This is a genomic window from Enterobacter sp. ENT03, assembly GCF_019218745.1.
In the GTDB taxonomy this organism is placed as follows: Bacteria; Pseudomonadota; Gammaproteobacteria; order Enterobacterales; family Enterobacteriaceae; genus Enterobacter_D.
Map to the genome: position 1 here is coordinate 1 of NZ_JAHUXA010000015.1, position 94030 is coordinate 94030.

General features: G+C 55.7%; 79 protein-coding genes. 33 read left to right on the forward strand and 46 right to left on the reverse strand.

Features of this window, described 5'->3' with window-relative positions; all coding sequences use genetic code 11:
• Positions 1 to 357: 357 nt before the first annotated feature.
• The gene (gene gmhB / locus KW828_RS16795) at positions 358 to 918 is read right to left on the reverse strand and encodes a D-glycero-beta-D-manno-heptose 1,7-bisphosphate 7-phosphatase (protein ID WP_218337471.1); all 561 of its coding nucleotides are present in this window, start codon (positions 916 to 918) and stop codon (positions 358 to 360) included.
• 189 nt (positions 919 to 1107) lie between these two features.
• Here gmhB and metN point away from each other — a divergent pair, with 189 nt between their 5' ends.
• From metN to proS, 6 genes are all read left to right on the forward strand, one after another.
• A complete protein-coding gene (metN, locus tag KW828_RS16800; RefSeq protein WP_218337472.1) occupies positions 1108 to 2139 on the forward strand; it encodes a methionine ABC transporter ATP-binding protein MetN in 1032 nt (343 codons plus the stop codon).
• Positions 2132 to 2785: a methionine ABC transporter permease MetI gene (locus KW828_RS16805; RefSeq protein WP_218337473.1), complete on the forward strand. Its 654-nt coding sequence runs from the start codon at positions 2132 to 2134 to the stop codon at positions 2783 to 2785. The genes metN and KW828_RS16805 overlap by 8 nt, the downstream gene beginning before the upstream one ends.
• A 43-nt stretch (positions 2786 to 2828) precedes the next feature.
• Positions 2829 to 3644, forward strand: coding sequence for a MetQ/NlpA family lipoprotein (locus KW828_RS16810; protein WP_218337474.1), 816 nt, complete (start codon positions 2829 to 2831; stop codon positions 3642 to 3644).
• 107 nt (positions 3645 to 3751) lie between these two features.
• On the forward strand, positions 3752 to 4156 hold the full coding sequence (gene rcsF, locus KW828_RS16815; RefSeq protein ID WP_218337475.1) for an Rcs stress response system protein RcsF: 405 nt from the start codon (positions 3752 to 3754) through the stop codon (positions 4154 to 4156).
• Complete coding sequence (tsaA, locus tag KW828_RS16820; RefSeq protein ID WP_218337476.1) at positions 4153 to 4857, forward strand: tRNA (N6-threonylcarbamoyladenosine(37)-N6)-methyltransferase TrmO; 705 nt, start codon at positions 4153 to 4155, stop codon at positions 4855 to 4857. The genes rcsF and tsaA overlap by 4 nt, the downstream gene beginning before the upstream one ends.
• A gap of 111 nt (positions 4858 to 4968) precedes the next feature.
• A complete protein-coding gene (proS, locus tag KW828_RS16825) occupies positions 4969 to 6687 on the forward strand; it encodes a proline--tRNA ligase (RefSeq protein WP_218337477.1) in 1719 nt (572 codons plus the stop codon).
• 123 nt (positions 6688 to 6810) lie between these two features.
• Here proS and arfB read toward each other — a convergent pair whose 3' ends face one another.
• Both arfB and KW828_RS16835 read right to left on the reverse strand, forming a co-directional pair.
• The gene (arfB, locus tag KW828_RS16830) at positions 6811 to 7224 is read right to left on the reverse strand and encodes an alternative ribosome rescue aminoacyl-tRNA hydrolase ArfB (protein WP_218337478.1); all 414 of its coding nucleotides are present in this window, start codon (positions 7222 to 7224) and stop codon (positions 6811 to 6813) included.
• Positions 7221 to 7766, reverse strand: coding sequence for a YaeQ family protein (locus KW828_RS16835; protein WP_218337479.1), 546 nt, complete (start codon positions 7764 to 7766; stop codon positions 7221 to 7223). The genes arfB and KW828_RS16835 overlap by 4 nt, the downstream gene beginning before the upstream one ends.
• A 197-nt stretch (positions 7767 to 7963) precedes the next feature.
• On the opposite strand from KW828_RS16835, the gene KW828_RS16840 reads away from it, so the two are divergent.
• Entirely contained in the window at positions 7964 to 8164 is a 201-nt protein-coding gene (locus tag KW828_RS16840) for a YaeP family protein (protein WP_218337480.1), read from the forward strand.
• Entirely contained in the window at positions 8151 to 8411 is a 261-nt protein-coding gene (rof, locus tag KW828_RS16845; RefSeq protein WP_072570744.1) for a Rho-binding antiterminator, read from the forward strand. Before KW828_RS16840 ends, rof begins: the two co-directional genes overlap by 14 nt.
• A 29-nt stretch (positions 8412 to 8440) precedes the next feature.
• On the opposite strand, the gene tilS is transcribed toward rof, so the two are convergent.
• The 21 genes from tilS to rpsB form a co-directional block, all read right to left on the reverse strand.
• A complete protein-coding gene (tilS, locus tag KW828_RS16850) occupies positions 8441 to 9733 on the reverse strand; it encodes a tRNA lysidine(34) synthetase TilS (RefSeq protein ID WP_218337481.1) in 1293 nt (430 codons plus the stop codon).
• A gap of 61 nt (positions 9734 to 9794) precedes the next feature.
• On the reverse strand, positions 9795 to 10184 hold the full coding sequence (locus tag KW828_RS16855) for a VOC family protein (RefSeq protein ID WP_218337482.1): 390 nt from the start codon (positions 10182 to 10184) through the stop codon (positions 9795 to 9797).
• Between the two features lie 57 nt (positions 10185 to 10241).
• Positions 10242 to 12380, reverse strand: a complete 2139-nt coding sequence (locus tag KW828_RS16860) for a lysine decarboxylase LdcC (RefSeq protein ID WP_218337483.1) — start codon at positions 12378 to 12380, stop codon at positions 10242 to 10244.
• Between the two features lie 79 nt (positions 12381 to 12459).
• Positions 12460 to 14235: a chitinase gene (locus KW828_RS16865; protein WP_218337484.1), complete on the reverse strand. Its 1776-nt coding sequence runs from the start codon at positions 14233 to 14235 to the stop codon at positions 12460 to 12462.
• A 191-nt stretch (positions 14236 to 14426) separates the two neighbouring features.
• Positions 14427 to 15386, reverse strand: a complete 960-nt coding sequence (gene accA / locus KW828_RS16870) for an acetyl-CoA carboxylase carboxyl transferase subunit alpha (protein WP_129361865.1) — start codon at positions 15384 to 15386, stop codon at positions 14427 to 14429.
• Positions 15387 to 15398: 12 nt separating this feature from the next.
• Complete coding sequence (gene dnaE, locus KW828_RS16875) at positions 15399 to 18881, reverse strand: DNA polymerase III subunit alpha (RefSeq protein WP_218337485.1); 3483 nt, start codon at positions 18879 to 18881, stop codon at positions 15399 to 15401.
• 34 nt (positions 18882 to 18915) lie between these two features.
• A complete protein-coding gene (gene rnhB, locus KW828_RS16880) occupies positions 18916 to 19512 on the reverse strand; it encodes a ribonuclease HII (protein ID WP_088220884.1) in 597 nt (198 codons plus the stop codon).
• Positions 19509 to 20654 (reverse strand): lipid-A-disaccharide synthase, encoded by a 1146-nt coding sequence (gene lpxB, locus KW828_RS16885; protein ID WP_218337486.1) that lies wholly within the window; start codon positions 20652 to 20654, stop codon positions 19509 to 19511. Before lpxB ends, rnhB begins: the two co-directional genes overlap by 4 nt.
• Positions 20654 to 21442, reverse strand: a complete 789-nt coding sequence (gene lpxA, locus KW828_RS16890) for an acyl-ACP--UDP-N-acetylglucosamine O-acyltransferase (protein ID WP_218337487.1) — start codon at positions 21440 to 21442, stop codon at positions 20654 to 20656. Before lpxA ends, lpxB begins: the two co-directional genes overlap by 1 nt.
• Positions 21443 to 21445: 3 nt before the next feature.
• Positions 21446 to 21901: a 3-hydroxyacyl-ACP dehydratase FabZ gene (fabZ, locus tag KW828_RS16895; RefSeq protein ID WP_006173598.1), complete on the reverse strand. Its 456-nt coding sequence runs from the start codon at positions 21899 to 21901 to the stop codon at positions 21446 to 21448.
• Between the two features lie 102 nt (positions 21902 to 22003).
• Positions 22004 to 23029 (reverse strand): UDP-3-O-(3-hydroxymyristoyl)glucosamine N-acyltransferase, encoded by a 1026-nt coding sequence (gene lpxD, locus KW828_RS16900; protein WP_218337488.1) that lies wholly within the window; start codon positions 23027 to 23029, stop codon positions 22004 to 22006.
• Positions 23030 to 23032: 3 nt separating this feature from the next.
• A complete protein-coding gene (gene skp / locus KW828_RS16905) occupies positions 23033 to 23527 on the reverse strand; it encodes a molecular chaperone Skp (protein WP_218337489.1) in 495 nt (164 codons plus the stop codon).
• Positions 23528 to 23633: 106 nt separating this feature from the next.
• Positions 23634 to 26045 (reverse strand): outer membrane protein assembly factor BamA, encoded by a 2412-nt coding sequence (gene bamA / locus KW828_RS16910; RefSeq protein ID WP_218337490.1) that lies wholly within the window; start codon positions 26043 to 26045, stop codon positions 23634 to 23636.
• Between the two features lie 29 nt (positions 26046 to 26074).
• Entirely contained in the window at positions 26075 to 27427 is a 1353-nt protein-coding gene (gene rseP / locus KW828_RS16915) for a sigma E protease regulator RseP (RefSeq protein WP_218337491.1), read from the reverse strand.
• Between the two features lie 11 nt (positions 27428 to 27438).
• Positions 27439 to 28296 carry a phosphatidate cytidylyltransferase gene (gene cdsA, locus KW828_RS16920; protein WP_218337492.1) on the reverse strand — a complete coding sequence of 286 codons (858 nt, stop codon included), beginning with the start codon at positions 28294 to 28296 and terminating at the stop codon, positions 27439 to 27441.
• Between the two features lie 12 nt (positions 28297 to 28308).
• Complete coding sequence (gene ispU, locus KW828_RS16925; RefSeq protein WP_088220876.1) at positions 28309 to 29067, reverse strand: (2E,6E)-farnesyl-diphosphate-specific ditrans,polycis-undecaprenyl-diphosphate synthase; 759 nt, start codon at positions 29065 to 29067, stop codon at positions 28309 to 28311.
• A 186-nt stretch (positions 29068 to 29253) separates the two neighbouring features.
• A complete protein-coding gene (gene ispC / locus KW828_RS16930) occupies positions 29254 to 30453 on the reverse strand; it encodes a 1-deoxy-D-xylulose-5-phosphate reductoisomerase (RefSeq protein ID WP_218337493.1) in 1200 nt (399 codons plus the stop codon).
• A 93-nt stretch (positions 30454 to 30546) separates the two neighbouring features.
• Complete coding sequence (gene frr, locus KW828_RS16935; RefSeq protein WP_218337494.1) at positions 30547 to 31104, reverse strand: ribosome recycling factor; 558 nt, start codon at positions 31102 to 31104, stop codon at positions 30547 to 30549.
• Between the two features lie 160 nt (positions 31105 to 31264).
• Positions 31265 to 31990, reverse strand: coding sequence for a UMP kinase (gene pyrH, locus KW828_RS16940; RefSeq protein WP_218337495.1), 726 nt, complete (start codon positions 31988 to 31990; stop codon positions 31265 to 31267).
• 148 nt (positions 31991 to 32138) lie between these two features.
• A complete protein-coding gene (gene tsf, locus KW828_RS16945; RefSeq protein WP_088220873.1) occupies positions 32139 to 32990 on the reverse strand; it encodes a translation elongation factor Ts in 852 nt (283 codons plus the stop codon).
• Positions 32991 to 33126: 136 nt separating this feature from the next.
• Positions 33127 to 33852: a 30S ribosomal protein S2 gene (gene rpsB / locus KW828_RS16950; protein ID WP_072570714.1), complete on the reverse strand. Its 726-nt coding sequence runs from the start codon at positions 33850 to 33852 to the stop codon at positions 33127 to 33129.
• 309 nt (positions 33853 to 34161) lie between these two features.
• On the opposite strand from rpsB, the gene map reads away from it, so the two are divergent.
• The 4 genes from map to KW828_RS16970 all read left to right on the forward strand — a co-directional run bounded on the left by map (position 34162) and on the right by KW828_RS16970 (position 39062).
• Positions 34162 to 34956 (forward strand): type I methionyl aminopeptidase, encoded by a 795-nt coding sequence (gene map / locus KW828_RS16955; RefSeq protein ID WP_088220872.1) that lies wholly within the window; start codon positions 34162 to 34164, stop codon positions 34954 to 34956.
• A gap of 64 nt (positions 34957 to 35020) precedes the next feature.
• Positions 35021 to 37693, forward strand: coding sequence for a bifunctional uridylyltransferase/uridylyl-removing protein GlnD (glnD, locus tag KW828_RS16960; RefSeq protein ID WP_218337496.1), 2673 nt, complete (start codon positions 35021 to 35023; stop codon positions 37691 to 37693).
• A 33-nt stretch (positions 37694 to 37726) separates the two neighbouring features.
• Positions 37727 to 38551, forward strand: a complete 825-nt coding sequence (dapD, locus tag KW828_RS16965) for a 2,3,4,5-tetrahydropyridine-2,6-dicarboxylate N-succinyltransferase (protein WP_072570709.1) — start codon at positions 37727 to 37729, stop codon at positions 38549 to 38551.
• 121 nt (positions 38552 to 38672) lie between these two features.
• Positions 38673 to 39062, forward strand: coding sequence for a DUF3461 family protein (locus KW828_RS16970; RefSeq protein ID WP_072570707.1), 390 nt, complete (start codon positions 38673 to 38675; stop codon positions 39060 to 39062).
• Between the two features lie 95 nt (positions 39063 to 39157).
• Here KW828_RS16970 and cdaR read toward each other — a convergent pair whose 3' ends face one another.
• From cdaR to dgt, 3 genes are all read right to left on the reverse strand, one after another.
• Positions 39158 to 40315, reverse strand: coding sequence for a DNA-binding transcriptional regulator CdaR (gene cdaR, locus KW828_RS16975; RefSeq protein WP_218337497.1), 1158 nt, complete (start codon positions 40313 to 40315; stop codon positions 39158 to 39160).
• A gap of 170 nt (positions 40316 to 40485) precedes the next feature.
• Complete coding sequence (gene degP, locus KW828_RS16980) at positions 40486 to 41916, reverse strand: serine endoprotease DegP (RefSeq protein ID WP_218337498.1); 1431 nt, start codon at positions 41914 to 41916, stop codon at positions 40486 to 40488.
• Between the two features lie 136 nt (positions 41917 to 42052).
• Positions 42053 to 43567: a dGTPase gene (gene dgt, locus KW828_RS16985; protein WP_218337499.1), complete on the reverse strand. Its 1515-nt coding sequence runs from the start codon at positions 43565 to 43567 to the stop codon at positions 42053 to 42055.
• Positions 43568 to 43674: 107 nt separating this feature from the next.
• On the opposite strand from dgt, the gene mtnN reads away from it, so the two are divergent.
• The 3 genes from mtnN to KW828_RS17000 are packed head-to-tail and all read left to right on the forward strand — an operon-like array spanning position 43675 to position 45791.
• On the forward strand, positions 43675 to 44373 hold the full coding sequence (gene mtnN / locus KW828_RS16990) for a 5'-methylthioadenosine/S-adenosylhomocysteine nucleosidase (protein ID WP_218337500.1): 699 nt from the start codon (positions 43675 to 43677) through the stop codon (positions 44371 to 44373).
• Positions 44366 to 45166: a vitamin B12 ABC transporter substrate-binding protein BtuF gene (btuF, locus tag KW828_RS16995; RefSeq protein WP_218337501.1), complete on the forward strand. Its 801-nt coding sequence runs from the start codon at positions 44366 to 44368 to the stop codon at positions 45164 to 45166. Before mtnN ends, btuF begins: the two co-directional genes overlap by 8 nt.
• 1 nt (position 45167) lies before the next feature.
• Entirely contained in the window at positions 45168 to 45791 is a 624-nt protein-coding gene (locus KW828_RS17000; RefSeq protein ID WP_218337502.1) for a TRIC cation channel family protein, read from the forward strand.
• Between the two features lie 158 nt (positions 45792 to 45949).
• On the opposite strand, the gene erpA is transcribed toward KW828_RS17000, so the two are convergent.
• Positions 45950 to 46294 carry an iron-sulfur cluster insertion protein ErpA gene (gene erpA, locus KW828_RS17005; RefSeq protein WP_088220864.1) on the reverse strand — a complete coding sequence of 115 codons (345 nt, stop codon included), beginning with the start codon at positions 46292 to 46294 and terminating at the stop codon, positions 45950 to 45952.
• Between the two features lie 80 nt (positions 46295 to 46374).
• Complete coding sequence (clcA, locus tag KW828_RS17010) at positions 46375 to 47796, reverse strand: H(+)/Cl(-) exchange transporter ClcA (protein WP_218337503.1); 1422 nt, start codon at positions 47794 to 47796, stop codon at positions 46375 to 46377.
• A gap of 178 nt (positions 47797 to 47974) precedes the next feature.
• Between clcA and hemL the strand changes: the two genes are divergently transcribed.
• A complete protein-coding gene (gene hemL / locus KW828_RS17015) occupies positions 47975 to 49255 on the forward strand; it encodes a glutamate-1-semialdehyde 2,1-aminomutase (RefSeq protein ID WP_218337504.1) in 1281 nt (426 codons plus the stop codon).
• A gap of 137 nt (positions 49256 to 49392) precedes the next feature.
• On the opposite strand, the gene fhuB is transcribed toward hemL, so the two are convergent.
• The 6 genes from fhuB to hrpB form a co-directional block, all read right to left on the reverse strand.
• Entirely contained in the window at positions 49393 to 51375 is a 1983-nt protein-coding gene (fhuB, locus tag KW828_RS17020; RefSeq protein ID WP_218337505.1) for a Fe(3+)-hydroxamate ABC transporter permease FhuB, read from the reverse strand.
• The gene (gene fhuD, locus KW828_RS17025) at positions 51372 to 52262 is read right to left on the reverse strand and encodes a Fe(3+)-hydroxamate ABC transporter substrate-binding protein FhuD (protein ID WP_218337506.1); all 891 of its coding nucleotides are present in this window, start codon (positions 52260 to 52262) and stop codon (positions 51372 to 51374) included. The genes fhuB and fhuD overlap by 4 nt, the downstream gene beginning before the upstream one ends.
• Entirely contained in the window at positions 52262 to 53059 is a 798-nt protein-coding gene (fhuC, locus tag KW828_RS17030) for a Fe3+-hydroxamate ABC transporter ATP-binding protein FhuC (protein ID WP_218337507.1), read from the reverse strand. Before fhuC ends, fhuD begins: the two co-directional genes overlap by 1 nt.
• A gap of 47 nt (positions 53060 to 53106) precedes the next feature.
• On the reverse strand, positions 53107 to 55323 hold the full coding sequence (gene fhuA, locus KW828_RS17035; protein ID WP_218337508.1) for a ferrichrome porin FhuA: 2217 nt from the start codon (positions 55321 to 55323) through the stop codon (positions 53107 to 53109).
• A 249-nt stretch (positions 55324 to 55572) separates the two neighbouring features.
• Positions 55573 to 58098: a bifunctional glycosyl transferase/transpeptidase gene (gene mrcB / locus KW828_RS17040; protein ID WP_218337509.1), complete on the reverse strand. Its 2526-nt coding sequence runs from the start codon at positions 58096 to 58098 to the stop codon at positions 55573 to 55575.
• 142 nt (positions 58099 to 58240) lie between these two features.
• Entirely contained in the window at positions 58241 to 60670 is a 2430-nt protein-coding gene (hrpB, locus tag KW828_RS17045; RefSeq protein ID WP_218337530.1) for an ATP-dependent helicase HrpB, read from the reverse strand.
• Positions 60671 to 60748: 78 nt separating this feature from the next.
• On the opposite strand from hrpB, the gene thpR reads away from it, so the two are divergent.
• The 9 genes from thpR to panD all read left to right on the forward strand — a co-directional run bounded on the left by thpR (position 60749) and on the right by panD (position 67712).
• On the forward strand, positions 60749 to 61279 hold the full coding sequence (gene thpR, locus KW828_RS17050; protein WP_218337510.1) for an RNA 2',3'-cyclic phosphodiesterase: 531 nt from the start codon (positions 60749 to 60751) through the stop codon (positions 61277 to 61279).
• A gap of 10 nt (positions 61280 to 61289) precedes the next feature.
• Positions 61290 to 61994 carry a DNA/RNA nuclease SfsA gene (gene sfsA / locus KW828_RS17055; RefSeq protein WP_218337511.1) on the forward strand — a complete coding sequence of 235 codons (705 nt, stop codon included), beginning with the start codon at positions 61290 to 61292 and terminating at the stop codon, positions 61992 to 61994.
• Positions 61995 to 62170: 176 nt separating this feature from the next.
• Complete coding sequence (gene dksA, locus KW828_RS17060) at positions 62171 to 62626, forward strand: RNA polymerase-binding protein DksA (RefSeq protein WP_072570677.1); 456 nt, start codon at positions 62171 to 62173, stop codon at positions 62624 to 62626.
• 66 nt (positions 62627 to 62692) lie between these two features.
• The gene (gene gluQRS, locus KW828_RS17065; RefSeq protein WP_218337512.1) at positions 62693 to 63589 is read left to right on the forward strand and encodes a tRNA glutamyl-Q(34) synthetase GluQRS; all 897 of its coding nucleotides are present in this window, start codon (positions 62693 to 62695) and stop codon (positions 63587 to 63589) included.
• 55 nt (positions 63590 to 63644) lie between these two features.
• The gene (pcnB, locus tag KW828_RS17070; protein ID WP_218337531.1) at positions 63645 to 65045 is read left to right on the forward strand and encodes a polynucleotide adenylyltransferase PcnB; all 1401 of its coding nucleotides are present in this window, start codon (positions 63645 to 63647) and stop codon (positions 65043 to 65045) included.
• Entirely contained in the window at positions 65042 to 65521 is a 480-nt protein-coding gene (gene folK, locus KW828_RS17075; protein ID WP_218337513.1) for a 2-amino-4-hydroxy-6-hydroxymethyldihydropteridine diphosphokinase, read from the forward strand. The genes pcnB and folK overlap by 4 nt, the downstream gene beginning before the upstream one ends.
• Before the next feature lie 107 nt (positions 65522 to 65628).
• Positions 65629 to 66420 (forward strand): 3-methyl-2-oxobutanoate hydroxymethyltransferase, encoded by a 792-nt coding sequence (gene panB / locus KW828_RS17080; protein ID WP_218337514.1) that lies wholly within the window; start codon positions 65629 to 65631, stop codon positions 66418 to 66420.
• An 11-nt stretch (positions 66421 to 66431) separates the two neighbouring features.
• Positions 66432 to 67286 carry a pantoate--beta-alanine ligase gene (gene panC / locus KW828_RS17085; protein ID WP_218337515.1) on the forward strand — a complete coding sequence of 285 codons (855 nt, stop codon included), beginning with the start codon at positions 66432 to 66434 and terminating at the stop codon, positions 67284 to 67286.
• A gap of 45 nt (positions 67287 to 67331) precedes the next feature.
• Positions 67332 to 67712: an aspartate 1-decarboxylase gene (gene panD / locus KW828_RS17090; protein ID WP_039078406.1), complete on the forward strand. Its 381-nt coding sequence runs from the start codon at positions 67332 to 67334 to the stop codon at positions 67710 to 67712.
• Position 67713: 1 nt separating this feature from the next.
• Here the strand turns inward: panD and KW828_RS17095 are convergent, their stop codons facing one another.
• The 3 genes from KW828_RS17095 to KW828_RS17105 all read right to left on the reverse strand — a co-directional run bounded on the left by KW828_RS17095 (position 67714) and on the right by KW828_RS17105 (position 70814).
• Complete coding sequence (locus KW828_RS17095) at positions 67714 to 68961, reverse strand: polysaccharide deacetylase family protein (RefSeq protein WP_218337516.1); 1248 nt, start codon at positions 68959 to 68961, stop codon at positions 67714 to 67716.
• 159 nt (positions 68962 to 69120) lie between these two features.
• A complete protein-coding gene (locus KW828_RS17100; RefSeq protein ID WP_072570667.1) occupies positions 69121 to 69891 on the reverse strand; it encodes an ABC transporter permease in 771 nt (256 codons plus the stop codon).
• Positions 69888 to 70814, reverse strand: coding sequence for an ABC transporter ATP-binding protein (locus tag KW828_RS17105; RefSeq protein WP_218337517.1), 927 nt, complete (start codon positions 70812 to 70814; stop codon positions 69888 to 69890). Before KW828_RS17105 ends, KW828_RS17100 begins: the two co-directional genes overlap by 4 nt.
• Before the next feature lie 107 nt (positions 70815 to 70921).
• Between KW828_RS17105 and can the strand changes: the two genes are divergently transcribed.
• Positions 70922 to 71584: a carbonate dehydratase gene (gene can / locus KW828_RS17110; protein ID WP_218337518.1), complete on the forward strand. Its 663-nt coding sequence runs from the start codon at positions 70922 to 70924 to the stop codon at positions 71582 to 71584.
• 126 nt (positions 71585 to 71710) lie between these two features.
• On the opposite strand, the gene hpt is transcribed toward can, so the two are convergent.
• Positions 71711 to 72247: a hypoxanthine phosphoribosyltransferase gene (hpt, locus tag KW828_RS17115; RefSeq protein WP_129361839.1), complete on the reverse strand. Its 537-nt coding sequence runs from the start codon at positions 72245 to 72247 to the stop codon at positions 71711 to 71713.
• 205 nt (positions 72248 to 72452) lie between these two features.
• Here hpt and KW828_RS17120 point away from each other — a divergent pair, with 205 nt between their 5' ends.
• The gene (locus KW828_RS17120; protein ID WP_218337519.1) at positions 72453 to 74843 is read left to right on the forward strand and encodes a glucose/quinate/shikimate family membrane-bound PQQ-dependent dehydrogenase; all 2391 of its coding nucleotides are present in this window, start codon (positions 72453 to 72455) and stop codon (positions 74841 to 74843) included.
• Between the two features lie 101 nt (positions 74844 to 74944).
• Here the strand turns inward: KW828_RS17120 and cueO are convergent, their stop codons facing one another.
• Positions 74945 to 76534, reverse strand: a complete 1590-nt coding sequence (gene cueO / locus KW828_RS17125; protein ID WP_218337520.1) for a multicopper oxidase CueO — start codon at positions 76532 to 76534, stop codon at positions 74945 to 74947.
• Positions 76535 to 76681: 147 nt separating this feature from the next.
• Here cueO and KW828_RS17130 point away from each other — a divergent pair, with 147 nt between their 5' ends.
• The 3 genes from KW828_RS17130 (at position 76682) to speD (ending at position 78808) form a co-directional block, all read left to right on the forward strand.
• Positions 76682 to 77029 (forward strand): YacC family pilotin-like protein, encoded by a 348-nt coding sequence (locus tag KW828_RS17130; RefSeq protein WP_088220839.1) that lies wholly within the window; start codon positions 76682 to 76684, stop codon positions 77027 to 77029.
• 103 nt (positions 77030 to 77132) lie between these two features.
• Entirely contained in the window at positions 77133 to 77993 is an 861-nt protein-coding gene (speE, locus tag KW828_RS17135; protein ID WP_218337521.1) for a polyamine aminopropyltransferase, read from the forward strand.
• 20 nt (positions 77994 to 78013) lie between these two features.
• Positions 78014 to 78808, forward strand: coding sequence for an adenosylmethionine decarboxylase (speD, locus tag KW828_RS17140; protein ID WP_218337522.1), 795 nt, complete (start codon positions 78014 to 78016; stop codon positions 78806 to 78808).
• A 34-nt stretch (positions 78809 to 78842) separates the two neighbouring features.
• Here the strand turns inward: speD and yacL are convergent, their stop codons facing one another.
• Complete coding sequence (yacL, locus tag KW828_RS17145; RefSeq protein ID WP_218337523.1) at positions 78843 to 79205, reverse strand: protein YacL; 363 nt, start codon at positions 79203 to 79205, stop codon at positions 78843 to 78845.
• A 146-nt stretch (positions 79206 to 79351) separates the two neighbouring features.
• A complete protein-coding gene (gene acnB / locus KW828_RS17150; RefSeq protein ID WP_218337524.1) occupies positions 79352 to 81949 on the reverse strand; it encodes a bifunctional aconitate hydratase 2/2-methylisocitrate dehydratase in 2598 nt (865 codons plus the stop codon).
• 435 nt (positions 81950 to 82384) lie between these two features.
• Between acnB and KW828_RS17155 the strand changes: the two genes are divergently transcribed.
• Together KW828_RS17155 and KW828_RS17160 are read left to right on the forward strand one after the other, a co-directional pair.
• Positions 82385 to 83932: a DUF3300 domain-containing protein gene (locus KW828_RS17155; protein ID WP_218337525.1), complete on the forward strand. Its 1548-nt coding sequence runs from the start codon at positions 82385 to 82387 to the stop codon at positions 83930 to 83932.
• 13 nt (positions 83933 to 83945) lie between these two features.
• Positions 83946 to 84752: a DUF2950 family protein gene (locus KW828_RS17160; protein WP_218337526.1), complete on the forward strand. Its 807-nt coding sequence runs from the start codon at positions 83946 to 83948 to the stop codon at positions 84750 to 84752.
• A 109-nt stretch (positions 84753 to 84861) separates the two neighbouring features.
• On the opposite strand, the gene lpdA is transcribed toward KW828_RS17160, so the two are convergent.
• The 4 genes from lpdA to pdhR all read right to left on the reverse strand — a co-directional run bounded on the left by lpdA (position 84862) and on the right by pdhR (position 91950).
• A complete protein-coding gene (gene lpdA, locus KW828_RS17165; protein WP_218337532.1) occupies positions 84862 to 86286 on the reverse strand; it encodes a dihydrolipoyl dehydrogenase in 1425 nt (474 codons plus the stop codon).
• Between the two features lie 198 nt (positions 86287 to 86484).
• Positions 86485 to 88386, reverse strand: a complete 1902-nt coding sequence (aceF, locus tag KW828_RS17170) for a pyruvate dehydrogenase complex dihydrolipoyllysine-residue acetyltransferase (protein ID WP_218337527.1) — start codon at positions 88384 to 88386, stop codon at positions 86485 to 86487.
• A 14-nt stretch (positions 88387 to 88400) separates the two neighbouring features.
• Positions 88401 to 91064, reverse strand: a complete 2664-nt coding sequence (gene aceE, locus KW828_RS17175; RefSeq protein ID WP_218337528.1) for a pyruvate dehydrogenase (acetyl-transferring), homodimeric type — start codon at positions 91062 to 91064, stop codon at positions 88401 to 88403.
• Between the two features lie 121 nt (positions 91065 to 91185).
• Positions 91186 to 91950, reverse strand: a complete 765-nt coding sequence (pdhR, locus tag KW828_RS17180) for a pyruvate dehydrogenase complex transcriptional repressor PdhR (RefSeq protein ID WP_218337529.1) — start codon at positions 91948 to 91950, stop codon at positions 91186 to 91188.
• Positions 91951 to 92502: 552 nt separating this feature from the next.
• Between pdhR and aroP the strand changes: the two genes are divergently transcribed.
• A complete protein-coding gene (gene aroP, locus KW828_RS17185; protein WP_088220828.1) occupies positions 92503 to 93876 on the forward strand; it encodes an aromatic amino acid transporter AroP in 1374 nt (457 codons plus the stop codon).
• Positions 93877 to 94030 lie beyond the last annotated feature (154 nt).

A 94030-nucleotide genomic window follows, 5' to 3' on the forward strand; every position in this document is an offset into this window, starting at 1 on the left:
TAAACTTCGTAATGAATTACGTATGTTCACTCCAGAGACTTGGTATTCATTTAGCGTCCGAGGACGTTTAAGAATCCATGTCCTTGAGTGCCCACACAGATTGTCTGATAAATTGTTAAAGAGCAGTGCAACGCGGCTTTCGCTCACCGTTGCGAGGTGGCGTATGTTACGCTTTCCTCTTTCAGAGTCAACCCTCATTTTCAGGATTTTTTCTCTTCAACCGAACCGGCTGTTTATGTGAAGTGATTCACATCCGCCGTGTCGATGGAGGCGCATTATAGGGAGTCCGGACGGGATGACAAGCATAAAACTGCATTTTTGTTTCAACCGCTCACCTTTTCACCATAACGCTTATTTTTACTGCTTTTTGATTGCTGAAGGCAGGTCAGCAAGGCTATTAATCACCCAATCCGCTGCACTTTCCGCTTCAGACGTGACCGGCTTGCCTGTACGCACTAATACTTTATGACCCACACCTGCCGCTGCTGCCGCCTGCATATCTTCAAGTTTGTCGCCAACCATATAAGAAGCTGCCATATCAATGTGCAAAAAGTCGCGTGCAGAGATAAGCATGCCCGGTTGCGGCTTACGGCAATCACAAACCTGGCGGAACTCTTCTACACTGCCTTCCGGATGATGCGGGCAGTAATAGATGCCATCCAGGTCGACGCCACGATCCGCCAGCGACCAGTCCATCCATTCGGTCAACGTTTCAAACTGCGCTTCCGTAAATTTGCCGCGTGCAATCCCGGACTGATTGGTGACGACCACCAGCGCATAGCCCATTGCTTTCAATTCACGCATAGCATCTATTACGCCATCGATAAATTCGAAGCTATCACTCTCATGAACATAGCCATGATCAACATTAATCGTGCCATCACGATCGAGGAAAATTGCGGGTACTGACTGTGCCACCGGTTTACTCCTATATATAAGTCTATAGCGCTAGTATCTCATGTTTCTCAACGCAAGAAAGTGCTCATCATACAGAGTTACATTGAAATAGACGTCTGGATGCCTTAACATCCGTTTTGTTTACGGTCATCGCCCGTATCTGGCAGTACAAAATGCCACGGCTAACTTTTAAACGATAAAAATAATCTAATGATTAAACTTTCGAATATCACCAAAGTCTTCCAGCAGGGGAACCGCACCATTCAGGCACTGAATAATGTCAGCCTGCATGTCCCTGCCGGTCAAATTTATGGCGTCATTGGCGCTTCTGGTGCAGGTAAAAGCACACTGATCCGCTGCGTGAATTTACTGGAGCGACCGACGCAGGGCAGCGTACTGGTTGATGGCCAGGATCTCACCGCCTTAAGTGAATCCCAGTTGACTAAAGCCCGTCGCCAGATTGGCATGATCTTCCAGCATTTTAACCTGCTTGCCTCACGCACCGTGGCTGGCAACGTTGCCCTGCCGCTGGAACTGGACAACACGCCCGCCGCTGAAATCAAACGCCGCGTCACCGAGCTGCTGGATTTAGTCGGCCTGAGTGATAAGCATGACAGCTATCCGGCGAATCTCTCCGGCGGTCAAAAACAGCGCGTGGCGATTGCCCGTGCGCTGGCCAGCAATCCGAAAGTCTTGCTCTGCGATGAAGCCACCAGCGCGCTCGATCCGGCGACAACCCGCTCTATCCTCGAACTGCTCAAAGACATCAACCGCCGTCTGGGTTTAACCATCCTCCTTATTACGCATGAAATGGATGTGGTGAAACGTATCTGTGACTGCGTGGCCGTGATCAGCAATGGCGAGCTTATTGAGCAGGACACCGTCAGCGAAGTGTTCTCGCATCCGAAAACGCCGCTGGCGCAACAGTTCATACAGTCCACGCTGCATCTGGACATTCCGGAAGATTATCAGCAGCGCATGACGACGGAGCCGGGTGCAACCAGCGTGCCGATGCTGCGTATGGAATTTACCGGTCAGTCGGTGGATGCTCCCCTGCTCTCTGAAACCGCACGCCGCTTTAATGTGAATAACAACATTATCAGTGCGCAGATGGATTACGCCGGTGGCGTGAAGTTCGGCATCATGTTGACGGAAATGCACGGAACACAACAGGATACGCAAGCTGCCATTACCTGGCTGCAGGAACACCATGTAAAAGTAGAGGTGCTGGGTTATGTCTGAGCCAATGATGTGGTTACTGGCGCGGGGCGTCTGGGAGACGCTGGCGATGACCTTTGTCTCCGGTTTCTTCGGTTTTTTGATCGGACTGCCGGTAGGCGTATTGCTGTACGTCACCCGCCCCGGTCAGATCAGCGAAAATGCAAAGCTGTACCGCAGCATTTCCGCGCTGGTGAATATTTTCCGTTCCATCCCGTTCATTATTTTGCTGGTCTGGATGATCCCCTTCACCCGCGTGATTGTCGGCACCTCTATCGGTTTGCAGGCGGCTATCGTACCACTGACCGTGGGTGCCGCGCCCTTTATTGCCCGTATGGTTGAGAACGCGCTACTGGAGATCCCGACCGGGCTTATCGAAGCTTCCCGCGCCATGGGTGCCACGCCAATGCAGATCATTCGTAAAGTCCTGCTGCCAGAAGCCCTTGCTGGTCTGGTGAACGCGGCTACCATTACCCTGATCACCCTTGTGGGTTATTCCGCCATGGGCGGTGCTGTAGGTGCCGGTGGTCTGGGACAAATTGGCTATCAGTACGGTTACATCGGCTATAACGCCACCGTAATGAATACGGTGCTGGTATTACTGGTCGTGCTGGTTTATCTGATCCAGTTCTCGGGCGATCGTATTGTCCGGGCTGTCACTCACAAATAACGTTATAAACAACACAATCGACTCTGAGAGTTAAGGAAATAGCATGGCGTTTAAATTCAAGACCTTTGCGGCAGTGGGTGCCCTGATTGGTTCTCTGGCCCTGGTGGGTTGCGGTCAGGACGAGAAAGATCCCAACCACATTAAAGTGGGCGTGATCGTCGGCGCTGAGCAGCAGGTAGCGGAAACCGCCGCGAAAGTGGCAAAAGAAAAATACGGTCTGGACGTTGAGCTGGTGACCTTTAACGATTACGTTCTGCCGAACGAAGCGCTGAGCAAAGGCGACATCGATCTGAATGCCTTCCAGCACAAACCCTATCTGGATCAGCAGATCAAAGATCGCGGTTATAAGCTGACCTCCGTGGCGAACACCTTCGTTTACCCGATTGCCGGCTACTCCAAAAAAATCAAATCCATCGATGAGTTGCGGGAAGGTGCGCAGGTTGCCGTACCGAATGACCCAACTAACCTGGGCCGTTCCCTGCTGCTGCTGCAAAAACAGGGTCTGATTAAACTGAAAGATGGTGTAGGCCTGCTGCCGACCGTGCTGGACGTGGTAGAAAACCCGAAAAACCTGAAGATTGTGGAGCTGGAAGCGCCGCAGCTGCCGCGTTCGTTAGACGATGCGCAGATTGCGCTGGCTGTGATCAACACCACCTATGCCAGCCAGATCAACCTGACCCCGGCGAAAGACGGCATCTTCGTTGAAGATAAAGACTCCCCGTATGTAAACCTGCTCGTTTCCCGCGAAGACAACAAAGATGCGGAAAACGTGAAAAAATTCATTCAGGCTTACCAGTCTGATGAAGTTTACCAGGAAGCCAACAAAGTCTTTAACGGCGGCGCGGTTAAAGGCTGGTAATCACTTTTTTCTGTAATATCCTTCAAGGCGGGCGTAAGCCCGCCTTGTCATTTCTGTACTCTCCTGTTTCAATACCTGGTAATGCCATTATTTACTGAGGATATATTATGCGCGCTTTACCGATCTGTTTACTGGCACTGATGCTGAGCGGTTGTTCCATGCTAAGCAGATCGCCCGTCGAACCGGCTAAAAATACCGCCACCACCACCAGAACAGAGCCGGAAAAACCGAAAGCGCCGCGTGCAGCTCCGGTGAGGATCATCACCAACGCTGAAGAGTTGGTCGGTAAACCGTTCCGCGATCTGGGTGAAGTGTCCGGCGATTCTTGCCAGGCAACTAACCAGGACTCACCGCCGAACATCCCAACCGCGCGTAAACGCATGCAGATTAATGCCTCTAAGATGCGCGCGAACGCCGTACTGCAGCACAGCTGCGAAGTCACCAGCGGCACGCCAGGCTGCTATCGTCAGGCCGTCTGCATCGGTACCGCGCTTAACATCACCGCAAAATGAGTGCGTTCTCGTTTGAGCAAATAGGCGTTATTCGTTCGCCCTATAAAGAGAAGTTTGCCGTGCCGCGCCAGCCTGGGCTGGTAAACAGTCGCGGTGAGCTTCATCTTATTGCTCCGTACAATCAGGCCGATGCGGTGCGTGGCCTTGAAGCATTCAGCCATCTGTGGGTGCTGTTTGTTTTTCATCAGACGATGGAAGGCGGCTGGCGGCCCACCGTTCGCCCTCCCCGTCTGGGCGGCAATGCCCGAATGGGTGTATTCGCCACGCGTTCAACGTTCCGCCCTAACCCGGTCGGCATGTCGCTGGTTGAATTAAAAGGTATTCGCTGCCAGAAAGACCAGGTGATCCTTGACCTGGGCAGCCTCGATCTGGTCGACGGCACGCCGGTGATCGACATTAAGCCCTATCTGCCGTTCGCCGAAGCGTTGCCTGCGGCGAAAGCCAGCTATGCGCAGCTTGCGCCCCAGGCAGATATGCCGGTGTTTTTTACCGAAGACATTGCCGGGCAACTGCCGGCGCTGGAATCACGTTACCCTGATCTGCGGCAGTTTATCAGCGATGTGCTGGCGCAGGATCCACGACCGGCCTACCGCAAAGAAGAAGAGATGGGCAAAACCTATGCCGTATGGTTGCTGGATTTTAACGTGCGCTGGCGCGTAACACCGTCAGGATTTGAGGTCTTTGCGCTGGAAACGCGCTAATTTTAGTGCGCTCTCTTTTGGCATCATTGCCAGGCTGATAAACTAAACCACTTTTTTTGTGTCAGGCTCGTTTTGAGCCTGTGCTCATCGTCCAAATGGAACCGTAACTACATGCGTACTAGCCAATATCTGCTCTCCACTCTGAAGGAGACACCTGCCGATGCCGAAGTCATCAGCCACCAGTTGATGCTGCGCGCCGGAATGATCCGTAAGCTGGCCTCCGGGTTATACACCTGGCTGCCGACCGGCCTGCGCGTTCTGAAGAAAGTCGAAAACATCGTGCGTGAAGAGATGAACAACGCCGGTGCGATCGAGGTGTCCATGCCGGTCGTGCAGCCCGCCGATCTGTGGGTAGAAAGTGGCCGCTGGGAGCAGTATGGCCCGGAACTGCTGCGTTTTGTCGATCGTGGCGAACGTCCGTTCGTGCTCGGCCCGACGCATGAAGAAGTGATCACAGACCTGATCCGTAACGAGCTCAGCTCTTACAAACAGCTGCCGCTGAACTTCTTCCAGATCCAGACCAAGTTCCGTGACGAAGTTCGCCCGCGTTTCGGCGTGATGCGTTCCCGTGAATTCCTGATGAAAGATGCCTATTCCTTCCATACGTCTCAGGAATCATTGCAGGAAACCTACGACGCGATGTACGCGGCCTACAGCAAAATCTTCAGCCGTATGGGTCTGGACTTCCGCGCAGTACAGGCCGACACCGGTTCTATCGGCGGTAGCGCATCGCACGAATTCCAGGTGCTGGCACAGAGCGGCGAAGACGATGTGATCTTCTCCGACAGCTCCGACTTTGCGGCTAACATTGAGTTTGCCGAAGCGCTGGCCCCGAAAGCACCGCGTGCTGCCGCGACGCAGGAAATGACGCTGGTCGATACGCCGAATGCAAAAACCATTGCCGAGCTGGTCGAGCAGTTCAATCTGCCAATTGAAAAAACCGTGAAAACCCTGCTGGTGAAAGCGGTTGAAGGCAGTAGCACTCCGCTGGTTGCGCTGCTGGTACGTGGCGATCACGAACTGAACGAAGTGAAAGCGGAAAAACTGCCGCAGGTTGCCAGCCCGCTGACTTTTGCCAGCGAAGAAGAGATCCGTGCGCTGGTGAAAGCCGGTCCTGGCTCACTGGGCCCGGTAAACCTGCCTGTGCCGGTAGTTATCGACCGTACCGTTGCCGCGATGAGCGACTTCTCTGCGGGCGCGAACATCGACGGCAAACACTACTTTGGCATCAACTGGGATCGCGATGTGGCGACGCCTGAGGTTGCGGATCTGCGTAACGTGGTGGCCGGCGATCCAAGCCCGGATGGTCAGGGTACGCTCTTGATCAAACGCGGTATCGAAGTGGGTCATATTTTCCAGCTCGGCACCAAATATTCCGAAGCGCTGAAAGCCTCTGTACAGGGTGAAGATGGCCGTAACGTCACGCTGACCATGGGTTGCTACGGTATTGGTGTGACCCGTGTAGTGGCTGCCGCGATTGAGCAGAACCACGACGAACGCGGTATCGTCTGGCCTGACGCCATCGCACCGTTCCAGGTCGCTATCCTGCCAATGAACATGCACAAATCCTTCCGTGTGCAGGAGCTGGCAGAGAAGCTGTACAGCGAACTGCGCGCGCAGGGTATTGAAGTGCTGATGGATGACCGTAAAGAGCGTCCGGGCGTGATGTTTGCAGACATGGAGCTGATCGGCATTCCGCACACTATCGTCATCGGCGATCGTAACCTCGACAGCGACGAAATTGAGTACAAATACCGTCGTAACGGCGAGAAGCAGATGATAAAAACCGGCGACATTCTGCCGTATCTGGTCAAGGCGATTAAAGGCTGAGGATTGTTATTGCCCGGCGGCGCTGGCTTGCCGGGCCTACATAAGCTCATGTAGGCCAGGTAAGACGCAGTCTCCACCCGGCAAACGACAGCCCGGTACAGGTTAACCTGTACCGGGCTTTTTTTATGGGCGCACTTTACCGCGCAAGGATTTAACGGAGGATTTCTGGGCTTTTCCCGCCAGTCGCCGCTCTTTCGACGCGCGTGTGGGTCGCGTGGCGCGGCGACTTTTCTGCACGACGGTTAATTCTTTGATCAGCGATTCCAGTCGCGCCAGCGCTGCCGCTCGATTCATCTCCTGACTGCGGTACTCCTGCGCCTTGATAATCACCACACCTTCCGCGGTGATCAAATGGTGCGTCGCCGCCAGCAGGCGCTCTTTGTAAAACTCCGGCAGACTGGATGCGCGAATATCGAAGCGCAGATGTATAGCCGTCGAGGTTTTATTGACGTTTTGCCCGCCCGCGCCTTGCGAACGGATCGCCGTGATCTCCAGTTCGTTGTCCGGGATGCTAACGTTTGATGACAGCGTGATCATGCCGGTTGTTGCCACGTCGTCAGATGGATCTCAAGGTTATTCTGCGCGTCAGACAGCCAGATCGCCCCTTCCTGAATGGTGGCCTGCAACGTCATGGTACGGGCGGCAAAGTCGCTGAGCTTCGCCAGCTGTTCATCGTCCAGATACCAGATGCTGAGGTTGTTGTAGGTCGCCAGCTTGCTCTGGTTTTGCTGCCACCAGATTTGCGCCGAGCGGCTGTTGTAGGTAAACAACGCCACTTCGTTAGCCTGAGTACAGGCTTTTTTGATGCGTCGCTCATCCGGCAGACCCAGCTCGATCCACAGGTCGATGCCCATGTGATCGTTATGACGCCAGGCTTCCGGCTCATCTTCAGCGCTCAGGCCACGAGAAAACTGTAAGCGCTCGTCAGCATATTTGATCCACGCCAGCAGACGCAGCATCATGCGCTCCTGGGTTTCTGAAGGATGGCGGGCCAGCGTGAGCGTAGCATCCATAAACTGATTACGATCCAGATCGGCCACATTGACCGTCGCTTTATAAATTGTCGCTTTTAACGCCATGACACCACTCCTGCACAAATTTTTTCCCATTGTAGCGAATTCAGGGATAACGCGCTGTTTACTCTTGAAGTAGTGACCGCTTACTACGCTGATAATGCGCAAATGAGTATGGTATAGTCACCTTGCTAAACAGAGTTTATCTTCGTAGGCTTAAACTTACATCCCATGGTGAAGTCAGCACACTGACAGGAGGGCATGTGGAAAAATATTGTGAGTTAATACGCAAGCGGTATGCGGAGATCGCCAGCGGAGACTTAGGGTATATCCCCGATGCGCTGGGCTGCGTGTTAAAAATACTCAATGAAGTGGCCTCAGATGATGCCGTTTCAGAGTCTGTCAGGGAAAAGGCAGCGTTTGCTGCCGCGAACTTACTGGTGAGCGATTATGTCAATGAATGATACTTATCAACCCATCAATTGTGATGACTATGACAACCTCGAGCTCGCCTGCCAGCATCATCTTTTACTGACGCTGGAACTTAAAGACGGCGAAGTTTTGCAGGCCAAAGCCAGCGACCTGGTGATGCGTAAAAACGTTGAATATCTGGTCGCTGATGCCGCTGGCACGACGCGGGAACTCCGCCTCGACAGAATAGCCAGCTTCAGCCATCCGCAAATCGGCACCGTCGTGGTGAGCGAGTCCTGAGTCCATCAAGCGGGCAGCCTGGCTGCCCGTTATCTTTTCCATCGCAACGTATAACCGGCTTCATTTTTTGCCAGCCCGTCCCGCGTAATAAACCGCCCCGCCGCCGCGATTGGCGTTTCACCATAAAACACAATCGGCGTGGTATCCCGCAGCCAGGGTGGCACCCCCAGCTCCTGCCAGATTTTTTTCAGCTTGCGCCCCCCGGCGCGACCAACAATATGCAGCGTTCCCGGCGCGTAAAAACGTACGCTTACCGGCTCATCTGCCTGTGGGGCACGTATCTCACCCTCCGGGATAAGTTCCAGTTGCCCCAGACCGGCGGGTAATATCAGCGGTGTGAAAGGATTTTCCCAGCCGAGCTGCGCCTCGCGCTGGCCGGGCGTTACCTGAACCCACCACAGCAGCCCCTGATAGCGGCGGATCTCGCCGTCGCCCAGCTTCACGCCGGGCGTGGCATCGTCGCGCGCCAGCGCCACTTCCTGCCAGATGCGCGCCAGCCTGTCCCGCGACGGCATCGCCGCGCCCTGCTGCGCCAGCCAGCGACGCAGGATCGCCGCGCGTCGGGTAGCGCTTTTCGAGATCAGCGGGGCGATATGCAGCGCACCGGCTTCGGTAGTCAGCGCGGCCAGTTCATCCGCCAGCAATTCGTCCAGCAACTGCTCCTGCTCGCCGCACAGCGCCGCGCTGCGCGCAACCGCATCAGCAAAATGCGGCCAGCGGGCATGGAGCACGGGCAGGACGTGCAGCCGCAAAAAGTTGCGGTCATATTTGTCGTCCTGATTGCTGTCATCCTCGATCCAGCGCAGCGCGTGCTGTTGCGCCCAGGCTTCCAGCTCCGTACGGCGGTTATGGAGCAAGGGCCGCAGCAAAAGCGTATTGCCAAAAGGCAGGGAGGCGGGCATCGCCGCCAGTCCTGCCGGCCCGCTGCCACGCTTTAACGCCAGCAGAAAAGTTTCGCTTTGATCGTCCAGATGTTGGGCGGTGAGCAGCACCTCGCCGGGGATAAGCGTTTCACGGAAGGCCTGATAGCGCGCCTGCCTGGCCTGCGCTTCGATACTTTCTCCTGCCAGGTTTAGCTGTACGCGCGCGACGATAAGCGGCACCAGCCACTGTGCACACAGCGCCTGACAGTGCGCCACCCATTCATCCGCATGGGCGCTCAGACCGTGATGCACGTGGATCGCGCGCAGCGACACATCCGGTTGCTGTTCACGCCAGCACACCAGCTGGTGCAGCAGTACGGTTGAATCAAGACCACCGCTGAACCCCACCAGCAGCTGGCGGTGCGGCTCAAGGGACTGTGCAAGAGCGGAGATTGTCATGGCCATCGCAATAGAAGGAAGATGCCCGCACGTTACCGGGCATCTTTCACAGTGGCAAGCGTTACTGCTGGTAAAGTTCCAGCGGCAGGCCGTCGGGATCGTTGAAGAACGTGAAGCGTTTGCCGGTGAAGGGATCGACACGCACCGGCTCGCACTTCACCTGATGCGCTTCCAGATGGGCAATAGCCGCGTCGACGTCATCCACGCTGAACGCCAGGTGGCGTAGGCCACAGGCTTCCGGGTGGCTCGGGCGCGCCGGAGGGAACGGGAATGAAAACAGCTCGATCACATACTGACCGTTCAGCGCCAGATCCCCTTTCCAGGAGTCCCGCTCCGCGCGGTAGGCTTCACTCTGTAAGGTAAAGCCCAGAATGTCGCAGTAAAACGCCTTACTGCGGGTGTAATCACTCGCGATGATCGCGATATGGTGAACCTGTTTTAAGCCGAGCATGCTGTCTCCTTTTTCGATCCCTGCACGTTACGATCGCCCGCTGCGCTCTGCAAGGGGTCAGCCTTGTTTTAGGACTCGTACCCGGTAGATGCCCTCTTCATCGCGCTTCGCCCCGTGAATGTCGGTTTCGAAGCCGGGATAATGGCGGCCAATCGCACAGAGCATTAACAGGAAATCGAGCACCGCGCGGCTCTCGCGGGTGATCATCTCCCCCGGCATCAGCAGCGGTACGCCCGGCGGATAAGGCAGGATCATATTGGCCGACACGCGATCGACAATCTCCTCCAGCGCCACGGTTTCCACCTCACCTTTCACCTGCTGCTGCCAGGCCTTATGTGGCGTCATACGCATGGTGGGCAGCACGTCAAAAGCCTGCAACATCAGGCGCGGCAGATCGTGCTGACGGATCAGCTGATGAATGCCCTGCGCCAGATCCTGAATGCGCATGTTGCGGTAAAAATCGGGATCTTCCGCATAGAGATCCGGCAGCATGTTTTTCACCCGCAGATTCAGATCGTAGGCGCGCTTGAACTCCATCAGCCCCCGCAACAGCCCCATCGCCCGCGTTTTGTCGATGCCGATACTGAACAGGAACAGCAGATTGTAAGGCCCGGTTTTTTCCACCACCACGCCACGCTCATCAAGGAATTTCGCCACCAGCGCCGCCGGGATCCCCTCTGCGCTCATGTTGCCCTGCTCGTCCATGCCTGGCGTGAGAATGGTCACTTTGACCGGATCGAGGAACATATGATCGGCGTCCGCCTCGCGGAAGCCGTGCCAGTTTTCCCCGGGCGCCACTGGCCAGCAGTCCGCCTCGTCGATCTCCTCCGGTTGCCAGATGTCAAAGAACCAGCCGTCGGCTTCATCTTTCAGCCGCTGCACCTCTTTACGGAAATGCAGCGCCCGTTCAACGGAGCGGTTAATCAACCGCTTGCCGGGATTACCGCGCAGCATGGCCGCTGCCGTCTCAATAGACGCCACCAGTGGATAACTCGGTGAAGTCGTGGTGTGCATCATATAGGCTTCGTTAAACGTCTCCTCATCGTACTCGCCTTTAATGTGGATCAGCGAGGCCTGAGAAAACGCCGCCAGCATTTTGTGCGTCGACTGCGTTTCGAAGAACACTTTGCCCGGCACGCGTTCGCCGCTCATGCCGCTTTTACCGGCATAGATGGGATGGAAATTGGTGTACGGCACCCAGGCGGAATCAAAATGGATCGACGGCACATCGAGGGTTTTCTTGATCCAGTTGGTGTTATACAACAGTCCGTCGTAGGTGGAGTTGGTGATCACCGCATGCACCGGCCAGGCCGCGCCGGTAGTCGCCGCCACTTTTTTCTCGATACTTTCATGGCTGAATTCACGCCGTGGAATGCCGCCCAGAATACCCAGCGCGTTACGCCCCGGCTTCAGCCACAGCGGCACGACGTCACTCATCATTAGCAGATGGGCGAGGGATTTATGGCAGTTGCGGTCAATCAGCAACGTGCTGCCGGTAGGGGCGGCGTACATGCCGACGATTTTGTTCGACGTCGAGGTGCCGTTCGTCACCATATAGCTCTGCTCCGCCCCAAAGGTGCGGGCGATGTATTCTTCCGCCTCCAGGTGCGGGCCGGTGTGATCGAGCAGCGACCCCAGCTCGGTGACGGAAATCGACACATCCGCTTTCAGCGTATTACCACCAAAGAAGTCGTAAAACAGGCAGCCCACCGGACTTTTTTGATAGGCCGTTCCCGCCATATGGCCCGGCGTGCAAAAGGTATATTTTCCCTCTTTCACGTAGGTGTAGAGCGCGCGGGTAAAGGGCGGCGTAATGTTTTCGAGATATTCGCGGGTGTACTGCTCAATGCGGGTGGCGATGTCGTTGGCGACATCCAGCGCGTATTCGAAGAACCACAGCGCCATACGCATATCGTGGGCGCTGACATCCAGCGTGGAATGGGTGTTGATAAACGCATACAGCGGCAGATATTCGTTGAGCTGGTTGATGTCGCTGCACAGCTCGATGCCGTACTCATCCCAGTCAAAAATGACGCCGCAGATGCGCGGGTTATGCTCAATGAACTTCAGCAAATCGGCGCTATTTTGCGGAAAAATAATCTTAAACCCTTGCTTTTCCAGCGCAATAACCAGTTCGTTGACCGGCTCATCTTTATAAAAAACGCCATGCGTTCCCATAATGGCAATAATATTCACACGTTACTCCTGCATACAAACCTTCTGTAAGCATAGACGACGTGGATCACGCCAGCGGCATGCGCTGGCGTGAAGCGGGTTAAAGTGCGTTCCAGGCATCCTGCCATGCTATGCCCGCGCCTGGCTCATAGTAAACCGGGGACGAGTTGCACCATGCGCCGTTCGGGAAAGGTTTGCACTGGAAGAGTTTGCCGTTATTGATCACGATGTCACCGGATTTCCAGTTACCTTTACCGCTCCAGGCCGGATACGTCGTCGTGCCGCTATCGGCAGGCGTCGCGGCTTTCGCTTTGACATTCAGCGTGTAGGTCGCAGTGTGCGTCAGCTTGCCGTCACTCACCGTCAGGCTAAAGACATACTGCGTGTCTTTCGCGGTATCCGGTACGGTGAAAGCGAGCGCCGATTTGTCTTTACCGCTGATGATCTGGCCGTCCTGCAGGATCCAGCTGTAGGTCAGCGCGTCACCGTTTGCATCCGATGAGCCTGCGCCGCTCAGCGACACCTGGCTGCCGCTTTCCACCGCCCCGACCGGTCCGGCAATGCGGGCGACTGGCGCCTGGTTGGTGTTATCCGGCGCAGGTGCTGGCGTAACCGGCGTCTCGGGTTGCGGTTCTGGTGTTACTGCACCACCGTCATCCACCAGTTTGACGTTGAAGAAGTGCTGTACACATTTACCATAATCGCCCGCCTTGAAGGCGCTGAATGGCGTCTGGTAACCCACCAGCTGGCAGGAGTACGTCTCGCCTGTCGGCGTATCGGCTGACCAGCCCCAGTCCTGTTCCCAGTAAATAGGCAGTGCGCCGGCGCCGCCTTCGTCAAACTGCTTCATGTTTTTGCAGCCGAGCACTTCATCGGCAGGCACCGTGACCTTCAGGTATTTCGCAAATTCCTGATAATAGTTAATGCGATTAAGCGACTGGGCGTTTTCCGCCGCGCCACCACATTCCACGCCGCCATTAATGATCTGGATTGAAACGCCAAACCCGCTGACCAACCCGTTGGCTTTATCACGCTCGTTAGGTTTCCAGGTACCATCTATCACGTGCAACATGCTGGGCTTCGGCGGCTGCGGATAAACGAAAAAGAAGATCGCACTGGCAAGGTTTAGCCAGGTATCAGCCACCAGTTCTGGTTTTTCCAGCAGGGTTTTCACGTCGCCAAACATCGCATCCGAGAAGGGACCATAATTGTAGTTATAAGACAGTTGCTTCGCGCCGCGGCCAAAATAACTCATGTAATCGCCGTCTTTATCTTTTCCGCACGGCCAGGTCTGGCCCTGCCAGACGTCCGGATTACACTCGCCGTTGTAGCCGCCTTTCTGCCCTTCTGTCCAGCCCATCTCCCGCAGATAAACCAGTGCCTGACGCCATTCCGCTTCCGGGCGCCAGTTTTCATGACCGCCCGTCTCCTGAGCAAAATGCGCAAACATCGTCGCCAGCGATTTACGGCAGATGGCCTCTGCATCGCGTCCGTCGCTGTAGTTGCCGCAAACGGCCGGGAATTTACTGATTGCTTTCAGAAAGTTGCTGTAAGTGTACTCGGGGGCGCGCAGCGGGAAGAGGTAATCCCAGTCGCTACTGCGAACAATGCTTTCGACACGCTTCACATTAGGCGGGTTTTCCGCGCGGCCCGGCGCCACCTTTTCGACTTCCGCATTAGTCAGGGTGGCAATGGAAGATTTTACCGACTGCATTAACGGCGAACTGGTCAGCTGCTGCTCTTTTTTTGCCAGATCGCTGGCCTTGATGGTATAGGGCACGCTGCTGGCCGCTTTCAGAGCGGCCTGGGCTGTGGGCAGACTCAGGATCACGCTGGCGGCTACTGCGCTCAGAAGTATGGTTTTTTGTCGTTTCATCAGGATTCCCCTCGTTAGTTTTATCCGTATTGCGCAGGCGAACTCCATGCCGCAACGCCCTGAGTGTAGGGAGGATAAAAAGGGGAAACTGTCACGTCACCTCATCGGCGGGATCACAAATCATCAGCACGATAAGATGATAAAAAAAGGGCCGGCAAAGCCGACCCTTCAGGAGACAGATGAGAAAATTATCAGGCGTAGCCGTAGCTCATCAGACGCTGGTAACGACGGTTACGCAGATCTTCTTTACTCAGCACATCGAGATCGGCCAGATCGGCCAGCAGCTGTGCTTTCAGCGAGGCAGCCATGGCTTCCGGGTTACGATGCGCGCCACCCAGCGGTTCCGGGATCACGGTGTCGATCAGCTTCAGTTCTTTCAGGCGCGGCGCAATGATACCCATGGCATCGGCGGCCAGCGGCGCTTTGTCGGCGCTTTTCCACAGAATTGACGCACAACCTTCCGGGGAGATAACCGAATAGGTGCTGTACTGCAGCATGTTGACTTTATCGCCCACGCCAATCGCCAGCGCGCCGCCGGAACCACCTTCACCAATTACGGTGCAGATAACCGGTACGTTCAGACGAGACATTTCACGCAGGTTGCGGGCGATAGCTTCGGACTGACCGCGCTCTTCCGCCCCCACGCCCGGATACGCGCCCGGGGTGTCGATAAAGGTAATAATCGGCATGTTAAAACGTTCTGCCATTTCCATCAGGCGCAGCGCTTTGCGATAGCCTTCCGGTGCGGGCATGCCGAAGTTACGACGAATTTTCTCTTTGGTTTCGCGCCCTTTCTGATGACCAATGATCATCACCGGACGGCCATCCAGACGCGCGATCCCGCCAACAATGGCTTTATCATCAGCGTAAGCACGGTCACCGGCCAGTTCGTCGAACTCATCAAATGCCAGGCGGACATAATCCAGGGTGTACGGACGCTGCGGATGACGCGCCAGTTGGGCTACCTGCCATGCGCCGAGATCGGCAAAGATTTTGCGCGTCAGTTCTACGCTTTTTTCACGCAGACGATGCACTTCTTCGTCGATGTTAATATCCAGTTTCTCATCCTGGCGACTTACCGCCGTCAGGGAATCGATTTTCGCTTCCAGCTCAGCAATCGGCTGTTCGAAATCAAGGAAATTCAGACTCATAGTATTCCTGTATTAGTCAAACTCTAGTTCCACCTGCTCCGAACCAATAAGGCCACGCAGATCGTTGAGTAAACGATCGCTCGGAGAGACACGCCACGTTGCACCGAAGCGCAACCGCGCACGTGCATCCGCCCTCTGATAATAGAGATGTACTGGAATGGTCCCCGACCGATGGGGTTCCAGAGACTGACGGAGTCGGTTTAAAAGCTGGTCATCAATTTGCCTGTCCGTCAGCGAGATAGCAAGCCCGCGAGCATATTTTTCCCGGGCTTCGTCAATGTCCATGACTTCGCGGGCGGTCATTTTAAGCCCGCCACTGAAGTCATCAAAGCTGACCTGTCCGCTGACGATAAGTATGCGGTCTTTTTCCAGCAAATGCTGATATTTATCCAGCGCATCGGTGAATAACATCACCTCAAGACGTCCGGAGCGGTCATCCAGCGTACAGATGCCGATACGATTGCCGCGCTTGGTGACCATTACCCGCGCCGCAATGACGAGCCCCGCCGCCGTGGTAACTTTCCCACGTTCCGTCGGGTGCATGTCTTTCAGGCGATTGCCGCCGACATACCGCTCAATTTCTTTCAGGTACTGGGTGATGGGGTGCCCGGTCAGGTACAGGCCCAGGGTTTCACGCTCACCATCCAGCACCACTTGTTCCGGCCACGGCTGGCAGCTGGCGTAAGATTGCTCCACCTGCTCCGGCTCTTCTGCCAGCACGCCAAACATATCAGCCTGGCCGATAGCCTCGGCTTTCGCATGCTGATCGGCGGCTTTTAGCGCATCGCCCAGCGCATTCATCAGCGCTGCACGATGCGGTCCGAGGCGGTCAAAGGCCCCGGACATGATCAATTTTTCCAGTACCCGGCGGTTAAGCTTTTTGGTGTCGGTACGGGCGCACAAATCAAACAGCTCGCGGAAATAGCCGTCTTTATTTCGTGCTTCGAGAATGGCTTCAATCGGGCCTTCACCCACGCCTTTGATCGCACCGATACCATAGACAATCTCCCCGTCGTCGTTGACGTGGAAATGATACAGACCCGAGTTGATGTCCGGCGGCAGGATCTTAAGCCCCATGCGCCAGCACTCATCTACCAGGCCGACCACCTTCTCGGTGTTATCCATATCGGCAGTCATTACTGCCGCCATAAACTCAGCCGGATAGTGCGCTTTCAGCCACAGCGTCTGGTACGACACCAGCGCGTAAGCGGCGGAGTGCGATTTGTTAAAACCATAACCGGCGAATTTCTCTACCAGGTCGAAGATTTTGATCGCCAGTTCGCCGTCGATACCATTCTTTCTTGCGCCCTCTTCGAACACGGAACGCTGCTTGGCCATCTCTTCGGGCTTTTTCTTACCCATCGCACGACGCAGCATGTCCGCGCCGCCGAGGGTATAGCCGGAAAGCTCCTGAGCGATCTGCATAACCTGTTCCTGGTACAGGATAATGCCGTAGGTCGGCTCCAGTACCGGTTTCAGGCATTCATGCTGCCACTGCACATCCGGATAGGAGATCTCTTCACGCCCGTGCTTACGGTCGATGAAGTTATCCACCATGCCGGACTGAAGCGGGCCAGGACGGAACAGGGCCACCAGCGCGATCATATCTTCGAAGCAGTCAGGTTGCAGACGCTTGATCAGATCTTTCATGCCGCGCGATTCAAGCTGGAATACCGCGGTGGTTTCCGAACGCTGCAGCATATCAAAGCTTTTCTTGTCATCCAGCGGGATCGCGGCAATATCAATCGGCTCCAGACCCTGTTTGGCCCGCCGCGGGTTGATCATCTTCAGCGCCCAGTCGATGATAGTGAGCGTTCGCAAACCCAGGAAGTCGAACTTCACCAGTCCGGCATATTCCACGTCGTTCTTGTCGAACTGGGTGACCGGATGCTGGCCTGACTCATCGCAATACAGCGGCGCAAAGTCGGTAATTTTCGTCGGCGCGATCACCACGCCGCCCGCATGTTTACCGGCGTTACGCGTTACGCCTTCCAGCTTGCGCGCCATGTCGATCAGCGCTTTAACTTCTTCGTCGGCCTCGTAGATCTCCGGCAGTTGCGGCTCAGCTTCAAAGGCTTTCGCCAGCGTCATCCCCGGATCCGGCGGAATGAGTTTCGAGATACGATCAACAAAGCCGTATGGATGCCCCAGTACGCGACCCACGTCGCGGATCACCGCTTTCGCCGCCATCGTACCAAAGGTAATAATCTGTGATACCGCGTCGCGACCATACATATCGGCTACGTGTTCGATAACCTGGTCGCGTTTCTCCATACAGAAGTCAACGTCGAAGTCAGGCATCGACACACGCTCCGGGTTAAGGAAGCGTTCGAACAGCAGGTCGAATTCCAGCGGATCAAGGTCGGTGATTTTCAGCGCATAGGCCACCAGCGACCCCGCACCCGAGCCTCGACCCGGCCCTACCGGTACACCGTTATCTTTCGACCACTGGATAAATTCCATTACGATGAGGAAGTAGCCAGGGAACCCCATCTGGTTGATCACCTGGAGTTCAATGTCCAGGCGCTCGTCATATTCAGGACGTTTCTCTGCGCGCACCGCCGGATCCGGGAACAGAAATTCCAGACGCTCTTCCAGCCCCTCTTTCGATTTCAGGACCAGAAAATCTTCTGTGCTCATGTCACCGGTCGGGAACTGCGGCAGGAAGTATTCACCGAGGCGTACCGTTACGTTACAGCGTTTGGCAATTTCCACGCTGTTTTGCAGGGCTTCCGGCAGATCGGCGAACAGCTCCACCATTTCGTCTTCGGTACGCAGATATTGCTGCGGCGAATAGTTACGCGGGCGTTTGGGATCGTCAAGGGTAAAACCATCGTGGATCGCCACGCGGATTTCGTGGGCGTCAAAATCACCGGTATCAATAAAGCGCACGTCGTTCGTGGCGACCACCGGCAGACCGCGCGCCTGCGCCAGCTCGACGGCGGCGTGCAAATAGTTTTCTTCGTCCGGACGACCGGTGCGGATAAGCTCCAGGAAAAAACGGTCCGGGAAATGCGTTTCGTAGAATGACACGCACTGATCAACCAGCGCGCTGTTGCCGCGCAACAGACTGCGGCCGACATCACCCATACGCCCGCCGGAGAGCAGGATCAGGCCATCGCCCAGCTCCGCCAGCCAGTCACGATCGATCCACGGCCCCTGCGCGCCATAGCCACGCTGATAGGCACGGGAGATCAGCAGCGTCAGGTTCTGGTAGCCGTCGTTATTGGCGGCCAGCACGGTGATTTGCGTCAGCTCGTCGCCCATGATGTCGCTCTGCACATGGAAATCTGCGCCGACAATGGGCTTAAGCCCCGCGCCGTGGCCCGTCCCGTAGAACTTAACCAGACCGCAGAGGTTGGTAAAATCGGTGATCGCCAGCGCAGGCATGCCCAGTGAGGCCGCCTTTTTCACCAGCGGCCCGGTTTTTGCCAGCCCATCGATCATGGAATAGTCGCTGTGCACCCGCAGGTGTACGAAACGTGGTTCAGCCATTTTAGCTTCCGGTTTACTTATTGTGCTGCAAGGATCAGGACACCAGGCCCAGGGCGCGTTTTACGGGCGCAAAGCTACGCCGGTGATGCTCTGTTGCACCGTGCATCGCCAGCCGCTCCAGATGGAAGGCTGTCGGATACCCTTTGTGCCGGGCAAAGCCATATTGAGGAAAAGTCAGATCCAGCGCCGCCATTTCCGCATCGCGCGTCACTTTGGCAATAATAGACGCCGCGCTGATTTCTGCTACCCGGCTGTCACCTTTTACCACCGCCATGGCGGGCATCGGCAGCGCCGGACAGCGGTTGCCGTCAATCAGGACGTATTCCGGGACGATGTGCAGCCCGGCAACGGCACGCTGCATGGCCAGCATAGTGGCATGTAAAATATTCAGTTCGTCGATTTCATGCGGTTCGGCACGGCCCAGACTCCAGCTCAGCGCTTTGTCTTTGATTTCGTCAAACAGCGCCAGACGGCGTTTTTCAGATAATTTTTTGGAGTCATTCAAACCCACAATTGGACGCGACGGATCGAGAATGACCGCCGCGGTCACCACAGCCCCGACCAACGGACCGCGCCCCACTTCATCCACACCGGCCACTAAGTGGGTGTGCGGATAGATAAATTCCATCATTGCGCTAACTCCAGCACCGCATCGGCTGCTTGTTCATCGGCATTGCAACGGATCTGCTGATGCAGTTCGCGGAATGTCTCATGCATGGCATGGCTGGTTTTGCCATTTGCGAGCAAGGGCAGTAGCGCGTCGGCTAATGCCTGCGGCTGACACTCTTCCTGCAGTAATTCCTTCACCAGTTCACGTCCCGCCAGCAGGTTCGGCAGCGACACGTAATCGGTTTTCACCAGACGTTTGGCGATCCAGAAGGTGAACGGCTTCATGCGATAGCCCACCACCATCGGGCACTTCGCCAGCATGCACTCCAGCGCGGCGGTGCCGGAGGCCAGTAATGCGGCATCGCTGGCAACCATTGCCTCACGGCCCATACCATCGAGCAGGTGGACACGTAAATCCGGCGCGACGTCTGCTTTGATGCGCTCAAACTGCTCCCGGCGTTTCGCGTTAACCAGCGGCACCACCACTTCCAGATCCGGATAGTGGCTACGCAGGATCTGCGCGGTTTTCAGAAAATCTGCGCTGAGCATTTCTACTTCAGCACCGCGGCTGCCGGGCAGCAGCGCCAGACAATGCACATCATGGGCAATACCCAGCACATCGCGGGCGGCGTTTTTATCAGGATCCAGCGGCATCGCATCCGCCATGGTATGACCGATAAAACGACACGGGACATTAAACCGGTCATAAAACGCTTTTTCGAAAGGCAGAAAAGCCAGCACCAGATTGGTGGATCTGCCGATTTTGAAAACGCGTTTTTGACGCCAGGCCCAGACGGACGGGCTGACGTAATGGATCGTTTTGATCCCCTGCTTTTTAAGGTTGCCTTCCAGCGTGATGTTGAAATCCGGCGCATCAATGCCAACGAACACATCAGGCTTAAGATCGGTAAAACGGCGGGTCAAATCGGCGCGGATATGCAGCAGACGACGCAAACGACCGAGCACTTCAACAATGCCCATGACCGCCAGCTCTTCCATCTCGTACCAGGCTTCACACCCCTCGGCCTGCATACGCGGTCCCGCGACGCCAACAAAACGCGCGTCAGGATGGCGTGCTTTTAGTGCCTTGATGAGGCCCGCACCAAGAATATCGCCGGAGGTTTCTCCGGCGACCAGGGCTATCGTAAGAGGACGACCAGACATTAACGGATCAGACCACGGGTTGAACGTTCGAAGAAATCGATAAACGCTTTCACTTCCGGGTGCTGTTCCGCCAGTGCGGCGATTTCTGGTTTCGCTTCTTCCAGCGTCTTACCACTGCGATAGAGCAGTTTGTAAGCATTACGGATAGCGAACAGCGCCTCTTTGCTGTAACCACGGCGCTTCAGCCCTTCGATGTTGACACCGAATGGCGTGGCGTGGTTACCCTGGGCAATTACATACGGTGGGACGTCCTGCGCCACACCGGAGCAACCGCCAACCATCACGTGAGCGCCAATAATGCAGAACTGATGCACCGCGGTCATGCCGCCGATGATCGCAAAATCATCAACGGAAACGTGGCCCGCAAGCGTTGCATTATTCGCCAGAATACAGCGATTCCCGACAGTACAGTCATGCGCAACGTGCGCGTTAACCATCAGTAAGTTGTCGCTGCCCACCTTCGTCAATCCACCACCCTGAACGGTTCCACGGTGAATGGTGACGCTTTCGCGAATGCGGTTACGATCGCCAACTTCCACACGAGTCGGCTCACCAGCGTATTTCAAATCCTGGTTTGCTTCACCGATGGTGGCGAACTGATATATCTCGTTGTCACGGCCAATAATAGTGTGGCCATTAATCACAACATGAGACTTCAGTACGGTACCCTCACCAATTTCAACATGGGGTCCAACAAGACAAAACGGTCCAATATGGACATTGGCGCCGATGACGGCACCGTCTTCCACAATGGCGGTAGGATGAATAAAGGCAGTATTATCAATCACGTATCAGGCCTCCCGGCTACGTGCACACATCATAGTAGCTTCACAAACAACTTTGCCATCAACCGTCGCCACGCCTTTGAAGCGTGTCAGGCCGCGACGTGTTTTTTCGAACGTCACTTCCATGATCATCTGATCACCTGGGACTACCGGACGCTTGAAGCGCGCTTCATCGATACCCGCAAAGTAATACAGCTCGCCAGGCTCCAGTTTACCAACGCTTTTAAACGCCAGAATACCGGTGGCCTGTGCCATGGCTTCCAGGATCAGTACGCCCGGGAAAATAGGTTTACCAGGGAAATGGCCCTGGAAAAATGGTTCGTTAACCGAAACATTTTTTACTGCGCGCAGAAAACGACCTTCTTCAAAATCCAGCACACGATCAACCAGCAAGAACGGGTAACGGTGCGGCAGAAGCTCTAAAATCTCTTCAATGTGCAGAGTATGAGTGTCAGTAGTCAAAATACTCTTCCTGTCAAAATATACTTAATGGCAATAATAACACGGCCCGCGACAATCAAATGCCGTCAGGCCGTGAAGTTTGGGCGTAAAACGGATGAATTATTAGTCTTGTTGATTGACCTTGCGCTCAACGGCTTTAAGACGCTTACTCATATCATCAATGTTCATCACCAGTGCTGCTGTTTTGCGCCACACTTTGTTGGGTTGCAGCGGGATGCCTGATGAGTATACGCCCGGCTCTGTAATCGGACGCATCACCATGCCCATACCCGTTACGGTGACTTTATCGCAGATTTCCATGTGACCGTTAATCACGCTGGCACCGCCAATCATACAGTAACGGCCAATTTTCAGGCTGCCCGCCATGATGACGCCACCCGCAACTGCGGTATTGTCGCCAATCACAACGTTATGTGCAATCTGGCACTGGTTATCAATAATGACGCCATTGCCAATAATGGTGTCATCCAGCGCGCCGCGATCGATAGTGGTACAGGCGCCGATCTCTACGCGAGAGCCAATGATCACACGGCCCAACTGCGGGATCTTAACCCAGTTACCGCGATCGTTGGCATAGCCAAAACCGTCCGCGCCGATCACCGTACCGGACTGGATCAGGCAATTTTCACCGATCTCAATCTCGTGGTAAACGGTAACGTTGGCCCACAAACGCGAGCCTGCACCAATTTTTGTCTTCTTCCCTACGAAGCAACCTGCACCAATAACCACATTATCGCCTAATACCACATCAGATTCGATAACGGCATTCGCGCCGATGGAAACGTTTTGACCCAGCGTGGCTGAGGCATCAATCACCGCACTGGGTGCGATATTCTGTGCAGGCTGCGGCGTGGAATCGAGAATTTGGGCCATACGTGCGTAAGTCAGGTAGGGATTCTTCACTACCAGCGCAGCGCTTTTGGCATAAGGGAGATCGTCCTGCGTCATGACGACGGCAGACGCCTGGCAGGCGGCCAGGTGTTCACGGTATTTTGGGTTTACCATGAAAGTAATGTGACCTGCTTTAGCAGACTGCATGGACGCAACGCCGGTGATGACAAGATCGCCATCACCGTGTAACTCTGCATCCAACTGCCCTGCTAATTCAGACAGTCGAATTGAAGGCATTACTTATTTAACCTGTTTCAGCACATCAGCGGTAATGTCTTTCACATCACTGCTGTTGTAAGCAACGGTATTTGCGTCAAGAACCAGATCGATGCTCTGGTCATCAGCCACTTTCTTCACTGCAGCCTGGATACGGTTAACCAGTTTGCCGCGCTCTTCGTTGGAACGACGCTGACGATCCTGCTCAAAAGCTTGTGCTTTCTGAGAGAAAGTCTGACGCTGTGCCATTACGTCTTTTTCCAGCTTGCTGCGATCGGCTGCTTTCATGGTAGAGCCATCACGCTGCAGACGCTGCATTTTAGACTGCAGATCGGTTTCCATTTTCTGAAGTTCGCCAGCACGGCCTTTGAACTCATTTTCCAGCGTTTTGGAAACGCCAGTCGTCTGAGCAACCTGCTGGAACAGGTTACCCATGTTCACGACTGCAATTTTATCAGCCGCTTGCGCGGACGTTACCATCGCTAAACCAAGACCTGCCGCTAATAACCACTTTTTCACTGTAAACTCCTTACCATCCCAAATGTACCCGCAGGTACCATTCTTTGCGTGACTGGGCGAACCCATGTCACGCTACACTGCTATTGCAGTCCTTTGCAAAGACCAGTTACCAGGTTTTACCGATGTTAAACTGGAACTGCTCTGCTTTGTCGCCATCGTATTTTTTAAACGGCTGGGCGTAAGAGAAGACCAACGGCCCCAATGGAGACATCCATTGTAGTGCGATACCGGCAGACATACGAATATTGCTCGGGTCACTGTAGTCAGGCACACCAATTTCTCTCATCTGCGCGGTGTCTTCCCAGTTCGTATCCCAGACGGTACCTGCATCCCAGAAGAATGACGTACGTACCGAGTTTGCGTATTTTTCGCTGATAAACGGCGTCGGCGTGATGAACTCAAGGCTGGCGACACCCATCGCGTTACCGCCCACCGCATCATCAGAGTCACACAATGGAGCACCTGAATCACAGTTATCCTGACCATTACCACCGAAGTACACCGCTTTCGGACCAATGTTATTGGACTGGAAGCCACGTACGCTACTGGAACCACCGGCATAGAAGTTCTCATAGAACGGCATCTCTTTGCCGCTCAGACCATCGCCATAACCCCAGCGGGTACGACCCAGCACGACCCACTTATGGTCATCATCAATCGGGAAGTATGATGCGGTATCAAGCGTGACTTTATAGAACTCGTTATCTGAGCCAGGCACGGTGACTTTACCGTTCAGATTGACGCGCGAACCTTCCGTCGGGAAGTAGCCACGGTCAAGTCTGTTGTAGGTCCAGCCATAGTTAAAGGTGAAGTCATCGGCCGTAAAGCCGTTGTCATCGTTTTGCGTACTGGTGCTCTGCCCCACAGAATCGAGGTAACGCCACATGGCGACCTGCGGTTCCATATTGGACAAATCGTTATGCACATAACCTAAGCCCAGACGCAACGTGTTGTATTCATTGATCGGGAAGCCCAGTGTACCGTCAACGCCGTAGCTTTTGTTGGTATACGAGGAGAGGTCTGCGTCATCCGCTTCGAAGTCATTATAGAAGATACGACCGCCCAGACTCACACCATCAACGGTGAAGTATGGGTTGGTGACAGAGAACTCAGAGTAAGTCTGGTAGTCGTTTTTCGTCCCATTGATGCCAACCGAGTAACCGGTGCCTAACCAGTTATCCTGCTGCACACCAACCTGGAAACTTACGCCGCTTTCCGTACCGTAACCGACACCAAAGTTGAAGCTACCGGTATTACGCTCTTTAACTTTGTAAACGACATCAACCTGATCCGGGCTACCTGGTATACGCTGAGTATCGGTATCCACCGTTTCGAAGTAACCGAGACGATTCAGACGCTCTTTGCCCTGATCGACCAGATCGCTACCCAGCCATGCCCCTTCCATCTGACGCATTTCGCGGCGCAGAACGGCATCTTTCGAGGTATCGTTGCCTTCAAAGCGGATTTTACGCACGTAGTAACGATTACCCGCATCAACGTTAATATGTAACTTAACGGTTTTATCCGTATCGTTGATTTCAGGCTGCGACTGTACGCGCGGGTAAGCATAACCATAGCGACCAAGAAGCTTTTTAATATCGTCTTCCATTTTGGTCACTTTGGTGCCGTTATACAGCTCACCCGGCTCGATTTTGGTCATGCTTTCTATTTCGGCAGAGTGACCCGCCAGGTTACCGCTGACTTCTACGCCAGAAAGCTTGTACTGCTCGCCTTCGGTGACGTTTACGGTAATGTAGATGCCTTTTTTGTCCGGCGTCAGGCTGACCTGCGTCGAATCAATATTGAAACGCGCATAACCGCGGTCCAGATAGTAGCTGCGTAGGGTTTCCAGATCGCCGGCCAGTTTTTGTTTCTGATATTTACGATCGCCGACCACGTTCCACCATGGCACTTCATCACGCAGCTGGAAGGTTGAGATCAACTCTTCAGTGCTGAATGCATGGTTACCAACGATGTTGATCTGCTGGATCTTAGCCGATACGCCTTCCTGGAAGACCAGTTTCAGGTCCACACGGTTACGCGGCAGCGGTGTAACAACCGCTTTTACGCTGGCGCTGTACTTACCGACGCTATAGTAGAAATCCTCCAGCCCTTTTTCGATATCGGAAAGGGTGGTGCGATCAAGGGATTCGCCGACACGCACACCAGAAGCCTCAAGGTTCTGTTTCAGCATGTCATCTTTCACTGATTTGTTTCCAGAGAAAGTGATGCTGGCGATTGTCGGACGTTCTTTCACCTGTACGAGAAGGGTATCGCCATCACGCAGGACGCGGACGTCCTCAAAGTTGCCAGTAGCAAACAATGCACGAATGGTATTACTGATATCTTCATCATTAACCGTATCGCCCTGACGGACTGGCATACTGAGGAGGGCCGCACCAACGGCGACACGCTGAAGGCCTTCGAAATGAATGTCCTTCACTACGAATCCATCAGCACCGTATACGGTGGCGCTGCTAAACAGCAGCGACGCTATGAGCAACTTTTTCATCGCCATCGTTATTATGCGTTCTTCCTAACTAGCTCTCATAACCGAGAGAAATCATTGAAAAGTGCAAGCCCCATTAACAACACCAGCAAAATCGAGCCGATGCGGTAACTAAAGTCTTGAACTCGCTCGGATACCGGTCCGCCCTTTAGCTTTTCAATCGCTAAAAACAGCAGATGCCCCCCGTCCAGAACAGGAAGCGGGAACAAGTTGATAATTCCAAGATTCACGCTGATAAGAGCGAGAAACATCAGATAATAAATCAACCCAAATTCTGCTGACATCCCAGCCCCCTGAGCGATCGAGATCGGCCCACTGAGGTTGTTCAGTTTGACATCACCGGTTATCAATTTCCCCAACATACTGACCGTCAGCTTCATCAATTGCCAGGTTTTATCCGTGGCTTCGACAATGGCGCTGAAAGGTCCGTACTGGCGTACTGTCTTGTACTCGTCCGGCAGCGGGATAATTTTAGGCACCACGCCTGCAAACCCTTCGTCCTTGCCGCTACCCGGTTTTGTATCTGGTATCAGTGTTAAAGACAAGGGGCTTCCCTGTCTTTCAATATCCAGTGCTAACGGCGTACCGGGGTTATCCCGGACTAAAGTAACAAACGTCATCCACTGCGTTAACTGCTGACCATCGACTTTAACGATCCTGTCGCCTGCTTGCAAACCTGCTTTACTTGCAGCGGAGTCTGTCTGCACTTGCGCCAGGACAGGTTCAATCTGCGGACCACGTGGCTGGATGCCGAGCGACGCGACCGGATCTTCACGGTCAGGCTCAAACTGCCAGTGACGTAAATCCAGCGTCTTATTCTGACGACTATCCGTACCAAACGGCGCTACGCTGATAGTCGTCTGCGCATCGCCTATTTTGGACACCAGTTGCAACCGCACGGCATCCCAGTCAGGCGTTTCGATACCATCAATCGCTTTAAGTTCCGTGCCGGGCGCAATTTGCGCGCTGGCAGCGATGGAATTGGGTGTTATTTCACCGATTACCGGACGCACACCTGGCACGCCAATGATAAATACCAGCCAGTAAGCGACGATAGCAAAGAGGAAGTTGGCTACGGGACCCGCAGCAATGACGGCAGCGCGCTGCCCGACCGTTTTGTTATTAAACGCAGTATGACGCAGTTCCGGGATCACCGGCTCGACACGCTCATCCAGCATTTTAACGTAACCGCCCAGAGGGATAAGCGCGATAACGAACTCCGTACCTTGCTTATCGGTGCGACGCCAGAGCGCTTTACCAAAACCAATTGAAAAACGCTCTACCCGCACACCACAACGACGAGCAACCCAGAAATGGCCAAATTCATGCACCGTGATCAGCACGCCCAGCGCAATAATGAACGCCGCCAGATTCCAGAGAATACTCAGCATATAATCTTCCGTTAAATCGTCCTGAATACCAGCAATAACAGACAGGCAAACACCGGCACCGCCGCTGTCAGGCTGTCAATACGATCAAGTATACCGCCGTGTCCTGGAATAAGGTTACCGCTATCTTTAATACCGGCTTCACGCTTAAACATACTTTCGGTTAAATCGCCCAGTACAGAGGCCAGTGCGGCAACAATCGAGCATACCAACAGCGTAAGCGGCGCAACGTCCAGACTCGCCCACACACCATAACCCCAGGATATTACCGCGGCGGTGAATAAACCGCCAATAAACCCCTGCCAGGTTTTGCCCGGTGAGACTTTTGGTGCCAGTTTATGCTTGCCGAACAGTTTCCCGAACATATAAGCACCGGAGTCTGCACCCCATACGAGGATCATCACATATAGCAGCCATATCGCGCCGCTGTAGTGGTTATCGTCATAATGCCAGGCACGCAGCGCCAGCATTCCCCAGAAGAATGGCACGATGGTGAGGATGCCGAACACCAGGCGCAGTGCTTTTGAGTGTCGCCACAGGGTCGCCGATGTGGGATAAAAAAGCACCAGCAACAGTGCTGCGATCCACCAGCCTAACGAAGCCCACAGTGCACCTTCAACCAGAGGTTGATGAACATTGTAATGGTATTCCGGCATCATCAGTAGCCAGCCTGCAAGCAGCAGCCCGCACAATACCGCCAGCCATACCCGGGCATTCCGGGAAGTAAAACCGCTAAACTGCCCCCATTCCCATGCAGCAAGCATGCACACGGCAATAGTGACAATGGCAAATCCCACGGGCGGCAGTAAAAACAGTGCCGCGATGACCACAGGGATTAATACAAAAGCAGAAATCAGGCGATACTTCAGCAAAAGCTACCCCCATCAGGCTTTGTCGCCACCAGGCTCGGTGCCGCCGAAACGACGCTCTCGATTGGCAAAGGCATGCAGCGCACCTTCAAAGTCTTGTTCATCGAAATCAGGCCAAAGAACATCAGTAAAGTAAAGTTCGGCATAGGCAATTTGCCACAGCAAAAAGTTACTAATGCGATGTTCTCCCCCTGTCCTAATTACTAAATCTACGGGAGCCAGTTCATGCATGCAGATTTGCTTGCTCAGCGCGTCTTCATCAATCTGGTCGGGGCGCAACAGCCCTTCCTGGACCTGAACAGCTAATTGCTGTACTCCCTGAATAATATCCCAACGTCCGCCATAGTTCGCTGCAATATTCAGCGTCAGGCCCGTATTCTGTGCCGTCAGAGCCTCAGCTTTACGGATCCGCTCCTGCAGACGGGCGTTAAAACGGCTGGTATCGCCAATAACGCGCAGTCGCACGTTGTGACGGTGCAGGCTTTTTACTTCGCTATCCAGCGCCCACACAAACAGTTCCATCAGCGCGCTCACTTCCTGCGCTGGCCGGTTCCAGTTTTCACTACTAAAAGCGTACAGCGTCAATGCATCGATGCCGTTATTCGCAGCAAACGAAACCGCGCGACGAACAGACTTGGCTCCGGCTTTATGTCCAAAAGCCCGTAATTTCCCTTGTCTTTTCGCCCAGCGACCATTGCCATCCATAATTATCGCAACATGACGGCAGCCATGCGCTGGCAAATTCTCGCTTAATGGTTGATTAGCAGACAACATAACGCGTTATTAGTCCCTGAAAAGGATTTAGCGGTAGCCAGGAATACTGAAGCCTTTACATAAAAAAGCCGTGTAAAACCACGGCTTACCTGACCTGAAAGGACAAAATCCCCACAATCAGGTGGCGCAGACTATATCACTGAAGTAATACGCTAACAAATAGCACAACCACGAGTGGCTGTAATATCACCAGCTTGGGAGTTGCATCACTTCTTTTTGTGCAACTTCACGCGCGAGTTTATCAACAGCCAGCACATCATCAATACTTTGCGGTTCGCGCAAATCCATCTTTTCGAGTACAGACAGATTCAGGGCAGCAATGTCGGTAAAGCGGATCGCCGAGTCCAGGAATGCCGCAACCGTCACTTCATTTGCCGCATTGAGCGCTGTGGTTGCCGCCTGCCCCTGCTCGAAAGCGTCCATTGCCAGCTTCAGACACGGATAGCGATCGTAATCAGGCGCGCAAAACGTCAATGCACTCAGCGTGCTGAAATCCAACGGTTTCGCACCCGAGACCACACGATTGGGCCAGGCCATCGTATGAGCAATCGGCGTGCGCATGTCCGGCTCGCCCAGCTGCGCTAACACGCTGCCATCCTGATAACGGACCATGGAGTGGATCACCGACTGCGGGTGGATCAACACTTCCATCTGATCGGCGGAGGCATTAAATAACCAGCGTGCTTCAATGTATTCCAGACCTTTATTCATCATGGTGGCTGAATCAACGGAAATTTTACGTCCCATTGACCAGTTCGGATGGCGGCAGGCCTGATCGGGCGTCATTGCAGCCAGTTCAGACAGCGGCGTTTCACGAAATGGGCCACCAGACCCGGTAAGCAGAATCGACATCACGCCGTTCTGCTCTAAATCAGCGTACCCCAGGTTGTGCTGGAAAGGTTGCGGTAAACTCTGAAAAATTGCGTTATGTTCGCTGTCCACCGGCAAAAGCTGCGCGCCGCTGTGCTTAACGGCTTCCATAAATAGCCGCCCACAGGTCACCAGCGACTCTTTATTCGCCAGTAAGACGGTTTTACCAGCCCGAATAGCCGCCAGCGTTGGCAGCAGCCCTGCTGCCCCGACGATAGCCGCCATCACCTGATCCACCTCATCAAGCGCTGCCATGTCACAGGCCGCCTGTTGGCCGCTCAGCACCTCAGTACGACTGCCATACTGCGCCAGAGCTGATTTCAGTTGACGGGCGCTGACGTCATCATCCATCACCGCATAGCGCGGGGTGAATTCGAGACACTGTTCGACCATACGCGCCACGTTTTTTCCGGCCACCAGCGCCGTCACAGCAAAGGTTTCAGGATTGTGGCGAACCACATCAAGGGTGCTGCAACCAATAGAACCGGTTGAGCCAAGGAGGGTTAATTGCTTCATCAGACGCCCGGCGTAATTTTGGAGGATAGAAAGCAAAACGCCGCCAGCAAACCCTGTGGATTTCTGTACGGCGTTGTCATCATGTGCGCAGGATCAGAACTGCATCAGTTCCGCTTCTTTATCCGCCAGCGCCGCATCGATTTTCTTAATCGCCGCGTCGGTCTGCTTCTGCACTTCTTCCTGCGAACGACGATCGTCGTCTTCGCTGATGGCTTTGTCTTTCAGCAGCGCTTTCACTTTATCGTTCGCGTCACGACGAACATTACGCACCGCAACGCGCGCGCCTTCCGCTTCGCCACGTACCACTTTGATCAGATCTTTACGACGTTCTTCCGTCAGCGCAGGCAGCGGAACACGAATATCGCTACCGGCAGAGTTCGGGTTCAGGCCCAGATCGGATGCCATGATCGCTTTCTCAACGGCAGGACCCATTGAACGGTCGAACACGTTGATTTTCAGCGTACGTGAATCTTCAACCGTGACGCTGGCCAGCTGACGCAGCGGCGTCGGGGTACCGTAGTACTCCACAACGATCCCGTCCAGCAGGCTTGGGGAAGCGCGGCCAGTGCGCACTTTGCTGATTTGGGTTTTAAATGCTTCTACGCATTTTTCCATGCGTACTTCAGCATCTTTTTTGATGTCGTTTATCACGTTACGGATCCTTGAAAACTTGTCTCAGGCAGGCCACACACGGCCACACCAAAAGGTGCGCTAAGTATAGCCTCGTTTCATTCATCACACTGTCATAGTGTTTGATAAAAACCGCTTTTAATTAAAGCGCGATCTTACCTTTATTTAGCGCTTACGGAAATTAGTCCGTAATTAAAGTGCCTTCTTTTTCACCCATGACCACGCGGCGCAGCGCACCCGGCTTGTTCATGTTGAACACGCGGATCGGCAGTTTATGGTCGCGAGCCAGGGTAAAGGCCGCCAAATCCATCACTTTCAGTTCACGATCCAGCACATCGGTGTAGCTCAGTTGATCGTACAGCGTGGCGGTTGGATCCTGCATCGGATCGGCAGAGAACACGCCGTCAACTTTGGTGGCTTTCAGTACCACATCGGCTTCGATTTCGATACCGCGCAGGCAGGCTGCGGAGTCGGTGGTAAAGAATGGATTGCCGGTACCGGCAGAGAGGATCACCACACGGTTATTTCGCAGCAGGCTGATCGCTTCCGCCCAGCTGTAGTTATCACACACGCCATTCAACGGAATAGCGGACATCAGGCGGGCGTTCACATAGGCGCGGTGGAGCGCGTCACGCATCGCCAGGCCATTCATTACGGTCGCCAGCATGCCCATGTGGTCGCCCACTACGCGATTCATACCCGCTTTCGCCAGACCTGCGCCACGGAAAAGATTACCACCACCAATAACCACACCGACCTGGATGCCTAATTCAACCAGCTCTTTAATTTCCTGTGCCATGCGGTCAAGGATGCTTGCGTCAATACCGAAGCCTTCGGAGCCCTGTAACGCTTCGCCACTAAGCTTAAGCAGAATGCGTTTATAGACGGGTTTTGCATTGGTAGCCATGATTCTTTCCTGAGACTGTCAACGATTGAGAGGGGTTATTTCAGGCGACATATTACGTCGCAAACCAGCGCGAACAACATAGGTATTTTGCTGATTTTGTCATGCGGGGTACAAAAAGAAGCCGCCCTCAGGCGGCTCCTTTTAGTGATTAAGACTGCTTGGACATGGCAGCAACTTCTGCTGCGAAGTCAGTCTCAACTTTCTCGATGCCTTCGCCCACTTCGAAGCGGATGAAGTTAGTCACGTCAGCGTTATGCTCTTTCAGCAGCTGAGCAACGGTTTTGCTCGGATCGATAACGAACGGCTGACCGGTCAGAGAAACTTCGCCGGTGAATTTCTTCATGCGCCCTTCAACCATTTTCTCTGCGATTTCTTTCGGCTTGCCAGACTGCATGGCGATGTCCAGCTGTACCTGGTATTCTTTCTCTACCACTTCAGCAGACACGTCTTCCGGCTTAACGAATTCCGGCTTGCTTGCAGCAACGTGCATTGCCAGCTGTTTAACCAGCTCTTCGTCAGCACCGGTAGCGGCGATCAGAACACCGATACGTGCGCCGTGCAGGTAGCTGCCCAGCACATCGCCTTCGATGGAAGCAACGCGGCGAATGTTGATGTTCTCACCGATTTTTGCCACCAGCGCCACACGTTCTTCTTCGAACTGTGCTTTCAGCACGTCAACGTCAGTGATTTTGCCAGCAACTGCTGCATCCAGCACTTTGTCAGCGAACGCCTGGAAACCACCGTCTTTCGCAACGAAGTCAGTCTGGCAGTTAACTTCCAGAATCACACCGTAGTTGCCGTCGATTTTGGTTTTGATCACGCCGTCAGCAGCTACGTTGCCTGCTTTTTTCGCCGCTTTGATCGCGCCAGATTTACGCATATTTTCGATGGCCAGCTCGATGTCGCCATTGGCTTCAGTCAGCGCTTTTTTACAGTCCATCATGCCTGCGCCAGTACGTTCGCGCAGTTCTTTTACCAGGGATGCGGTAATTTCAGCCATTCTTAAATCCTCGGGAGATTTGATCTGCCTGGTCGTGACGACCAAACAGCTTAAAAGTGAAAAAGGGGCCATAAAAAGGCCCCTTAACCAAACTCGATACTACCTGGTTAATAAGGGCTCCGGGGAGCGTGCCTTATTATTCAGCTTCTACGAAGCTTTCTTCCGCCTGAGCAGCCAGATCCTGAGAACGGCCTTCACGTACGGTTGCAGCAACAGCGCTCAGGTACAGGGTTACAGCACGGATTGCATCGTCGTTACCCGGGATAACGAAGTCAACGCCGTCCGGATCGGAGTTGGTATCAACGATAGAAAACACCGGGATGCCCAGGTTGTTTGCTTCTTTGATTGCAATGTGTTCGTGGTCAGCATCGATAACAAACAGTGCGTCCGGCAGGCCGCCCATGTCTTTGATACCGCCCAGGCTGTTTTCCAGTTTCTCAAGCTCACGAGTGCGCATCAGCGCTTCTTTCTTGGTCAGCTTTTCGAAAGTACCGTCCTGAGACTGAGTTTCCAGGTCTTTCAGACGTTTGATGGACTGACGAACGGTTTTCCAGTTAGTCAGCATACCGCCCAGCCAGCGATGGTTCACGAAGAACTGGTCGCAGCTGTTAGCAGCTTCTTTCACCGCTTCGCTTGCAGCGCGTTTAGTACCAACGAAAAGGATTTTGCCTTTACGAGAAGAGATCTTGCTCAGTTCAGCCAGGGCTTCATTGAACATCGGTACAGTTTTCTCAAGGTTGATGATGTGAACTTTGTTACGTGCGCCGAAGATGAAAGGCTTCATTTTCGGGTTCCAGTAACGGGTCTGGTGACCAAAGTGAACACCAGCCTTGAGCATGTCGCGCATGGAAACAGTTGCCATGATTAAAACCTCTATATAAAAGTTGGGGTTATGCCTCCACGTATCCCATATTACCGACCCCTAAGGGCACCCCGGAATATGTGCCGATACGTGTGTGTTATTTACACAAAGTGAGATTTGTGGCTTCACGTGCCAAATGGAACGGAAGTCCGGCGCGCTTTATACCATAAATACACCCATGACACCAACAGTTGTTGGCGACGGATGCGCTTAATGCTTCTCAATCTGGCAGGCAGCGCGTCAGGCTGATACCATTGACGCCACTTACACGATTATGGTCGACCTGATCGACCCCGATGGACAGAATCAATGGCTATCTCTATTAAGACTGCGGAAGAAATCGAAAAAATGCGCGTGGCGGGCCGTCTGGCTGCCGACGTGCTGGAAATGATCGAACCTTTCGTCAAACCAGGCGTCAGCACCGGCGAACTGGATCGTATCTGTAACGATTATATCGTTAACGAACAGCAGGCGGTTTCTGCCTGCCTCGGCTATCACGGTTTCCCGAAATCCGTTTGCATCTCTATTAATGAAGTGGTGTGCCATGGCATTCCGGATGACGAAAAACTGCTGAAAGACGGCGATATCGTCAACATCGACGTCACGGTGATCAAAGACGATTACCACGGCGACACCTCCAAAATGTTTATCGTCGGCAAACCGACCATTCTGGGCGAGCGCTTGTGCCGCGTCACCCAGGAGAGCCTCTACCTGGCCCTGCGCCTGGTGAAACCGGGCATCCGTCTGCGCAGCCTTGGCGCCGCCATCCAGAAATTTGTGGAAGCGGAAGGTTTCTCCGTGGTGCGTGAATACTGCGGGCACGGTATCGGTCGCGGCTTCCACGAAGAGCCGCAAGTGCTGCACTATGATGCGGATGACGGCGGCGTGGTGTTGCAGGCCGGTATGACCTTTACCGTTGAACCTATGGTCAACGCGGGTGATTACCGCATTCGCACCATGAAAGACGGCTGGACGGTGAAAACCAAAGATCGCAGCTTGTCTGCACAATACGAGCATACTATTGTGGTGACGGATAACGGCTGCGAAATTCTGACGTTACGAAAGGACGACACCATCCCGGCGATACTCTCGCACAACGAATGATGAAGAAGCCGGCGATTGCCGGCTTTTTTTATGGCGATAGTTTTTACTTATACATGGGCGCGATATGAGTCATAACCTCTCCGAGCAGTTCAGTCACACGGCCCCTACGCTTCCAGGCCAGCCGCAAAACCCCAACGCCTGGCCTGCAGGAGAGCTGACGTGCGCCGGTATCAAAGCGCGGATGGACGCGTTCCAGCAGTGGCTGGGTGAGGTCTTTGACGCCGGGTTATCTGCCGAACAGCTGATTGAAGCGCGTACCGAATTTATCGATCAGCTGTTACAGCGCCTGTGGATGGAATACGGCTTTGGTGAGGTTCCCGATGCTGCGCTGGTGGCGGTGGGTGGTTACGGGCGCGGGGAACTGCATCCGCTGTCTGATATTGATCTGCTGATCCTCAGCCGCAAAAAGCTGTCCGAGGAACAATCGCAAAAAATTGGCGAACTGCTCACCCTGCTGTGGGACATCAAACTGGAAGTCGGGCACAGCGTGCGCACGCTGGAAGAGTGCCTGCTGGAAGGTTTATCGGATCTCACCGTCGCCACCAACCTGATTGAATCCCGTCTGCTGATTGGTGACGTCGCCCTGTTCCTGGAACTGCAAAAGCACATTTTCAGCGACGGTTTCTGGCCGTCGGAAAAGTTCTTCGCCGCCAAACTGGAAGAGCAAAACGAGCGCCATCATCGTTACCACGGCACCAGCTACAACCTTGAGCCGGACATCAAAAACAGCCCCGGCGGCCTGCGCGACATCCATACCCTGCAATGGATCGCCCGCCGTCATTTTGGTGCCACCTCCTTAAACGAGATGGTCGGCTTTGGCTTTCTGACCCAGGCCGAACGCAATGAACTGAACGAGTGTCAGCATCTGCTGTGGCGCATCCGTTTTGCCCTGCATCTGGAACTCAGCCGCTACGATAACCGCCTGCTGTTTGACCGCCAGCTGAGCGTCGCCCAGCGCCTGAACTATACCGGCGACGGCAACCAGCCGGTGGAGCATATGATGAAAGATTTCTATCGCGTGACCCGCCGCGTGACCGAGCTTAATCAGATGCTGCTGCAACTGTTTGACGAAGCCATTCTGGCGCTGACGGCGGATGAAAAGCCGCGCGCCATTGACGATGAGTTTCAACTGCGCGGCACGCTTATCGATCTGCGCGATGAGACGCTGTTTATCCGCGAACCACAGGCCATTCTGCGCATGTTCTACATGATGGTGCGTAACAGCAGCATCACTGGCATTTATTCCACCACCCTGCGCCATTTGCGCCATGCGCGTCGTCATCTGACGCAGCCGCTCTGTTTTATCCCGGAAGCGCGCACGCTGTTTCTCAGCATGCTGCGTCACCCCGGCGCGGTCAGCCGTGGTCTGTTGCCGATGCATCGCCACAGCGTGCTGTGGGCCTATATGCCCCAGTGGTCACACATTGTGGGGCAGATGCAGTTCGATCTGTTTCATGCCTATACCGTGGACGAACACACCATCCGCGTGTTGCTGAAGCTGGAAAGTTTTGCCGATGAGGCCACGCGCCAGAAGCATCCCTTGTGCGTGGAACTGTGGCCGCGCCTGTCGCACCCGGAGCTGATCCTCATCGCCGCCCTGTTCCACGATATTGCCAAAGGGCGCGGCGGCGACCACTCCGTACTGGGCGCACAGGACGTGCTGAAATTCGCCGAGCTGCACGGTCTGAACTCACGGGAGACGCAGCTGGTCGCGTGGCTGGTGCGTCACCATCTGCTGATGTCGGTGACCGCGCAGCGCCGCGATATTCAAGATCCCGAAGTCATAAAGCAGTTCGCCGAAGAAGTACAGACCGAAAACCGTCTACGTTTCCTGGTCTGCCTGACGGTGGCGGATATTTGCGCCACCAACGAAACCCTGTGGAACAGCTGGAAGCAGAGCCTGTTGCGCGAACTCTATTTCGCCACCGAAAAACAGCTGCGTCGCGGCATGCAGAACACGCCGGATATGCGCGAGCGCGTGCGTCATCACCAGATCCAGGCGCTGGCGCTGCTGCGCATGGACAACATTAATGAAGAAGCGCTGCATCATATCTGGGCGCGCTGCCGGGCGAACTATTTCGTGCGCCACAGCCCAAACCAGCTGGCATGGCATGCGCGTAATCTGTTGCAGCACGATTTACGCGAGCCGATGATCCTGCTCAGCCCGCAGGCGACACGCGGCGGCACGGAGATCTTTATCTGGAGCCCTGACCGCCCTTATCTCTTTGCCGCGGTGTGCGCCGAGCTGGATCGCCGCAACCTGAGCGTACATGACGCGCAAATCTTTACCACCCGCGACGGCATGGCGATGGACACCTTTATCGTGCTGGAGCCGGACGGGAAACCGCTGGCAGCGGATCGCCATGAGGTTATCCGTTTCGCTCTGCTACAGGCGATCACGCAGAACAGCTGGCAGCCGCCGCAGCCTCGCCGACAGCCCTCAAAATTGCGCCATTTTACCGTCGATACCGAGGTCAATTTCCTGCCGACCCACACGGACAGAAAATCGTTCCTCGAACTGATCGCCCTCGATCAGCCTGGGCTTCTGGCCCGCGTCGGCCAGGTGTTTGCAGACCTGGGAATTTCCTTACATGGGGCGAGAATTTCGACAATTGGCGAGCGAGTAGAAGATTTATTTATAATCGCCACAGCGGACCGGCGTGCCCTTAATAATGTGCTCCAGCAGGAAGTGCAACAACGGTTGACAGCGGCCCTCAATCCAAACGATAAAGGGTAACGATTTTTTTTACACAGATGGAAAGAGTAAACAATGCAGCAGTTACAGAACGTTATTGAGACCGCTTTCGAGCGCCGTGCCGACATTACCCCGGCAAATGTGGATACCGTAACCCGTGAAGCGGTTAATCAGGTGATTGCCCTGCTGGATTCCGGCGCGCTGCGTGTCGCAGAAAAAATTGACGGTCAGTGGGTGACCCACCAGTGGCTGAAGAAAGCGGTGCTGCTCTCTTTCCGCATTAACGATAACAAGGTGATCGAGGGCGCTGAAAGCCGCTACTTCGATAAAGTACCGATGAAATTCGCCGACTACGACGAAGCGCGTTTCCAGAAAGAAGGTTTCCGCGTCGTGCCGCCAGCGGCTGTACGTCAGGGTGCTTACATCGCCCGTAATACGGTGCTGATGCCGTCCTATGTCAACATCGGCGCGTACGTTGATGAAGGCACCATGGTTGATACCTGGGCAACCGTCGGTTCCTGCGCGCAAATCGGTAAGAACGTACATCTGTCAGGCGGCGTGGGTATCGGTGGCGTTCTTGAGCCACTGCAGGCGAACCCGACTATCATTGAAGATAACTGCTTCATCGGCGCACGTTCTGAAGTGGTTGAAGGGGTTATCGTCGAAGAAGGTTCGGTGATCTCGATGGGCGTCTACATCGGTCAGAGCACCCGTATTTACGATCGCGAAACCGGCGAAGTGCATTACGGCCGCGTACCGGCAGGCTCGGTTGTTGTTTCCGGCAACCTGCCGTCAAAAGACGGTTCCTACAGCCTGTACTGCGCGGTAATTGTGAAGAAAGTGGATGCGAAAACACGCGGAAAAGTAGGCATTAACGAACTGCTGCGCACAATCGACTAAGGTATCTCCTCTCCTGATCCGGGAGAGGGTGACCCACCCCGCCTTTTTTGCACGACGCAGTGGCGAAGATAGATTTTTTCGTTAATTATTCATAGGTTATGTTGAGCTTAAGGGTACCGCTATGTACGATAATCTGAAAAGTTTAGGCATTACCAATCCTGATGAAATCGATCGCTATAGCCTCCGTCAGGAAGCCAATAACGATATTCTGAAAATCTATTTTCATAAGGACAAAGGCGAGTTTTTTGCGAAAAGCGTGAAGTTTAAATATCCGCGCCAGCGTAAAACTATCGTCGCGGATGGCGTGGGTCAGGGCTATAAAGAAGTGCAGGAAATCAGCCCTAACCTGCGTTATGTGATCGACGAACTGGATCAGATCTGCCAGCGCGATCGCACAGAAGTCGATCTGAAACGTAAGATCCTGGACGATCTCCGTCATCTGGAATCGGTGGTAACCAACAAGATCAGTGAAATTGAAGCCGATCTGGAAAAGTTGACCCGCAATAAATAGTCCGTCAGTTGCCCGGTGGCGCACGCTTACCGGGCCTGCAACGATGCAAACTTGTAGGCCGGGTAAGGTGTAAACCATTACCCGGCTTATTTCATCTATCTCTGCTCATCCAGCTGTAGCGCCACGTACAGCAGCAGCCGGTCGTCAAAATTCCCCAAATCTAAGCCTGTTAATTCCGAGATACGGTTCAGCCGGTATTCCAGCGTATTGCGGTGGATAAACAACGCTTTGGACGTGGCCAGCGGCTGCACGTTATGCCTGAACCAGGCAGCAAGGGTGCGCCTGAGCAAACCGTTGTTATCCATCGCCTTCAGGCGCGCCAGTGGGCGAGAGAGTTCGTTTGCCTGCCAGCCACCGCGCAGACTGTCGAGCAGCACCGGCAGCATCAGATCCTGATAGAAATAGCTGCGGTTTTCCGGCATCCGCTGTTTGCCCACCATCATGGTCGTACGCGCTGTCCGGTACGAGCGGGCGATGCTGCCCGGCCCGGTAAAATAGTTGCCGAGCGCCACCCGAAAACGCAGCTGTCCGTTCTCTTTCATGCGCGCAATCAGCTGTTCCACCCGCTTGCGGTGATCTTCCGCGTCCCAGCGGCCAAAGGGATTCAGCGCCGGTTTCAGCACCACCATTTCCGTAAGGGAAACAATGGCAATCAGGTTATTCCGCTCCGGCGTGGTCAGCGCATTTTGCAGCTGCTGTAATTCCGCCATCGCGCTGTCGACCCCGAGCTGGCCACTGTCCACCTCCACCACCGCCACCACGCGCGGCTGATTTAAATCGATGCCCAGACGCTGCGCCCATTCGGTCAGCGCCGGGGTGTGTTCTTCTGCCTGGATCAGGTTCATGACCAGCTCTTCGCGCAGGCGGCTGTCCTGCGCTAAAAGATGCATCAGACGAGATTGTTCCAGCATCATTTCGGCGGTCATGCACACCAGTTCGCCGTATTTGCGCAGTGTTTCCGGCTCACCGGTCAGACCGATCACGCCGACGATCTCCCCTTCCAGACGCAGCGGCAGGTTAATTCCCTGGCGTACACCGTGCAGATGCCGGGCCACGGCGTCATCAATGTCCACCACCCGTCCCTGCGACAGGACCAGCAGCGCACCTTCGTGCAATTCCCCAATACGCTCCCGATCGCCACTGCCGATGATCCGGCCACGCGCATCCATCACGTTGATGTTGGTATCGATAATGCGCATCGTGCGTGACACGATGTCCTGCGCCATTTTGGTATCAAGATGCCAGCCAGCCATGTCACCCTCCGTGAGCAGTGCGCCAGAATAGGAGAGCCAGAATAGGAGAGATAACAGCGCTGTGCATTGTGCAGATGCACAAAGCAGAGATCAGAAGTGTGGAGTTGTGGAAAGCTTCACAGAATGCGGGGAGAAGCGACCTCCTCCATAGCGGAGAAGGGCGCGACAGATTACTGCATCAACAGATAAAGAGAAGTGTCGCCACGCTGAATGTTCAGCGCCAGCACCGACGGTTTGCTGTCGAGGATCTTACGCAGTTCAGCAATATTTTTTACCGTCTGCTGATTTGCGCCGATGATCACATCACCTTTTTTCAGGCCGATGCGGGCAGCCGGTGAATTGGCTTTCACATTGTTGATCGTCACGCCCTGATCCTGGCCTTTATTGCTCATTTCCGCGCCTTCAATACCGCTGAAGACGGTGCTGGAATCTACCTGATTCTGGCTACTCTGTTGCAGTTCCAGGGTCACGGTCACCGGTTTCCCGTCACGCAGCAGGCCAAGGGAGACTTTGCTGCCAATCGGCATGGAACCCACTTCCGCGCGCAGCGCCGCGAAGCTGCTGATCGCCTTACCGTTAAGCGAGGTGATCACGTCACCCGCTTTGATACCGGCTTTCGCAGCAGACGAGTTCGGCATCACCTGGCTGACGAAGGCCCCGCGCTGGGCATCGACTTTCATCGCTTTCGCCAGTTCAGAGTTGAGCTCAGTACCGAGAATACCCAGTTCACCACGGCGGACCTGGCCGAACTCCACCATCTGCGCGGTCAGGTTTTTCACCATGTTGCTTGGGATAGCAAAACCGATACCGATGTTGCCGCCGTCCGGTGCGAGGATCGCGGTATTAATACCGATCAGCTCACCGTTCAGGTTGACCAGCGCACCGCCGGAGTTACCGCGGTTAATGGCCGCATCGGTCTGGATAAAGTTTTCATAGTTTTCTGCGTTCAGACCGCTACGGCCCAGCGCCGACACGATCCCGGAGGTGACGGTTTCACCCAGACCGAAGGGGTTACCAATCGCCACCGTATAGTCACCCACGCGCAGCGCGTCGGAGTCAGCCAGCTTAATCGCCGTCAGGTTTTTCGGACTCTGGATCTGGATCAGCGCCAGGTCAGAGCGCGGATCTTTACCCACGACTTTCGCGTCAAATTTACGTCCGTCGCCCAACTGCACTTTAATGGTGGTGGCGTTATCCACCACGTGGTTGTTAGTGACGACATAGCCTTTTGCGGCATCAATAATTACGCCGGATCCCAGCGCCATGAATTTTTGTTGCTGACCGCCATCAGCGTCGCCGGGCGCACCGCCCTGGCAGAATGGCGAGCTCTGGAACGGCGATCCGTCCTGACAGAACGGGGAGTTATCACCGAAGAATTGCTGGAAGTTGCGGCCCATACGCGGCGTGTTGACCGTGGTGCTGCCTTCCACGTTAATGCTTACTACCGATGGCATTACCTTTTCCAGCATCGGCGCCAGACTCGGCATCGGCTGCGCGGCAGGCGCAGAGGACGCCGTTTCAGCCGCCATGGCTGACATCGGAGAAAGCGCTAAACCTAAACTTAAAGCCAGTGCACTCATTGCTAACGTCGTTTTTTTCATCTTTTTCAATCTCTGATTACTGATTACGCAAAAGGGCTGTGTTGTTTCAGTGAGAGTCGATTTATAGCGCGAAGTTCCAAAGCGAACTTTCTGCAAAAGTAAAAATTTATTGTCGGCCTTTACAATTGCCGCACTATTATTCAACGGCCATTAAACGGCGGTATTCATCCCAGGCGTACAGGTCGGTCATGCCGCTGATATAATCCTGGATCAGACGACAACGGTAATAAAACTCCAGAACCGGGAAGTCTGTCGCCGCGCGATCTAATTTACTGACCGCTTCTACATACGCCAGCCGATGACGTGTCGAGAGCTTATGAAAGAGACGCGTTTCAATCGGGAAGCGGCGCAGTCGTTCTTTTTCCGCCAGCTCGCTAAAATCGTTCCACGTTAATTGCAGCAGCGGGCGGTAAATATCCAGCAGACCGCTAATCACCCGATAACCCTGCAATTCCAGCTGCTCTACATCGGGGTGACTAAAGACATTTTCAACCGCAACGTTCTTATATAATTCAAGTAATTGACTGTAACCACTTTCGTCTTCCAGCAGCGCATGATTAAACTCACCGGAGAAGATCTGCGGCAGATTATCAATAAAACGCTGTGCCGCATAAGGCACCAGCTTATTAAGCGTATTGACCCGCAAATACATAAAGAACTGATCTTCCGCACTGCGACTTAACCGGTTGGCGCGGGATTTATCCCAGGCGTTTTCTACCACCTGGGCAAACAGCGAGCCTTTTTCATGGTTGCCCCAGGCATCATAAAGATGCTGGTAAAGCTGTTCGACGGTAAATATTCTTTTCTCAACGGCATCCTCCAGATCGGCGACGCAATAAGAAATATCATCCGCCGCCTCCATCACCCAGGTGAGGGGAAAACGGCTGAACGTATCCAGCTCCAGCTCTTTACGCAAACGCGCAACGTAGGCGTCCTCGGAAAAATAATAGCCTGGCTTCTTCATTAAATAATTATGACTGGCTGGCGGCTCGCCTACCCACCACGCCGGACGGGTATATTTTAAAATACAGCCCACCTGCGCCCAGGTAAGATTCATACGCATCAGCGTATGTACCAGGCGGACGCCCTGCGCATTGCCTTCGAAGTGACACAGATCCTGGCGAACTTTACGCCGTAACTCATTTTGCACGTCCTCCCCTTCCCGCAGACGCAGCGCGGTCACCTGGCAGCGATCGCTGCTCAGCGGCTGGCTGGTGGCATCTTCCGGGAACAGGCGCTGACGAAACCAGTCGTTGATTGCCGCTTCGCCAAAATGACCGAACGGCGGGTTACCAATGTCGTGCATCAGACAGGCCATCTCAACGATGCTTTCAAAGGGTCCGGTCAGTTCATCCAGACCATAGGTTTCCAGCAGCCGCTGCTCTTTCAGGCGGCTCAGGATCTCTTTCGCGATGTAACGCCCCACCTGCTGTACTTCCAGAGAGTGCGTCAACCGGGTACGTACAGCCGCATTGCGCTCGAGCGGGAAGACCTGTGTTTTCTGTTGCAGACGGCGGATCGCCGGGGAATTCACGATGCGCCCGCGATCGCTTTCAAAAATACGCAGGATCTCGTGTTCGGTTTTGACGCCCTGCGGTGAACGGTAGCGACGATGCCAGTTTATTTTTCTGCGAAAATCGATCTCAGCCATTTCTTCTCCCGCGATCGCGCGTCATGTGAAGTAATGCATTCCTGCCTGCCATGATAGACTATGCCCTGAAAACGTAACTCTGTCTTATCACATTAGCGAGTATCTCTATGAAAGTTGGCATTATTGGTGCAATGGAAGAAGAAGTGACGCTGCTGCGTGACAAAATCGAAAATCGCCAGACGCTGAATATCGCGGGCTGCGAAATTTACACCGGTACGCTCAATGGCACAGAAGTCGCCCTGCTGAAATCGGGCATTGGCAAAGTCGCGGCGGCGATGGGTGCCACCCTGCTGCTGGAGCGCTGCAAACCTGATGTGATCATTAACACCGGCTCCGCTGGCGGTCTGGCACCGACGCTGAAAGTGGGTGATATTGTGGTGTCCGATGAAGCGCGCTATCACGATGCCGACGTCACCGCGTTTGGCTACGAGCTCGGCCAGTTACCAGGCTGCCCGGCGGGCTTTAAAGCCGACGAGAAACTGGTTGCCGCCGCTGAAACCTGCATTGCTGAACTGAACCTGCACGCCGTGCGCGGGCTGATTGTCAGCGGTGATGCCTTTATCAATGGTGCCGAAAACCTCGCAAAAATTCGCCATAACTTCCCGCAGGCGATTGCCGTTGAGATGGAAGCAACGGCGATTGCCCACGTATGCCACAACATGGGCGTGCCTTTTGTGGTGGTGCGCGCCATTTCCGACGTAGCCGATCAGGAATCCCACCTGAGCTTTGACGAGTTCCTCGTGGTGGCGGCGAAGCAGTCCAGCCTGATGGTTGAGACGCTGGTGCAGAACCTGACGCGTGGCTAAGCGTTCACTAAGGGCGCTTGCCGCCCTGTTTCTGCTGACACCAGCATGGCTGTATGCTGCGCCGCGCGTGATTTCCCTTTCGCCTGGCAATACTGAACTGGCGTTTGCCGCCGGGATCACGCCGGTGGGCGTCAGCAGCTATTCCGATTACCCGCCAGAAGCCCGCAAAATCGAGCAGATCGCCAGCTGGCAGGGCATTAATTTTGAGCGCATCGTGGCGCTTAAGCCCGACGTGGTGCTGGCCTGGCGCGGCGGCAATGCCGAGCGACAGGTAAACCAGCTCACCCGTTTTGGTATTCGCGTGTTGTGGATCGACGCCGAAAGTATCGAACAGGTGGCGCACGCGCTGGAGCAACTCGCCGAATACAGCCCGCATCCTGAACAGGGCCGCGCCCGCGCGCAGGCCATCCTCAGCGACTATGCTGCTCTGAAAACGCAGTATGCCAGTGCGCCAAAGAAACGTGTCTTTATGCAGTTCAGTACCCACCCGCTGTTTACCAGCGGCAGCGGAACTATCCAGCACCAGGTGGTGACGCTGTGCGGCGGTGACAATATCTTTGCTTCCGCACGGGTTCCCTGGCCGCAGGTGAGCCGTGAACAGGTGCTGGCCCGCGATCCGCAGGCCATTGTGGTCAGCGGGGGAGCGGACGCTATTCCGAAAGTGAAAGCATTCTGGAATAATCATCTCAAAAGTGAGGTGATCGCCCTCAATAGTGACTGGTTTGAACGAGCTTCCCCGCGTATTATCCTCGCCGCAAAACAACTCTGTACCGCTCTCGCACAGGTAAAATAAAATGCTTGTCTACTGGCTGGATATTATCGGCACCGCCGTTTTCGCCATCTCCGGCGTTCTGCTTGCCGGCAAACTGCGCATGGATCCCTTTGGCGTGCTGGTGTTGGGCGTGGTCACCGCTGTCGGTGGCGGCACCATCCGCGATATGGCACTGGATCACGGCCCGGTGTTCTGGGTCAAAGATCCTACCGATCTGGTGATCGCCATGGTCACCTGCCTGTTAACGATTCTTTTAGTTCGCCAGCCGCGGCGCCTGCCGAAATGGGTGCTGCCGGTGTTCGATGCCGTAGGGTTAGCGGTATTCGTAGGCATTGGCGTGAATAAAGCCTTTATGGCCGGAACCGGGCCGCTGGTGGCGATTTGTATGGGGGTGGTGACTGGCGTGGGCGGCGGGATTATCCGCGATATGCTGGCCCGTGAAATCCCGATGATCCTGCGTACCGAAATTTATGCCACGGCCTGCATTATCGGCGGCATCGTGCATGCGACGGCGTTTTACACCTTCGGCGTACCGCTGGAAACGGCCAGTATGATTGGGATGGTGGTGACGCTCGCCATTCGTCTGGCGGCGATCCGCTGGCATCTGAAGCTGCCGACGTTTGCGCTGGATGATAATCCGCGGTAGGAAATGATATTGCCCGGTGGCGCGATGCTTACCGGGCCTGGAACTGCCCTGCTTCGCCCGGTGGCGCTACGCTTACCGGGCCTACAACGACTTCAAAATAGTGTGATGATGTTTTACAGGCCGGGCAAGACGCCGTCGCCGCCCGGCAACAGCGCAAATTAAATGCTAAATGACGACCCACACCCGCAGGTGCTTTTGGCGTTCGGGTTGGTGACCACAAAGCGCGATCCTTCCAGACCCTCGGTGTAATCCACCGCACCGCCCACCAGATATTGCAGGCTCATCGGATCCACCACCAGCGCCACACCGGATTTCTCAATGGTCATGTCGCCATCGTTAATCTGATCGTCAAAGGTGAAACCGTACTGGAAGCCGCTGCAACCGCCGCCGGTAATGTAGACGCGCAGCTTGAGGTTCGGGTTTTCTTCGTCTGCGATCAGGTCTTTTACTTTTATGGCTGCTGCTTCGGTAAACTGCAGCGGCAGTGCTACTTCATCACTCATTTTTTGCTCCCATTGATACGGCGATGCGGGCAAAAATTAACCCGATCTTTAAATTATTATCTAATACCCTGGTAAATCGTTCAAGTATTCTCCTTGAATGCCTGCGCGTGGGTCTTTGCCTCAAGGTCAGCTTCCTGTCTTGCCAGCGTGCGGGCGAGGATCGTCGAGTATAACGGTTTGCCGCCTAAAAATTGTGCCAGTAGTGTTGCGCCAAGACAGGTAATAATCATTGGCAATATGAGCTGATAATTGTCGGTCATTTCCAGAACCAGCACGATGCCGGTGAGCGGCGCACGCACGGAAGCCGCCAGCAGCGCGCCCATCCCGGCGATAGCAAAGGTGCCCGCCTCCAGATGATAAGCCGGAAACAGCCCGGCGCAGGCCATGCCAAACGCTGTACCTAACAGCGTACCCAGCGCCAGCATCGGTGCGAAAATCCCACCCGGCGCGCCCGACGAAAAGCACAATAATGTGGTGATCACCCTGGCAACAAAGATGAACAGCAGCATCCCCACTGCGTAATTTCCGGCAGCAGCAATCGGGATCAGCATAAAACCGCCGCCAGCGATTTCCGGCACGATCAGTCCCAGCACACCGCACAGGCCGCCGATAAGACCGCCGATCAGCACCCATTTTTTGATCTCACCGCCGTGCAGCCGGGCGAACATATCCTGCGTGCGCAGCACCAGCGAATTAAACAGTGGTCCGACGCAGCCGAACACCATGCCGAGCACAAGATAAAGCCACAGCGTATTGACCGGCGCATTCGCCAGCTTGCCGACTTCAATCACCGCGCCTTCGCCGTTAAAAATGCGGAACACGATGCTCGACATGATCACGCCGGTAAATACGGCTTTGATGGAAATCAGGTTGTAGCGAAACTGCGGGCGCATCTCTTCGAGGATAAATAAAATGCCCGCCAGCGGCGCGTTAAACGCCGCCGACAGCCCCGCTGCCGCGCCGGTAGCCAGCAGCGTGTGGCGGGCTTCGGCGCTGCGCATGCGGAAAATATCCAGCACCATACGGCCAACATTTCCACCAAGCTGCACCGTCGGCCCTTCCCGCCCCAGTACCATGCCCGCACCGAGCGTACCCAAACCGCCGATGAATTTGACCGGCAATACGCGCCACCAGCGTACCGGGCGTAACTCCTCCAGCGCGCCTTCTATTTCCGGTATACCCGAGCCGCCCGCTTCCGGCGCAAAGCGTCGCACCAGAAAATAACCAACCATCGCCAGCAGCGCCGACAGTACAAAGGCCAGCGGCCACACCAGCCAGGCGCGATCCGCTACCTGCGCCAGCGTACCAATGCGCATGTTTGACACCCCGTTTACTGCTTTCTCGAACGCCACGCCGACCAGACCCGCGAGGGTGCCGACCAGCGCTGCCATCAACAGGATCGCCAGCGGCGTTTTGTCGCGCTGCAACAGACGGCGGATCAGATCGCCCCGCCGTAAACGCACCAGTTGTTGTGTACGGAATGAAGAATTTTCTGCTTTCATAGTGGCTTAAATTATTCGTCACACAAATGAGTTGGCCTATTTTAAACCTGCGTACCGCCCTGGTGGCAATAAAAATGCTCGCAAAAGTGCCCTTTCCATCGGGCGAAACTTTTATAACCTTTGGCGAATACTTTAGAATGGCCGATAAATCCTTTTTCCACGAACCAGGAACTCACTTATGAGTAAGTCTCAAGACCTCTATAGCGCCGCACGTAAACTCATCCCCGGCGGCGTAAACTCGCCGGTACGCGCGTTTACCGGCGTCGGCGGCACGCCGCTGTTTATTGAGCGTGCGGATGGTGCTTACCTGTACGATGCCGATGGCAAAGCCTACGTGGATTATGTCGGCTCCTGGGGACCGATGGTGCTGGGGCATAACCACCCGGCGATCCGCAACGCAGTCATTGAGGCCGCGGAGCGCGGCCTGAGCTTCGGCGCGCCGACCGAAATGGAAGTAAAAATGGCGGCGCTGGTCACCGAACTGGTGCCGACCATGGACATGGTGCGCATGGTGAACTCCGGTACCGAAGCCACCATGAGCGCGATCCGTCTGGCGCGTGGCTTCACCGGCCGCGACAAAATCATCAAATTCGAAGGCTGCTACCACGGTCACGCCGACTGCCTGCTGGTGAAAGCGGGGTCCGGCGCGCTGACCCTCGGCCAGCCGAATTCGCCAGGCGTTCCGGCCGACTTTGCGAAGCATACCCTGACCTGCACCTATAACGATCTGACCTCCGTGCGCGACGCGTTCGAAGAGTTCCCGCAGGAGATCGCCTGCATCATCGTCGAACCGGTAGCGGGCAACATGAACTGCATTCCGCCGCAGCCGGACTTCCTGCCGGGCCTGCGTGCGCTGTGCGATGAATTTGGCGCGCTGCTGATCATCGACGAAGTGATGACCGGCTTCCGCGTGGCGCTGGCGGGCGCACAGTCTTACTACGATGTGGTGCCGGATCTGACCTGTCTGGGCAAAATCATCGGCGGCGGTATGCCGGTGGGTGCCTTTGGCGGTCGTCGTGATGTGATGGAGGCGCTGGCCCCGACCGGCCCGGTTTATCAGGCGGGTACGCTGTCCGGCAACCCGATTGCCATGGCGGCAGGCTATGCCTGTTTAACGGAAGTCTCCCAGCCTGGCGTGCACGAAACCCTGACCGATCTGACCACCCGTCTGGCAAATGGTCTGCTGGATGCGGCGCAGGAAACCGGTGTGCCGCTGGTCGTGAACCACGTTGGCGGTATGTTCGGTATTTTCTTCACCGACGCGCCCGAAGTGACCTGCTATCAGGATGTGCTGAAGTGCGACGTGGAGCGCTTTAAGCGTTTCTTCCATCTGATGCTGGAAGAAGGTATCTACCTGGCACCGTCGGCGTTCGAAGCGGGCTTTATGTCCGTGGCGCACAGTGAAGAAGATATTAATAAAACGATTGATGCGGCGCGTAAGGTGTTTGCGCAGCTGTAATGGTTGTTATTGTGCCCGGCGGCGCATGCTTGCCGGGCCTACAATGCTGTAAATGTTGTTATGCCGGGTGGCGCTTCGCTTACACCGGCCTACAAATTTTGCGTAGGTCGGGTAAGCGAAGCGCCACCCGACATTTCTCACCGGCTTTGCTTTCGTAGCAAATAGATAAAGTACGGCGCGCCGATAAAGGTCGACAGCAGCCCGGCCGGGATCTGGTACGGGAACATGATCATCCGTCCACACCAGTCCGCGAACACCAGCAGTAATCCCCCCGTTAAGGCAGACATCACCATATGCGGCATTGTGCGGCGAAAGCCCATCATACGCGCGATATGCGGTGCCATCAGGCCGACAAAACTCAGCGGGCCGATAGTCATGGTCGCAGCGGCGGTCAGACAGGATGCCAGCAACAACAGCCCTACGCGCGACGGCGTGAGCGCCACCCCCACCGCACGTGCGGTTTCACCGCCCAGCGGCAGAATAGTCAGCCAGCGGCGGCACAGCGGCGTAAGGGCCAGCAGCACGACAGTGGCGACCATCGCCCACATTACTTGTTGCATCGTCGCGTTATACGTGGAACCTGAGATCCACGTCAGGATCTGCGCCATGCGCGGATCGCCGCTCGCCTGTAACATCATCAGCAGCATCGTGAAAGCGGTACTGAGCGCCATCCCCGCCAGCAGCATGCGGTGCGGCGAGAATCCCCCGCGCCCGGCGGCCAGCATGATGATCAGCAGAGTGCCCGCCGCCCCCAGACTGCCCGCAGGCAACAGCCAGCCAAAGGCATTACCCGGTACAAAGAACAGCATCACCACCACGCCGAAGGCCGCGCCGGAGCTGATGCCCAGCACTTCGGGACTGGCCATCGGATTGCCGGTCAGGCGCTGGATAATACACCCGGCCACCGCCAGCATCACGCCCGCCGTCAGCGCCGCCAGAATACGCGGCGCGCGCCACTGCATCAGTTCATTGAGCAGCGAGCCGCTCGCCCAGTGCCAGCCCTGCGCATCGCGTCCTAACGACAGCGCCGCCGTCATGCCAAGCAGCAACACGATGACGCCAGCCAGCGCAAACAAGCGCACATGCTGGCGTTCAGTGGCTACACGATCGCCGCCGTCCATCGATGGCGCGCTCATGCTCTTCAGACGTGGCAACAGCCACAGCAGCAGCGGTGCGCCCACCAGCGCCGTCACCGATCCGGTGGAGACTTCCATCCACACGCGCATCAGCCAGAGCACCACCTGATCGGAGAGCCAGAGGATCAGCGCGCCAATCAGCGGCGCAAGTAGCAGTCGCGACAGCAGACGCCGCGCGCCGAGCATTTTCGCCAGCAGCGGCGCGAACAGGCCAATAAAACCGATAATGCCGACCGCGTTGACCAGCAGCGCACTGAGCACAATCGCCAGCATCAGCGCGCCAAGTCTGGCGAGGGACAGCGCAAGGCCCAGGTTACGCGCCACGCCGTCATCCAGCCCCATCAGCGTCAGCGGCCGCAACAGCAACAGCGTTAACAGCACGCCGCCCAGCAGTTGCGGCCACAGGCGCTGCACCACACTCCAGTCGGTCTGCGTCAGCGTGCCGGTGCTCCACAAGAACATGCTTTGCAGCTGATCGTGGTGAAACAGTACCAGTAGCTGATTGATCGCCCCGCAGTACAGGCTGACAACCAGCCCCGCGAGGATCAGCGTCACCGGTGAGAGGCGTTTGCCCCAGGCGACGCCAAACACCAGCGCGCCCACGATGCAGGCCCCGGCCAGTGCGGCAAACTGCGTGGTCATCACGCCCGGCATCGACCATAGCGTGGTGAGGGTGATCCCCAGTTGCGCACCGGTAGCGACGCCGAGCGTGGTCGGCTCCGCCAGCGGGTTACGCAGCACCTGCTGGAACAGCACGCCCACCAGTCCCAGTCCTGCGCCCACCAGCAGCGAAATCGCCAGCCGTGGCAGCAGACTGTAATGGAACAGCATCTGCTCAATCGAATTAATGTCCGGTTGCCAGAAACCCTGTTGCCACTGCGCACGGGGCAGCCCGGCGTTGAGGTTATTCCACGTCAGGCCCAGGGCGACGATAAACAACACCGCAAGCAGCACCGCCGGGAAAGGCGCGATACGACGGCTCATGCCTGGCCTCCCATCACGTTATCCAACACGCGCACAAAATGCATTGCCGACAGCGTGGCACCGTAGAACCACACCGCGGGCGCGCGATAAAAACGCCCGGCGCGCACGAAGGGCATCGACTGCCACAGCGGGGTCGCCATCAGCGTTTGCATTTCCCGTTCGTTACCGTGATCAAAACAGAGCACATCAACGTCTTTAAACTCGCCAAGTCGGTCAATACCGACCGCCGTACTGCCCCAGAAGGTGGTTTCCCCCTGCCAGGCGTTGGGAATGCCGAAGACGTCGAGCGGTGCCTGGAACAGGCAGTTCGGGCAGAACACCAGCATATGCCGCGCATCCAGCAGCGTGACCATCAGCAAGGGCCTGCCGCGCCGCGCCGCAAAGCGCGGTTTCATGGTGTCGATAAAGGCGTCGAACTCCGCGAGATGCGCTCGCGCCGCAGATTCGCGGCCAATCAGCTGCGCCATTTCCTGGAGCGAGTGGCGCGCCATGGTGAGCGGTTTTTTGCCGTCGCTGAAGGTGAATCCCCGGCCCGGCGCAATACGCGCCAGCACATCCGCTGACGGGCCATAGCCGGCGGACCAGACCATATACGAGGGTTTCATCTGGGTGAGCAGTTCGAGGTTCGGCTCGGTGCGCAGGCCAATGTCGATCACCGAGTCGGGTAGCGCCGGTTCGTTGACCCACAGGTTGTAATTGGGGACATCGGCCACGCCATAGGGCGTGATGCCGAGCGCCAGCAGCAGTTCTACCGGCAGCCACTCAAGGGCGACAATACGGTGCGGATCCACCGCCGCCGCTCGTGCGCTGCCCATTTTCAACAGCAGCGGCGACAGGGCCATGGCCGTCAGCAAACGGCGACGGCTAAACAGGTTTACGTCAGTCATCAGAGAACAAAGCTCACCGGTGCAGCCCCTGTCGGGTGAGGCAGAATGCCCATCGGGATACCGTAGATTTTTTCCAGCGTCTCGGCGCGCATCAGTGATTCCGGCGTGCCTTCGGCGATCTTCTCCCCGCCGCGCAGCGCCACCAGAAAATCGCAATAACGCGCCGCCATATTAATGTCGTGCAGCACGGCAATTACCGTCAGGCCGCGCTGCTGACTGAGGCGATGCACCAGCGCCAGCACATCCACCTGATGGGCGATGTCGAGCGCCGAGGTCGGCTCGTCGAGCAACAGACAACGGCTGTCCTGCGCCACCAGCATGGCGATCCACGCCCGCTGACGCTCGCCGCCGGAGAGGCTGTCCACCAGTCGCTGCGCCAGCGGTTTTAACCCTACCAGCGTAATGGCCTCATCGACTTTTTCCCGGTCGGCAACGCCAAAGCGGCCCAGCGCGCCATGCCAGGGATAACGCCCAATCGCCACCAGTTCGCGCACGGTCATGCCTTCCGCCTGCGGCAGTTGCTGCGGCAGGTAGGCCACCTTGCGGGCAAAGGCTTTGCTGTTCCAGCTGTCCAGCGGTTGCCCGTCCAGCAAAATGTCGCCAGCGGACGGCGGCTGGTGGCGGCCAAGCATTTTCAACAGGCTGGATTTACCGGAACCGTTATGACCGATAAGACCGGTCACCTTGCCCACCGGGAAGGTTAACGACAGCGGATGCAGCAGCGTGCGACCTGGCACGCGGAAGGCGACATCGGTAAGACGAAACGTGGTATCGGGATGGGAGTTGTTTTCCTGCATAGCGCCAACTTGTAAAAAGGGCACGGCAAGCCGTGCCCAAAAGGAGATTAGAAGCGGAAGGTTGCGGTACCGACAATCTGACGTTCCGCACCCCAGAAGCATCCATAAGTCTGGAAGCAGCTGGAAACGTATTCACGATCGAGCAGATTATTCACATTCATCGCGAGGCTTGAACCTGCCATGCCGAAGCGCGCAAGGTCGTATTTCACCACCGCGTCCATCACGGCTGCGCTACCCACTTTGAAGGTGTTAGCCGGATCGCCATAGCTGGAACCAATGAAACGTCCGCCGGTTCCCAGAGTCAGCCCAGACAGCGCACCGTCGTTGAAGGTGTAATCACCCCACAGGGAAGCCATATGTTTGGGTACCTGCTCCACGCTGTTACCTTTCAGATTGGTATCTTTGGAATATTCAGCGTCGATATAGGTGTAGGAGGCCGTGACGTTGATATTGGCGTTCACCGCAGCTTTGGCTTCAAGCTCTACGCCCTGAGAACGGACTTCACCTGACGGAACTTGCAGGTTCGCATTGTTCGGATCGGTGGTTAGCGTATTGGTCTTGGTGAGATGGTAGACCGCGGCCGTCATAACGACAGGGAGATCTTTCGGGACGTATTTCACGCCCGCTTCATACTGCTCGCCTTTCGAAGGCGCAAAGGCCATACGCGGTGTGCTGTAGAGGTCAAAAGCGTTAGGCTCGAAAGACTGACTGTAACTGACGTAAGGTGTAATTCCGTTATCAAACAGGTAGTTCACACCACCACGCCAGGTAAACTGGTGGTCATTACGTTCAATAGAACCGCCGTCTTCGCGCACGGTCGTGCCCTGCTGCGACCAGTCATAACGACCGCCAAGCGTGAAGACCCATTTATCCCATTCCGCCTGATCCTGAACGTAAATGCCGGTTTGTTTGGTTTCATTGAGCTGATAAGGTGCCGCGCCGCCGAAATCAAAATTGTCCAGCTGTTGCGGGTTGTAAAGATCAATCACTGGCGCCGTGCCAAAGGTGGCATTGATGTCGTTACGCATCCGCATGAAATCCACACCGGTCAGCAAGGTATGATCCATAGCGCCAGTGGCGAAGGTGCTTTGCAACTGCGTATCAACGCTGAAGTTTTGCAGGCGTTCGTTATCCACGACGGTGCCACGCCCCAGATAATGATCGCGATCGGCTGGCGCAATGGCCTGGCACGGTGCGTTAAACGCGTTAGCAGAACAAATCCCTGTGCCATAAACGCTGCGCTGAGAAGTCTTCATTTCGGCAAAGCGCAGGTTCTGACGCACGGTAAAGGTATCGTTGAAGCCATGCTCAAAACTGTAGCCAACCATTTTTTGGTTGCGGGAGTAGGTGTTGTTACTCGCCCCTTCATTAAAATCGGGCGACAGGCGTGAACCGTTCGGCAGAGGTTGTACGGTACCCTCTTTCGGCAACCATCCGTAATAACCTGTTTCTGGCTCGTTCTGGAAATAGGACAGGAACGTGAAGTTCGTTTTATCGTCCGGACGCCAGGAGAACGACGGCGCAATGGTGTAACGCTGCTGCTCAGCATCTTTTTGCTGCTCGTTACTCGCGCGCGCAAGACCAGTTAAGCGATACGAAAATTCACCGTTGTCATCCAGTGCATCGCTAAAATCGAAGCCTGTCTGATAAAGACTATCGCTGCCCATCTTGAACTGAACTTCACGTAACGGCTCGGTGGTCGGGCGTTTGCTGACCATCGAAATAATGCCGCCTGGATTGCTTTTGCCGTAAAGAACCGACGTCGGCCCACGCATAAGCTCAACACGTTCAAGCATGTAAGGATCAATCACGGCGTCATTGTAGAAGTTACCTTGCAGTTTCATGCCATCCAGATAGTTATTCTGGCTCAGGCCGACTGAGGTAAATCCGCGAATACTGACGAAATCGTACGTGCTGGATGCGCCACGGTTACTCACTACCACGCCAGGCGTATAGCCCAGGGCTTCTTTAACCGATTTCGATTGATGCATTTGCATCTCTTCGTTTGTCACCACCGAAATCGACTGCGGCGTTTTTTCAATCGGCGTATCGGTTTTAGTCGCCGTTGCGGTACGTTTTGCCACTATCGTCGGTGCCGGGCCCCACGCGCTTTCTTGCGGTGCGGCGGAGGTGGTCACCGTGATGGTGTCTTCTTGAGGTGCTGCATGTGCATAAAATGACATACCGCCGAGGGCGGTAGCGACCATGACTGCGATCTTACGCAGTGAAGAATTGACCGGCAGAGCCGTTTCTGGACGCGCCATTGTGTGTCTCTCTGGAATGGGATGAATGATAACGTAAACGATAATTATTATTATGACCGCAGCATATTATGCGAGCACCCGGCTTGAAAGCAAGGGTTATGCGCCCCTACGAGAATTAAGGGTTTAAGAAATAACCAGATGAAGAGTAAGCGGTTAGCGAGGGGTTAAAAAGTTGTTGGGATGGGATGATAAAAACCCCTCACCCGGCCCTCTGCCAATTGGAGAGGGTTAGGGTGAGGGGCGAGTAAATCAATTACTGCCGAACATATCCTTGATCCAGCCCGCTACGCCGTCGCTTTTCTCTTCCTGCTGCGGCGGTTGCTGCTGCTGTTGCTGAGGCTGCTGCGGCTGGGCTGGTGCAGACTGATCGAACGGATTGTTCGACTGCTGCAACGCCTGACTCTGCTGACACAACGCGTCCGGGTTGGTGGTCCACACCGGAATGGTGCGCGAACTGCCGCCAGCACACATAAAGTTGCCCGCATCATCAATGCCCATATCGACAATATCTTCCGGCGCGGTCAGCTCCAGCGGGAACGGCGACTGGTTCGCCAGATAGCGCTGATAGATCGCCATCGCCCCGCTTGCGCCGTACAGTTTGGTCGGCTGGTTATTGTCGCGGCCCACCCAGGTGATGGTCACTTCGCGCCCGTCGATGCCGGCAAACCAGGTATCGACATTATTGTTGGTGGTACCGGTTTTCCCCGCCAGATGCAGGCCCGGATACTTCGCACCAAGCTGACGCCCGGTACCGCGCTGGATCACCTGCTGCATGGTCCACAGCGTCATGTACGCCGCTTGCGCAGGTACGGCGCGCTCTGCCTGCGGGAAGCTCTGATACAGCACAGTACCGTCTTCGGCAATCACCGAACGCAGCGCGGAGAGCGTCGCGCGGTTACCGCCGCTGGCGATGGTCTGGAACGCCTGTGCTACTTCCACCGGCGTCAGGTTCAGCGCCCCCAACAGCATGGACGGCACCGGATGCAGCTGCTCTTTCGGCGCACCCAGCTTCAGCCAGGTATCGGTGACCGCTGGCAGACCGAGCGCCATCCCGAGGTTAACCGTCGGTACGTTCATCGAACGGGTCAACGCATCCACCAGCAGCACCTGGCCGCTGAAGCGTTTGTCATCGTTCTGCGGCGACCACACCTGGCCGTTCGGCTGGCGCAGAGAGATCGGCGCATCGGCGATCACGGTATTCAGACGGTACTGATTCGGCTGGCTCAGCGCGGTCAGATAGGTCGCCGGTTTTGCCAGTGAGCCAATAGAACGACGCGCCTGCATCGCACGGTTATAGCCGGCGAACTGCGGCGTCGCCCCGCCAACCATGGCGCGGACTTCACCGCTGAAGCGATCGACCACCACCATCGCGGTTTCCAGATCGGTCAGCTTACGCTGCTTGATCAGTGCCGGAATACCTTCCACCGCCGCTTTCTCAGCCGCATCCTGCGCGACCGAGTCAAAGGTGGTGAAGATCTTCACGCCGGAGAGATCTTTCACTTTATCGCCCAGCTTCGCCTGCAACTCCTGACGCACCATCTGCATAAAGGCTGGCTGCGGGGAGATCACGCCACCGCGCGGCTGTACGCCCAGCGGACGGGCGCTCAGCATGTCGTAAAGCTCCTGATCGATAACCTGCTGCTGTTGCAACAGACGCAGCACCAGGTTACGACGCTCGAGCGCCAGTTTCGGATTACGCCACGGGTTGTAAATGGACGCGCCTTTCACCATACCCACCAGCAGGGCCTGCTGGTCAAGGCTCAGCTCTTCCACCGGACGCCCGAAGTAATACAGGCTCGCCAGCGGGAAGCCGCGAATTTCGTTGTCGCCGCTCTGACCGAGGTACACCTCGTTCATATACAGCTCAAGAATGCGGTCTTTGCTGTAGCGCGCATCCATGATCAGCGCCATATAAGCTTCGTTCGCTTTACGGCCATACGAGCGTTCGCTGGACAGGAACAGGTTTTTCACCAGCTGCTGGGTGAGCGTACTCGCCCCCTGCACCGTGCGTCCTGCCGTCAGGTTCGCCAGCACCGCACGCCCGATGGAGTAGAAGCTGATGCCGTCATGCTCATAGAAATGGCGGTCTTCGGTAGCCAGCAGCGTATCCACCAGCAGATCCGGGAAACCACTGCGCGGCACAAACAGGCGCTGCTCACCGTTCGGCGAGGAGAGCATGGTGATCAGCCGCGGATCGAGGCGGAAGAAACCGAACTGGCGGTTGTTTTCCATATTCTCGATGGTTTCCAGACGATCGCCGCTGAAGGTCAGACGCGCGCGCACCTGGCCCTCTTTGCTGTCCGGGAAATCAAACGGACGGCGGATCATCTCAATGCTGTTCGCCTGCACGGTAAACTCGCCAGGACGGGTCATCGCCGTCACCTTGCGGTACTGCGTGGCTTCCAGCAGCTTCACCATCTCGGTTTTGCTGACCGCCATATCCGGCTCGAGGTTCACCATGCGGCCATAAACGGCGGCAGGCAGCTGCCAGACTTTGCCGTCGATGCGGCTACGGATCTTCTGATCGAGATACAGGCCATACATCGCCAGCAGCACAAGAATAACAAGGCCAATTTTTACCAGCAGCCAGAACCAGCCACGTTTGCCACGCGGCTTTTTCCCGTTGCCTTTACCCCTGCGCGGCATCGGTTCGTCGTCCTCATCATCATAATCATCCGCGTCCTCATCTCTGAGACGACGACGGCTTACTTTCTCTTTTACCGGACGCGCTGGTCGGCCTTTGCGTCCAATAGGCTCGCGGTCATTCCCCGCCATGTTCTCTCTCCGCTACATTTTCAGGCGCAAGGCCCGATCCTCATTGCTTCCGCAAAACGGCGGAAGAAGAAATCTCTCAAAGTTCATTGCACTCGTCCCGGATGGCGCTGACGCTTATCCGGCCTACAGAGTGTGATAATGCCTACGAACACTTTTTGGTGCGTCGCGTGGGCGCTGCCGTTGCCGGGTTATCCGGCCAGACATGTTTGGGATAGCGCCCTTTCATCTCTTTCTGCACTTCCCGATACGCGCCCTGCCAGAAGGCGCTGAGATCGCGGGTGATCTGTAAGGGACGCCGGGCGGGAGACAGCAGCTCCAGCACCAGTGGCACACGTCCGTCGGCAATGGCCGGTGTGGTCGCCTCGCCAAACATTTCCTGCATCCGCACTGCCAGCACCGGGTCGTTATCTTCGTGATAACGAATGGCGATCCGGCTTTCCGTCGGCACAGTGTAATGCGACGGCAGCGCACTATCCAGCCGTTGACGCATTGACCAGCTGAGCAAATTTTCCAGCGCCCGGCTGACATCCAGCGCTTTCAGGGCGCGCAGGGAGTGAACGCCCTGCATACCGGGAAGTAACCATAGCTCAAGCGTTGCCAAAAGCGAGTCATCATCCACGGCGGGCCATGCCGTTTCCGGCAGCCATTTCGCGGCGCAGTGCAGGCGCAGCCGGAATTGCTCCGCTTCCGGCGTCCAGTTCAGTACGTGCAGCCCCTTTTCACGGATGCCGTTGAGCATCGCCAGATGCAGTTCTTCTTCTGACGGCTTCGCCAGTGGCCGGACGCTAACCGTCAGTTGACCGATCTGGCTGCGGCGAAAAGCTTTCAGGGTGCCCTGCACGTCATCCCATTCGACAGAATCCGACTGCCGCAGCAGTTCCGGGTGCGCGGTGACCAGCGCGTCGATGTCGAGCGCCAGCGCCTGCAAAATGCGGGCGTCCGGGGTATGGCTGCCCTGCAACAGCAACGGGGCGATGAGCCACTCATGCCGTCCCAGCGCATCATCGCAGTCCAGCATCACGCCCATGCCGTTCGCCAGCTGATAACGCCCTTCCTGCCCGCGACGACGGGCGATACGATCGGCAAAGGCGCAGGCCAGCAGACCCGGCAGCAGATCGCTGTCCTCCGCGCCTGCGCGCTGGTTGAGGCGTTTGATGAGCTGCTGACTGCGGCGCTGCCAGTGGGGCTGATGGCGCGAGAACGCCACGCTTAAATCGGTATTTGCGCCGCGCGGTGGCTCTTCAAGAATGGCGACCAGCTTCGCGGCGGTGGCGATTTCATCCGGCGTGTTCGCGGCGATGAGCATCGCGCCGTGGCGCGGATCGGTGCCGAGCTGGGCGATTTTCTGCCCGCGCGGGGTGAGGCGATCATCCACCAGCACCCGAAGCTGTGTCAGTAACGTTCTTGCGGCGGCCAGGTTCGCGGCAGGCGGTGCATCCAAAAAAGCCAGCTGCGCCGGATCCGGGCATCCCCATTGCAGCAGCTCCAGCAGCAGGCCGGAGAGATCGCATTGCAGGATCTCCGCATCGCTCTGCGCGGCGGCGCGTTCCGCCTGATCTTTTGCCAGCAGATGCACGCAGATCCCGGCTTCCAGTCGCCCGGCGCGGCCCGCACGCTGGATCATCGAGGCCTGGCTGATACGCTGGGTCACCAGCCGCGTCAGCCCGGTACGCGGATCGAATCGCGCCACCCGCTCCTGGACGCTGTCCACCACCAGCCGGATCCCTTCGATGGTGAGACTGGTTTCCGCGATATTGGTCGCCAGCACCACTTTGCGCAGGCCATCCGGCGCGGGAAGAATGGCTTTGCGCTGCTCGGCCAGCGGCAGTGCGCCGTATAAAGGACACAGCTGCACATCGGCCGCCACGCGCGAGGCGAGGTGTTCCTGCACGCGCTGGATCTCGCCCACGCCCGGCAGAAACAGCAGCAATGATCCGCGCTCCGCCCGCAGCAGTTCGGCGGTGGCAATGGCGATCGCTTCATCGGCACGCTGATGCGCGGGCAGCGGCTGGTAGCGGCGTTCCACGGGAAACGCGCGGCCCTCGGACACAATCACCGGCGCATCGGGCAATAGCCCCCGCAGCCGCTCGTTATCCAGCGTCGCCGACATAATTAACAGTTTGATATCGTCCCGCAGCCCTTGCTGTACATCAAGCAACAGCGCCAGCGCCAGATCCGCCTGCACGCTGCGTTCGTGGAATTCATCGAGGATCACCAGCCCCACGCCAGTCAGCTCGGGATCCTGCTGGATCATGCGCGTGAGGATCCCCTCAGTCACCACTTCAAGGCGGGTATGCGGCCCGACGCAGGTTTCAGCGCGCATGCGGTAGCCAACGGTCTCGCCGGGCTTTTCGTTCAGGCTTTCCGCCAGCCGCTGTGCGACGTTACGCGCCGCCAGACGACGCGGCTCGAGCAGTAAAATGCGGCCCGCGATCGCACCCTGTTGCAGAATGTGCAGCGGCAGCCAGGTGGATTTCCCGGCCCCGGTCGGGGCGTTAAGCAGCACGCAGGCGGCGCTTTTTAGCGCGGCAAGCAGTTCAGGCAGTACGGCGGCAACCGGCAAAGAGGACACGCAAGGCTCCAGTGGGTTAACTTTCATTTCATCGGCCTGCATTGTAGCATCGCCGTAAATCATTACCGAGTATCCCTTATGCCAGACACCAGACGGCTGTTTTTCGGCCTTGAACTGCCTGCTGATGTTCAGCAGCAGGTGATCCAGTGGCGCGCGGCGCAGTTCGCGCCGGATGCCGGTCGCCCGATAGCGGCGGCTAATCTGCACCTGACGCTGGCGTTTTTAGGCGAAGTGAGCGCCGACAAGCAGCAGGCGCTGTGCGACCTGGCCGGGCGTATTCGTCAGCCGGGCTTTACGCTGACGCTGGACGATGCCGGACAATGGTTGCGCTCGCGGGTCGTCTGGCTCGGCACACGTCAGCCGCCGCGCGGCCTGCTGCAACTGGCGAGTATGCTACGCGCGCAGGCCGCCCGTAGCGGTTGCTATCAAAGCCCGCAGCCGTTTCACCCGCATGTCACGCTGCTGCGCGATGCCAGCCATGCGGTAAACATTCCGCCGCCGGGGTTTCGCTGGTCTTTCGCCGTGACTGAATTTGTGCTGTACGAATCGCAGTTTGTTAAGGGACGCACGCGTTACACGGCGCTCAGCCGCTGGACGCTCAGCCAATAAGGAATGACCTATGCATTTTTCTCCGCCGCTTCAGTCCGCCACCCTTATCCAGCGCTATAAACGCTTTCTCGCCGATGTGGTGACGCCTGCGGGTGAAACCCTGACGTTGCACTGCCCAAATACCGGCGCGATGACCGGTTGCGCGACGCCTGGCGATACCGTCTGGTATTCCACTTCAGAAAATACTAAACGCAAATATGCTCACACCTGGGAATTAACGCAAACGCAATCGGACGCCTGGATATGCGTCAACACGTTGCGCGCCAATATGTTAGTTAAAGAAGCATTAATGGCAGATCGATTACCCACACTAACGGGCTATAGCGTATTGAAAAGTGAAGTGAAATATGGTTCTGAGCAGAGCCGTATCGATTTTATGTTACAGGCAGAAGACCGCCGCAACTGCTATATTGAAGTGAAATCAGTCACGCTGGCCGATAAGGCGCAGGGCTATTTCCCCGATGCGGTTACGCTGAGAGGACAGAAGCATCTGCGTGAGTTAATAAGCGTGGCGGCCGCAGGTGATCGGGCTGTGCTGTTATTTGCCGTATTGCATTCAGCCATTGACCGTTTTTCACCGGCTCGTCACATCGATCCTAAATACGCACAGCTTCTAAGTGAAGCGCAGCGGCAGGGGGTAGAAATTCTGATTTATAAAGCGGAACTTTCTGCCGAAAATATGAGTCTGACACTGCCGCTATCTGTCGAATTTTAAAGAGGTAGTGGCTGAGTAAATAGTGTTCTGGTCTACGTGCGTAAATACGCTTTTCCTCACAGGGTTGTCAAGTGTAACGTTTAGATAATTGCTATCCTGAAAAGCATCTGCTATTTATAGCGGCCTGATTTTTCCCCCAACACGGGGATCGATAGTGCGTGTTAAGGAGAAACAACATGCAAGAAGGGCAAAACCGTAAAACATCGTCCCTGAGTATTCTCGCCATCGCTGGGGTGGAGCCATACCAGGAGAAGCCGGGCGAAGAGTATATGAACGAAGCCCAGCTTACGCATTTCAAGCGCATTCTTGAAGCGTGGCGTAATCAACTTAGGGATGAAGTCGATCGCACTGTCACACATATGCAGGACGAAGCCGCTAACTTCCCTGATCCGGTCGATCGTGCCGCTCAGGAAGAAGAGTTCAGCCTTGAACTGCGTAACCGTGACCGCGAACGTAAACTGATCAAAAAGATCGAGAAAACGCTGAAGAAAGTGGAAGACGAAGATTTCGGCTTCTGCGAATCCTGTGGTGTTGAAATTGGCATTCGCCGCCTGGAAGCCCGTCCTACGGCCGACCTGTGCATCGACTGCAAAACACTGGCAGAAATCCGCGAAAAACAGATGGCGGGTTAACCTGCGGCGCTTTCGTAATGTTCTCTCAGGCGGGAGTCTCTCCCGCCCTCTTAGCTTTACCCCATCATGCCTGACGCTGATTATATTGGGCGCTTTGCGCCATCCCCATCTGGTGAACTCCATTTCGGTTCGCTGATCGCCGCCCTTGGCAGTTATCTGCAGGCGCGCGCCCATGCCGGTCGCTGGCTGGTGCGTATCGAAGATATTGATCCCCCCCGTGAAGTCCCCGGTGCCGCCGATACTATTCTGCGCCAGCTGGAACACTATGGTTTGCACTGGGATGGCGAAGTGCTGTGGCAGTCACAGCGTCATCAGGCGTACCGCGACGTGTTACAACTGCTGCATCAGCAGGGGCGCTGCTATTACTGCACCTGCACCCGGGCGCGCATTCAAAGCATTGGCGGCGTCTATGACGGTCACTGCCGCACGCGGGGCAATGGCCCGGAAAACGCCGCGCTGCGGCTTATTCAGCATCAGCCGGTAACCCGTTTTCACGATCGGCTGCGCGGCGAGATCGTCGCCGATGCGGCGCTGGCGCACGAAGATTTTATTATTCATCGCCGTGATGGGTTATTTGCATATAATCTGGCGGTGGTGGTGGACGATCATTTCCAGGGCGTGACCGAGATTGTGCGCGGTGCGGATCTGATTGAGCCGACGGTACGCCAGATTTCGCTGTATCAACAGCTTGGCTGGCCGGTGCCGGGGTATATCCACCTGCCGCTGGCGCTCAATGCCGCAGGGGATAAGCTGTCGAAGCAGAATCACGCACCAGCACTGCCGCAGGGGGACCCGCGCCCCATACTTATCAGGGCGTTAGCGTTTTTAAATCAGGATGTAACAGAAGAATGGCAGGATCTCTCCGTTGAGGCCCTGTTACAACGAGCGGTGCAAAACTGGACCCTGTCACGGGTACCGGAACAAGCCTGCGTGAATCCGGCATTCTCAAATGCCCCACGCTGAGCTATGATAAGCCGCAATTTTTTTGTCCAGAAGACTGACACAACCGAGGTGCACTATTTTTACCCGAGTCGCTAATTTTTGCCGCAAGGTGCTAAGCCGCGAGGAGAGCATGGCTGAAGACGTCGCCATCGCCGAACCACAGATGACGGTTATCCCGCGTGAGCAGCATACGATTTCCCGCAAAGATATCAGTGAAAATGCCCTCAAGGTGCTCTATCGCCTGAACAAAGCCGGCTATGAATCCTACCTCGTCGGCGGCGGCGTGCGTGACCTGTTGCTGGGCAAAAAGCCAAAAGATTTTGACGTCACCACTAACGCCACGCCGGATCAGGTTCGTAAACTGTTCCGCAACTGTCGTCTGGTCGGTCGCCGTTTCCGTCTTGCGCACGTGATGTTTGGCCCGGAAATCATCGAGGTCGCCACTTTCCGTGGTCATCACGAAGAGCAGACCGCCGATCGCGCGACCTCCCAGCGCGGCCAGAACGGCATGCTGCTGCGTGATAACATTTTCGGCTCGATTGAAGATGACGCCCAGCGCCGCGATTTCACCATCAACAGCCTCTATTACAGCGTCGCAGATTTTACCGTGCGCGATTATGTGGGCGGGATGCGCGATCTGGAAGACGGTGTGATCCGTCTGATTGGCAATCCGGAAACCCGCTATCGTGAAGATCCGGTGCGTATGCTGCGCGCGGTGCGCTTTGCCGCCAAACTGCATATGCGTATCAGCGATGAAACGGCTGAGCCGATCCCACGCCTGGCGACGCTGATCAACGACGTGCCGCCGGCGCGCCTGTTTGAAGAGTCGCTGAAGCTGTTGCAGGCGGGTTACGGGTACGAAACGTATAAGCTGCTGCGCGAATACAGCCTGTTCCAGCCGCTGTTCCCGACCATCACCCGCTACTTTACCGAGAGCGGTGATACGCCAATGGAACGCATCATCGATCAGGTGCTGAAGAATACCGATAACCGCATTCATAACGACATGCGCGTTAACCCAGCCTTCCTCTTCGCCGCTATGCTCTGGTATCCGCAGCTGGAAACCGCGCAGCGTATCGCCCAGGAAAGCGGGCTGACCTATCACGACGCCTTTGCGCTGGCGATGAACGATGTGCTCGACGAAGCCTGCCGTACGCTGGCTGTGCCGAAACGCATCACCACACTGGTGCGCGACATCTGGCAACTGCAACTGCGTATGTCCCGTCGTCAGGGCAAACGCGCCTGGAAGCTGATGGAGCATCCGAAATTCCGCGCCGCCTACGATTTAATGGCGCTGCGTGCCGAGGCGGAAAACAACCAGGAACTGCAACGCCTGACGCAGTGGTGGGGTGAATTCCAGGTGTCTGCGCCACCGGCGCAAAAAGGCATGCTTGACGTGCTGGATGAAGAACCGCAGGAACGCCGCCGTCATCGCCGCCCACGCAAACGCGCCCCACGCCGTGAAGGCAGTGCATGACACTGGCGTATATCGCTATCGGCAGCAATCTGGCCTCACCTCTTGAGCAGGTGAACGCGGCCATTACGGCGCTGGGAGAGATCCCGCACAGCCAGATTGTTGCGCGTTCAGCGTTTTACCGCACGCCGCCCCTTGGCCCGCAGGATCAGCCGGATTACCTGAACGCGGCTGTTGCCCTTGATACCACGCTTGATGCCGACATCCTGCTTGATCATACCCAGCGTATTGAACTGGCCCAGGGCCGGGTGCGTAAAGCTGAGCGCTGGGGTCCGCGTACCCTCGATCTGGACATCATGCTGTTCGGCGATGAGGTGATAAATACACCCCGTCTGACGGTGCCCCATTACGACATGCATAACCGTGGCTTTATGCTGTGGCCACTGTTTGAAATCGCCCCGGAAGTGCTCTTCCCGGACGGTACTCCCCTTGCCTGCGTACTGACGCAGTGCGGTGCGCCAAAACCCGCCCTCTGGTAAACCTCCCCTGCCCCATTTAAGCCTGGCGAAAGCCTGCCTAAAATCATTGTTCGCATCAATGTTACTGATAGAATGCCGGAAGTCTGAAGGCTCCATCAGGAAACGTTATGAAACCAACCACCATCTCCTCGCTACTGAAAAGTAAACAGGAAAAAAAGCGCTTCGCCACGATCACGGCCTATGATTTCAGCTTCGCAAAATTATTTGCCGAAGAAGGGATCAACGTCATGCTGGTGGGCGATTCGTTAGGGATGACGGTACAAGGACATGATTCCACGCTGCCGGTAACGGTAGAAGATATTGCCTACCACACGCGCGCTGTTCGCCGTGGTGCGCCGAACTGCCTGCTGCTGGCCGACCTGCCGTTTATGGCGTACGCCACGCCTGAGCAGGCATTCGCCAGTGCCGCAGAGGTGATGCGCGCCGGGGCCAATATGGTCAAAATTGAAGGTGGACGCTGGCTGGCGGAGACGGTAAAAATGTTGACCGATCGCGCGGTGCCGGTGTGTGGTCATCTGGGCTTGACCCCGCAGTCGGTGAATATCTTTGGCGGCTATAAAGTGCAGGGCCGTGGCGATGCCGCGCAAACGCTGTTCGACGATGCGCTGGCATTAGAAGCCGCGGGCGCGCAGTTGCTGGTACTGGAGTGCGTGCCGGTAGAACTGGCAAAACGCATCACCGACGCGCTGCGCATTCCGGTGATTGGGATTGGCGCGGGCAATGTCACCGACGGGCAGATCCTGGTGATGCACGACGCCTTTGGCATTACCGGCGGGCATATTCCAAAATTTGCTAAAAACTTCCTCACCGGTACGGGCGACCTGCGCGCTGCGGTGCGTCAGTACGTGGAAGAGGTCGAAGCGGGAGTCTATCCCGGCGACGAGCACAGTTTCCATTAAGGAGTCTTATTGTGTTGATTATCGAAACCCTGCCGCTGCTGCGTCAGCATATCCGTCGCCTGCGTCAGGAAGGTAAACGTATCGCGCTGGTGCCGACCATGGGTAACCTGCATGACGGGCATATGAAGCTGGTGGATGAGGCGAGAAACGCCGCGGATGTGGTGGTGGCAAGTATTTTTGTCAATCCGATGCAGTTTGACCGGGCCGACGATCTGGCGCGTTATCCGCGCACGTTGCAGGACGACTGCGAAAAGCTGAACAAGCGTAAAGTGGACATTGTTTTTGCTCCGGCACCGGATCAGATCTATCCGCACGGCACCGACTCGCAAACCTGGGTGGAGGTGCCGGGCCTGTCAGATATGCTGGAGGGCGCAAGCCGTCCGGGACATTTTCGCGGCGTAGCGACTATCGTCAGCAAACTGTTTAACCTGGTGCAGCCGGACGTTGCCTGCTTCGGGGAAAAGGATTACCAACAGCTGGCGGTGATCCGCAAAATGGTCGCGGATATGGGCTATGACATTGAGATCATTGGCGTGCCGACGGTACGCGCGAAAGATGGTCTGGCGCTGAGTTCACGCAACGGTTATCTCACCAGCGATCAGCGCAAAATCGCACCTGGCCTCAGCAAAGTCATGAACGCGATGGCAGAAAAACTGCGGACGGGCGATAACGATATTCATGAGATCATTGCCGTGGCGGAGCAGGAGCTGAACAGCAGCGGTTTTCGCGCGGATGATATTCAGATCCGCGACGCTGATACGCTGCTGGAGGTGTCTCCAGCCAGTAAACGCGCGGTGATCCTGATGGCCGCCTGGCTCGGTCAGGCACGTCTGATCGATAATAAAGTCGTGGAATTGCCCCGCTAAAGCGGGCTTCCACCCCTGATAAACACAGCAACGAAGGTTAACGTTATGATCCGCACTATGCTGCAAGGCAAGCTCCACCGCGTCAAAGTGACGCAGGCTGACCTGCATTACGAAGGCTCCTGCGCCATCGACCAGGATTTCCTTGAGGCGGCTGGTATTCTGGAATACGAAGCCATCGATATTTACAACGTGACTAACGGTAAGCGCTTTTCCACCTATGCGATTGCCGGTGAGCGCGGCTCGCGTATCATTTCCGTGAATGGTGCCGCGGCGCACTGCGCGGACGTGGGTGATATTCTGATCATCGCCAGCTACGTCACCATGCCGGATGAGCAGGCACGCAGCTGGCAGCCGAAAGTGGCCTATTTTGACGGTGACAATGAGATGAAACGCACGGCGAAAGCTGTGCCGGTGCAGGTCGCCTGATTTACCCCTGTGGCCGGTTAACAATTAACCGCGCCATGGTTTCCAGCGGATCCGTTCTTAGAATATAAAGGCGTTTTAATAAGAACGGATTATCCCCCGGCTTGACCTTTCCCTTCACAGTCGTCACCGCCAGATGAAAACCCGCATCCTGGGCCGCTTTCACCGCTTTGCTGTCATAACCGCCAAACGGGTAGGACAGATACAGGGCATGCGGATTGAACTGCGCCAGCGCGCGGCGGGAGCGCTCAAAATCAAACAGCACCACGTGATAGCTGCGGCTCAGTAAAATGGGATGGCGGCTATTATCCACGCGATGCAGAAAATGCGTGTGCGACTGGAAATCAAACACATCGCGGATCTGTTGCATCTCCGACACGCTCATAAACTGCAACGATTTCGGATCCCACTTCTCCGGCTTACGCTTGATGCGCGACGTAATGGTAAACGAGGTGGCTTTAAAGCCGTACTGCTTGAGGATCGGATACGCATAGCGGCTCACCGACTTCAGGCCATCATCAAAGGTGATCACCACCGCCCGCGCCGGCAGGTTCATGCGGTTGCGCACATAACCTTCCAGCTGGTACATCGTCAGCGTGGTATACCCCTGATCGTGCAGCCACGCCATCTGGTTGTTGAAGGCACGGACGGAGGTGGTGGTCGAGGTATGGCGGAAACGGGTGTTTTCTTCGTCACGCAGAATATGGTGATAGGTCAGAATTGGCAGCCCTGCATCTTCCTGTGCATCCAGTGCGCTGATATATGCCAGCCGGTTGCCGATACGGATCTGAAACCAGGTCTGATTAAGTCCATCTTTTAGCCGCCCTATCACCGGATAACGCAGGTTTTCCACCAGCATGCCAAAGGGCGCGCTGCCGCTATTCGGAGCGTTATACACCGGCGTGGGTTTCCAGGTAATCAGGTTCTGATTGCTGAGCGGCTTGTTCAGATCGCCAAGGCTGTCCTGCACCCGCTGTTTACCCTGCACCGCTTCCAGATGTTGCTTATCAATAAAGCCGGTGCCAAAGCCAAAACGAAATTCGTAATAGTCTGCGGCAGTAGGCGCCACGGCGATGATCTGCCCGGCATTCAGATGGCCGACGGTAATGACGTCATTGCCTACCTGCGCCCAGACAGCGGCATCTTCAGTGGTTTGCATATAACGTTCGGTGGCGGTTGGCTGGCCCAACAGGCTGGCGAAAGCGCTGCCAGAGAGCAGAAGCATAAAAGTAAAAGCGAAACGGATCAGCATGGCTTAACTGTGGTGAGGAAATTCTGCGCGCATTGTAACAAATGCATTCATAATACCAATGCTTTTTAGCCCCCTCACCCCGGCCCTCTCCCGGAGGAAGAGGGAGAAAACCGGACGCTCCCCTCTACATGGGGAGAGGGTCAGGGTGAGGGGAAGCAATCAACTGCGCAGACCGCGTCCGCGCTGGATCAGATACCAGCACAAGGCATAAAACGCCACGATAAACACCACCAGCACGGCAATAGTGGTGATAAGCGGCACATCACTGATACCGAGAAAACCAAAGCGGAAACCGCTGATCATGTAGACGATCGGGTTTAAGTGCGACAACGCCTGCCAGAACGGCGGCAGCAGCGTCAGGGAATAGAACACCCCGCCGAGGTAGGTCAGCGGCGTTAGCACAAAGGTCGGGATCAGGCTGATGTCATCGAAGGTCTTGGCGAACACAGCGTTGAGCAGACCCGCCAGCGAGAACAGCACCGCCGTCAACAGCAATGTCAGGCCGACGAACAGCCAGGAGTGCACCTGGAAGGGCACAAAGAACAGCGAAATCGCCGTCACCAGCACGCCGACGCACAGCCCGCGTGCCACACCACCGCCCACATAGCCAACAATGATCACATGCGTCGGTACCGGTGCTACCAGCAGCTCTTCAATGTTGCGCTGGAACTTGGCGCTGAAGAACGACGAGGCGACGTTAGCGTAAGCGTTGGTGATCACCGCCATCATGATCAGACCCGGCACGATAAACTGCATATACGTAAAGCCGTGCATTTCACCAATGCGCGAGCCGATCAGATTACCGAAGATAATGAAATAGAGGGTCATGGTGATGACCGGCGGCACCAGCGTCTGGATCCAGATACGCATAAACCGCTGAATTTCTTTATGCCAGATGCTTTTCAGCGCGACCCAATAAAGCTGCATCATGCCTGGTCTCCTGTTTTTTCGTTTACCAGCGTGACAAACAGCTCTTCAAGACGGTTCGCTTTGTTACGCATACTTAATACCTGAATACCCTGCGCGCTCAGCTGGCTGAACACGCTGTTAATGCCCTGCTCGCGCAGCACTTCGACTTCCAGCGTCGAGGTATCTACCAGACGATACTGATAGCCGTCGAGCTTCGGCAACGGGCTTTTCGCCGCCAGATCGAGAATAAAAGTTTCGGATTTGAGCTTCGACAGCAGCGACTTCATGGAGGTGTTCTCCACCAGTTGCCCGTGCTGAATAATGCCGATATTCCGGCACAGCATTTCCGCCTCTTCCAGATAGTGGGTGGTCAGAATAATGGTGGTGCCTTTGTCGTTGAGATCCTTCAGAAAACCCCACATGGAGCGGCGCAGTTCAATGTCGACGCCCGCGGTCGGTTCGTCGAGGATCAGCAGTTTAGGTTCGTGCATCAGGGCGCGGGCGATCATCAGACGGCGCTTCATGCCGCCAGAAAGCATGCGTGCACGTTCGCCGCGTTTTTCCCACAAATCCAGCTGTTTTAAGTATTTTTCGCTGCGCGTCACCGCTTCGGCACGTTCAACCCCGTAGTAACCAGCCTGGTTCACCACGATCTGCTGCACGGTTTCAAACGGGTTGAAGTTAAATTCCTGCGGCACCAGGCCGAGCTGACGTTTGGCGTTGACGACATCTTTTTCAAGATCGTAACCGAATACGCTTACCCGCCCGGAAGATTTATTTACCAGCGAGCTGATAATGCCGATGGTGGTTGACTTACCGGCACCGTTAGGCCCGAGTAGCGCATAGAAATCGCCGGCTTCTACTTGCAAATCAATACCTCGCAGCGCCTGAACGCCGCCCGGATAGGTTTTTTTAAGCTGCTCAAGCTCCAGTGCAATGGTCATGACGTCTTTCTTACCTTTTTTCTTACACTCTGTGTGTGGTTTAAAAAAAAATGGAGTTGACCTATATTAGCTCAACGCAATTACTTGGTTACAGGTCGTTAACCTCCATGAAAGACATAGATACACTCATTAGTAACAACGCACTATGGTCAAAAATGCTGGTCGAAGAGGATCCGGGATTTTTTGAGACATTAGCACAGGCACAGAAACCGCGCTTTTTATGGATTGGATGTTCAGACAGCCGTGTTCCGGCTGAGCGCCTTACCGGTCTTGAACCCGGCGAGTTATTCGTCCACCGTAATGTCGCAAACCTGGTGATCCACACCGATCTGAACTGCCTGTCGGTGGTGCAGTACGCGGTGGATGTTCTGGAAGTTGAGCACATTATCATCTGTGGTCACTACGGCTGCGGCGGTGTTCAGGCTGCGGTGGAAAATCCGGAGCTGGGGCTGATTAATAACTGGCTGCTGCATATCCGCGACATCTGGTTTAAACATAGCGCACTGCTGGGCGAAATGCCGGAAGATCGTCGTCTGGATACTCTGTGTGAACTGAACGTGATGGAGCAGGTGTATAACCTGGGCCACTCAACGATCATGCAGTCAGCGTGGAAACGCGGCCAGAACGTGACCATTCACGGCTGGGCATACGGTATTCACGACGGACTGCTGCGCGATCTGGAAGTTACTGCCACCAACCGCGACACGCTGGAATCCCGTTACCGCCAGGGGCTGTCCAACATTAGCCAGAAGCACATCAATCACAAATAAATTCGTTATGTTGCCCGGCGGCGCAAGCTTGCCGGGCCTACGAGTTGACATCCAGGCCGGGTAAGGCGTAGCCGCCACCCGGCTTTTTATTTACCGGGCCTGCCTGGCGCCACCCGGCACTATCCCTTACTCGTCCTGCATCACCACTTTGCCGATATACGGCAGATGACGATAGCGCTGGGCATAATCAATGCCGTAACCCACCACGAACTCATCCGGGATCGAGAAACCGACAAACTCCACCGGCACCGTCACTTCACGGCGCGACGGTTTATCCAGCAGCGTGCAAATCGCCAGCGATTTCGGCTGACGCAGGCTGAGGATCTCACGCACTTTCGACAGGGTGTTGCCGGAGTCGATAATGTCTTCGACGATCAGCACGTCTTTTCCGCGAATATCTTCATCCAGGTCTTTGAGAATTTTAACGTCGCGCGTGGTCGACATGCCGCTGCCATAGCTGGAGGCGGTCATAAAATCGACTTCATGTGGCACCTGCACTTCACGACACAGATCCGCCATAAACATAAACGAGCCGCGCAGCAGGCCCACCAGCACCATCTCGCTGCCGCTGTCCTTGTAATGCTCGGTGATTTGACGACCCAGTTCGGTAATGCGCGCTTTGATCTCGGCTTCCGGGATCATCACTTCAACAGTATGTTTCATTTCTCTAACCGTATGATTTAAAGAACAATCACTCAATGCGGATAGCGTATCGTCCGGCATCAATTCATAAGCGCGCCAGTATACCAGCAAATGGACTTATTCGGGGGACGAGTTAATAAAAGCCAAAATTGTGATGACGCTCACACTTGTTAAAACCTATAATTAATTGCTTTCAAAATATTAACAAATGAGATGAGTGTCTTTTATGGCAGAAAATAAACCGCATCCGTCACGTACCCTCGTGACGATCACCGCGCTGTTCGCCGCATTCTGCGGGCTGTACTTGCTTATCGGGGGTGCCTGGCTGGTCGCGATTGGCGGCTCCTGGTACTACCCTGTCGCAGGGCTGGTGATGCTCGCCGTGACCTGGCTACTGTGGCGCAGTAAGCGCTCAGCACTGTGGGTCTACGCCGCGCTGTTACTGGGTACGATGATTTGGGGCGTATGGGAAGTCGGCTTTGACTTCTGGGCATTGACCCCACGCAGCGATATTCTGGTCTTCTTCGGTATCTGGCTGATCCTGCCGTTTGTCTGGCGTCGTCTGCTGGTGCCGTCCCGTGGCGCAGTCGCGGCGCTGGTTGTGGCGCTGCTGGTCAGCGGCGCAATGCTGACCTGGGCAGGCTTTAACGATCCGCAGGAAGTGAACGGCACCCTGAGCGCCGACGCGACGCCGGCCGAGCCGATTTCCCAGATTGCCGACGGTGACTGGCCAGCCTATGGCCGTAACCAGGAAGGCCAGCGTTACTCCCCGCTTAAGCAGATCAACGCCGATAACGTTAAAAATCTGCAAGAAGCCTGGGTGTTCCGCACCGGCGACCTGAAACAGCCTAACGATCCGGGTGAAATCACCAACGAAGTGACGCCGATTAAAGTCGGCAACATGCTTTACCTCTGCACCGCCCATCAGCGTCTGTTTGCCCTGGACGCGGCGACCGGTAAAGAGAAGTGGCACTTCGATCCGCAGCTGAATACCAGTTCCTCGTTCCAGCACGTCACCTGCCGCGGTGTCTCTTACCACGAAGCGCGTGCTGACAACGCCAGCCCGGAAGTGATCGCTGACTGTCCGCGCCGTATCATGCTGCCGGTGAACGATGGTCGCCTGTTCGCCATCAACGCTGACAACGGTAAGCTGTGCGAAACCTTTGCCAACAAAGGTATTCTGAATCTGCAAACCAACATGCCGGACACCACGCCGGGTCTGTACGAGCCGACCTCGCCGCCGATTATTACCGATAAAACGATCGTGATTGCCGGTTCCGTCACCGATAACTTCTCCACCCGCGAAACCTCCGGCGTGATCCGTGGTTTTGACGTCAACACCGGTAAACTGCTGTGGGCCTTCGATCCGGGCGCGAAAGATCCGAACGCGATCCCGTCTGACGAGCACAGCTTTACCTTTAACTCGCCGAACTCCTGGGCGCCTGCGGCCTATGACGCGAAGCTGGACCTGGTGTATCTGCCGATGGGCGTGAGCACCCCGGACATCTGGGGCGGCAACCGTACGCCGGAACAAGAGCGTTATGCCAGTTCCGTGCTGGCGCTGAACGCCACCACCGGTAAGCTGGCCTGGAGCTACCAGACCGTGCACCACGATCTGTGGGATATGGATTTACCGGCCCAGCCGACGCTGGCGGACATTACCGTTAACGGTAAAACCGTACCGGTGATCTACGCCCCGGCGAAAACCGGTAACATCTTCGTGCTCGATCGTCGTAATGGCGAGCCGGTTGTCCCGGCACCGGAAAAACCGGTTCCGCAGGGCGCGGCGAAAGGCGATTACGTTACCAAAACCCAGCCGTTCTCTGACCTGAGCTTCCGTCCGAAGAAAGATCTGACCGGGGCGGATATGTGGGGCGCGACGATGTTTGACCAGCTGGTCTGCCGCGTCATGTTCCATCAGCTGCGCTACGAAGGTATTTTCACGCCGCCGTCTGAGCAGGGTACGCTGGTCTTCCCGGGTAACCTCGGTATGTTCGAGTGGGGCGGTCTTTCCGTCGATCCGAACCGTCAGGTAGCGATTGCTAACCCGATGGCGCTGCCGTTTGTTTCCAAACTGATGCCGCGCGGTCCGGGTAATCCGATGGAACAGCCGAAAGACGCGAAAGGCAGTGGTACTGAAGCCGGGATCCAGCCGCAGTACGGCGTGCCTTATGGCGTGACGCTGAACCCGTTCCTGTCGCCGTTTGGCCTGCCGTGTAAACAGCCTGCCTGGGGTTACATCTCCGCGCTGGATCTGAAAACCAACGACGTGGTGTGGAAAAAACGTATTGGTACGCCGCAGGATAGCCTGCCGTTCCCGATGCCGATCCCGGTGCCGTTCAATATGGGTATGCCGATGCTGGGCGGCCCGATCTCCACCGCCGGTAACGTACTGTTTATCGCCGCGACCGCCGATAACTATCTGCGCGCTTATAACATGAGCAACGGTGAGAAACTGTGGCAGGGTCGTCTGCCCGCGGGCGGTCAGGCTACGCCGATGACCTATGAAGTGAATGGCAAGCAGTATGTGGTCATTTCCGCCGGTGGTCACGGTTCGTTTGGCACCAAAATGGGTGACTATATCGTGGCCTATGCACTGCCGGACGAGGCGAAGTAAGAGATCGTTATCCCCTCCCCCTGATACTCTCCCCTGGTGAGAGTATCAGGCCTGGTTTACTCCCTCTCCCTGAGGGACAGGGCCGGGATGAGGGGTTATTTTTATACCGTAAACCCAAGCATCATCCCCGTATCTTCATGCTCCAGCAGATGGCAGTGCGCCATATAGGCCTGCGCTTTCGGGGCGTCATAATCAAACTTCACCAGCACTTCGCTGCGTGCGCCAAACACATTCACAATATCTTTCCAGCCTGCGCGATGCGCCGCCGGTGGCTTGCCGTTTTCTGACAGAATACGGAACTGCGTGCCGTGGATATGGAACGGATGCAGCATCATGTCCCCTTCCCCGGAGATCACCCAGCGCTCGTATTGCCCTTTCGCGGCGGCAAAGGCCGGGGTGTTCATGTCGAACGCTTTACCGTTGATCATATTGCCGTGATGGAAATCGACGCCTTTAGTGTCATGGCTCATACCACCGTGATTCATGCTTCCATGATTCATGCTTCCTTGATTCATACCACCGTGGTTCATACCGCCGTGGTTCATATCCCCCGCCATACCGCGCATGGCCCCGTCGCCATATTTTTTCATCAGCGCCTGCATGCCCATCATGTCGAGCATCGGATCCATCGACAGCTGAAGCGTGCGCTGCGTCAGGCCCTCCAGTGACGGCAACGACGGCACGTTAGCCAGCGTATCGGGCAATTCACCGGACGCCACAATGGTCAGCGGCTGAATGTTCAGCACTAGCTGCGGCTTATCGAAGGGCGCGACCGCCATGCCCATCTGGCTGACTGGCAGCGTCATAAGGTCGAAATCTTTCCCGTCGCGGGTGTCCACCAGCACTTCAAAACGCTCGCCCGGCAGCATCGGCAATTCGTCAACCTTCACCGGCTCCGCCAGCAGGCCGCCATCGCTGGCAATAACGTACAGCGGGCGCTTGTCGCTGGTGGTGAAGTTAAGGGAGCGGGCGTTACAGCCGTTCAGCAGACGCAGACGCAGCCAGCCGCGCGGGGCAGCATGTCGGGGATAGATCACGCCATTGGCGAGCAGCGTATCGCCAAACCAGCCGACCGCCGCACTCATCACGTCCAGCTGATAGTCAATCTGCCCATCGGCATTAAAGCGTTTGTCCTGCACGATCACCGGGACGTCATCCACGCCCCACTGCTGCGGCAGGCGCAGCATGCGGCTTTCGTCGTCCTCGATCAGCACCAGCCCGGCCAGCCCCATCGCCACCTGATGCCCGGTTTTCGCGTGCTGATGGGGGTGGAACCAGCAGGTCGCCGTGCGCTGGTTTGGGGTAAAGGTAACCGTGCGCTGGCTGCCGGGCTTGATAATACCCTGCGGACCGCCATCCACCTCGCCGGGGACTTCCAGCCCGTGCCAGTGGATCGTCGTCTCTTCTGCCAGCCGGTTGTTGATCTCCACCGTCACCGTCTTGCCCTTGCGCAGTTTGATGGCTGGCCCCAGCAGGTTGCCGTTATAACCCCAGGTGGTGGCGGTTTTCCCGGCGAAAGTGGAGGTACCAGCCTGTACCCGCAACTGTATACGGCTTTGCGCGTCCGGCGTCAGCAGCGCCGGGATCGGCAGGGTCTGCGGCGTGGCGGCAAAAGCCGCTTTCGTCCATCCCGGCAGCGCGCTTATCGCGCCCAGCGCAGCGGAGTATTTTATAAAATCACGACGTTGCATGTTTATTCCCTTTTTGAGTCGGCTGGCAAGCTTTTGAGCATAAACCCTGCCCTTGCGGTAAGGTCAAGCGAACCACTAATAATAAAGATCGTCGCCCCGCCCCCAAGTATGCTAACGTTAAATTTCCTCGATGTTCCGGTAGAAATAATGAAGACGTTTTTCAGAACAATTACGTTCGCCAGCCTGCTGGCTGTATCCGCAAATAGTTATGCACTCAGTGAGTCAGAAGCCGAAGACATGGCCGATTTAACGGCGGTGTTTGTATTCCTGAAAAATGACTGTGGCTACCAGAATCTACCGAACGGTCAGATCCGTCGCGCGCTGGTGTTTTTCGCCCAGCAGAATCAGTGGGATCTGAGCAACTACGAGAGCTTTGACATGAAATCGCTGGGGGAAGACAGCTATCGCGACCTCAGCGGCATTGGCATCGCCACGGACAAAAAGTGCAAAGCGCTGGCCCGTGATTCCCTGAGTCTGCTTGCCTACGTGAAGTAATTTTTTCCCCCTTCCCGCACCCTGACTCTCTCCGTGCATCCCCGTCGGTAGTTAGCTATGATGTTACGCCCGTTTTACATGGGCGTTAACGAAGGAGCGAGCAATGACTGATAGCAAACTGTGGCACGAAACGCTGCATGACCAGTTCGGGCAGTACTTCGCCGTGGACAAGGTGCTGTACCACGAAAAAACCGATCATCAGGATCTGATTATCTTTGAAAACGCCGCGTTCGGCCGCGTGATGGCGCTGGATGGCGTGGTACAAACTACCGAGCGGGATGAGTTCATTTATCATGAGATGATGACCCATGTGCCGCTGCTGGCCCACGGTCACGCGAAGCATGTGCTGATCATCGGCGGTGGCGATGGCGCGATGCTGCGCGAAGTGAGCCGTCATAAAAATATCGAAACCATCACAATGGTCGAGATCGATGCCGGCGTGGTGTCGTTCTGCCGCCAGTATTTACCGAATCACAACGCCGGGGCTTACGACGATCCGCGCTTTACGCTGGTCATTGACGATGGCGTCAATTTTGTTAACCAGACCGCGCAAACGTTTGACGTCATCATCTCCGACTGCACCGATCCCATTGGACCGGGTGAAAGCCTGTTTACCTCGGCGTTCTACGAAGGCTGCAAACGTTGCCTGAATCCCGGCGGTATTTTCGTCGCGCAGAACGGCGTGAGCTTTTTGCAGCAGGATGAAGCCATCGACAGTCACCGTAAACTGAGCCACTACTTTGACGACGTGAGTTTTTATCAGGCCGCGATCCCCACCTATTACGGCGGTGTAATGACCTTCGCCTGGGCGACCGACAACGGCGCACTGCGTCACCTTTCTACCGGCATTATTCAGGCGCGTTTCCACAGCGCAAACCTGACGTGTCGTTATTACAATCCGGCAGTACATACGGCGGCGTTCGCGTTACCACAATATTTGCACGATGCACTGTTTGCGCAGTGATCCTAAGGGGGTGATAAAAATTGAAAAAGCTTAAACTACATGGCTTTAACAACCTGACCAAAAGCCTGAGTTTTTGTATTTACGATATCTGTTATGCCAACACAGCTGAAGAGCGCGATGGTTATATCGCCTATATCGATGAACTCTATAACGCCAATCGACTGACGGAGATCCTGACGGAAACCTGCTCTATTATTGGCGCGAATATCCTGAATATCGCCCGACAGGATTACGAGCCACAGGGCGCCAGCGTGACGATCCTCGTCAGCGAAGAGCCCGTTGAACCGCACCTGATCGACACCACTGAACATCCCGGCCCGCTGCCGGAAACCGTGGTGGCTCACCTCGACAAGAGCCATATCTGCGTACACACCTATCCGGAGAGCCACCCGGAGGGGGGACTGTGCACCTTCCGCGCGGATATTGAAGTCTCCACCTGCGGGGTGATTTCACCGCTGAAAGCACTGAATTATTTAATCCACCAGCTTGAGTCAGATATTGTGACCGTAGATTATCGCGTGCGCGGCTTTACCCGCGACGTATCGGGCAAGAAACACTTTATCGACCACGAAATCAATTCGATTCAGAACTTCCTGTCCGATGACATGAAAGCGCTGTATGACATGGTGGATGTGAACGTTTATCAGGAAAATATCTTTCACACCAAAATGTTGCTGAAAGAGTTCGACCTGAAACACTACATGTTCCACACCCGCCCGGAAGATCTGACCGCCAACGAGCGTAAGGTGATCACCGAAGCGCTGTGGAAAGAGATGCGCGAGATCTATTACGGCCGCAATATTCCCGCTGTGTAACACGTATTTACGGCGCAGGGACGCGCCGTGATGATTATTTTTGCTGCAAGAATTCGCGGTACGCTTTCACCACCTGCAGGAAATCCTCAACGCCGCATAGCGACAGGCTCTCCTCGTCGTAGTAATTCATCCCCTCTTCCATTTCGTCGCCGGAAAACGCCAGCTGATTGGCGCGCACGATGATCTCTTCGCCATCCATCCACAGGGTGTATTCGTGCCCGACGCGCTGCCACTGGCGTTCGCTGCCTTTTACCGTGCGTGCCGCCTCTTCAACTTCATCCAGCAGTGCAAGGTTCTCTTTCACTTCTTCATTAAACCAGTGACCCACCACTTCGTGGCCCATCGACATGCGTACCTTTACCACGCCGGTAATGTCACGCAAAAATTCGTAATCCATGATGTACTCCTCAGATCCAGCAATAGGGTAATTATCGCAGCAGCAAGGAAGAAAAACAGCGGGGCGGGCAGAGGATGTGGAAATAAAAAGGGTGAGCGCGGTAAACCGCCCTCACCCTTGTCTTCTCACCACTACAGAGAAGTGACTTACACTGCGGTCTGGAAAATCACCGCGTCAGCTTTTTCCGTGTACTGACCCAGCTTGTCGAAGTTCAGATAGCGATAGGTATCCACCGCCGTCTTATCGACCTGAGCCATATAGGTCTGGTACTCCTCCGCCGTCGGCAGTTTGCCGAGCAGTGAAGAAACCGCCGCCAGCTCGGCGGACGCCAGGAACACGTTAGCGCCATTACCCAGACGGTTCGGGAAGTTACGCGTTGACGTCGAGACTACCGTCGAGCCATCTGCCACACGCGCCTGGTTACCCATGCACAGTGAACAGCCCGGGATTTCCACGCGCGCACCGCTCTTACCAAACACGCTGTAGTAGCCCTCTTCGGTGAGCTGTGCGGCATCCATACGGGTTGGCGGCGCGACCCACAGACGGGTCGGCAGCTGGCCTTTATGGCTGTCCAGCAGCTTACCGGCAGCGCGGAAGTGACCGATGTTGGTCATGCACGAGCCGATAAATACTTCGTCAATTTTCTCGCCGGCAACCTCAGACAACAGACGTGCATCATCCGGATCGTTCGGCGCACACAGAATTGGCTCTTTAATATCCGCCAGATCGATGTCGATCACCGCCGCGTATTCTGCGTCAGCATCGGCTTCCAACAGTTGCGGATCTGCCAGCCATTTTTCCATGCCCTGAATACGACGCTCCAGCGTACGGCGGTCGCCGTAGCCTTCCGCAATCATCCACTTCAGCAGGACGATGTTAGAGGTCAGGTATTCGGTAATTGGCGCTTTATCGAGCTTGATAGTACAGCCCGCCGCAGAACGTTCCGCTGACGCATCGGCCAGTTCAAACGCCTGCTCCACTTTCAGCTCCGGCAGACCTTCGATTTCCAGAATGCGACCAGAGAAGATGTTTTTCTTCCCTTTCTTCTCAACGGTCAGCAGACCCTGGCGGATGGCGTAAAGCGGAATAGCGTGCACCAGATCGCGCAGGGTGATGCCCGGCTGCATTTTGCCTTTAAAGCGCACCAGCACCGATTCCGGCATATCCAGCGGCATCACGCCAGTCGCGGCGGCAAAGGCCACCAGACCGGAGCCCGCCGGGAAGGAGATACCAATCGGGAAACGGGTATGGGAATCACCGCCAGTACCCACGGTATCCGGCAGCAGCATACGGTTCAGCCATGAGTGGATGATGCCGTCGCCCGGACGCAGCGAGACGCCGCCACGGTTCATAATAAAGTCTGGCAGCGTGTGGTGAGTGGTGACATCTACCGGCTTCGGATAGGCCGCGGTGTGGCAGAAGGACTGCATTACCAGATCGGCAGAGAAGCCCAGACACGCCAGGTCTTTCAGTTCATCACGGGTCATCGGCCCGGTGGTGTCCTGCGAGCCAACCGAGGTCATTTTCGGTTCGCAGTATTCGCCAGGACGCACGCCCTTCACGCCGCAAGCGCGACCGACCATTTTCTGCGCCAGCGAGAAGCCCTTATCGCTCGCCGCAACCGGCTTAGCAATACGGAACACCTCACTGTGCGGCAGACCCAGCGCTTCACGCGCTTTGGTGGTCAGGCCACGACCGATAATCAGCGGAATTCGGCCACCGGCACGCACTTCGTCGATCAGCACGTCAGTTTTCAGCTCAAAGGTCGCCAGCAGTTCGCCGGTTTCGTGGTTACGCACTTCGCCTTTGAATGGATAAACGTCGATCACGTCGCCCATGTTCAGCGCGTTGACGTCCACTTCGATAGGCAGCGCACCCGCATCTTCCATGGTGTTGAAGAAGATCGGCGCGATTTTGCCACCCAGCACCAGACCACCGCCGCGTTTATTCGGCACGTGCGGAATGTCGTCGCCCATAAACCACAGTACGGAGTTGGTGGCGGATTTACGGGATGAACCGGTACCGACCACATCACCCACGTAGGCCAGCGGGAAGCCTTTTTTGTTCAGTTCGTCGATCTGTTTGATCGGGCCAACGGCACCCGGCTGATCCGGCACAATGCCTTCACGGGCGTTTTTCAGCATCGCCAGCGCGTGCAGCGGGATGTCCGGACGTGACCAGGCATCCGGCGCCGGGGAGAGATCGTCGGTGTTGGTTTCGCCGGTCACTTTGAATACGGTGACGGTGATTTTTTCTGCCAGCGGCGGACGGCTCAGGAACCATTCAGCCTCGGCCCAGGAGTGCATTACCTGCTGCGCATAAGCGTTGCCTGCTTTCGCTTTCTCTTCCACATCATAGAAGTTGTCGAACATCAGCAGCGTGTGGGACAGCGCTTTGGCCGCAATTGGCGCCAGTTTGGCGTCGTCGAGGGCGTCAATCAGCGGATGGATGTTGTAACCACCCTGCATAGTGCCCAGCAGTTCAATGGCTTTTTCCGGGGTGACCAGCGGAGAAGTGGTTTCGCCTTTAGCGACGGCGGCAAGGAATCCGGCTTTAACGTAGGCGGCTTCATCAACGCCCGGCGGGACACGGTTGGCTAACAGATCTAACAGGAATTCTTCTTCACCCGCTGGCGGGGTCTTCAGCAGCTCGACCAGCGCAGCCATTTGCGTGGCATCTAAGGGTTTTGGTGCAATCCCTTCAGCGGCACGTTCGGCTACGTGCTTACGGTATTCTTCTAGCACGACGGTTCTCCTCGCTCTCATTGTCATAGTGCGGCCGGCAGTTTCTTCACGCTCCTGTGAGACAGCAGTTTGTAGGGTAAAAGCCCGGTACCGCGACGGGCAGCATAGCAGGATTTAAAGGGGGTGTTAATCTGTTTACAAAAAAGCAACATTAAAAATTAGCTGAATCGTTACGGGCGATACACCTGTCTTTGCCAGGGCTTATCCGGCAGTTAAAAATCTCTTTTTAGGTCCCGCTGCTGACGGCACGAATACGCTTATCCATACTTTTGCAATGTTTACTAACACTCTTCTTGTCCGGTTATGGACGGGACGCAGCGCGATGCCTGTTTTAATCAAAAAATAAACAATCAGCGCTTTATACTCGCCGACATTTTCCGCCATCTGGCTTGTGTCTTAATCGCGTGTGTCCCTGTGGATACCGGGAGAACCTCCATGACGTTGCCCTTTAAACCTCAGATCCTGATGCTGCTATGTAGCGCCGGGTTACTGGCCGCCTCGGGCGTGCTGTATGTCAAAAGCAGAACGCCCGACGTGCCCCCGGCGCCTGCGGTGGCGCAACCTGCGCCGCAGCCCGCGCCACAAACTACGCCGCCATCAACCCCACCTGTTACCACACCGACCTTTACCACGGCGCAAATCGATCAGTGGGTGGCTCCGGTCGCGCTTTACCCGGATGCGCTGCTATCTCAGGTACTGATGGCCGCCACCTATCCGGCGAACGTGGTGCAGGCGGTACAGTGGTCGCAGGATAACCCTACGCTTGAGGGCGATGCGGCGATCCAGGCGGTGATTAATCAGCCGTGGGATCCGAGCGTCAGATCGCTGGTGGCCTTTCCGTCGCTGATGGCGCTGATGGGTGAAAACCCGCAGTGGGTGCAAAACCTTGGCGATGCGTTTCTGGCGCAGCCAAAAGAGGTGATGGACTCGGTACAAAAGTTGCGCGCGCTGGCACAGCAGACGGGAGCACTCACCTCCACGCCCCAGCAAAAAGTCACTACCGTGCCGGCGAAGAGCAGTGCGGCCCCCGCCGTTTCCGGCAACACCACCGTGGTCAGCACACCAGAACCCACGGTGATCAAAATTGAATCTGCCGATCCGCAGGTGGTGTATGTCCCCAGCTATAACCCGAGCGTGGTGTACGGCAGCTGGCCGACGCCCGCGTATCCGCCGGTTTATCTGCCGCCGCCTCCCGGTCAGCAATTCACCAACAGCCTGGTGCGGGGTTTCGGGTTTAGCCTCGGCATTGCCACCACCTACGCGCTGTTCAGCAACATAGACTGGGATGATGATGACGATCACTACCACCGTGGCTACGCCCATAACGGCGATAACATTAATATCGACGTTAATAACTTCAATCGCATCTCCGGCGGCAGGCTGGCCACCAATAAGGACCATGTGGTATGGCAGCATAATCCGGCCTTTCGCAATAATCTGCCCTCTCGCGATCTGCAGCGTCAGTCAGCATCAGCACAGTTAAACCAGATCGCCCGGCGCAATAATTATCGCGGTTACGATACGCCAGCAGCCACCGCCCGGCGGGACGCGGCTCACGCGCAGTTTGCCCGTTCGACGACCCCGGAACGCCAGGCACAGCGCGATGCAGCGAAAACGCAGTTCAGCCATTCGATCTCGCAACAAAACCGTGAAGCGATAAAAGCCCGCCGTGATAATCCCACGCCGCAACAGCAACAGCGGCGCGAGGCCATTAAAGCGCGGCATGACAATCCCACGCCGCAACAGCAACAGCAACAGCAGCGCGAGGCTATTAGAGCGCGGCATGACAATCCAGTGTCACAGCAGCAGAGGGAGGCGCGGCAACAGCGTCGCGCCACGGCGTTAAGTGGCAATGACAGCCGTTCACCGTCATGGCAGGCACAGCGTCAGCGTGGCGAGCAGAGCCGCCAGCGTTTGAGCAGCCAACAGCGCAATACGCTACGTGAACACGCGGCCGATCGCCGTGAACTCCATCGTCACTAATCAGGCAGGGATCATGAAATTTCAGAAGATTATTGCAGGGCTATTACTGCTACTGCCGATAGCAGGTCAGGCGCAGCAGGTATTCAGCACGCCAGAGCAGGCCGCCAGCACCTTAGTCAGCGCGATTAAGGATCAGAATGAGAGCGTAATGGCCCAGTTGCTGGGGGATGACTGGCGTCAGCTTCTGCCGCCGGACGGCGCCGATCCGCAAGCGGTGGCGCGGTTTCTCCGCGACTGGGAGGTCAGCCATCAGATTGACGAGCAAAACGGCGTGGCGCACCTGAGCGTCGGCCTCAGCCAGTGGCAGCTTCCCCTACCGATGGTGAAAACGACCGCAGGCTGGCAATTTGATACGACGCGCGCCGTGGATGAGATCCTGACCCGCACGATCGGACGCAACGAGCTGTCAGCTATGATTGCGCTGCAGGCCTATGCGGATGCGCAGCATGATTACTTCACCCTCAACCATCATTACGCGCAGAAGATCATCAGCAGCGAGGGCAAAAAAGATGGCCTGTACTGGCCAGTATCACCGGGCGAAGCCCCGAGTCCACTCGGTCCGGCGTTCAGCCCCACCGTTCCTGGCGAAGGGTATCACGGCTATCGTTTTCGGCTGTTAACCAGCAAAACACAAAGTAGCGATACTCCCGCGGCCCTGCTGGCCTGGCCGCTGGAATACGGCAAAACCGGCGTCGCAACCTTTGTGATGGATGGCGAGGATCGGATGTATCAGCAGGATTTCGGCGCGCAGACAGCACAGCAGATAGAAGGCATTACGCAGTTTACGCCGGACGAGAAGTGGCAGCCGGTGCAGCCCTGAGGGTAAAACGCAGGCATAAAAAAAGCGGCTTTTCAGCCGCATTTTTGTCACCCGTTTGTTTGTAGGCCGGGTAGGCATAGCCGCCACCCGGCATTACAGACTCAGATGCTTATTTCTTTTTCGCTTTCGGGTTCGGCAGGTCGGTAATGCTACCTTCGAACACTTCAGCAGCCAGGCCCACGGACTCATGCAGAGTCGGGTGCGCATGGATAGTCAGCGCCAGATCTTCCGCGTCACAGCCCATTTCGATAGCCAGACCGATTTCACCCAACAGCTCGCCGCCGTTAGTACCGACAATGGCACCACCAATCACACGGTGAGTTTCTTTGTCGAAAATCAGTTTGGTCATACCGTCTGCGCAGTCGGAGGCGATAGCACGGCCAGAAGCAGCCCACGGGAAGGTGGCCGTCTCAAAGCTGATGCCTTTTTCTTTCGCTTCTTTCTCGGTCAGACCCACCCAGGCAACTTCCGGCTCGGTGTACGCGATTGATGGAATGACTTTCGGATCGAAGTAGTGCTTCATGCCGGCGATAACTTCAGCGGCAACGTGACCTTCGTGAACACCTTTGTGCGCCAGCATCGGCTGACCGACGATGTCGCCGATAGCGAAGATGTGCGGCACATTGGTACGCAGCTGTTTGTCGACACGGATAAAGCCACGGTCGTCCACTTCAACGCCAGCAGCGCCTGCATCGAGGTTTTTACCGTTCGGCACACGGCCAATCGCCACCAGCACGGCGTCGTAACGCTGCGCTTCAGCAGGGGCTTTTTTGCCTTCCATGGAAACGTAGATACCGTCTTCTTTTGCTTCAACGGCGGTAACTTTGGTTTCCAGCATCAGGTTGAATTTCTTGCTGATGCGTTTGGTGAAGACTTTAACGATGTCTTTGTCAGCCGCCGGGATCACCTGGTCGAACATTTCAACCACGTCGATCTCTGAACCCAGCGCATGGTATACGGTCGCCATTTCCAGACCGATGATACCGCCACCCATAACCAGCAGGCGCTTAGGTACTTCTTTCAGCTCCAGGGCGTCGGTGGAATCCCACACGCGCGGATCTTCATGCGGAATGAACGGCAGTTCGATCGGACGGGAACCCGCCGCGATGATAGCGTTGTCGAAGTTAATCACGGTTTTGCCGTTTTCGCCGTCAACTTCCAGGGTGTTAGCCCCGGTAAATTTACCCAGACCGTTAACCACTTTCACTTTACGGCCTTTCGCCATACCGGCCAGACCGCCAGTCAGTTGGGTGATAACTTTTTCTTTCCAGGTACGAATCTTGTCAATATCGGTTTTCGGTTCGCCGAAGACGATACCGTGCTCGGCCAGCGCTTTGGCTTCTTCGATAACTTTAGCAACGTGCAACAGCGCTTTAGAAGGGATACAGCCGACGTTCAGACAAACACCGCCGAGGGTGTTGTAACGTTCAACAATGACGGTTTCCAGACCTAAATCAGCGCAACGGAAGGCAGCAGAGTAACCTGCCGGGCCTGCCCCAAGTACCACGACCTGAGTTTTGATTTCAGTACTCATCATGACCTCTTATTGATTTCCGGCAGTCCAGGGGACGTATCGCCCTTCATCGCCGGGACGTTCTATCCGCCCGCATAGTACAAAATTGTTAACAATTTTGAAACAACAAACGGCAAACGATTTGTCCTTTGTCCTAATAACCTCAACAACATAATGAGATTACCAGAAAAAAGCCGACCGTCAGGCCGGCTTTCTTATTTACATCACCAGACGGCGAATGTCAGACAGCATGTTATTGATGATGGTGATGAAACGCGCACCATCAGCACCGTCGATCACGCGGTGGTCGAAGGACAGAGAGATCGGCATCATCAGACGCGGCACGAACTCTTTACCATTCCAGACCGGCTCCATCGCGGATTTGGACACACCGAGGATAGCCACTTCCGGCGCGTTAACGATTGGCGCGAAGTGCGTGGTACCCAGGCCACCAATACTGGAGATGGTGAAGCAACCGCCCTGCATTTCGCCCGCCGTCAGCTTACCGTCACGTGCTTTTTTGGAGATCACGGTCAGTTCGCGGGACAGCTCGGTGATGCTCTTCTTGTTCACGTCTTTGAACACCGGAACCACCAGGCCATTCGGGGTATCAACAGCCACACCGATGTTGATGTATTTCTTCAGCGTCAGACGCTGTGCATCTTCAGACAGGGAGCTGTTGAAGCGAGGCATCTGCTCAAGGGCCGCCGCAACGGCTTTCATGATGAAGACAACCGGGGTGAATTTCACATCCAGTTTGCGCTTCTCAGCTTCAGCGTTCTGCTGCTTACGGAACGCTTCCAGGTCAGTGATGTCGGTTTTGTCGAAGTGCGTAACGTGCGGGATCATCACCCAGTTACGGCTCAGGTTAGCACCCGAGATTTTCTGGATACGGCCCAGTTCAACTTCTTCCACTTCACCGAACTTGCTGAAGTCCACTTTCGGCCATGGCAGCATGCCAGGCAGACCGCCACCGGTGGCAGCAGCAGGTGCCGCTTCAGCGCGTTTCACGGCGTCTTTCACGTAAGCCTGAACGTCTTCGCGCAGGATACGGCCTTTACGACCTGTGCCCTTCACTTTCGCGAGGTTCACGCCGAATTCGCGCGCCAGGCGGCGGATCAGCGGTGTTGCGTGGACGTAAGCGTCGTTTTCAGCAAACTCAGATTTGCCGTCGGCTTTCGCCGGTGCAGTGGCTGCCGGAGCTTTCGCCGCCGGTGCTGGTGCTGCTTCCTGTTTGGCCGCCGCCGGAGCCGCAGCAGGGGCTGCGCCTTCCACTTCGAAGACCATGATCAGGGAGCCGGTAGACACTTTGTCGCCGGTGCTGATTTTGATCTCTTTCACGGTGCCCGCGAACGGTGCCGGGACTTCCATGGACGCTTTGTCGCCTTCCACGGTGATCAGTGACTGCTCAGCGGCAACTTTGTCGCCTACTTTCACCATCACTTCGGTCACTTCAACTTCGTCACCGCCGATGTCCGGAACGTTTACGTCTTTCGCGCCCGCCGCTGCTGCCGGAGCAGAAGCCGCTTCTTCTTTAACCTGCGGTTTCGCGTCGCTGGCCGCTGGTGCGCCGCCTTCAACGTCGAAGACCATAATCAGGGAGCCGGTGGACACTTTGTCGCCGGTGCTGATTTTGATTTCTTTCACGGTACCCGCGAACGGTGCCGGGACTTCCATAGAGGCTTTGTCGCCTTCTACGGTGATCAGCGACTGCTCAGCAGCCACTTTGTCGCCGACTTTAACCATGATCTCGGTGACTTCAACTTCGTCGCCGCCAATATCCGGTACGTTTACGTCTTTAGCCGCGGCGGCTGCCGGCGCAGATGCTGCTGCCGGTGCTGCTTCTTTCTTCTCTTCTGCTTTCGCAGGTGCTGCATCAGCAGCACCGTCAGCGGAATCGAAAATCATGATCAGTTTGCCAGTCTCGGTTTTGTCGCCAACAGAGACTTTGATCTCTTTAACAACGCCAGCCTGAGGTGACGGGACTTCCATAGAAGCTTTGTCGCCTTCTACGGTGATCAGCGACTGTTCAGCGGAAACGGTGTCGCCCACTTTGACCAGGATCTCGGTGATTTCAACTTCATCAGCCCCGATGTCCGGTACATTGATTTCGATAGCCATTCTTCTTTTACCTCTTACGCCAGACGCGGGTTAACTTTATCTGCATCGATGTTGAATTTGGTAATTGCTTCTGCAACTACTTTCTTGTCGATGTCGCCACGTTTAGCCAGTTCGCCCAGTGCTGCAACAACCACATAAGAAGCATCAACTTCGAAGTGGTGACGCAGGTTTTCACGGCTGTCAGAGCGACCGAAGCCATCAGTACCCAGTACGCGGTAATCGCTTGCCGGGATGAAGTTACGGATCTGCTCAGCGAACAGTTTCATATAGTCAGTTGATGCCACTGCCGGTGCGTCGCTCAGAATCTGTGCAACGTACGGTACGCGCGGCTCGTCGGTCGGGTGCAGCATGTTCCAGCGTTCACAATCCTGGCCATCGCGCGCCAGTTCGGTGAAGGAGGTCACGCTGAACACGTCAGAACCGATACCGTAGTCTTTCGCCAGGATCTGTGCGGCTTCACGTACGTGACGCAGGATAGAACCGGAGCCCAGCAGCTGAACTTTACCTTTCGCGCCATCGATAGTTTCGAGTTTGTAGATACCTTTACGGATCCCTTCCTCGGCGCCTTCCGGCATCGCTGGCATGTGGTAGTTTTCGTTCAGCGTGGTGATGTAGTAGTACACGTTCTCTTGCGCTTCACCGTACATACGATGCAGACCGTCATGCATGATGACCGCAACTTCGTAGGCGTAAGCCGGATCGTAAGAGATACAGTTCGGGATGGTCAGCGACTGAATGTGGCTGTGACCATCTTCGTGCTGCAGACCTTCGCCGTTAAGCGTTGTACGACCAGAAGTACCACCAATCAGGAAGCCACGCGCTTGCTGATCGCCTGCTGCCCAGCACAGGTCGCCGATACGCTGGAAACCGAACATGGAATAGTAGATGTAGAACGGGATCATCGGCAGATCGTTGGTGCTGTAAGAGGTCGCAGCAGCCAGCCAGGAAGAACCTGCGCCCAGCTCGTTGATACCTTCCTGCAGGATCTGACCTTTCTCGTCTTCTTTGTAGTAAGCAACCTGCTCACGGTCCTGCGGGGTGTACTGCTGGCCGTTCGGGCTGTAAATACCAATCTGACGGAACAGACCTTCCATACCGAAAGTACGCGCTTCGTCAGCGATGATTGGCACCAGGCGATCTTTGATCGACTTGTTCTTCAGCATCACGTTCAGGGCACGCACAAAGGCGATAGTGGTGGAGATCTCTTTGTTCTGCTCTTCCAGCAGCTGGTTGAAGTCAGCCAGCGTCGGCAGCTCAAGCTTCTCAGAGAATTTCGGCTGACGAGACGGCAGGTAGCCGTTCAGCTTCTGACGCTGGGCGTGGAGGTAAGTGTGCTCTTCAGAACCTTCCGGGAAGGTAATGTAGGACAGCTTCTCAACCTGCTCATCGGTCACCGGCACATTGAAACGATCACGGATGTAACGTACACCGTCCATGTTCATTTTCTTCACCTGGTGGGCGATGTTTTTACCTTCAGCGGTGTCGCCCATGCCGTAACCTTTAATGGTATGGGCCAGGATAACTGTCGCTTTGCCTTTGGTTTCCTGCGCTTTCTTAAAGGCAGCGTAGACTTTCTTCGGATCATGACCACCACGGTTCAGTGCCCAGATCTCGTCGTCAGACCAGTCGGCAACCAGTGCGGCAGTTTCCGGGTATTTACCGAAGAAGTGCTCACGCACGTAGGCGCCGTTTTTGGATTTGAAGGTCTGATAATCGCCGTCAACAGTTTCCTGCATCAGCTGCATCAGTTTACCGCTGGTGTCTTTACGCAGCAGCTCATCCCAACGACCGCCCCACATCACCTTGATCACGTTCCAGCCAGCACCTTCGAAAATGCCTTCCAGTTCGTTGATGATTTTGCCGTTACCGGTGACCGGGCCATCCAGACGTTGCAGGTTACAGTTGATGACGAAGACCAGGTTATCCAGTTTTTCACGGGTCGCGATGGTGATCGCGCCTTTGGATTCCGGCTCATCCATCTCACCGTCGCCCAGGAAGGCGTAAACGGTTTGCTGGGAGGTATCTTTCAGGCCACGGTGTTCCAGATATTTCAGGAATTTAGCCTGGTAGATCGCACCAATCGGACCCAGACCCATAGAAACGGTCGGGAACTGCCAGAATTCCGGCATCAGTTTCGGGTGCGGGTAGGAAGACAGGCCATTGCCGTGTACTTCCTGGCGGAAGTTGTTCATCTGCTCTTCAGTCAGACGACCTTCCAGGAATGCGCGAGCGTAAACGCCCGGAGAGATGTGGCCCTGGAAGTACACCAGATCGCCACCGTCTTTCTCGCTGCGTGCGCGGAAGAAGTGGTTGAAGCAAACTTCATATACGGTCGCAGAAGACTGGAAAGATGCCATGTGGCCGCCCAGCTCGAGGTCTTTTTTAGACGCACGCAGCACGGTCATGATGGCGTTCCAGCGGATAGCAGAACGAATGCGACGTTCCAGCTCCAGATTACCCGGGTATTCCGGCTCATCTTCAACGGCAATAGTATTTACATAGTTGCGAGCGTTTGAACCAGCTGCCACGTTAACGCCGCCTTTGCGGGCCTGGGACAGTAACTGGTCAATCAGATACTGAGCGCGCTCAACACCTTCTTCACGGATGACCGATTCGATCGCCTGTTGCCAGTCGCGAGTTTCGATCGGATCCACGTCATTGAGTAAACGTTCTGACATGGGGTTTTCCTTATCTATCTAATTTTCGTTGATTAATCTGGAACCTGTCCCATTGATCTTTCGCCAGAAAGATCAATAAGACAGGTTCTGCGTTTAGTTGCCGCGCTCTAGAGTATGGCGCTTAATCCTTTCTTTGCTGTAGGCGGCGCATTGAGCGTTCACGACGGCTCTGCTCACGGCTGCGGTCCAGCAATATTTCCTCAATAAACGCCAGATGCCGGTGAGACGCTTCACGCGCCTGCTCCGGCTCCCTGGCGATAATCGCCTCAAAAATTCTGGAGCGATGGTTGCTTACCAGTGGGAGCATGTCCCGCCGGGAATACAGCAATTCAAAATTCTGGCGAACGTTCTGTGCCATCATCGGTTCCATACAACGCAGCAAATGCAGCAACACCACATTGTGCGCCGCCTCGGTGACGGCAATCTGATACATGACGACGGCATCGGCTTCGGCATCGAGATCCCCGGACTCCTGCGCGCGCTCGATCGCCTGATGCAGCTCGCGGATACGCTCGCGATCGTCATCGGTGCCACGCAACGCCGCGTAATAGGCGGCAATGCCTTCCAGCGCATGGCGCGTCTCGAGGAGGTCAAACTGGGATTCGGGGTGATCGGACAAAAGCTCTACCAGCGGATCGCTGAAGCTCTGCCACAGGTTACTCTGGACAAAGGTACCACCGCCCTGACGACGCAGTAGCAGGCCCTTGGCTTCAAGACGTTGGATCGCCTCGCGCAGCGAAGGACGAGAAACATCGAACTGTTTAGCCAGTTCGCGTTCCGGAGGAAGTTTTTCACCGGGGCGCAATGTCCCTTCAAGGATCAAAAACTCCAGTTGCTGCTCTATCACATCGGATAATTTAGGTTGGCGGATTTTACTGTAGGCCATTATTCCCTGTCCTAAGCCGTTTTCCCGGAGTGCCATTTAACCGGAGTCAATTGGTCTGACCAATTTCATGTTCTTGACGCTAAAGTAACAAAGTATTCACCTTCTGTCCATACAGGTTTTGATTGAAATCAGGGAACCACGCACATTTTAACAACATTACAGAAATAACGTTTCAGAAATGTAACTTCGCACAAATCAACCTGCTACTCATAAAGAGGCAGATTTAACTTATGTGAAACGCAAAGTGACTTAATTGAACCGATTCAGTCTGACAAAAAACGGCTAAATACCCATTTTTGGAGTGAAATTATGCATTTGAGGGGTTGGTGGATGTGAGGCGCTGCCATTTACAATTGGTTTCTTTTTATCCACTCGCTATCAGCCCTTAATAAAGCAGGTGCATTCGAATGCGCTTATCACTATTCTGATGCAGACGAAAGAGTGACAGCGATATTTAAGAAAGACCTTTCGTAAACATATAAATACAACAAATGGAATTTCATCCGTACACGCACACGACAGCGTACCAATAATAACCACACACGAGGTTTCATGATGGAAGGTCAACAGCAGGGTGAAATGCTGAAGCGCGGCCTCAAAAACCGCCACATTCAGCTTATTGCGCTGGGTGGAGCTATCGGGACTGGCCTGTTTCTGGGCAGCGCGTCAGTCATCCAGTCCGCCGGGCCGGGAATTATTCTCGGCTATGCGATTGCAGGTTTTATCGCTTTTCTGATCATGCGTCAGCTGGGTGAGATGGTTGTAGAAGAGCCGGTAGCCGGTTCGTTCAGCCATTTTGCCTACAAATACTGGGGCGGTTTCGCGGGCTTCGCGTCCGGCTGGAACTACTGGGTGCTGTACGTGCTGGTTGCCATGGCGGAGTTGACCGCCGTCGGTAAATACATTCAGTTCTGGTGGCCGGAGATCCCGACCTGGGCGTCTGCCGCCGTGTTCTTCGTGGTGATCAACGCCATTAACCTGACCAACGTGAAAGTGTTTGGTGAGATGGAGTTCTGGTTCGCCATTATCAAAGTGATCGCGGTGGTGGCGATGATCCTCTTCGGCGGCTGGCTGCTGTTCAGCGACAGCGCCGGTCCGCAGGCCACCGTGCGTAACCTGTGGGAACAGGGCGGCTTCCTGCCCAATGGCTTTACCGGACTGGTAATGATGATGGCGATCATTATGTTCTCGTTCGGTGGACTGGAGCTGGTGGGCATCACCGCTGCCGAAGCCGATAATCCGCAGGTCAGCATCCCGAAAGCCACTAATCAGGTGATCTACCGCATCCTGATTTTCTATGTGGGCTCGCTGGCGGTGCTGCTGTCGCTGCTGCCGTGGACGCGCGTTACCGCTGACACCAGCCCGTTCGTGCTGATCTTCCATGAGCTGGGCGACACCTTCGTAGCGAATGCGCTGAACATCGTGGTGCTGACCGCCGCGCTGTCGGTATACAACAGCTGCGTGTACTGCAACAGCCGTATGCTGTTCGGCCTGGCGCAGCAGGGCAACGCGCCGAAAGCGCTGGCGAAAGTGGACAAGCGTGGCGTACCTATTGCCACCATTCTCGTCTCCGCGCTCTTTACCGCGCTGTGCGTGCTGATTAACTACCTGGCACCGGGCGAAGCCTTTGGTTTACTGATGGCGCTGGTGGTTTCGGCACTGGTGATTAACTGGGCGATGATCAGCCTCGCGCACATGAAATTCCGCCGGGCGAAAGATTTGCAGGGCGTGAAAACGCGCTTCCCTGCCCTGTTCTATCCGCTGGGTAACTGGATCTGCCTGATCTTTATGGCTGCCGTGCTGGTCATCATGGCGATGACCCCGGGCATGGCGATCTCCGTCTGGCTGATCCCGGTGTGGATGGTCATCCTCGGCATTGGTTACTTCATTAAGCAGAAGAACCTGAAAACCGCCAAAGCGCATTAATCCTCCTGTTTATCCCCCCTCTCCCGCCGGGCTGAGGGATCCCCAGTAATCTGGTCATTTATTCAGGACCAGATTACTGTACTCTTTTCCCAGCACTTTCAGCGCATTAACTATACTCATCCGTCTTACCTTTCCCGGTTCGTGCCTGAGTATC

Excerpts from the sequence above, each read along its gene's own strand:
- metN (WP_218337472.1), top strand. The coding sequence starts at position 1,108 with ATGATTAAACTTTCGAATATCACCAAAGTCTTCCAGCAGGGGAACCGC.
- KW828_RS16805 (WP_218337473.1), top strand. The coding sequence starts at position 2,132 with ATGTCTGAGCCAATGATGTGGTTACTGGCGCGGGGCGTCTGGGAGACG.
- KW828_RS16810 (WP_218337474.1), top strand. The coding sequence starts at position 2,829 with ATGGCGTTTAAATTCAAGACCTTTGCGGCAGTGGGTGCCCTGATTGGT.
- rcsF (WP_218337475.1), top strand. The coding sequence starts at position 3,752 with ATGCGCGCTTTACCGATCTGTTTACTGGCACTGATGCTGAGCGGTTGT.
- tsaA (WP_218337476.1), top strand. The coding sequence starts at position 4,153 with ATGAGTGCGTTCTCGTTTGAGCAAATAGGCGTTATTCGTTCGCCCTAT.
- proS (WP_218337477.1), top strand. The coding sequence starts at position 4,969 with ATGCGTACTAGCCAATATCTGCTCTCCACTCTGAAGGAGACACCTGCC.
- arfB (WP_218337478.1), bottom strand. The coding sequence starts at position 7,224 with ATGATCACGCTGTCATCAAACGTTAGCATCCCGGACAACGAACTGGAG.
- KW828_RS16835 (WP_218337479.1), bottom strand. The coding sequence starts at position 7,766 with ATGGCGTTAAAAGCGACAATTTATAAAGCGACGGTCAATGTGGCCGAT.
- rof (WP_072570744.1), top strand. The coding sequence starts at position 8,151 with ATGTCAATGAATGATACTTATCAACCCATCAATTGTGATGACTATGAC.
- tilS (WP_218337481.1), bottom strand. The coding sequence starts at position 9,733 with ATGACAATCTCCGCTCTTGCACAGTCCCTTGAGCCGCACCGCCAGCTG.
- KW828_RS16855 (WP_218337482.1), bottom strand. The coding sequence starts at position 10,184 with ATGCTCGGCTTAAAACAGGTTCACCATATCGCGATCATCGCGAGTGAT.
- KW828_RS16865 (WP_218337484.1), bottom strand. The coding sequence starts at position 14,235 with ATGAAACGACAAAAAACCATACTTCTGAGCGCAGTAGCCGCCAGCGTG.
- accA (WP_129361865.1), bottom strand. The coding sequence starts at position 15,386 with ATGAGTCTGAATTTCCTTGATTTCGAACAGCCGATTGCTGAGCTGGAA.
- dnaE (WP_218337485.1), bottom strand. The coding sequence starts at position 18,881 with ATGGCTGAACCACGTTTCGTACACCTGCGGGTGCACAGCGACTATTCC.
- rnhB (WP_088220884.1), bottom strand. The coding sequence starts at position 19,512 with ATGATGGAATTTATCTATCCGCACACCCACTTAGTGGCCGGTGTGGAT.
- lpxB (WP_218337486.1), bottom strand. The coding sequence starts at position 20,654 with ATGTCTGGTCGTCCTCTTACGATAGCCCTGGTCGCCGGAGAAACCTCC.
- lpxD (WP_218337488.1), bottom strand. The coding sequence starts at position 23,029 with ATGCCTTCAATTCGACTGTCTGAATTAGCAGGGCAGTTGGATGCAGAG.
- bamA (WP_218337490.1), bottom strand. The coding sequence starts at position 26,045 with ATGGCGATGAAAAAGTTGCTCATAGCGTCGCTGCTGTTTAGCAGCGCC.
- rseP (WP_218337491.1), bottom strand. The coding sequence starts at position 27,427 with ATGCTGAGTATTCTCTGGAATCTGGCGGCGTTCATTATTGCGCTGGGC.
- ispU (WP_088220876.1), bottom strand. The coding sequence starts at position 29,067 with ATGTTGTCTGCTAATCAACCATTAAGCGAGAATTTGCCAGCGCATGGC.
- ispC (WP_218337493.1), bottom strand. The coding sequence starts at position 30,453 with ATGAAGCAATTAACCCTCCTTGGCTCAACCGGTTCTATTGGTTGCAGC.
- pyrH (WP_218337495.1), bottom strand. The coding sequence starts at position 31,990 with ATGGCTACCAATGCAAAACCCGTCTATAAACGCATTCTGCTTAAGCTT.
- tsf (WP_088220873.1), bottom strand. The coding sequence starts at position 32,990 with ATGGCTGAAATTACCGCATCCCTGGTAAAAGAACTGCGCGAACGTACT.
- rpsB (WP_072570714.1), bottom strand. The coding sequence starts at position 33,852 with ATGGCAACTGTTTCCATGCGCGACATGCTCAAGGCTGGTGTTCACTTT.
- map (WP_088220872.1), top strand. The coding sequence starts at position 34,162 with ATGGCTATCTCTATTAAGACTGCGGAAGAAATCGAAAAAATGCGCGTG.
- glnD (WP_218337496.1), top strand. The coding sequence starts at position 35,021 with ATGAGTCATAACCTCTCCGAGCAGTTCAGTCACACGGCCCCTACGCTT.
- dapD (WP_072570709.1), top strand. The coding sequence starts at position 37,727 with ATGCAGCAGTTACAGAACGTTATTGAGACCGCTTTCGAGCGCCGTGCC.
- KW828_RS16970 (WP_072570707.1), top strand. The coding sequence starts at position 38,673 with ATGTACGATAATCTGAAAAGTTTAGGCATTACCAATCCTGATGAAATC.
- cdaR (WP_218337497.1), bottom strand. The coding sequence starts at position 40,315 with ATGGCTGGCTGGCATCTTGATACCAAAATGGCGCAGGACATCGTGTCA.
- degP (WP_218337498.1), bottom strand. The coding sequence starts at position 41,916 with ATGAAAAAAACGACGTTAGCAATGAGTGCACTGGCTTTAAGTTTAGGT.
- dgt (WP_218337499.1), bottom strand. The coding sequence starts at position 43,567 with ATGGCTGAGATCGATTTTCGCAGAAAAATAAACTGGCATCGTCGCTAC.
- mtnN (WP_218337500.1), top strand. The coding sequence starts at position 43,675 with ATGAAAGTTGGCATTATTGGTGCAATGGAAGAAGAAGTGACGCTGCTG.
- KW828_RS17000 (WP_218337502.1), top strand. The coding sequence starts at position 45,168 with ATGCTTGTCTACTGGCTGGATATTATCGGCACCGCCGTTTTCGCCATC.
- erpA (WP_088220864.1), bottom strand. The coding sequence starts at position 46,294 with ATGAGTGATGAAGTAGCACTGCCGCTGCAGTTTACCGAAGCAGCAGCC.
- clcA (WP_218337503.1), bottom strand. The coding sequence starts at position 47,796 with ATGAAAGCAGAAAATTCTTCATTCCGTACACAACAACTGGTGCGTTTA.
- hemL (WP_218337504.1), top strand. The coding sequence starts at position 47,975 with ATGAGTAAGTCTCAAGACCTCTATAGCGCCGCACGTAAACTCATCCCC.
- fhuB (WP_218337505.1), bottom strand. The coding sequence starts at position 51,375 with ATGAGCCGTCGTATCGCGCCTTTCCCGGCGGTGCTGCTTGCGGTGTTG.
- fhuD (WP_218337506.1), bottom strand. The coding sequence starts at position 52,262 with ATGACTGACGTAAACCTGTTTAGCCGTCGCCGTTTGCTGACGGCCATG.
- fhuC (WP_218337507.1), bottom strand. The coding sequence starts at position 53,059 with ATGCAGGAAAACAACTCCCATCCCGATACCACGTTTCGTCTTACCGAT.
- fhuA (WP_218337508.1), bottom strand. The coding sequence starts at position 55,323 with ATGGCGCGTCCAGAAACGGCTCTGCCGGTCAATTCTTCACTGCGTAAG.
- mrcB (WP_218337509.1), bottom strand. The coding sequence starts at position 58,098 with ATGGCGGGGAATGACCGCGAGCCTATTGGACGCAAAGGCCGACCAGCG.
- thpR (WP_218337510.1), top strand. The coding sequence starts at position 60,749 with ATGCCAGACACCAGACGGCTGTTTTTCGGCCTTGAACTGCCTGCTGAT.
- sfsA (WP_218337511.1), top strand. The coding sequence starts at position 61,290 with ATGCATTTTTCTCCGCCGCTTCAGTCCGCCACCCTTATCCAGCGCTAT.
- dksA (WP_072570677.1), top strand. The coding sequence starts at position 62,171 with ATGCAAGAAGGGCAAAACCGTAAAACATCGTCCCTGAGTATTCTCGCC.
- gluQRS (WP_218337512.1), top strand. The coding sequence starts at position 62,693 with ATGCCTGACGCTGATTATATTGGGCGCTTTGCGCCATCCCCATCTGGT.
- folK (WP_218337513.1), top strand. The coding sequence starts at position 65,042 with ATGACACTGGCGTATATCGCTATCGGCAGCAATCTGGCCTCACCTCTT.
- panB (WP_218337514.1), top strand. The coding sequence starts at position 65,629 with ATGAAACCAACCACCATCTCCTCGCTACTGAAAAGTAAACAGGAAAAA.
- panD (WP_039078406.1), top strand. The coding sequence starts at position 67,332 with ATGATCCGCACTATGCTGCAAGGCAAGCTCCACCGCGTCAAAGTGACG.
- KW828_RS17095 (WP_218337516.1), bottom strand. The coding sequence starts at position 68,961 with ATGCTGATCCGTTTCGCTTTTACTTTTATGCTTCTGCTCTCTGGCAGC.
- KW828_RS17100 (WP_072570667.1), bottom strand. The coding sequence starts at position 69,891 with ATGATGCAGCTTTATTGGGTCGCGCTGAAAAGCATCTGGCATAAAGAA.
- KW828_RS17105 (WP_218337517.1), bottom strand. The coding sequence starts at position 70,814 with ATGACCATTGCACTGGAGCTTGAGCAGCTTAAAAAAACCTATCCGGGC.
- can (WP_218337518.1), top strand. The coding sequence starts at position 70,922 with ATGAAAGACATAGATACACTCATTAGTAACAACGCACTATGGTCAAAA.
- hpt (WP_129361839.1), bottom strand. The coding sequence starts at position 72,247 with ATGAAACATACTGTTGAAGTGATGATCCCGGAAGCCGAGATCAAAGCG.
- KW828_RS17120 (WP_218337519.1), top strand. The coding sequence starts at position 72,453 with ATGGCAGAAAATAAACCGCATCCGTCACGTACCCTCGTGACGATCACC.
- cueO (WP_218337520.1), bottom strand. The coding sequence starts at position 76,534 with ATGCAACGTCGTGATTTTATAAAATACTCCGCTGCGCTGGGCGCGATA.
- KW828_RS17130 (WP_088220839.1), top strand. The coding sequence starts at position 76,682 with ATGAAGACGTTTTTCAGAACAATTACGTTCGCCAGCCTGCTGGCTGTA.
- speE (WP_218337521.1), top strand. The coding sequence starts at position 77,133 with ATGACTGATAGCAAACTGTGGCACGAAACGCTGCATGACCAGTTCGGG.
- yacL (WP_218337523.1), bottom strand. The coding sequence starts at position 79,205 with ATGGATTACGAATTTTTGCGTGACATTACCGGCGTGGTAAAGGTACGC.
- KW828_RS17155 (WP_218337525.1), top strand. The coding sequence starts at position 82,385 with ATGACGTTGCCCTTTAAACCTCAGATCCTGATGCTGCTATGTAGCGCC.
- KW828_RS17160 (WP_218337526.1), top strand. The coding sequence starts at position 83,946 with ATGAAATTTCAGAAGATTATTGCAGGGCTATTACTGCTACTGCCGATA.
- lpdA (WP_218337532.1), bottom strand. The coding sequence starts at position 86,286 with ATGAGTACTGAAATCAAAACTCAGGTCGTGGTACTTGGGGCAGGCCCG.
- aceF (WP_218337527.1), bottom strand. The coding sequence starts at position 88,386 with ATGGCTATCGAAATCAATGTACCGGACATCGGGGCTGATGAAGTTGAA.
- aceE (WP_218337528.1), bottom strand. The coding sequence starts at position 91,064 with ATGTCAGAACGTTTACTCAATGACGTGGATCCGATCGAAACTCGCGAC.
- pdhR (WP_218337529.1), bottom strand. The coding sequence starts at position 91,950 with ATGGCCTACAGTAAAATCCGCCAACCTAAATTATCCGATGTGATAGAG.
- aroP (WP_088220828.1), top strand. The coding sequence starts at position 92,503 with ATGATGGAAGGTCAACAGCAGGGTGAAATGCTGAAGCGCGGCCTCAAA.